Genomic DNA, 113,097 nt, shown 5'->3' on the forward strand with positions numbered 1-113,097 from the left:
CGAGGTTCAGTGCGGCCGAGCCATCGAGCGTACCGTTTCCGCTGACGGTCAACGCGCCACTGCCGATTGCACTGTTGTTGCCCAGCAGCAGGCCGCCCGCGGCCAGGTTCAGGCCACCACTGAACGTATTGACGCCGCTCAGCGTCTGCGTGCCGGTTCCCTGCTTGACCAGGCCGCCGGTGCCACCGATCACCCCGGCGAACGCCTGGTTGGTGGCATCACCGAAGGTGAGCGTGCTGCCGCCCAGGGTCACGGTGCTACCGGCAATGCCGGACAACGCACCGATGGTCTGGTTGCCTCCGGCCGAAATATCCAGGTCCGCGCCGGCACCGGCCAGGCTGACCGCACCGCCGGCGGCCAGGCTTCCGCCGCTGCCCACCGCCACCTTGCCCGCGTTGATCGCCAGGCCACCGGTGAAGGTATTCGCACCACCCAGCGTCAGCGTGGCCGCTCCGTTCTTGACCAGGCTGCCGGTACCACCGATGGAACCGCCCAGGGTCAGCGCATTGCTGCCCAGCACATTCAGCAGCCCGCCCACGCCAAGGTTGATGCCATTGCCCACGCTCAGCGCAGAGCCTGCATCCAGCGTCACCGCACCGCCGACGTTCAGTGCGCCGGTTCCGAGCGCACCGGCATTGCCGAGCACCAGGCCACCGGCAGCAAGTGACAGCCCACCACTGAAGGTGTTGGCGTTGTTGAGGGTCAGGGTGGTGGCACCATTCTTGACCAGGCTGCCGGTCCCACCGATCACGCCGTTGAACGTCAGCGCCTGGTTGCCGGTCAGGTTGAGGATGCTGCCCGCCCCCAGATTGACCGTGTTGGCGAGCGCAAGCGCGCCCGTGGTGCCATCCAGCGTCACGTTGCCGCCGACGCTGAGCGCACCGCTGCCCAGCGCAGCCGCGTTGCCCAGCAACAGGCCACCGGCGTTGAGCGCCACGCCGCCACTGAGGTTGTTGACGCCTGACAGGGTCTGCACGCCGGAGCCGAGCTTGACCAGGCCACCCGTGCCTGCGGCGAAGGTGCCGCTGTAGCTGGTATTGCCCAGCCCGCCGAGCGTGAGCGTGCGGCTGCCGAGGTTGACCGAGCCGCCGAGCCCAGCCAGCGAGCCGATGGTCTGGTTGCCCGCTGCAGACAGGTCAAGGCTGGTGCCGACGCCGACCGTGATCGCGCCGGTGGGCGACAGGGAGCCGCCCGCGCCCAGTGCCAACGCGCCTCCGGCCAGGTTGAAATTGCCGGTCAGCGAATTGGCGCCGTTCAAGGTCAGGGTGCCGGCACCGTTCTTGGTCAGATTGCCGGCACCGGAGATCGAGCCGTTCAATGACAACGCATTGCTGCCCAGCAGGTTCAGCGCGCCGCCACCATTGATCACCAGGTTGTTGGCCAGGTTGAAGCCGGCCGTCGTATCCAGCGAGGCGCTGCCACCGACGGTCAGGCTGCCGTTGCCGAGCGCGCCGGCATTGCCCAGCACCAGGCCGCCGGCATTGAGGTTGACGCCACCGCTGAACAGGTTCGCGGCGCCCAGGGTGACGATGCCGGTGTTGTTGACCGTCAGCCCGCCGGTACCGGACAACAGCCCCCCCAGGCCGAAGCCCTGGGCACCGCCCAGGGTCAGCCCGCCATTGAGGGTGAAATTGTTGCCCAGCGACAGCCCCGCACCGCTCGCCGCAATCGAACCACCAGTGACGGTGAACAGGCCGGTACCGAATGAGGTGTTGCTGTTGAAGTTGACCAAGCCATCATTGAGCGTGGTCGTACCTGCGCCCGCCCACGCCCCCTGCAGGTTCCAGGTACCGCTGTTGACAGTGAGCCTCTGGAAGTTGATGTACTGGTTCCAGCCCAGCGTGGTCACCGCCCCACCGGTACCGCTGCCGGTTCCGGTCGCGCTGTTCTGCAGCACCAGACTGTTGTTGGACGCCGAACCGCCGTCGACGATGCCGGCGGCCGCCAGATTCACCGCAAGCGCGCCGACCTGTCCGGCCACGCCGATGCCTGCGGTGTTGACGCTGGAACCCGACACGGCGGTGAAGGTATTGCCGCTGACCGAACTGCCCAGGTTCACACTGCCGTTGATGATGCCCGCATTGAGCAAGGTGTTGCCGGCCCCCGTTGTGGCTGACCCCTGGAACCCGATGCGACCGGTGATGGTACCGGTGTTGTTGAGGTTGGTCTGCGCGCCACCGTAGCTGACGATCGACGCCGCATCGGCTGTGGTCAACAGGCCTGCGCCAAAGATGGACATGTCCACATTGCCGGCGTTGACGATGTTGCTGACACCGCCGGAAGCGTTCTGCACCACCAGCGCCTGTCCGCCGAAACCAAGGATGGAACCGATATTGACCAGGCCCTTGATCGCCCCGCCCGCCTGGTTGTTGACGTTGATGGTGTTTCCGCCGGCCGTGTTGTTGCCCAGCACCATGCCCGCCGCCGCCAGGCTCAGGCCACCATTGATGGTGGGATCGACCGTGCCCTGGTTGCTCACTGTAATGCCGTTACCGCTCAGGCTCACCGCACTGCCGCCAACGATCGGCGGCACGCTGAGCACTGCACCGGTCTGGATATCCAGCGTCACGCCATTGATGCTGTTGGCCAGCGAATTGGTATTGGAGCCGGTCGCGCAGGTCACCGTGGTACCTGCGGTACTGCACGCTGCGAAGGCCGAACCGCTGGCCAGCGTGGCCGCCAGTGCGACCGCCAGCTGATGCGCCCGCAGTCGCGGTGGCCGCTTCGCGGTAACCGCACTTCCGCCGGGATTCTGAGCGACCTCCGATGCAACCTGCATTACGCCAAGGGCGCGATTGAAAACCAGACGGTAAATGCGGTTCATCGGTAAATCTCCATGAAAAGACCGGATGGCACTGCGGGCAGGTTTTTTGAAGACGATGCGGCGCATCCCGGCTCCCGATGGGGGAACAAGGCCTGGCGGCATTAACTTCTGAAAATCTTCACATCTTCACGCGGGCGCGCAGCGAAGACGACGCGTCAGCGTATCCGTCGGAGCGAAAACTCCCCGATTCCGCTCGACGAATGGCGGCACTGTGCGACGGGCGCCGACAGTGCCGCGTGAATCACCCACATTATTTTCATGACGTGCGTCAAATAAAATACGTGAATGAATTTATTTTGCCGAAAATGCACATTCCCTATTCACGGCAAACATCCTGAGCGCGCATATAACCGCCCGGATAAACTCTCAGCTACTGGAGAGTTTCATCAAAACCAGGCCAGAAACGATAAGCACCGCTGCGCCGATCCGCATCGGGCTGACCTGTTCGCCAAGAAACACGATGCCGACCACGAACGCACCGACCGCACCGATGCCGGTCCAGATTGTATAAGCGGTGCCCAGCGGCAGGCTGCGCATGGCGATCGCCAGCAGCCAGAAACTGGCGATCATGCCGACGATCGTGACCACAGTCGGGGTGAGCCGGGTGAAGCCTGCGGATTGCTTCATGGACACGGCCCAGACGATTTCCAGCAGGCCGGCGAACAACAGATGGATCCAGGCCATGACGGCCCTCCTCTTGGTAGGGCCAGGCCGTCCTGGTCATTGGGTCCCGATGTGGGGGAGGTCGTTCCTCCTGGCCGGCATTCTAGCAACGGGGGTGCGCCCCGCCCGCCGTTGCCGGGAACGGGTTACAGCCGATTCAGTGCGTGAAGCTGGCGCCGATGGGCCTGCCTGCGCTAGAATGCGCGTCTGCCATCAGCCAGCTGATGTGCAGTCCGGCTGTGGTCTCCGGCGCATCGCGCGCTGCTTCCCTGATCCGTGAACTGGCCGCCCACCGGGCGGCCAACGTCTCTATGGTGGCCCCGTCGGCCCCTCGCGACGCTAGGTCGAAAACTCCGCCAGGGCCGGAAGGCAGCAACGGTATCGATCGACGCGGGCGCCGAGGTCAGCCGGCGGGGCCATCGCCTTTTCGGGCGATGCCCACTCTGTTGGATGCCAACCTTGGTTGGCGCTCCTCGCCGGGCATGGCCCGCGCTACTGCGCTTCCGGCGTGCCCTGATGGAACACCACGCGCCACCGTTGCCCATGCCGGCGCCACAGCGAGCTGCGCAGTACCCAGCGCTGCGCCTGCCCATCCGCGTGATAACGGCTGCGGTAGCGCACCTGGGCCAGGCCATCGGCCAACAACCGCACCGCGAACTGTTCCGACTCGATCAACACCTGCGTCCGCTCCAGCGGAATCTCCGCCAGCGCAGCGTCACGGCCGTAGCACTGGCCGGAACTGCCGATCTCGCTGAAATCCTCGTCCAGCAGGGCCGCAAGGGACTCGCGATCACCCCGCACCTGCGGCGCATGCAGCGCGCGTTCCAGCGCCTCCAGTTCTGCGGCCAGCACCGCATCGGCAGGCTGGCCGGTACCGTTCACGGCGGGTCTTGGGCGAGCACGTGCGGTGCGGTCGGGCTGGCCAGCGGCACGCACTGCCCCGGCTGCGCCACGCGGTACCCGCGCGCGGCCAACGCCTGGCCATCGGCCACGCTGGCGTAGTGGTAGAGCATCATCCGCGCCTGAAGCTCCGCGCTGTACTCGCGCTCCAGGTCGTCCACGCCGGTATGCGACGGATTGCCGTGCAGGCCGCAGTCGTGGGCGATCAGTTCGTTGTCATTGGCGTAGCGGGCCAGCATCTCCGGAATCGGCCGGGTATCGCCACTCCAGGTCAGCGCGCCCTGCAGGCGCAGGCCATAGGCCGTCTCCGGCCAGTGGTGGCGCACCGGGAACGCCTCCAGGCGCACGCCTTCGTGCCAGAACGCCTCACCCACCACGACCAGCTGGAAGGCATCCCAGAAGTTGGCACCGCCCTCGGCCAGCACGTTCGGGTAGTCGCCGATGCGTTTGTGCAGCAGCGGCACCACCGTGGCGGGCACATACAGGCGCACCTTGCCGCGCCGGTGCGCGTTGAAGAAGGTGTCCACGAACAACCGTTCGAAGCCGGCCACGTGGTCCAGGTGCACATGGGTGACGAACAGTGCCTGCGGCATGTGCCCGTAGTGCGCCTTGAACGCGGTCAGGCCTTCACCGCCGCAATCGATGGTCAGCCACGGACGGCCATCGCGCTCGATCACCGACATCGGCGACCCCAGCTCGACCGCCGACGCATTGCCGACGCCAAGGAAACGCAACGACCAGTCCATCAGGTGCCCCGGTTCCAGGCCATGTCATAGGCGCGGCGCAGCCGCGCGTAATCCTTCTGCACGTCTTCCACGCTGCGCTCGCCGCGCAGCTTGATCAGCGAGCGCAGCAGTCGCTTGAGATTGCGTTCACGCCAGGCAGTGGCCGGGATGCGGATCACCCCGCGGTCGAAGTCGATCAACCAGCCGTGCCCGCTGCCATCGAACAGGATGTTGTGCGCGTTGAGGTCGGCATGGTCCAGGCCGGCACGGTGGAAGCGGGCGATCAGCCGCCCGGTCTCCTCCCACGGTGCGCCCCGGCCGGCGACCAGCGCGCGGTCGGCCAGCGAGCGGACGCCCTCGATCCGCTCCATCAGGATCGCGGCCCGGTAGCGCAGGCCCTCGCGCATGTAGAAGGCTGCCAGTGGCCGGGGCACCGGCAGCTTCTTCTCGCGCAGCGCGCGCATCAGCCGGAACTCGGCAAAGCTGCGGGTGCGGTCCGCGCCGCGCCAGAGGTACTGGTCGTGGCTGATCCTGGCCGCCATGCCGCCGCGCAGGTAGTGGCGCAGCACGCTGGCGCCGAACGGCGCATCGATGAACCAGGCGCTGCCACGACCGCCTTCACCCACCGGGCGGGCCCTGCTGCCCCAATGCTGGGGCGAGAACAGGCCGATCTCGGCTTGCCGCAGCCGCTCGCGGTCGAACAGAATGGCCCCGATGCCGCGACCCTCGCGGCATGGCGTCAGCGCTTCATTGGCGTCGAATGCGACCATTTCATTGAGTCTAACAACACATGGCATCAGCGTCCTCCTCCTTGTGCCTCCTGCGCCTGTCCGCACTCGGCGATGTCACCCACGTGGTGCCCTTGGTGCGCACGCTGCAGGCTGCGCGTCCGGACACGCCGATTCACTGGATCATCGACAAGGTCGGCCAGAAGCTGCTCGATGGCCTGCCCGGCGTCACCTTCCATGCCTACGACAAGAAGAGCGGCATGGCCGGCGTCAAGGAACTGCGCAGGCAACTGCCGCCAGGACGCTTCGAAGCGCTGCTGCAGATGCAGGTCGCGTTCCGGGCCAACCTGCTGTCGGCCTTCATTCCCGCCGAACGCCGCATCGGCTACGACCGCAGCCGTTCCAAGGATCTGCATGGGCTCTTCATCAACGAGCGCATCCCCGACCGTCCTGGCATCCACGTGCTCGATGCCATCGGCAGCTTCTGCGAGCCGCTGGGCCTGCGCCAGACCGAGGTCAGCTGGGACCTGGCCGTGCCACCGTCTGCCCATGAGTGGGCCGCTGCGCAGTGGCAGGACGATGGCCGCCCGGTGCTGATGATCTCGCCGTGTTCCAGCCACGTGCGCCGCAACTGGTATGCCGACCGCTACGCCGCCGTGGCCAACCATGCTGCCCAGCGCGGCTGGCAGGTGGTGCTGTGCGGTGGCCGCAGCGAGCTGGAGCGCAGCATGGCCGATGCGATCCAGGCGCAGCTGCACACACCGGCACTGGACCTGGTCGGCAAGGACACGCTCAAGCAGTTGCCCGCCCTGCTCGCCCGCGCCAACCTGGTGATGACGCCGGATTCGGGCCCCATGCACATCGCCAACGCGATGGGCGCGAAGGTGCTGGGCCTGCACGCGGCCAGCAACCCGAACCGCAGCGGCCCGTACTCGGACCGCCGTTACTGCGTGGATCGCTACGACGACGCTGCGCGCAAGTACCTCGCCAAGCAGGCCGCCGATCTGAAGTGGGGCACCAAGATCGAGTTCGATGATGTGATGGAACTGATCACCGTCGAAGACGGCATCGCCGCCTTCGAGCGCTACGTCGCCGACCACCTGGGGTGAGTGGCAGGCCCATCCACGCATGGCGTGGATCTGCCCCCTTGGCCGGGATTACGCGCGCTGCGCGTAATCCTGGTAGGACTTCTCTTCCACGTAGGCCGAACCGAGCGCCAGGTTGATCGCCTTCTTGATACGCGCGCGCTCGTCGTTGCGCAGGTAGACGCTGCGCGCCAGGTCGATGAAGCCCTGGTCGAACGCCTGCGCCTTCTCCTTCAGCCGGATGTCGTCCTCGATGTCCCACAGCTGCTCGTTGACCTCCTTCAGGTCGGCGCGCAGCTTGGCGACGTCCTTCACCGCCGCCGGGTGTGCCATCCAGGTCTTCTCCAGCGCCGACAGCTCCTTGCGCACATTGGCCAGCTTGGCCTCGTCGCCAATGCGCTCGGACTTGATCTGCAGGATCGAGATCTTGTCCAGCAGCTCGCCAAAGGAAACGGGCACGAGGATTTCAGCGGTCATGGGGAAAGCTCCAGCAGTTGATGCAGGCAGTTTAACCCGCAGCTCGCGACGGAATGGGTAGATCCACGCCATGCGTGGATGGTTCAGCTCGGCAGGAACAGCCTCCACGCATGGGGTGGATCTACCGATGCATCTGGAGGAACAAGCCCCTCTGTTGAGGGGCTGCCCCGACAGGGGCGGGGAGAGGCAGGCAAAGGGAGGGGCCCACAGGTTGCGCAGCAACGTGTGGGGCGACGTGCAGAGCGCGGCGCGTCCCACGCCAGATAAAGAAAAAGGGCCGCCTTTCGGCAGCCCTTTTTCTTTATCTGGCGGAGAGGGGGGGATTCGAACCCCCGAGGCGCTATAAACGCCTGCCTGATTTCGAGTCAGGTACATTCAACCACTCTGCCACCTCTCCGGGTGGTCCCCGGCGGACCGGGGACGCGCATCATACGAGGAAGTGAGGCCGACGACAAGTCATTGCGGCCAATGAAGTGAAAATTTCCTGAGCGCACGCCTTGCCGGATGCCTGCAGCCGCCCGATGATGCCCGTCTCCCCAGCATTACCCCGCCCCTGCCCACCATGATCGAATTCGGACACCTCACCCACCCCGGCATGCGCCGCGAGCTCAACGAGGACACCTACTACGGTGACACTGAGCTGGCCCTGTGGCTGGTGGCCGATGGCATGGGCGGGCATGCCTGCGGTGAAGTAGCCAGTGCGCTGGCGCGCGAAACCATCGTGCGCGAAATCCGCCGCGGCGCGCCGCTGGTTCAGGCCATCCGCACCGCCGACGAAGAAATCATCCGCGCCTCGCGGCGGCGCAACGACACCCTGCCGATGGGTACCACCGTCGTTGCCGCGCGCGTGCAGGGCAACCGCTATGAAGTGGCGTGGGTGGGCGACAGCCGTGCCTACCTGTGGCGCGATGGCCAGCTGGCCCAGCTCAGCCAGGATCACAGCGTGGTGCAGGAACTGGTCGCGCAGGGCAACCTGACCGCCGAACAGGCGCGCGCGCATCCGCATCGCAACGTGGTCACCCAGGCCCTGGGCGTGACCGATCCGGCGCATCTGAACGTGGCCACCACCAGCGGTGAGCTTCGCCCGGGCATGCAGCTGCTGCTGTGCAGTGACGGCCTCACCGAGGAAGTGGACGACCGCGGCATCGCCCGCACCCTGGCGTTCGAGGACGCCAGCGCGCAGGAATGCGTGGACACGCTGGTCGCCGCCGCGCTCGATGGCGGCGGCCGCGACAACATCAGCGTGATCCTGGTGCGCTGCCATTAGCCCGTAGATCCACGCCGTGCGTGGATGCGGTAGTGCCGGCCGCTGGCCGGCTCACCGGGAAACCGCGTATCACGCAGATGCCGGCCAGCGGCCGGCACTACCCAAGTGCATTACGCGCTGGCGGGTTCTTCCAGCTTCGGGCCATCCCACAGCGCGTGGCCGGCCTTCTTGCGCAGCCGTTCCAGGCGCGCAGCGTGCGCCTCCAGTTCCGATGGCGTCGCCATCACCCGCGGGCGCGGCAGCAGTTTGCTGGTATCGAACGCCTGCAGCGCTGCACCTGCGCCACCGCCGTCCTCATCGCCCAGGCCGAAGCCGATCTCTTCCTGGCCCGAGGTCAGCGCAATGTAGACATCGCCCAGGATCTGCGCATCGAGCAGGCCGCCGTGCAATGCGCGGTGCGAGTTGTCCACGCCTAGCCGCTTGCACAGTGCATCCAGCGAGTTGCGCTGGCCCGGGAAGCGCTCGCGCGCCATCACCAGGGTATCGATCACCGTGCAGCGGTCGGTGATCTTCCCGTACTGCGGCCCCAGCAGCGACAGCTCGTTGTCGAGGAAGCCCAGGTCGAATGCCGCGTTGTGGATGATCAGCTCGGCGCCATCGATGAAGGCCAGGAACTCGTCGGCGATCTGCGCGAAACCGGGCTTGTCGTCGAGGAACTCCAGGGTCAGCCCGGTGACTTCCTGCGCGCCCTGTTCGAACTCGCAGTCCGGCTTGATGTACTGGTGATAGTTGTTGCCGGTCGGGCGGCGCTTGAACAGCTCCACGCAGCCGATTTCGACGATGCGGTTGCCCTTCTTCCACTCCAGGCCGGTGGTTTCGGTATCGAGGATGATCTGACGCATGGGCTCAGTTTACCGGGCTGGAGTCGCGGATCTGGATGGCCGCGTTGCGCGCCAGGGTATCCACCCGCTCATTGTCCGGATCGCCGGAGTGGCCTTTCACCCAGCGCCAGTCGATCTGGTGCCGCAGCGTGGCCGCATGCAGTCGCTCCCACAGCTCGCGGTTCTTCACCGGGTCGCCGCCAGCGGTCTTCCAGTTCTTGCGGATCCAGCCCGGCATCCACTGGGTCAGGCCCTGCCGCACGTACTGCGAGTCGGTGTAGAGCACGATGTTGCAGGGCTCGGTCAGCGTCTCCAGCCCGGAAATGGCCGCCATCAGCTCCATCCGGTTGTTGGTGGTATGCGCTTCGCCGCCACTCAGTTCGCGCTCATGGCCCTTGTAGCGCAGCAGCGCGGCCCAGCCGCCAGGACCTGGATTGCCGAGGCAGGATCCGTCGGTGTGGATTTCGATGGTTTTCAATACAACTCCAGATCAGGTAGCAACGGTGCCGTGCCAACGCACCGGCAACGGTTTCGGCCCGGGCAGGGCCAGCGTGCGTTTTTCCGCATGGAACAGGCAGGCCGCGCGCAGCGGCGCCCAACCGCCCGGGCGGCGGCTGCCGGCGCCGCGCCAGAGCGGGCCGAGGTAACGCATATCGTCGCATTCCAGCCCATGCCGGCCGAGCAGCAGGCGGATCCGCTGCGGCGTACGCACCACCAGCCCATGCTGGCGCCAGCGCGTGCGGTACGGGCTGAACGGATTGAGGCTGCTCAGCCACAGGTGGCCGCCCGGCATCAGCACGCGCTCGCACTCGTCGAGCAGCAGGTCGGCATCGGCGGCGGTGACATGCTGCAGCACGATCGCATTGACGCTCTCGTTGGCCAGCGGCAGCGGCAACGCGCAGCGGGTATCGCCGGCATAGCCGTGGCCGTGCCGGTGCAGTCGCAGGCCGCGCCCCCCCAGCTGTGCGTCGTCCAGCCAGGCCGCACTCGGCGCGATCCACAACCAGGGCTGGGACGGCAACACCGACAGCTGCGGCAGCAGCAATTGCCGCTCCAGCACGCGCAACGCCGCCGCCGGTTCACTGTCGAACCACGGGGTCTGGCTCGCTTGACGGGTGCTCTGCAGCGCGGGCATGGTCCAATTCTATGCGACTGACTGCCCTGCCCGCATTTGCGGATAACTACATCTGGACGCTGATCGACGACGATGGCGCCGCCGTGGTCGTCGACCCCGGCGATGCTGCGCCGGTGCTCGCGCTGGCCGATCAGGGCCTGCGCGTGGACACGATCCTGCTCACCCACCACCACGACGACCACATTGGTGGCGTGCCCGCGCTGCAGGCCCGTTTTCCCGGCGTGCGGGTGATCGCCCCCGTCGAGGAGCGCATCCCCACGGCCACCGAACGGGTCGGCGAAGGTGAACGCGTTCAGGCACTGGGCCGGATGTTCCACGTACTATCCGTGCCCGGGCATACCCGCAGCCACATCGCGTTTCACACTGCTGAACATCTTTTCAGCGGAGATTCGTTGTTCAGCCTGGGCTGTGGACGTCTGTTCGAAGGTACGCCGTCCCAGCTTCTGGCATCGATGCGCAAGCTGGGTGCCTTGCCCGCGCAACTGCTGCTTTGTTGCGCTCATGAGTACACCGTGTCAAATGCCGTCTTCGCGCGGCATGTCGACCCCGCCAACGCTGCCCTGTGGCAGCGCCAAGAGGAGGCTTTGGCCATGCGCCGCGATGACCGTTCCACCCTGCCGGTAACCCTGGCCAACGAACTCGACTGCAATCCCTTCCTGCGTGTGCACGCGACGCCGATTCGTGCGTCGGTATCGGCACACCTGGGCCGTGACGTCGTGGACGACGTCGACGTGATGGCCGGTCTCCGGCACTGGAAAGACGGCTTCCGCGCATGATGCGCCGAAGTCTGCCGCTGGCCCTGGGCCTTGCCCTGGGGCTGGCCGGAACCGCGGGCGCGCAGTCGCTGGGCGCCGGCATCAGCCAGAACCTGACCGCTGCCGCGGCGCTGCCGCTGGATCCGTCCACGCTGCCGGCCGCCTCGGTACGCAATGGCCAGGAAATCTTCACCAGCTTCCGCGACGGCCTGGCCGAACCCCGCTGTGACGCCGAGGCCACCAGCCCGCGCTGGCAGAAGCAGTTCGCCCACGCCCCCTCGCGCCTGGCCAACCAGGATGATGATGCACTGGTGTTGTTCGGCTACGTGGTCGAAGAACTGCGCAAGGCCAACCTGCCGACCGAATTCGCACTGATTCCGTTCGTGGAAAGCGGCTACCGGCCCAATGCCCGCAATGGCAGTGGCCCGACCGGCCTGTGGCAGTTCATCGCCACCACCGCGCGCAACCATCGCGTGCCGATGGCCAACGGCTATGACGGCCGCCTGTCGGCCGTCGATTCGACCCAGGCCGCGGTGCGCTACCTGAAGACCCTGCACGGCATGTTCGGCGGCGACTGGCGCCTGGCCACCATGGCCTACAACGCCGGCGAGTACCGCGTGCTGCAGTCCATGCGCAAGGCCGGCATGAATGCGCAGAACGCCAAGCCCTCGGCATTGCCGGGCCTGTCCCCGGTCACCCATGCCTACGTCGAGAAGCTGCATGCCCTGGCCTGCGTGCTGGAAGACGTGGAAGACCAGCCCGGCGTGATGGCCTCGCTGGACCGCACCGTGCCGGTGCTGAAGGACCACACCCTGCCGGCCGGCACCAGCGTCCAGCAGTGGGCCGCACAGCGCGCCCTGGACCCGGCGAAGATCGCCCGGCTCAACCCCGCGCTGGCATCGGGCGGCCGCGCTTCCGGCACGACCCGCGTGCTGGCTCCTGTCTCGGCCGCCAATGCGACGGTCACGGAGGCGGCGACCGCGCTGGTCGCCAGCGCGGTCCCGGCGGCCACTGCTGTGCCCACGCCGACGGTCGCCAAGACCGTTGCCGCAATCGCCGACCGCCCGCGCAGCCGTCGCCACACCGTACGTGATGGCGAGTCGGCCTGGACCATCGCCCGTCGCTACGGCATGCCGGTGAAGGCCCTGCTCTCGCTCAACGGCCTGAGCGGCAGCAGCGTGCTGAAGCCCGGTGCGGTGCTGCGCGTCGAAGACTGACGCGCCAGCCAGGCACTGCCCTTGGAGCCGAGCCCATGCTCGGCTTTTTTCTTGCCCTCGATACATCGCCCGTAGAGTCGAGCTTGCTCGACTGTTTTTGTGTATCCAGTCGAGCAAGCTCGACTCTACAAAAGGCGGTCGAGCAAGTTCGGCGCCAACCGGCTCCACAAAAAAGGCCCGGCAATGCCGGGCCTTTTCGTTCCTGCTCGCCGCGGGGCTTACAGGTTGGCTTCGGTGGTCTGGACCACGAACTTCTTGCGCATGGCCTCGACGTAGGCCTTGGCTGCCGCCATGCCATCGATCTGGCTCAGCTGGTCCTTCAGCTGCTTCTGCTGCTCGGCGGTCACTTCCTTGATGTCGCCCGGGTTGATCTTGTTCACCGCGAACAGCAGCGCGTGGCCGTTCACGTCAACCTTGCCGTAGCTCGGCTTGCCATTGACCGGCGCCGGCGCACTGAAGATCGCGCGGTGGATGTCCGGGGTCGGCACCGGCTGGCTGCGCGGCAGGCCCGGCATCGGGCTCAGCTGCAGCTTCTCGCTGGCTGCCAGCGACTGCAGGGTGGCGCCGCCCTTCAGCTTGGCCAGCACGGCGTCAGCAGCCTTGTCGCTGGCCTGGCGCTGGCGATCGGCGCGGATCGCGGCAATCACCTGCTCGCGGGCCTTGTCCAGCGGCATCGCCTGCTCCGGCGTATGCGCGGAGACGCGGATGACCACACTGTGGTTGCTGGCGCCGCCCAGGGCGATCGGGTCGCTGGCGGTGCCATCCTGTACCAGCACGTCGGAGAAGGCGGCGCGCAGCACCGCCGGATCAGCGGCGATGCCGCTGGCGGTGGCGCGGGTGATCGGGCCCAGGGTCTGCAGCGGCAGGTTCACTTCCTTGGCTGCAGCCGCCAGATCGCTCGGGCTCTTGTTGATGGCGTCGACCAGGCGGCCAGCCAGCTCGTTGAAGCCGCGCTCACCATCGGCCTTCAGCTGCTCGGCGGCCAGCGTGTCACGCACTTCCTCGAACGACTTGCCCTGGCCACCGCGCACAGCGGCCACCTTGATGATGTGGTAGCCGAAGTCGGTCTTGACCGGGCCGATCACGTCGCCGGCCTTGGCGGCGAACAGTGCGTCTTCGAACGGCTTGACCATCGCGCCACGCTCGACCCAACCCAGGTCACCGCCCTGCGCCTTCGAGCCCGGATCTTCCGAGTTGGCCTTGGCCAGCGCGGCGAAGTCGGCGCCGGCGGCCTTGGCTTCGGCGGCAATCTTGTTGGCCTTGGCTTCGGCACCGTCGCCGGTGATCAGGATGTGCGCGGCCTGGCGCTGCTCCGGCGAGGTGAACTTCGCCTTCTCGTCTTCATAGCGCTTGCGCAGGGTCGCTTCGTCGGCCGCGGACGGTGCCGGCAGGTTGCCGCCGTTGATCTCGACATACTCCAGCGACACGCTCTCGGCCTGGCGGAAATCCTTGCCGTGGCTGTCATACCACTGCTTGATCTGCGCATCGGTGACCGGCGCGGTATCGGCCGGCACTTCCGGCAGCGCGGCCAGCTCGACGTCACGGGTCTCGCCCAGCAGCTTCAGCAGGCGCTCGGTCTCGGACTGGGTGACGAAACCGGAGTTCTGCAGGCCCGACGGAATCACCGACTGCTGCAGGCTCTCACGCACCAGTTCCTGGAACTGGGTCGGGGTACGCGGCGGATTGCCACCGGCCAGCGCCAGGCGATAGTTGTTCTCGTTGAACTTGCCGTTCGAATCGAGGAAGGCCGGGATGGTGGCGATGTACTCGCGCACGGCACCATCGCCGATCACGACACCGGCCTGCTCACCCACCAGGCGCACGACCTGCTCGTCGATCAGCTGGTCGAGCACGGCCAGCTTGTTTTCGGTGCTTTCGAACGCGCGCGGGTCGAAGTTCTCGCCCTGCTGCTGGCGCTCGCGCATGCGTTCCTGCTCGAAACGGGTGCGGAAATCCTGCGCGCTGATCTCGTGGTGCTGCCACAGCATGCGCACCGGCCACCACGACGGCGCCGAACGCCACCAGGTCGGAGGTGCGGAAACCTTGGCCACGTTCTGAGCGCCAACGCCACCAAGGTAGCTGTTGTCGATCACGAACAGGAACGGAATCATCAGCAGCCCCAGGATCACGGTGACGATCCAGCCTGAGGTCTTGTCGCGGAGTTTCTGCAGCATGGTGAGGAATCACAAGGCCTGATTGGCGAGCCCGGCAGTGTAACCCGCTTCGCCGCAGGGACCAAAAGCAGCACCGGCGCGGCCTGCGCGCCTCTTCGCGAGCGCACAAAGAAAAAGCCCCCGGCGTGTGCCGAGGGCTTTTAGAGTTGGCGGAGCGGACGGGACTCGAACCCGCGACCTCCGGCGTGACAGGCCAGCATTCTAACCAGCTGAACTACCGCTCCGCGCTGAAACTTTGCAGGTGCCCAGTATATCCGAAGACTCTCTGGAAACCCAGCCCGATGAACACTTTTTTCAAAGTTTTTTCACAGGGACTTAAGAATTCTGCAATGGCGGAGCGGACGGGACTCGAACCCGCGACCTCCGGCGTGACAGGCCAGCATTCTAACCAGCTGAACTACCGCTCCGTTCTTGCAAAAACCTTTTCGCCTTCTTCCCGAACCTTCCGGGGAGAAGACAAGGCCCCCGGCTTCAGACCGGGGGCCTCGTTGTAATGGCGGAGCGGACGGGACTCGAACCCGCGACCTCCGGCGTGACAGGCCAGCATTCTAACCAGCTGAACTACCGCTCCGCGTTGTTACCTTTCTTGTTTTCCGCCGGCCTGGACCGGGAAGAAAACAAAGCCTCCAGCTTTTGGCCGGAGGCCTCGTTGAATGGCGGAGCGGACGGGACTCGAACCCGCGACCTCCGGCGTGACAGGCCAGCATTCTAACCAGCTGAACTACCGCTCCACACTCAAACTTTTACCGCGGTGCTGTGGTGGGTGCTGAGGGTTTCGAACCCCCGACCCTCTCCGTGTAAAGGAGACGCTCTACCGCTGAGCTAAGCACCCCAGCGAGCCGCTTAGTTTACAGCATCCTTCAGGGCCTTGCCAGCCTTGAACGACGGATTCTTCGAAGCAGCGATCTTGATGGTGTCGCCGGTCTTCGGGTTGCGGCCGGTGCGGGCAGCACGGTCGCGGACCTGGAAGGTACCGAAGCCAACCAGGGTGACCGCATCGCCGTCCTTCAGCGCCTTGGTGACGGCAGCAACGACGGCATCGACAGCGCGGCTGGACTCGGCCTTGGTCAGGTCGGCAGCTTCAGCAACGGCATCGATCAATTCGGTCTTGTTCATTCTCTACAACTCCTTTGGCGGTGGGTTCCGCGGATTCGACAGGGAAGCAACCGCACGCCTTCTGCATGCGGCCGCCATGTGGAAACGGTTCGCCGATTCAGTGATCGCTGACAGCGATCACTCATTCGCGAGTGCTGCTTTTATACCAGCGGCCCTACCCCCACGCAAGCTGGAAAGCCAGTAACGACGCGGGTTTCGGGCCATTGGACAGCGCGCGTCAATGCTTGACGCGCGCGTTTCCACTCGGTTTGGCCTTGCTCCGCACCGTGACACGTTGCGCACTCTTGCGCGCCTTCTTCGGTGCCAACGGACGCTCCAGTGCCAGGTCCAGCACTTCTTCGATGTACTTCACCGGCACGATCTTCAGATCGCGGGTGACGTTGGCCGGGATGTCAGCAAGGTCCTTGCGGTTCTCTTCCGGAATGATGACCGTGCGGATGCCGCCGCGCAGCGCAGCCAGCAGCTTCTCCTTCAGGCCACCAATGGCGGTGACACGACCGCGCAGGGTGATCTCGCCGGTCATCGCCACGTCGGCACGCACCGGCACCTTGGTCAGCATCGACACCAGCGAGGTGACCATCGCCGCACCGGCACTGGGGCCGTCCTTCGGCGTGGCACCGTCCGGCACGTGCAGGTGCACGTCGTGCTTCTGCAGGAAGTCGCTGTCGATGCCGAAGCCGACCGCGCGCGAGCGCACCACCGACAACGCCGCCGACGCCGATTCCTTCATCACGTTGCCGAGCTGGCCGGTCAGGATCAGCTGGCCCTTGCCCGGCACCAGCGTCGATTCGATCTGCAGCAGATCGCCACCGACTTCGGTCCAGGCCAGGCCGGTGACCAGGCCGATCTCGTTCTCTTCCTCGGCACGGCCGAAGTCGAAGCGACGCACGCCCAGGTACTTGTCCAGGTTCTTGCTGGACACGCTCACCAGCGCCTTCTTCTTGGCACCCTTCTTTGCCTTCACCGGCTGCGGGCCGGCCAGCGCGATCTCCTTCACCACCTTGCGGCAGATCTTGGCGATCTCGCGTTCCAGGTTGCGCACGCCCGATTCGCGCGTGTAGTAGCGCACGATGTCCTGGATGGCATCGCTGCCGATCTCCAGTTCTTCCGGCTGCAGGCCGTTGGCCTTGATCTGCTTGGGCACCAGGTAGCGGGTGGCGATGTTGAGCTTCTCATCCTCGGTGTAGCCGGGGATGCGGATCACTTCCATGCGGTCCAGCAGCGGGCCCGGGATGTTCAGCGAGTTCGAGGTGGCCACGAACATCACTTCGGACAGGTCCAGGTCCACTTCCAGGTAGTGGTCGTTGAACGCGTTGTTCTGCTCCGGGTCGAGCACTTCCAGCAGCGCCGACGACGGGTCGCCGCGGAAATCCATCGACATCTTGTCGATCTCGTCGAGCACGAACAGCGGGTTCTTGCTGCCGACCTTGTTGAGGTTCTGCACGATGCGGCCCGGCATCGAACCCACATAGGTACGGCGATGGCCACGGATCTCGGCTTCGTCGCGGACGCCGCCCAGCGACATGCGCACGAACTTGCGGTTGGTGGCCTTGGCGATGGACTGGCCCAGCGAGGTCTTGCCCACGCCCGGCGGCCCGACCAGGCACAGGATCGGGCCCTTCATCTGCTTCACGCGCGACTGCACCGCCAGGTATTCAAGGATGCGTTCCTTGACCTTCTCCAGGCCGTAGTGATCGGCGTCGAGGGTCTCCTGCGCGGCCTTCAGGTCCTTGCGCACCTTGCTGCGCTTCTTCCACGGCACGCCCAGCAGCCACTCCAGGTAGTTGCGCACGACCGCCGCTTCGGCCGACATCGGCGACATCTGCTTGAGCTTGTTCAGTTCGTTGCGCGCCTTGGCTTCAACGGCCTTCGGCATGCCGGCTTCGGCAATCTTGCGGGCCAGTTCTTCCAGCTCGCCCGGCGCGTCGTCCAGGTCACCCAGTTCCTTCTGGATGGCCTTCATCTGTTCGTTGAGGTAGTACTCGCGCTGGCTCTTCTCCATCTGCGACTTCACGCGGCCGCGGATGCGCTTCTCCATCTGCTGCACGTCGATCTCGCCGTCGACCAGGCCGACCAGCATCTCCAGGCGGTCACCCACGGCCAGCGTTTCCAGCAGGCGCTGCTTGTCGGCCAGGCGCACGCTGATATGCGCGGCGATGGTGTCGGCCAGGCGCGCCGGCTCATCGATGCCCGACAGCGTCTGCAGCAGTTCCGGCGGCAGCTTGCGGTTGGTCTTCACGTACTGCTCGAACAGCGACATCAGCGAGCGGGCGATCGCCTCGACCTCGCGGGCTTCACGCTCGTCGGTGGCATCAATCTCCACGGCCTGGCCGTGCAGCGAGCCGTTGCGCTCGTCGACGTGGGTGACCTGAACGCGCGACAGGCCTTCAACCAGCACCTTGATGGTGCCGTCGGGCAGCTTCAGCAGCTGCAGCACCTGCGCCAGCGTGCCGACCTGGTAGAGGTCGGCCGCATGCGGGTCGTCGGTCTCGGCCGACTTCTGCGCCAGCAGCAGGATGCGCTTGTCCGATTCCATTGCCTGTTCAAGCGCGTGCATGGACTTGTCACGGCCGACGAACAGCGGGATGACCATGTGCGGGAACACCACTACGTCGCGCAGCGGCAGGACCGGCAGGTCGAGGGTTTCACTTGGGGAACGGGCCATGGGGGCTCCAGGGAAGGGGAAAACCGCCTCCGGGAGGGCATCTTCCGGAGACAAAAAAAGCCGATGGCCCCGTTATGGGGCCATCGGCTTTCAGATGCAAGGCATTCCTTGAAAATCCTTTCCAATCAACAACCTGGAAGGATCACTCGGCGCCTGCGGCCTTCTGTTCAGGGGCCGCGGGGGTCTGGTAGATCAGGTACGGCTCGGACTTGTGCTCGATCACCGACTCGTCCACCACCACCTTGCTGACGTTTTCCTGCGACGGCAGGTCGTACATGGTGTCCAGCAGGACCGATTCGACGATGGTGCGCAGGCCACGGGCGCCGGTCTTGCGCTTGAGCGCCTTCCTGGCGATGGCCGACAACGCGTCCGGACGGAACTCCAGCTCGACGTTCTCCATCTCGAACAGCTTCTTGAACTGCTTGGTGATGGCGTTCTTCGGCTCGGTCAGGATCTTGATCAGGGCCGGCTCGTCCAGCTCTTCCAGGGTCGCCACCACCGGCAGGCGGCCGACGAACTCGGGAATCAGGCCGAACTTGATCAGGTCTTCCGGCTCGACTTCGGCCAGCACCTTGCCCACTTCCTGCTTGCGCTCGCTGCTCTTGACCTTGGCGCCGAAGCCGATGCTGCCGACGTCGGTGGAACGGGCCTGGATCACCTTGTCCAGCCCGGCGAACGCGCCGCCGCAGATGAACAGGATGTTCTTGGTGTCCACCTGCAGGAATTCCTGCTGCGGATGCTTGCGGCCGCCCTGCGGCGGAACACTGGCCACGGTGCCTTCGATCAGCTTCAGCAGGGCCTGCTGCACGCCTTCGCCGGACACATCGCGGGTGATCGACGGGTTCTCGCTCTTGCGCGAGATCTTGTCGATCTCATCGATGTAGACGATGCCCTGCTGCGCCTTCTCGACGTCGTAGTCGCACTTCTGCAGCAGCTTCTGGATGATGTTCTCCACGTCCTCGCCCACGTAACCGGCTTCGGTCAGCGTGGTGGCGTCGGCCATGGTGAACGGCACGTTGAGCAGGCGGGCCAGGGTCTCGGCCAGCAGCGTCTTGCCCGAACCGGTCGGGCCGACCAGCAGGATGTTCGACTTCGCCAGTTCGACGTCGTCGTTCTTCTGCCGGCTCTCGATGCGCTTGTAGTGGTTGTACACGGCCACGGCCAGGGTGCGCTTGGCGCGGTTCTGGCCGATCACGTACTGGTCGAGAACCTCGAGGATCTCGCGCGGCTTGGGCAGCGAACTGCGCGCCGACTGCGCCTTTTCCTCGAGTTCCTCACGGATGATGTCGTTGCACAGCTCCACGCACTCATCGCAGATGAATACGCTCGGACCCGCAATCAGCTTGCGCACTTCATGCTGGCTCTTGCCGCAGAAAGAGCAGTAGAGGATCTTGCCGGTGTCCGTGGAACGACCTTGGCGGTCTTCGCTCATGCTTCGCTTACCCAGTTACCCCACCCGCTGAACGGGGGTTCGATTCGAGAATAGCACAGGGCCGAGGGGACACCAGTCCCGCCCGACCCTGCAGGAACGGGGCCTGCCGGGCCCCGTGAAGGCCGGTCAACCGGCCTGGATCGACTCATCCGGACGACGCTCCAGGACCTGGTCGACCAGACCGTAGGCCTGCGCTTCGAAGGCGCTCTTGAAGTTGTCGCGCTCGGTGTCACGGGCGATCGTCTCCAGCGACTGGCCGGTGTGCTTGGCCAGCACCTCGTTCAGGCGCGAACGCAGGGTCAGGATCTCACGCGCGTGGATGTCGATGTCGGTGGCCTGGCCCTGGTAGCCGCCCAGCGGCTGGTGGATCATCACGCGCGAATTCGGCAGCGCGTAGCGCTTGCCGGCTTCACCGGCGGCCAGCAGCAGGGCGCCCATCGAGGCCGCCTGGCCGATGCAGGTGGTGCTCACATTCGGCTTGATGTACTGCATGGTGTCGTAGATCGCCATGCCGGCGGTGACCACGCCACCCGGCGAGTTGATGTAGATGTTGATGTCCTTTTCCGGGTTTTCCGATTCCAGGAACAGCAACTGCGCCACCACCACGTTGGCCATGTGATCGTCGATCGGGCCCACGAGGAAGATCAGGCGCTCCTTCAACAGGCGCGAATAGATGTCGTAGGCACGCTCGCCGCGGCTGGTCTGCTCGACCACCATCGGAACCAGGTTCAGGGCTTTGGTTCGGTTGTCCATTACGTGAGGTACCTATCTTGGGGGGAAACAACCCCGCGCCGGCAAAGGCGCGGGGCATTCGGTGATCCGCCCGGGCTTACTGGCGGATCGCGTCCTGGAACGACAGCTTTTCTTCGGTGTGCTGGGCACGCTCGGCGATCCAGTCGATCACCTGCTCTTCCATCACGCGGTTCTGCAGGCCAGACATCAGCTGGGGGTCGTTGCGGTACATCTCAATGACCTGCTCCGGCTCTTCGTAGGTCGAAGCGATCAGGCGCATCGTTTCGTTCAGGCGCTTGGCTTCCAGGCGCAGGTCGTTGGTACGGGCCACTTCACCGACCAGCAGGCCGACCAGCACACGCTTGGCGGCAGCGTCCTTGAAGCCTTCATGGGCATCGGCCGGGATCTCACCGACGTTCTGGCCGTTGCGGCGGATCTGCTCCACCTGCTGGGCCAGCATGGCGCGGGCTTCGTTCTCGACCAGGCGCGGCGGCATTTCCACCGAAGCGTAGGCGGCGATCAGCTGCTCGCCCACTTCACGACGCAGGCGGTTCATCAGGGCGCCCTTCAGCTCGCGCTCCAGGTTGGCACGGATGTCGCTGCGGAACTGCTCGACGTCCCCCCCCTTCACGCCGAAGCTCTTGATGAAGGCTTCGTCGACCGCCGGCACGACCGGCTCGGAAACTTCGGCAACCTTGACGGTGACCTGCACGGTCTTGCCGGCCAGCACCGGCACACGCCAGTCAGCCGGGAACTCGACGTCCAGGGTCTTCTCTTCACCCTTGGCCAGGCCGACCAGGCCCTTCTCGATGGTGTCGAACATCATGCCCTGGCCGAGCACGATCGAACCCTTCTCGGTGCCTTCGGCCGGCAGGCGCTCTTCGCCGGCCTGCGACCAGGTTTCCACGGCGACCAGGTCGCCGTCCTGCGCGCCACGGCTGACCGGGGCCCAGGTACGACGCTGGTTCTGCAGGTTCTCGATCATCTGGTCGATGTCGGCGTCGGTGATTTCGGCGCTGTGGCGCACGACCGTCAGCTTGCTGACGTCGATGTCGCCGAAGTCCGGCACCACTTCCACGGTGGCCACGAACGAGAACTCACCCTCGTCGCCCTTGTCGATGCGCGGGCTGCCGACGATGCGCAGGTCGTGCTCACGCACGGCGGCATCGAAGGTTTCGCGCAGCAGGCCGTCCAGCGCTTCGCCACGGACCTGCGCGCCGAAGCGCTGCTCGATCACCTTGGCCGGCACCTTGCCCGGACGGAAACCCTTGATGCGGGTGGTGCGGGCGATTTCGCCCAGGCGGCCGACGATGTGGCTCTGCAGACGGTCTTCCGGCAGCGAGAAGCTCAGGCGGCGTTCCAGGTTGCCGGTGGATTCGATCGAAGCTTGCATGTTGACTCCTGCCACCGGTGACCCAGGCCCCCGGCTCGATGATTGGGATGAAACGGTTGTAAGGACACGGCGTCTGGGACGCGCCTGCTTGCCGCAGCCCTTTAGTTTCGCCCAATTCGGCCTGCACTGCCAGCGCGTGCCGGGTCAAGGGGCGCAGAGGGCCCGATCAGGGCGGGGACAGGCCGGCACTGGTGCGAAAGGGGGGACTCGAACCCCCACGCCTTGCGGCACTGGAACCTAAATCCAGGGCGTCTACCAATTCCGCCACTTTCGCGTGGCCGGCACAGGCGTTCATTGTCGCAGGCAGGGGCGGGAAGCGGAAGTCCTGCACAAAACTGAACATGGCCGTCCCGGCGGGCAACGGCCCTCCGGGACGGCGCTGGTTCAGTGCGGCGGTTCGGTTCGGGCGGGCGCCGTTGCAGCGCCCTGCCCGGCTGCTGGATCCGCTTCGCGGACCTCCACGCCCCCCTCGTCGGTGCCGCGCAGCTCCACCGCCTCAGGGGCGGCGCCACCCTCCGGCGATACCGGCCGTGCCGGAACAGCCTCCACGCTGGCATCGCGCTCGACGGTCTGCGCCGGATCACTGCCGGGCGCGCAGGCCACCAGTGCCACCAGTGCCACCAGTGCGACGGGAACCCACGCCATCATGCGCAGTCGATTGATATCGGCCATCAACATCTTCCTTCGTGCATGCGCCATCGGCGCGGAAGATCCATTGGGTTCGATGGAGAACGCGATGCGGTGAGAAGCAGCGCACAGCATTGAAAACACTGATGACGCATATGCCACTGATTTCAGCACCGCTTCAGTAGATCCACGCCATGCGTGGATGAAGCGCAACCCGGCGCGCAGTCAAGAAAAAAGCCACTTGGCGAACCAAGTGGCTTTCGTCTGGTGGGCTGTCAAGGATTCGAACCTTGGACCTATTGATTAAGAGTCAACTGCTCTACCAACTGAGCTAACAGCCCGAAATCGGGGCGCGAATTATGACCCGATCCGCTCGGTGGGTGCAAGCGCTTTTTTCAACATCGTTGAACCAGCACTGCATCCCGCTGCCTCTGCAGAACGGCACCAGGCCGGACTCCGCAGGGCGTGATCCATCGCAACGAAGGAGTCACACTAATAAGAAAAAAGCCACCTGGCGTACCAGGTGGCTTCCGTCTTGGTGGGCCGTCAAGGATTCGAACCTTGGACCTATTGATTAAGAGTCAACTGCTCTACCAACTGAGCTAACGGCCCGTGAAACTCAGACGCACATTGTAGCGTGCTTTCTGTTTATTGCAATACCGTTTCGGCTGCGCCGATGCGGTTGAATCAGTGGGGTGGCTGAGGGGATTCGAACCCCCGACCACCGGAATCACAATCCGGTACTCTAACCAACTGAGCTACAGCCACCACTGAAACTTTTGCTCCCTCGCCGATACCACTGACGCTGGAACTCAAACCTTTGCCTGGAGACCGTCACCGAAGTTCCCGTCCGCCGAAGCGAGTCCGATATTCTGGTGGAGTCTGTGGGCTTTTGCAAGCACTTCTTCACATCTGCCGATACGACCCCGGTGCCTCGCCAATGGCGCGCCCGACAGGAATCGAACCTGTAACCGCCGGCTTAGAAGGCCGGTGCTCTATCCAGTTGAGCTACGGGCGCCCGAACCGGAACGATGTCCAATCCGACGTGGCGTGGGATTGGTCGGGGTAGAGGGATTCGAACCCCCGACATCCTGCTCCCAAAGCAGGCGCGCTACCAGACTGCGCTATACCCCGGTCTTGCAATCCCCTCGGGCCAGGCCCGGGGAGTCGTTCATTGTCGCCAAGCCCATCGCGAACTGTCAACGCAGGCGCGACCGATCATGAATCCGCCACGGCGCCCTGCATGGTCATCGGCTATGCTCGCGGACATCGGCCGGATGGCCGTCCCGACCCTCATTCGCACGGAGAATACGCATGCGCAGCGGCAACCCGGCTCTTTCCGAGTCGACCTTCCTCGACCTCGCCAGCGGCTCGGTGGTGACCAGCCCCGGCCAGGTGATGACCCTCAACGGCACCGCCAACAAGACCGGCATCCTGCTGCTGCTGGCCGTGCTGACCGCAGCCTTTGCCTGGAACCAGTCCGTCAACGAGTACGGCGAGGTCATGGGCGCAGCCAAGCTGTATTCCATGGGCGGCGCGATCGGCGGGCTGGTGCTGGCGCTGATCACCATCTTCAAGAAGGAATGGTCGCCGGTCACCGCACCGATGTACGCGCTGGTCGAGGGCCTGTTCCTGGGCGCCGTCTCGGCGCTGTTCAACATGAAGTACCCGGGCATCGTGTTCCAGGCCGTGCTGCTGACCTTCGGCACGCTGGCCGCGCTGCTGTTCGCGTACCGCAGCGGCGTGATCAAGGCCACCGAGAACTTCAAGATGGGCGTGGTGGCTGCCACCGGCGGCATCGCCCTGCTCTACCTGGCCTCGTTCGTACTGGGCTTCTTCAACATCAACGTCCCGGTGATCCACGACTCCAGCTGGCTGGGCATCGCCTTCAGCCTGTTCGTGGTGGTGGTCGCAGCACTGAACCTGGTGCTGGACTTCGACTTCATCGAGACGGGCGTGGCCCAGCGCGCGCCGAAGTACATGGAGTGGTATGGCGCATTCGGCCTGATGGTGACCCTGGTCTGGCTGTACATCGAATTCCTGCGCCTGCTGTCGAAGATCCAGCAGCGCTGAGCCACGCCATGCCGTAAACGACAAAGGGCGCCCGGGTGGCGCCCTTTTCCTTTGACGCATCAGCGCGCCAGCAGCGCCGGAAGCGATGAGGCCAGCAGCGCGATGCCCGACGCGGTCAGCAGACTCAGCACGAGCTGGCGGAAGCGCGCCTCGCTGATGCCGATGTAGACCCGCGCACCGAGCAGGGCCGGCACCAGCATGGCCGGCGCCACGATGGCGAAATACGGCAGCATCTGCCGGTTCACCAGGCCACTGCCGACATAGGTGGCCATGGTCACCGCCAGCATCGCCAGGTTGAAGTTCTGGATGACCGCGCGCTGCTCATCCTTGCCGAAACCACGCAGCGTGCTCCACAACGTCGGCACGGGCCCGGCGAATCCACCGATGCCGCTGAGCACACCACCGGCCATGCCGGCGATCGCGTCACCCAGGCGACCGCCGACGCGGATCGGCGGCAACGACCGCGCCATCAGCATCACCGGGCACCACAGCGCCAGGAAGCCCCCCAGCAGCGCCTTGAACCACTCCATGTCCAGCTGCGGCAGCACCATCACGCCCAGCGGGATGCCCGCCAGACCGCCCAGCACGAATGGCAGCAGCAGACGCAGGTTGAATCCGCGGCGCACGGTGAACACCGCGACCAGCTGGCCGACCAGCGCGCCGAATACCGACAGCGTTGCCGCCAGTCGCGGCTCCAGCCCCCACGCCCAGAACGACATCGCCACCATGCCGAACGCGAAACCCGACAGGCCCTGCACGAATCCGGCGACGATCGCGCCGAGCGCGACCAGCAGATAGACCGACTCCATCACCACCTCGGTTGCGGTTGCACGGCTACCCAGCCGCGCCACTCTGCGCAGCGTAGTGCGCTGCGAGATGCTCGACCAGCGCACGCACCTTCGGCGCCAGTGCACGCGCATGCGGATACAGCGCGAAGTAGCGGCGCTGTCCGGCGTGCCAGGCCGGCAGCACACGAATCAGCCGGCCGCTACGCAGGTCTTCCTGCACGGTCAGCGCAGTGAACAGACTGATGCCCATGCCGCCCAGCGCGGCGGCGTACAGCGCCGGCGTGGCATCCACGCGCAGGCGCTGCCCGGCCTCGATGCTCGTGGTAGCACCGCGCGGCCCGTGCAGTTGCCAGGGCGGCAACGCCGGTGTGGGACTGAAACCCAGCAACAGGTGCTGCGCGAGATCCGACGCCTGCCGAGGCAGTCCGTGGCGCGCCAGATAGCCAGGCGCGGCCACCAGGATGCGCGGGCAGCTGGCCAACTCGCGTGCAACCAGCTGGCTGTCCGGCAATGACGGTGCGATGCGCAGCGCAAGATCGAAACCACCGCCCACCACATCGACCAGCTGATCATCGGCGGAAAGATCCAGCGCCACCCGCGGGTAGCGCTGCAGGAACGACGGCAGCCAATGCGGCAGCTCCTGGCTGGCCACGACCTGCGGCACGCTGATACGTACGATGCCACTGGGCTGCGCCTGCCCGGCACGCACGCGATCATCTGCTTCCTGCAGGCGATCCAGCAGCGCTCCCGCCTCGCGGTAGTAGTCGCGACCGGCTTCGGTCAGTGACAGCCGGCGGCTGTTGCGGTCCAGCAGGCGTACCTGCAGGTGTTCTTCCAGCTGCCGCAGTTGCCGCGACATGGCCGAATGGGTCGTCCCCAATCGCTCGGCGGCAGCGGTGAAGCTGCCCGCATCGACGATGGCACGCAGCGCGCGCAGGGCGGCGAATTGATCCATCAGCGGGCGGCTCCGGTTGGCAGGACCCGCGATGTGCGGGCCCTGCCAGCTTATCAAGCGCCGCCGCCGGCCTTGCGCACCGGCAGCGCCAGGATCGCGTCAGTGGTCATGACATCGCCGAATGTGTCCTCGATCTGGGCCAGCGCGGCCTCGTGCAGCGCGCGATGGCCGATGTGCTGGCCACCGGCCAGGTCCAGGTCGCGGCTGGCCGTTGCATCGGACGACACGATCACCCGGTAGCCACGCGGTGCCGCGGCGGCATCGCGGGCGGCGCCGGCCACGCAGGCATGGGTCTGCAGGCCGGTGACGATCAGGGTGTCGATGCCCGCCTGCTTCAGCGCGGTGTCGATCACTGCCGCAGAGCCACCCGCGAACACGCTGACGTTGTCCTTCTGCACCACGGTCTCGCCGGCCCGCGGCTGCATGTCGCGATGGAAGGCGGCATTGGCACTGCCCTGCGCGAACAGCGGCGCACCTGCTGGCAGCACATGCTGCACGTGGATGACGCGGATGCCATTGGCATCGGCGAAGTCGATCAGGCGGCGGGTCTGGCGCAGCGCGGCCACGCCATCGGGGATGACCATGCGGCCACCGGCAAAGCCAGGCGCGGCCTTTGCATCGAAGTACTCGTTCTGGAAATCGATCACCAGCACGGCGGTCTTGGCCGCATCCAGCGAAGCGGCGACCGGGGCGCCAGCCATGTGGCGGATGGTGGGATGGGCCGGCTCGGCGGCGACGACCGGGGCGGTGGCGGCCATGCCGATCAGGCTGGCCAGGCCAAAGGCGGTGAGGTTCATCGGACGACTCCTGTGCGGTGGAAAGTGGGCACAGGATGCGGAGCGGATGGCGCACGAACCAGCAGTGAAGCAGCACACGATCTGTGCAGATAGCGCACAGACCGATAGTGTAGTGTCGAGCCATGCTCGACTGCTCTTCGCGTGAGCCCCATAAGAAAGCAAAAGCCGTCGAGCATGGCTCGACGCTACAGAAGCGCAGAAACGCAACGGGGCGCCCGAAGGCGCCCCGCTGTGGGTCCAACCGAGGCTGGCCGACCGCTTACAGGCGGCTGGCGATGGCCTGGGCGAAGCTCATGGTGGTACCGGTGCCCCCCAGGTCGCCGGTCAGCGAGTCCTTGGCTTCCATGGTGGCCACGATCGCCTTGCGCAGGCGCTCGGCATTTTCCGGCTGGCCGACGTGGTCCAGCATCTGCGCGGCTGCCAGCAGCAGTGCGCACGGATTGGCCTTGCCCTGGCCGGCGATGTCCGGCGCAGTACCGTGCACGGCTTCGAAGATCGCCGCGTCCTTGCCGATGTTGGCACCCGGGGCCAGGCCCAGGCCGCCGACCAGGCCAGCGCACAGGTCGGAGATGATGTCGCCGAACAGGTTGGTGGTGACGATCACGTCGAACTGTTCCGGACGCATCACCAGCTGCATGCAGCAGTTGTCGACGATCATTTCCTGGAACTCGATCTCCGGGTACTGCGCGGCCACTTCGCGGGCGACGTTCAGGAACAGGCCGGAGGTCGACTTGATGATGTTGGCCTTGTGCACGGCGGTGACCTTCTTGCGGCCGGTGCTCTTGGCCAGCTCGAAGGCGTAGCGCACGATGCGCTCGGAGCCCTTGCGGGTGATGCGGGTGCCGGAGAAGGCGGTCTCGCCATCGGCCGACACTTCCTGGCCTTCGGCCAGGTACGCACCTTCGGTGTTCTCACGAACGGTGATCAGGTCGACGTTGTCGAAACGCGACTTGGTGTTCGGGAAGGTGTGCGCCGGACGCACGTTGGCGTACAGGTCGAAGTGGCGGCGCAGGCTGACGTTGATCGAGGTGAAGCCACCACCGACCGGGGTGGTCAGCGGGCTCTTCAGCGCCACCTTGTTGCGCGCGATCGATTCCAGGGTCACCGCCGGCATCAGGTCGCCGTGCTTTTCCAGGGCCACCAGGCCGGCGTCGGCGTCCTCGTACTCCAGGCCAGTCTTGAGCTGGTCGAGCACGAACAGGGTGGCGTCCATGATTTCCGGGCCAATGCCGTCGCCGCGGATGACCGTAATTTTCTGCGTCATTGATCGATGTTCCGAACAGGGGGAAAAACGCCGTCCGGACGTGCCCGGAAACGCCGGCGCAAAGGAAGTTTCACCGGCAATTATGCCTGAGCCGGGGCCAAGGTCCCAAATAGACCATGGTCCCAATGCACGGCTCAGGCAGAATTGCCCGCGCATCCCACCTTATCCCCGCGCCTGTCGGCGCGCCCCCTTGAACAACAAGGGGGCTCCTGGGCTGTTGGATCGCGGGGAAGGCCCCCCGCGCGCGCGCGGTAGTGCCGGCCGCTGGCCGGCAACTTCGGCCATGTCGGGTTCAGGCGATGCCGGCCAGGGCCGGCACTTCCTTCAGTGTTCGTGCGCTGCCGGGGCGGCGGCGCCGCCTTCGAGCTGGTCGAGGAAATCGACCGCGCGGCGCAGGTGCGGGATCACGATCGAGCCGCCGACCACCAGGCCGACCGAGAAGGTCTCGAAGAACTCTTCGCGGGTCACCCCGGCGTCCTTGCACTGGGCCACGTGGTAGCTGATGCAGTCGTCGCAGCGCAGCACCATCGAGGCCACCAAGCCCAGCAGTTCCTTGGTCTTCACGTCCAGCGCGCCGGCCTGGTAGGTCTGCGTATCCAGCGCGAAGAAGCGGCGCACCACCTGGTTCGGTTCGCCCAGGATGCGCTCGTTCATGCGCTTGCGGAATTCGGTGAACTCGGCGATGCGGTCCTTGCTGCCGTCGTCGGCCGCGCTCATGCCTGGCCCTGCCCGGCCAGCAGCGGCTCGAGCTTGCCTTCACGGTGCAGGGCCATCATGTCGTCGTAACCGCCGACATGGACGTCGCCGACGAAAATCTGCGGCACGCTGGTGCGGCGGGTCAGCGCCATCATCTTCTCGCGCTCGGCCGGGTCCAGGTCGATGCGGACCTCGGTCCACTGCTGGCCCTTGCTCTTCAGGAAGTTCTTGGCGGCCACGCAGTACGGGCAGACGGCGGTGGAATAGATGGTGATGGCGGGGGCACCGCCGGCGGTCTGGGCTGTCACGGGAAACTCCACGATGGATCGACGATCCATATATGGTACCGGTGCGCTGGAATTTCCACGCCACGGCCGCAACACTGTGGATTAACGAATGGTTGCCCCCTGCCCTGCCACGCTGGGCGCGCCCCGCCCGAGGACCCTCCGCTTGCGAGCCCTGCTGCTGACTACCGCCATCACCCTGGCCCTGGCCATGCCGCTGGCCCAGGCCCAGGAGAAGCTGCCCGACATCGGCTCCTCGGCCGGCGAACTGCTGACCCCGGCGCGCCAGGCCGAGTATGGCGCGATGATGCTGCGCGAGCTGCGCAACTACGGTTATCTGCTCGACGATCCGCTGGTCAACGACTGGCTGCAGACCATGGGTACCCGGCTTGGCTCCAACAGCGACCAGCCGCGGCAGCCGTACACGTTCTTCGTGATGAAGGACCGCCAGATCAACGCCTTCGCTACGCTGGGCGGCTACATCGGGGTCAACGCCGGCCTGGTATTGACCGCCGAGCGCGAGGACGAGGTAGCGGCAGTGCTGTCGCATGAAATCGCCCACGTCACCCAGCAGCACGTACTGCGTGGGGTCGAGCGCGCCCAGCGCGACCAGATCCCGATCCTGCTGGGCATGCTGGCCGCGGTGGTGGCCGCGCAGGCCAGCAACAGCACCTCCTCCGGCAACGCGACCATGGCCGCGATCAGCTCGGGCATGGGCCTGATGCAGCAGCGGCAGATCAACTACACCCGGTCCAACGAATCCGAGGCCGACCGCCTTGGCATCCGCACCCTGGCCCGCAGCGGCTACGACGTGGACGCCATGGCCGGCTTCTTCGAGCGGATGGCGGCGGCGATGCGTGGCAACGAAGGCGGCTACAGCGTGCCGGAGTTCCTGCGCACCCACCCGGTCAACATCACCCGCATCAGCGAAGCCAAGGCCCGTGCCGAGCAGATGAAGAAGGACACGGTGCTGCTGACCACCAGCACCCCCAGCGGCGAACGCAGGGAGCGGGTGGACCCGGCTGACCCCAGCCTGGCCGAACCGCTGCTGCGCGGCAACAATCCGCTGCTGCCCAGCAGCGTGCTGCGCATCCCGATCGGCCAGCTCAGCCGCGGTGCCAGCGGCGACTTCGACTGGGCACGCGAGCGCCTGCGGGTGCTCAGCGCCGACTCCACCGCCGAACTGGAGCGCGAATACGCCGACATGGCCAAGCGCCAGAAGGATGGCCTGAACGACGCCCAGCGCTATGGCCAGGCCCTGGCCGTCATGCGCGGCGGCCGCGCCGGTGCCGGGCAGGCCCGGCAGACCCTGGCCACCCTGCTGCAGACCCGCCCGGACAACCTGTGGCTGGCGCTGGGGCTGGGCGAGGCCGAATCGCGCGCCGGCCAGGCCGCCCAGGCCAACAGCCGCTTCGAACAGCTGCTGCGCGAGCACCCCAACAGCCGCCCGGTGGCCCTGACCTATGCCGAGATCCTGAACGAACAGGGCAGCCGCGAGGCCGGCCAGCGCGCGCAGGCCATGCTGCGGCCGCTGTTGTCGCAAAGCGGTAACGATCCGGTCTTCCAGCAGCGATACGCCCGCGCCAGCGAACTGGCCGGTGACAGCGTGCGCGCCAGCGAGGCCTATGCCGAGGCCGCCTTCCTCAGCGGTCGTCCGGAGCAGTCGCTGATCCAGTTGCAGGCGCTCAAGCGCAACCCGGCGCTGGATTATGTCGGCCGGGCACGGGTGGACGCGCGCATCGAAGCGATCACCCCCACCGTGCTGGAACTGCGCCGCCAGGGCGTGCAGGACCCCGACCTCGACCGCCGCTGAGCGCCGCATGACCGACCGATGGCAATCCAGGCCGGTTCCGGCCAGGCAGTCACAAACATGTCATCAAACCGTAGTCTACTGGCACCACTCCAGTAACCGAGCCCTACGGTGTCCTCGTGCAGAAACGCATCCTGATCGTCGATGACGAGCCCGCGATCCGTGAAATGGTCGCCTTCGCCCTGCGCAAGGGCGACTACGAACCTGTCCACGCCGGCGATGCCCGCGAGGCGCAGACCGCGATCGCCGACCGCGTGCCCGACCTGATCCTGCTGGACTGGATGCTGCCCGGTACCAGTGGCCTGGACCTGGCCCGCCGCTGGCGCAAGGAAACGCTGACCCGCGAAGTGCCGATCATCATGCTGACCGCCCGCGGCGAAGAGAACGATCGCGTCGGCGGGCTTGAAGCCGGTGTCGACGACTACGTGGTCAAGCCGTTCTCGGCGCGCGAACTGCTGGCCCGCATCCGTGCGGTGATGCGCCGCGCCCGCGAGGACGACGAGGACGGCAGCGTGGCGGTCGGCCCGATCCGCATCGATGGCGCCGCCCATCGCGTGTTCGCCAACGACCAGCCGGTGCCGATCGGCCCGACCGAATACCGCCTGCTGCACTTCTTCATGACCCACCCCGAGCGCGTCTACACCCGCGCCCAGCTGCTGGACCATGTCTGGGGTGGCAGCGTGTACGTGGAGGAGCGCACCATCGACGTGCATATCCGCCGCCTGCGCAAGACGCTGGAACCGTTCAACGCCGAGAACATGGTGCAGACCGTGCGCGGCGCCGGCTACCGCTTCTCTACTGCAACCTGAGTCTCGTCGTGCCGGCGCCGCGCACCCGCGGGTGCCGGTGCCGGCAACTCTGCTATAACCCTCGGTTCACCCCAGTGAACCGCCGCACCTCAACGACGAGATCGCAATGCCCCGCCACATCCGCTCTGCCTGGTTGAAGACCCTGGCTACCGTCGCCGCGGTACTGCTGTTCGCCGGACTGGTGGGGTGGTTCTCGGGCCATCTGTGGCTGTGCATCGCACTGGGCGCGTTGGCTACCCTGGCCTGGCATTACTGGCGCCTGCGCAGCGTGCTGCGCCGCCTGACCGCGCGCCAGCGCTGGGACACCGCCGACGAAGGCACCGGCGTCTGGAACGAACTGGACCGCCTGCTGTACCGCAACCAGGTGGAAATGCGCGTGCGCAAGCGCCGCCTGCTGGACATGCTGCGCAGTTATCGCGCTGCCGCCGCCGCGTTGCCCGATGCGGTGGTGGTGCTGGACCGCAACAGCCAGCGCGTGCAGTGGTTCAACGAAGCGGCCACTGCCCTGCTCGGCCTGCACCATCCCGGTGATCTCGGCGAGGCGCTGGTCGAACGGCTGCAGCCGATGCCGCTGGCCCACTGGCTGGCCGGTGGCCGCAATGCCGAGCCGATCCTGGACGTGCCTTCGCCGGTCGATCCGGCGATCCGCCTCAACCTGCGCCTGATTCCCTATTCGTCGGACTACTGGCTGCTGATCGCCCGCGACGTCAGCAAGCTGCTGCGCCTGGAACAAGTCCGCCGCGACTTCGTGGCCAACGTTTCACACGAGCTGCGCACGCCGCTCACCGTGGTCCACGGCTATCTGGACATGATGGACCCGGACGATTTCCCCGGCACCGGGCCGATGCTGGAGGAAATGCGCAAGCAGAGCCAGCGCATGGCCCAGCTGGTGGAAGACCTGCTGACCCTGTCGCGGCTGGAATCGCAGGAGCACAGCGAGGACGAGACCGTGGCCATGCAGCCGATGCTGGCCACCCTGCGCCGCGAAGCCGAAGCACACAGCCAGGGCCGCCACCAGATCAGCATCGACGATCTGGCTGGCGTGGACCTGCAGGGCTCGACCAAGGAACTGCACAGCGCGTTTTCCAACCTGGTCACCAATGCGGTGCGCTACACCCCGGCCGGTGGCCGCATCGCCGTCGAGTTCCGCCGCGAAGGCGATGGCGCGGTGCTGGCCGTGCGTGATTCCGGCTACGGCATCCCGGCCACGCATCTGCCGCGCCTGACCGAACGTTTCTACCGCGTCTCCAGCAGCCGCTCCCGCGAAAGCGGCGGCACCGGCCTGGGCCTGTCCATCGTCAAGCACATCCTCGGCCTGCACCACGCGCGGCTGGAGATTGAAAGCGAGGTCGGTAAGGGCTCGGTGTTCTCCTGCCATTTCGATGCCGACCACGTGCGCCCACGCGAGTCCGCCCCCCTGACTTCCATCGAAGAATGACGCCATGAGCAGCCTCGGATCCCTCCCCCTCCCCGTGAGCCCGGACAACGATCCGCTGCGTGATCCGGCGCTCTACATCAACCGCGAACTGTCGCAGCTGGATTTCAACTTCCGCGTGCTGGCGCAGGCCATGGACCCGCAGGTACCGCTGCTGGAGCGCCTGCGCTTCATGTGCATCTCCTGCACCAACCTCGATGAATTCTTCGAGATCCGCGCCGCTGCCGTGCGCCACGCGCAGGAGTTCGGCCTGCCGCCGGCGCCGGACGGCATGAGCCCGCAGACCATCCTCACCGCCATCCATGACCGTGCCGCCGAGCTGGTGGACCAGCAGTACCGCTGCTGGAACGAGACGCTGCGCCCGGCACTGGCGGAAGCCGGCATCGGTGTGCTCGGCCGGCACTCCTGGAACCACCGCCAGAAGCGCTGGCTGCGCGCGTACTTCCGCAACGAGATCATGCCGGTGCTGTCGCCGCTGGGCCTGGACCCGGTGCATCCGTTCCCGAAGATCCTCAACAAATCGCTGAACATCGTGGTGGTGCTGAAGGGCACCGATGCCTTCGGCCGCGCCGGCCACCTGGCCATCGTGCGTGCGCCACGCTCGCTGCCGCGCATCATCCAGCTGCCCGAAAAGCTTGGCGGTCCGCAGAACTTCGTGTTCCTGTCTTCGGTGCTGTCGACCTTCGTCGATGAACTGTTCCCGGGCATGGAAGTGCTGGGCGCCTACCAGTTCCGCGTCACCCGCAATTCCGAGCTGGTGGTGGACGAGGAGGAAGTGGAGAACCTGGCGCTGGCACTGCGTGACGAGCTGGTCGATCGCGGCTACCGGCCGGCGGTGCGCCTGGAGATCGCCCATGACATGCCGCGCGACATCGTGCGCACCCTGCTGCAGAATTTCGGCCTGACCGAAAACGCCGTGTACCGCATCGACGGTCCGGTCAATCTCAACCGCATCATCCAGCTGTACGACCTGATCGCGCAGCCGGACCTGAAGTACCCGTCGATGACCCCGCGCACGCTGCGCGACAGCGATGGCATATTCGAGACCGTCGCGCGCCAGGACCTGTTGCTGCATCACCCCTTCGATGCCTTCACCGCAGTGCTGGACCTGATCCGGCAGGCGGCGGTGGATCCGAACGTGCTGGCGATCAAGCAGACCCTGTACCGCACCGGCAAGGATTCGCTGATCGTCGACGCACTGATCCAGGCCGCGCGCAACGGCAAGGATGTGACCGTGGTGGTCGAGCTGCGTGCGCGCTTCGACGAAGAGGCCAACCTGGGCCTGGCTGATCGCCTGCAGGAAGCCGGCGTGCAGGTGGTGTACGGCGTGGTCGGCTACAAGACCCACGCCAAGATGCTGCTGATCGTTCGCCGCGAGGGCCGCAAGCTGCGCCGCTATGTGCACCTGGGCACCGGCAACTACCACAGCGGCACCGCCCGCGCGTACACCGACATCAGCCTGATCACCGCCGATGCGGACATCGGCAACGATGTGCACCTGCTGTTCCAGCAGCTGTCCGGCCTGGCGTCGAAGATGAAGCTCAAGCGCCTGCTGCAGTCGCCCTTCACCCTGCACACCGGCATCCTCGGCCGCATCGAGCGCGAAACCCGCATCGCCGCCGCGGGCCGTCCGGCGCGGATCATCGCCAAGATGAACGCACTGAACGAACCGCAGGTGGTGCGCGCGCTGTATGCCGCCTCGCAGGCCGGCGTGCAGATCGACCTGATCATCCGTGGCGCCTGCACCCTGCGACCGGGCGTGCCGGGCGTGTCGGACAACATCCGCGTGCGCTCGATCGTCGGTCGATTCCTCGAGCACAGCCGCGTCTACTGGTTCGGCAACGATGGTGCGCCGGAAATGTACTGCGCCAGCGCCGACTGGCTTGAACGCAACCTGCTGCGCCGGGTCGAGACCTGCTTCCCGATCCTCGATCCGGAACTGGTCAAGCGGGTGTACCGCGAGGTCCTGCAGAACTACCTGGATGACAACCTCAATGCCTGGGAACTGGACGCCGAGGGCATCTACCACAAACGTGCCCCGGCCCACGACGAAGCCCCGCATTCTGCGCAGATGGCATTGATGCAGGGGCTGTAACCCGGTGTGTCGACCCAGGTCGACACCCACCAGCAGCCGCGCGGAACGCCGTCCCGGCAGATCGCAGAAATCTGTCGAAGGCGGGATGGGTCCGGTTGCGGGGGCGTGAGCGCCATGGATGGCGCGACCGAGGCTACATGGACGTACTTGCGCCGTCCCCCGCAGCCGGACCCACCCCGCCATCCCACGGATGGCCCGCTTTTGCTTCGGCTGTTGCCGTTGCTCTGGCCTCTGCAGGTGCAGGGCGCAGCCCTGCCGCACTCCCTTCTTCCAAAATGTGAAGGCCGCGCGGTGACGAGCACACCGCCCCTTCGGCTAACATTCGTCCATGCCGCATACCACCACGACTCCGCCCGCATTGCAGGATGGCGACCTGCTGGCCGCCATCGACCTTGGCTCCAATAGTTTCCACATGGTCATCGCGCGCTACACGCTCGGCCAGCTGCGGGTGATCGACCGCCTGCGCGAGACGGTGCGGATGGCCGACGGGCTGGATGGCAAGGGTGGACTCTCCGCGGCGGCCCGCCAGCGCGCGCTGGAGTGCCTGGCCCGCTTCGGCCAGCGCATCCGCAACGTGCCGCCGCACCGGGTGCGCGCACTGGCCACCAACACCGTGCGCCAGCTGCGCTCGCCGCAGTCGTTCCTGGTCCCGGCCGAAACCGCGTTGGGGCACGCCATCGAAGTGGTCAGCGGTCGCGAAGAAGCGCGCCTGATCTACCTCGGTGTCGCCCATGCACAACCGCCCAAGCCCGGCCAGCGCCGGCTGGTGATCGACATCGGCGGCGGTTCCACCGAATTCATCATCGGCATGGGGATGCAGACCCTGGAGCGCGAAAGCCTGCAGGCCGGCTGCATCGCCAGCACCCGCCGTTTCTTCCCCGGCGGCAAGCTGAGCAAGAAGCGCTGGAAGGACGCGCTGGCCGAGATCGGCCGCGAGTTCCAGCCCTTCGCCAGCAAGTACCGCGCGCTGGGCTGGCAGGAAGCACTGGGTTCTTCGGGCACGCACAAGGCGATCAGCGAGATCTGCGCGACGATGAAGCTGAGCAAGGGCGCGATCACCGCCGAAGCCCTGCCACAGCTGCGCGACGAGCTGCTGAAAGCCAAGAAGATCGACGACATCCAGTTGCCGGGCCTGTCCAGCGACCGGCGCCCGATCATCGCCGGCGGCATCCTGGTACTGGAAGCGGCCTTCCAGGCGCTGGGCCTGCAGAAGCTGCTGGTCAGCAAGGCGGCGATGCGCGAAGGCATCCTGTATGACATCGTCGGCCGGGCCGGCGAGAACGACCTGCGTGACGAATCGGTGGCCGCGCTCAGCCAGCGCTATGGCATCGACATGACGCAGGCCGACCGCGTGCAGGAGACCGCACTGTCACTGCTGGAGCAGGTGCAGGAGCAATGGAAACTGGATGCCGACGATGCCCGCATGCTGGGCTGGGCTGCGCGCCTGCATGAGCTGGGCCTGATGATCGCGCACAGCGGCTACCACGTGCACGGCAGCTACGTGCTGGAACACTCGGACATCGCCGGTTTCTCGCGGCAGGAACAGCAGATGCTGGCCGCGCTGGTTCGCAGCCACCGCCGCAGCATCACCAAGACCGCCTTCGATGCCCTGCCCGAGCGCCTGCTGCTGACCGCACGCCGGCTGGCCGCCCTGCTGCGCCTGGCGGTGCTGCTCAACCGCGCGCACGAGGACGCCCCCCTGCCAGCGCTGGAACTGACCGCCGACGACAACCGGCTGTCGCTGATCGTGCCGCAGGCGTTCATCGATGCCCGCCCGTTGCTGCGCGCCGACCTGATCGGCGAGACCGACGGCATCGCCGGGCTGGGCATCCAGTTCCGTCCGTTCGTGGCCTGATCCTGCCGGGACGACGCGCGTCCCGCGCGCCAATTCGCGCTGCGCCGCAACATCGCCGCCTTGGTGGCGATGGGCACTTGCGTCGCAAGTTCTGGTTTTTCCTCACATATTCATCACACCGATGACATGCAAGGAAATATTTCGACATAAGTTCTTTACAACCTCTTAACTACCGAGACTAGTATCGGATCACCGGCGCAGTTCGGCTGGGCCATTGGATGCCTTTCTTGAGCATCTCCGTACGTCTTTGAGAGAGAGAGAACGTAATGACTTCACGTACCGTGTTGGGCAAGGCGATTGCCCACGCCCTGGTGACGACCACAGCTCTGGCCGCCGTGCCGGCGTTCGCCCAGGATGCCGGCGGCGCCTCGCCGACCAATCTGGATCGCATCGAGATCACCGGTTCGCGCATCCGCCAGGTCGATGTGGAAACCGCCCAGCCGGTGCTGGCGCTGACCCGCGTCGAGATCGAACGCCAGGGCTTCAGCTCGGTGGCCGACATCCTGCAGAACGTCACCGCGATGGGCAGCCCGGCCATCAGCCGCGCCAACGCGCTGAGCGCGGGCGAGAACACCGGCGGCACCTACATCGACATGCGCAACCTGGGCGCACAGCGCACGCTGGTGCTGGTCAACGGCAAGCGCCTGGGCATCAGCACCTCCGGCTACCAGGACGTGTCGTCGCTGCCGGTGTCGGCAGTGGAGCGCATCGAAGTGCTGAAGGATGGCGCTTCGGCCATCTACGGTTCCGACGCGATGGCCGGCGTGATCAACATCATCACCCGTTCCAACGTCAACGGCGTGACCGCCAATGTCTACCACGGCCAGTACAGCGAGGGCGACGGCGCCCGTGACCGCTTCGACGTGGTCGGCGGCTGGAGCAATGACCGTGTGTCGTTGACCCTGGCACTGGAACACTCCGAGGAAAAGAGCGTCTGGGCCAAGGACCGCTGGTTCAGCAAGTACGGCGTGAGCGACCGCCACCCGAACGATCCCTCCAACTGGACCACGCTGAGCCAGTGGGGCCAGTTCACCGGTCTGAAGGGTGGCCCTGGCTGCACCAACACCAGCCAGGGTTGCGGCTACTCGCTCAACCGCGGCGCTGACCCGACCAACCCGGCCAACTACCACCTGACCGACGCGACGCCGTTCACCGGCGACGTCAGCAACGCCAACGAGCAGATGCACGTGATGTATCCGCTCAAGCGTGATTCGGTGTACTTCGACGGCCGCTTCAAGATCACCGACCAGGTCAACCTGCGCACCGAATTCGGCTACAACAAGCGTTCGGCCGAGCGCCAGATCGCAGGCTACCCACTGCAGTCCAGCTCGGTGTCGATCTCGGGTGACCCGACCGCCACCGGCCTGATGTCCAAGGACAGCTATTTCAATCCGTTCGGCAACCAGCACGGTTATGCCCGGCCGACCGACATCGCGTGGAACCGCCGTACCTGGGAAATTCCGCGTGTAAGCACCAGCGAACTGAAGACCTACCGTGCGGTCGTTTCGCTGGATGGCACCTTCGAGATCGGCCAGCGCTACTTCGACTGGGACGTGGGCTACCAGTACAACCGCAACGAGCTGACCGCCACCGCTACCGGCAACCTGCACAAGAAGCGCGTGCGTGACGCCGTGGGTCCGTCGTTCCTGGATCCGGCCACCGGCAAGGTGATGTGCGGCCGCCCGGGTGCGGTGATCGACGGCTGCAAGCCGTGGAATCCGCTGGTGCCCTACGGCAGGAACGATCCGAACGGGCTGACCGGCAATGAAGAACTGATGGCCTGGCTGTTCCCGGCGGAGCGGACCACCGGCCGGACCACCACCAAGAACGCGTTCGCCAACCTGTCCGGCAGCATCATGACCCTGCCGGCCGGCGACCTGGGCTTCGCCTTCGGCGTGGAAAGCCGCAAGGAAGACGGGCGCTACACCCCCGATGCCCTGGCCCAGACTGGCGCTACCACCAACCTGGCCGCCGGCCCGACCGGTGGCAGCTACAACGTGAAGGAAGCCTACCTGGAGCTCAACGTACCGGTGCTGGCCGACCTGCCCGGCGCGCGCGAACTGAGCTTCAATGCCGCCACCCGCTTCTCCAAGTACAACACCTTCGGCAATACCCTCAACAGCAAGTTCGGCTTCAAGTGGAAGCCGATCGACCAGCTGCTGGTCCGTGGTACCTGGGCTGAAGGCTTCCGCGCCCCGACCATCAACGACCTGTACGGTGGCGGTTCGGAAACCTTCGCGCAGTTCAGCGACCCGTGCGACACCGTGTTCGGCTCGGCCAAGGGCAGTGCTGAAGTCCGCTCGCGCTGCGCACGTGACATCGCCAATGCTGCCAACTTCCGCCAGCTGAAGCAGGGCAATGTCCCGGTGACCACGGCGCAGGATGCAACCCCGACGCCGTTCGTGTCCGGTTCCAATCCGCTGCTGGTTCCGGAAACCTCGACCAGCAAGACGCTGGGCCTGGTGTGGAGCCCGACCTTCATCAGCAACTTCAACGTTGCGCTGGACTGGTGGAAGATCCGCATCGACAACACCATCGTCGGTGACAGCCCGAACCAGATCCTTAAGGATTGCTATGAGCAGGGCATCGAAGCACGCTGCAGCCGCTTCACCCGTGACCCGTCCAACGGCATCGTCACCGGCCTGAAGTTCGGCAACCGCAACGCCGGCTTCGCCGAGACCGAAGGTTACGACCTGGATGTCAGCTACCGCGTCGACACCGGCTACGGCAAGCTGAGCGCAGGCTGGACCAGTACCTATGTCAGCAAGAACGTCTATCGCTCCACCAACGATGTCCGCGATGCGATCACGCCGATCAACGGCGTTGCCAACACCATCGGCACCGCCACCAGCCTCGCCTTCCGCGTGCGCTCGAACCTGGTGCTGGGCTGGGATGTGGGCGACTTCGGCGTCAGCTGGACAGCGCGCTACTACTCCGGCGTGAAGGAGCGCTGCGCCAATGCCAGCCTGTATCCGGACGAATGCTCCGATCCGACCTTCCTGGCGCCGTGGCTGAAGGCGCCGACCGCCTACAACGAACGCGGCGCAGTGACCTTCCACGATGTGCAGTTCCGCTACAACCTGCCGTGGGACGCCACCGTGTCGGTGGGCGCCAACAACGTGTTTGGCAAGGAAGCCCCGGTGATGTACAGCAAGCCGAACTCGTCGTTCTCCTACTACGGTGGCTACGACATCGGACGCTTCATGTACATGAAGTACCAGCAGCGCTTCTGATCCATCGCGCTGTCACCTGCAACAGGAACCACGGCCCCTCGGGGCCGTGGTTCTTTCTTGCCCACGGAGGCCGGCACCGGCGTCATCTGGCGGTCGCAAAGCCGTCATGTCCACTACATCGCCATGGCCGAGCATGCCGGAAACCCGGAGGCCCGCCATGCGCTATGCCATCGTCACCGAGACCTATCCGCCGGAAGTGAACGGCGTTGCCCTCACCGTGCAGGGCCTGGAGCAGGGACTGCGTGATTCCGGGCATGAAATCGACCTGGTCAGGCCACGCCAGGCCAGCGAAGCACTGGACTCGGCACCGGGCACCCTGCTGGTGCCGGGCGCAGCGCTGCCCCGCTACCCCGGCCTGCGCTTCGGCCTGCCAGCACCGATCCGGCTGGGCCGCCATTGGCAGCAACAGCGTCCAGACGCCGTCTACGTCGCCACCGAAGGCCCCCTGGGCTGGTCTGCACTGCGTACCGCACGCCGTCTCGGCATCCCGGTTGCCAGTGGCTTCCACACGCGCTTCGACGAGTACCTGCCCGACTACGGCGTGGCCTGGCTGCAGGCTGCCGCGATGCGCTGGATGCGTCGCTTCCACAATCAGGCCGATGCCACCCTGGTGCCGACCCGCGAGCTTCAGCAGTTCCTTGGCGAACAGGGGTTCGAGCGCGTGCGCCTGCTGGCGCGCGCGGTCGACAGCCAGCAGTTCGATCCAGGCAGGCGCGACCCGGCACTGCGCGAGGAATGGGGCGTGGACGGCAACGGCCTGGTGGCGATCTACGTTGGCCGCATCGCCGCGGAAAAGAACCTTGGCCTGGCTGTAAAAGCGTTCCGCAAGCTGCAGCAGATCCGCCCGAAGGCGCGCTTCGTGTGGGTGGGCGATGGTCCTGCACGCGAAAAGCTGGCGCACGAGAATCCCGACTTCATCTTCTGCGGCATCCAGCGTGGCGAAGCACTTGCACGGCATTTCGCCAGCGGTGACCTGTTCCTGTTCCCCAGCCGCAGCGAGACCTTCGGCAACGTGACTCTGGAAAGCATGGCCAGCGGTGTAGCCACCGTCGCCTTCGATTATGGCGCCGCGCGCGAGTACCTGCGCAACGGCGAGAATGGCGCAGCAGTGGACAATGATGAGCAGTTCGTCGAGGCCGCCGTGCGGCTGGCTGCCGATGATGCGCAACGCCACCTGCTGGGCAGCAACGCCGCGCGCGCGATGAAGCGCCTGCATCCACAGCAGGTGGTCGCCGAATTCGATGCCCTGCTGGCCGAGCTGGCCCACTCGCGGAGGAGCGGCCATGCGCACCACGCGGCTTGAATTGCTGGCCGACCGCGAAGCGCGCCTGTGCAGGCGCGCCAATCACTACTGCCGGCGTCGCCGCGTGCGTCGCCTGTTCTCGGTCATCAGCCGCCTCGGCGATGGCGTGTTCTGGTACGTGCTGATGGGCGCGCTGGTGCTGCTGGATGGCTTCGATGGCCTGCGCGCGTCGGTGCACATGGCGGCCACCGGGCTGGCCGCGCTGCTGCTGTACAAGGGCCTCAAGCGCTGGACCCGGCGCCCGCGCCCGTATGCGGCCGACCTGCGCATCCGCGCCTGGGTGGCGCCGCTGGACGAGTTCAGCTTCCCCTCCGGCCACACCCTGCACGCGGTGTCGTTCACCATTGTCGCGCTGGCCTACTACCCGTGGCTGGCGCCGCTGCTGGTGCCGTTCACCGCTGGCGTTGCGCTGTCGCGGGTGGTGCTCGGCCTGCATTACCCCAGCGACGTGCTGGCCGCGACGGGCATCGCGGTGCTGCTGGCCTCGGCCAGCCTGGCCTGGTTGCCGCTGCCGGTGTGACGGCCGCCCGGCATGGCCCGGCGCTACCGTCATCGTTGATGGCCTAGAATGCAGGCATGACCACGCTGTTCATTTCCGACCTGCATCTGGACCCCAGCCGTCCGGAAATCACCGACCTGTTCCTGCGCTTCCTGCGCGAGCAGGCGCCCGGCGCTGATGCCCTGTACATCCTCGGCGACCTGTTCGAAGCCTGGATCGGCGACGACACACCCTCGCCTGCCGCCGACGCGGTGGCCAATGCGCTGAAGGTGCTGTCCGACAGCGGCGTGCCGGTGTACTTCATCCGCGGCAACCGCGACTTCCTGCTCGGCGAGGACTACGCACGCCGTGCCGGCCTGCGCATCCTGCCCGACCCGTGCATGATCGAGCTGTACGGCCGCCCGGTGCTGCTGCAGCACGGTGACCTGCTGTGCACCGATGACATCCCCTACCAGCAGTTCCGTGCGCAGACGCGCGACCCGGCGTTCCAGGCGCAGTTCCTGTCACAGCCGCTGGCGGCACGCATCGCTTTCGCACAGAAGGCCCGCGACGCCAGCCAGGCGCGCCAGTCCGAGATGAAGCAGGACAACCGTGCGCAGTTCGAGTCGGTGACCGACGTGGCCCCTGCCGAAGTCGAGGCCACCTTCGTCCGCCACGGGGTGGACACCATGATCCATGGCCATACCCACCGCCCGGCAATCCACTCGCTGCAGGCCGGTGGACGCGGCTGTACCCGCATCGTTCTGGGTGACTGGTACGAACAGGGTTCGGTGCTGCGCGTGGATGCCAGCGGCTGGTCGCTGGATACCTTGGCGCGCGGCTGATGGACCGCAGGTTGCCAACCAAGGTTGGCATCTACCGGAGCAGGTACACGCGCCCGGGTAGACGCCGACCTTGGTCGGCGCCTGGACTCAGCGGAAGGCCGCGATGGTGGCCTTGGTGTTGACCAGCACGCGCTGGTTGTCGGCGGTGCTGGCATTGCCCATCGGGATACCGTTGTAGCTGATGTTGGGGTTGGACCAGTAGTTCAGGCGCGGGCAGCTGCGGGTGCAGTTGTAGGCCATGATCGTGCGCCAGCCGGTACCCGTCGACGGCTCATAGCGATAGCCATGGCCATAGGCATAGGGCGAGGTGCTCGAATCGGTGGCGATGTCATGCCGCGCGCTCTGCAGGTGACCGATCTCGTGTGCGAACGAGTAGTAGCCGGTCGCGCAATCCCAGTACACCGCCGCGAACGCGGTCGATGCCGTCGAGCCGATACCCGAGGCCAGGCCGCAGTAGGCGGTGTTGTTGATCAGCAGCACGCCCACATCGGCGGCGGTGGAGTTGCGACTGGTATGGATGCTGTCCATGTAGCCATCGCTGGTGCCACGGAAGCGCGCCAGGTCGGTATCGAAGCTGCCCGACTCGGTGTAGCTGGTGGTCTCGTAACCGGCCAGCTGCATGGTGATGCCGACGTTGCTGTTGACGTAGCCCTGGTTGGACTCGGCCACCGCCAGCTGCACCAGCGACTGCATGTTGCCGCCGTAGGCCGCCACCGCGGCATTGGTCGCTACCACCAGCACACGGATGGTCGCGGGGGTGCCGGACGAGGCCTGTGCGATACCGATGCGATCGTTGTCGCCCATCGGGATCTTCGGCAGCTGGTTGTAATCGGCCGGATGGTCGGCCGGCATCCGCGACTCATCCACCTCCACCAGCACATGGCGGTTGCCCAGCGGGCGCAGCCGGTACAGCTTGCCGTCCTTGCGGATGGAACCGGTGATGGTGTTGCCCGAGCGCACCAGGATCAGCGAGTTGCCGGGATCGTCCTGTCCGTTGGAGGTTGCCGCGGTCAGCTTGTCCGAAGGCGAGCGGAACTGGCCATACCAGATGCTGCCACCCTCGGGCAGCGCCTCGAGTTTGCTGCGCACGGCCTGCACGCGCTGGCCAAGCAGCTCGAACTCCAGTTGTGGCTGCGCAGTGGCCGCTGCGTCGACACGGACTTCCTGCACCGTCGCAGTGGACGGGGTGGCCAGCAGCTTGCCCAGCGCGGGCTCACTGTTTGCCGATGCGCGGCTGATGACCGTCACCGGCTCGAACAACGGTGCCGCATGCGCGGTCGCTGCCACCGACAAACCCAACACCAGGCCACCTGCCGCTTTGCCAATCGATCTGGACAACATTGCGTCGCTCCTTGAATGATGTGAACAGCGTTGATGCAGCACGCCCGGGTTTGCCGGGTCTGGCCATATGGCCTGCGCGGGTCGTGTGAATTCAATAGTTGATGCGAATGAAAATCAGGAATTGTGATCAACCGCATCTGCGTTCAGTCAGGTCAAAAGCGTCACTACACATCGCAAATACACATTTTTCGCGCTACTTTGACGCGGCCACGACGAGGAATGCACATGGCACGATCGCAGGACACGGACGAAGATGTCGGCTTGCTGCGGATCGGCCTGTTCTTCGATGGCACCCGCAACAACGCCCACAACCTGGCCCGCGGCCGGCCGCAGCAACCGCATCCACGCCCGGTGCAGCTGCGCGCGGATGATGACTCGACCTACCAGAGCCGACTGACCAGCAGCTACGACAACGGTGAGACCAACATCGCCCGGCTGCAGCAGCTGTATCCGGACAGCCGCCGCGATGCCGTGGCCACGCCCTCGCTGTCAATCTATGTAGAAGGGGTCGGCACCCGCGATGATGCCGATGACGATCTGATCGGACTGGCCTTCGGCATCGGTGCCAGCGGCGTGCGTGCGAAGGTGCAGCGCGCGCTGCAGGTGCTGCTGCCGGCTGCACTGGCCGGGCTGGCCGCGCGCTGGCGACAGCCGCTGCGCCGCGTGCAGCTGGATCTGTTCGGCTTTTCACGAGGCGCCGCCGCGGCACGTGATATCGCCAACCAGCTGCAGGGCTGCGGCGGTTCACGCTGGCGCCAGCTGCTGCAGGGGGCGGGCCTGGCCTGTGCCGCCGACTTCGCCCCCGCGGTGCCGCTGGTGCGCTTCATCGGCCTGTTCGACACCGTGGTCGCGGTCAGCGGCGGCCGCGCCGACGAGCAACCACGTCTCGCCCTGCGCAGTGGCATCGCCGCGCACGTCGTGCAGCTCACCGCGCGCGACGAACATCGCCAGCATTACCCGCTGACCAGCGTCGCGCCGCCGTTCACCGAGATCGCCCTGCCCGGGGTGCATGCCAACATCGGTGGCGGTTACAACCAGCTTGAGGAAGGCCCCAAGCTGCTCAGCCGGCCACGGCGGCAGCAGCTGCGTCGCCCCGCTGTTGCTGACTACCAGATACCGCCGCTGGCGATGCTGCAGGCCACCACCGCCTACGCTGAAACGCAGGCCGATGCCGAGCGCTGGCGGCAGCAGCTGGGCGTCGGCGACAAGGAAATCTGGGTGGATGTCTGGCACCAATGGCAGCAGCAGCGCCGGGCCGGCAGCCGCAGCGTGCTGTTGTCACCCGTGCTGTACGTCACCGCCGCAGTGGTGCTGCGCAGGCGCATCGACTGGCGCTACCAGCTGATCGCCCTGCAGGTGATGCAGCAGCATGCGATCGATGCTGGCGTGCAATGGCGTGCGCAGGCCGCCGGGGTCCAGGGCTGGGAACTTCCATCCGCCCTGCAGCCGATCGCCCGTCGCCTGGTCGCCGGGCAGGCACTGACCCAGACCCAGGAAGCGCTGCTGCGCCGTCGCTACCTGATGCAGTCGGCACACTGGAATTTCGATGCCCTGGGCGATACCGCACTGACCTACGCCGCCGACGCCGGCGTCAGCGAGCTGCCGTATCGACCGGGGCCCGGACTGTTCTACATCAACCGGCCGACCGTGGATGGCAAGCGCGTGGTGCTGCCGAACGCATGAAAAAGGGGACGGAGGGAATCAAGTCGTTTGTGCCATAAGCGACTTGATTACCTCCGTCCCCTTTTTCTCAGCCGGCCTGCTCGACCAGGTTGGCGAGCTCGTCGGCATCGAAGCCGGCCAGCAGGCGTGCTTCGATGTTGAACGGCCCATGCAGGTAGCCGCCGGCGTACTCCAGCAGCAGCTCCTTGAAACGCGCGCGCGGCTCGACACCGGCGCGGTCGCAGTACCAGCGGTACCAGCGCGATCCGGCTGCGACATGCGCGACTTCCTCGCGCAGGATCACTTCCAGCACATCGGCGGTTTCGCCATCTCCGACATTGCGCAGCTTTTCGATCATGCCCGGGGTCACGTCCAGGCCGCGCGCTTCCAGCACGCGCGGCACCAGCGCCATGCGTGCCAGGCCGTCATGCGCGGTCTTCTCGCACATTTCCCACAGGCCGTTGTGCGCAGGGAAATCAGCGTAATCGTGACCGTGCACCTGCAGGCGCTCGCGCAGCAGCATGAAGTGCCGCGATTCGTCGTCGGCACAGCTGACCCAGTCGGCGTGGAACGCCGGCGGCAGGCCGCGGAAGCGGTACACCGCATCCCAGGCCAGGTCGATCGCGTTGAGTTCGATGTGGGCAATGGCGTGGATGAAGGCGGCACGCCCCTCCACGCCGCCCAGTCCGCGCCGCGGCACTTCACGCGGATGCACCAGCCGCAGCTGCGCTGGCCGGCCCGGCATGCGGATCGGCTCCGGCGGCGGTGCATCAGCGGCCACCTTCAGGCGGCCGGCACGGAACGCGGCGGCGCAGGCCTGGGTCAGCGCGACCTTGCGCAGCGGATCGGCTTCGGCCAGGCACCGCTGCGCGGCGCGCAGCAGGTCTCCTCCAACCTCGGGCACGTCCATCACGCCTGGGCCTCAGGCGCGACGCTTGTGCTTGGCGTCGTCCGAACGCAGCTGCTGGATGCGCTCGAAATAGCCCGGTTCGATACCGGTCGGGTAATGGCCGTTGAAGCAGGACGAATCGAAGTTGCGCAGTGCCGGGTTGCCCTCGCTCACCGCCGCTTCCATGTCTTCCAGATCCTGGTAGATCAGCCAGTCGCAGCCCAGGTGGGCTTCGATTTCTTCCACCGTGCGGTTGTGCGCGACCAGTTCTTCGGCGGCCGGCATGTCGATGCCGTAGATGTTCGGGAAGCGCACCGGCGGCGCCGCGCTGGCCAGATAGACCTTGCGTGCACCCGCATCGCGGGCCATCTGCACGATCTGCTGGCTGGTGGTGCCGCGCACGATCGAGTCGTCCACCAGCAGCACCACACGGTTGCGGAACTCCAGGTGGATCGGGTTGAGTTTGCGACGCACCGACTTCACCCGCTCGCCCTGCCCCGGCATGATGAAGGTGCGGCCGATGTAGCGGTTCTTGATGAAGCCTTCGCGGTACTTCACCCCGAGCACGTTGGAGATCTCCAGCGCCGCATCGCGCGAGGTATCCGGGATCGGGATGATGGTGTCGATGTCGTGGTCCGGGCGCAGGCGCAGGATCTTCTCGCCCAGCTTGATGCCCATGCGCATGCGCGCCTTGTGCACCGAGACGTTGTCGATCATCGAATCCGGACGCGCGAAATACACGTATTCGAAGATGCACGGGGTGTGCTCGGCCGGCTCGGCACAGATCTCCGAGAACAGCTCGCCGCGCGCGGTGATCACCAGCGCCTCGCCCGGCTGCACGTCACGCACGCGCTGGAAGCCCAGCACGTCCAGCGCCGCCGACTCGGAGGCGACGATGTACTCATCGCCCTCGGCGTGGCTGCGCTTGCCCAGCACCAGCGGGCGGATGCCATGCGGGTCACGGAAGGCGACCAGGCCCAGGCCGAGCACCACGCTGACCACCGCGTAGCCGCCCTTGCAGCGGCGGTGCACGCCGGCCACTGCGCGGATCGCGGCTTCCGGGCTGAGCTGGCGCTGCGCATCCAGTTCGAACGCAAACACGTTCAGCAGCACTTCGCTGTCCGAATCGGTGTTGACGTTGCGGCGGTCCTGCTCGAACACCTGCTGGCGCAGCGCCTCGGTATTGATCAGGTTGCCGTTGTGGGCCAGCGCAATGCCGTAGGGCGAATTGACGTAGAACGGCTGTGCCTCGTCCATGCCTTCCGAACCAGCGGTGGGATAACGCACATGGGCGATGCCGACACTGCCTTCCAGGGTCGACATGGTGCGCGCATCGAATACATCGCGGACCAGGCCGGTGGCCTTCTGCACGCGCAGGCGGCTGCCGCTGGCGGTGGCGATACCCGCCGCGTCCTGGCCACGGTGCTGGAGGACGGTCAAGCCGTCATACAACTGCCCGGCGACGTTCTGGTTGCCGACGATTCCGACGATGCCACACATGGTGCGAGGTCTCCGCTGGGCTGTGCCCAGTTACAGGGAAGGTGGCCGTACCTGGCCTGGGGGGGCGCCCGCAGCAGGCGCGGGCCGCGCCGGACGCGCAGGCGCCGGCTCGATGTTGCTGGGCAGTGTGGGGGCCGGCCGGGGCTCCCGCTCCACGTCCACGGGCTGCGGCCATCCGCCACCCGCCACTACCGCGTTGAGGACACCATTATCGCCTGTCGCCGTCGGCTTGCCCAACACCTGCGGTGTAGATGGGGCATTCTCGGCCAGGGGCAAGGGCAGCTGCACAGGCAACAGGCCGTCCAGTGGCAGGGCCTGCGGCAACAGTTCGTCCAGTTGCGGCAGCTGGGCCTGCATCCAGGCCACGGCCGGCTGCAGCACGGGCCGCAGCTGCGACTGCTGCCAGGCCGGTTCGCCCGGCAGCGCCGTGAAACCGGCCAGCAGCAACAGGACACTGGACAGGAACAGCCCGCGGACCAGGCCCAGGGTACCGCCGAGCAGGCGGTCGACGCCGCCGAGCAGGGTCAGCTTGATGGCGGCCTTCAGCAGCAGGCCGATCACCCCCACCACCACCACGGTCACAACGAACACGCCCAGGTATCCGGCCAGATAGTGGCCGGTACCCGGTGCCTGGGGGGCCGCCCACCAGTGCGAGGCTTGATTGCCGAAGGTGAAGGCCATCCAGCCGGCCAGCAACCATGACACCAGCGCGACCACCGTGCCGACAAAGCCGCGGATGAAACCGAACAGTACGGAGGCGCCGATCAGCACGCCCAGCACGATATCGATCACGCCGCCCGCTCCTGCCGGTGGCTGCAGCGGGCGACGCGCGCGGTCACGGGTGCGGTCGGACCATGCCGGCCACGCCGACCTTGGCGGCGACCTGGGCCTTGAGCTGCTCCGCATCGGCGCGGTTGGCCACCGGCCCGACGCGGACGCGGTGCAGGGTGCCCTTTTCGGTGCGCACCTGCTCGACGAAGGCACTGAAGCCGGCGGCGCGGACCTTGTCGCGCAGCGCACTGGCATCGTTGGCCTGGCCGAACGCGCCCAGCTGCACGGCAAAGCCGACGCCGCTGGCGGCCGGTGCCGCTGGCGTCGCCGGGGCCGTCGCCGGCTTGCTGGCCGTCGCCTCGGGCTTCGGCTCGGGTTTGGCTTCCGGCTTCGCCGCTTCGGGCTTCGGCGCCGGCTTCGGCGGTTCCGGCCTCGTTGCCGGAGTGGTGGTGGCCGTCGGCGTGCTCGGCGGCAGGCTTTCACTGCGCACCGGATTGCTACTGGCCGACGGTGCAGTGGCTGCAGCCGGTGTGCTGGCGCTGGATGCAGCCGGGGCCGTAGTCGCGGCAACGGCGGCACTGTTGGCCGCAGGCGCATCCAGGGCAATGACTTCGGCCTTCACGTCGGCGCGGATCTTCACCGCCTGCAGGCGCGCGGCCTCGGCCTGGGCGCGGTCCGCATACGGCCCGACGCGCACGCGCCACGCCTGGCGGCCGTTGATGGTGGCCGTCTCGGCGAAGCCCGGCAGCTGCGAGCGCTTCAGGTAGGCAATCACCGCATCGGCGTCGGCCTTGCTGCCGTAAGCGCCGAAGGTGACCGCATAGTTGCCGGCGGCAACCGCCGGCGAGGTGTCCACGGTCGGCGGTGAGGCAGGCGTTGCAGCCTCCTGCACCGGCCTGGCCTGGCCGGTCTGCAGCCCGGTGGCGCCGCCTGCCGGCGCGACCAGCGGCAGCTCGCGGGTTTCGAACTGGCCATCGGCCGGCGCATTGGGTGCGGCGATCGGCACATTGGCGACACCACTGTCAGGTGCCGGCCCCTTGACCAGCATCGGCAGGAAAATCACGGCCAGCGCCACCAGCACGATGGCACCAATCAGACGCTGTTTCAGGGGCGTATCCACGTGAGGCAGGCAACTGTCCGGAGGTTGCCATCGATTATACGGGTGCCGGACCGGACGGCGTCGGCGTTGGCTGAACGCAGATCAGGCTTCGCCGCTCAACCAGTGCAGGGCGGCCGCAGCGGTATGGAACGAGCCGAACACCAGCACGCGGTCGCCGCGCCCGGCCTGCGCCAGCACCTGTGCCAGCGCCTGCTCGACGCTGCCGGCCAGTGCTGCCGAGGCGGCCACGGTACCGGCCAGGCGTGCCTGCAGCTGGGTAGCATCCTGCCCACGCGGGCCATCGAGCCCGGCCAGGGTCCACTCGCCCACCACGTCCTGCAGGGCCTGCACCACGCCCACTGCGTCCTTGTCCTGCAGCGCGGCGTATACCGCCAGGGTGCGCCCGGGCACCACTTCGGCCTTCAATGCGCGCGCCAGCTGGCCCGCGGCCTGCGGGTTGTGGCCGACATCGACCCGGATCTGCACGCCATCACGCTCGAACGCCTGCATCCGGCCCGCGATGCGCGCCGCGGCGATACCGGCGGCCCAGGCGGCACGCGGCACCGGCTTGTCCAGCGCGCGCAGCGCGGCGATGGCGGCACCGGCATTGGCAAGCTGGATCGGGCCGGCCAGGGCCGGGGTCGGCAGTTCCATGCGCATGCCGACATCACGCCAGCGCCAGCGCTGGGCATCGATCGGCTCGTAGAAGTAGTCGCTGCCGCCGCGGATTGCATTGGCACCGACCAGATAGGCACGTGCGAGCACGCTCGACGGCGGGTCGGTCTCGCCCAGGATCACCGGCTTCCAACCGCGGATGATGCCGGCCTTCTCGGTGCCGATCGCTTCGCGATCCTCGCCCAGCCACTCGGCATGGTCGATGTCGACGGTGGTGATCACCGCGACATCGGCATCGACGATGTTGACCGCATCGAGACGGCCACCCAGGCCCACTTCCAGCACCGCCAGATCCAGCCCGGCATCGGCGAACAGCCGCAGTGCGGCCAGCGTGCCGTACTCGAAATAGGTCAGCGTGATGTCGCCGCGCGCCGCTTCAATGGCGTTGAACGCGGCGACCAGCGCCGCATCGTCCACGTCCTGGCCGTCGATGCGCACGCGCTCGTTGTAGCGCAGCAGGTGCGGCGAGGTGTACGCGCCGACCTTCCAGCCGGCGGCACGCGCGATGGCTTCGATGAAGGCCACGGTGGAACCCTTGCCATTGGTGCCACCGACCACGATGGTGCGCTTGGCCGGCACGTCCAGTCCCATTGCCGTGGCCACGGCGCGCACGCGCTCCAGGCCCATGTCGATGGTCGCCGGGTGCTGGCGTTCAATGTAGTCCAGCCAGTCGGCCAGGGTGGTCGGGGTGTTCGTCACGGCAGCGGTTCCAGCAGAAGCAGTTGATGCGAAGGGATGGATCAGAGGGCGCGGTGCTTGGCTTCGCCGAAGAACGGCGTGTGGTGGGCGCAGTCGTTCAGGCGCACCACTTCCAGGCTGTCCAGGTCGGCGCCTTCAAGCAGGTTGAGCGTGGTCGGGGCCTGGCGAAAGGTCCACAGGCGGGAGATCGGCAGGCCCAGCACCTTGCACAGGATCACCCGGTTGACTGCGTCATGGGCGACCACCAGCAGGGTGTCGTGCTCACCGAGACCTTCGGTGGCACGCGCCAGGCCACGCCAGCTGCGTTCCAGCACCAGCCGCAGCGATTCGCCGCCGGGCATCAGCACGGTGTCCGGCTCCTCGCGCCAGGCCTGCAGGCGCGACGGGTCCTTCTCGTGGATCTCGCTGGCCAGCAGCCCTTCCCATTCGCCGTGGGCGATTTCCTGCAGCTCCGGCTCGGTCAGCAGCATGTCGGCGCGGGCAGCGCCAAGCGCCAGCTGCGCGGTGCGCTGCGCGCGCGACAGCGGCGAGGCGACGGCACGGGTAATGTCCACCGAGGCCAGGCGGGCACCCAGTGCCTGGGCCTGGGCTTCACCGATCGGCGAAAGCGGGATGTCGATCTGGCCCTGGTAGCGGCCTTCGGCGTTCCACGGCGTTTCGCCGTGGCGGGCAAGCAGGATGCGCATGCGTGCAAGGGGTCCTGGGGGGAGGAGGTTCCGCGTTTCGTTCACATCCTGTGAAGTACGCGGAACACGGATGATACCCGTTCGGCGCACCGGGCCGGGCCGGGCATGAAAAAACCCCGCGACGTGGGTCGCGGGGCTTTGGGATCTGCCGGCCAGCGGCCGGCACTACCGCAACCGGCTTACTTCGCCAGGTTCAGTTCCTTCAGCAGCTCCGGTGCCGGCGCCACTTCCTGCATGATCCACTGCATGTAGCGGCTGTCGACCGCGATCATGCGGGTCATCACCGGATCGAACACCCAGTTGGAGCTGACCGATTCCCAGTTGCCGTCGAAGGCCAGGCCGACCAGCTTGCCATTCGCATCCAGCACCGGCGAGCCGGAGTTGCCGCCGGTGATGTCCAGGTTGGACAGGAAGTTCACCGGCACCGAGCCGACGCGCTTGTCTTCCAGGCCGCCGTAGCGCTTGGCCTTGACCGCGTCGAGCAGGGCCTTGGGCGCATCAAACGGATCCACGCCGGTGTCCTTGGCGACGATGCCCTCCAGCGTGGTGAACGGGGTGTAGGCCACGCCGTCCTTGGGCTCATAGCCCATCACGTTGCCGAAGGTGATGCGCAGCGACAGGTTGGCATCCGGGTACACGAACTCGCCCTGGCTCTTCTTGTAGTCGGCCAGTGCCTGCAGGTACAGCGGGCGCGCGGTCAACGACTCGCCTTCGCGGATCTTCTTCTGCTCTTCCTGCTTCAGCAGCGACGGCATGATCGCCACCGCGTACTGGATGGCCGGATCGGTGCTGGCTTCAAACGCGGCGCGGTCGGCCTTGAACCACTTCAGGCGCGCGTCCAGGCTGCCCAGCTCGGTGCCCGACAGCTTGCTCACCATCGCCTTGACCGCGTTGGCATCGCTGCCGCCCAGCCACTTGTTCAGCACGTCGTTGTTGCGCTGCGCGGCCGGCAGGGCGACGTACTGGTCCAGCCAGTAGGTCTGCAGCTGCTGGTCCATCTTCGCCACATAGCGGCGATCCATCTGCTTCAGGCCACCTTCCAGGGTCGGCAGGTCGCGCTGCTGGTAGCCGACCTCACGCTCGGCGTCCGGCTTGGTGCGCTCGATCGACAGGCGGTACAGGCCGATGGCGGCGCTGACCGCCGAGGTGTTGTTGAACTGGCCGACGAACAGGTCACGCTCGCGGGTCGCCTTGCTGGCGTCCAGGTGCTTGATCAGCTGCGCGTGTGCGGCCAGGGCCGGCTTGCCGGCGGCGCCCTGCTTCTTCAGCCAGGCCAGCACAGCGGCTTCTTCAGCCTGCTTCTGGCCAGCGGCGTCGATGCGCTTGAAGCCTTCCAGCTGGCCGGCATAGTTCTTGGCCACGTTGTTCATGCTGGCCGCGGTGGCGGCGTACTTCACCTTGACGTCGGCGTCGGCCTTGCCGGCCTCGTCGATCATCTTCAGCACCGCGTTGTAGTGCCTGGCGATGGTCGGGTAGGTCCAGCTGGCGGTTTCGTTGAACTCACCGGCCAGCGCGTAGCGGTTGGTGCGGCCCGGATAGCCGGCCACCATCACGAAGTCGCCGGCGCCCAGCGGCTGGTCGGTGAACTTCAGGAAGTGCTTGGGCTGGTACGGCACGTTGTCGGCCGAGAACGCCGCCGGCTTGCCGTCCTTGCCGACGTAGGCGCGGTAGAACGAGAAGTCGCCGGTGTGGCGCGGCCACATCCAGTTGTCGACGTCGCCGCCGTACTTGCCGACGCTGCCCGGGGGTGCGTAGACCAGGCGCACGTCCTTGATTTCCATGTTGCGGAACAGGCGGTAGGTGTTGCCGCCGGAGAAGGTGTACAGGCGGCAGCGGAAGCCTTCCTCGGCTTCACAGGCGGCGACCTGGGCCTTGTCGAAGGCGTCCAGCGCGCGGCTGCGGGCCAGCGGATCGTTGCCGGCAGCGGCAATGGCGGCCTTCGCCTGGGCGGTGACGTCGGTGATCTGGTCGAGCACGTAGACACGGGCGTTCGGGCCGGCGCTCAGCTCATCGCTGTGCTTCGGGGCGTTGAAGCCGTCCTTGATCAGGTTCTTCTCGGCGGTCGAATTCAGCTGGATCGCGCCGTAGGCACAGTGGTGGTTGGTGACCACCAGGCCCTGCGGCGAAACGAAGCTGGCGGTGCAGCCGCCAAGCGCGACCACGGCGCCCATCGGGTCGCCGGTGAGGTTGGACAGCTGCTCCGGGGACAGCTTCAGGCCGGCCTTCTGCAGCGGGCCGGCGATTTCCGGCAGCTGCTGCGGCACCCACATGCCTTCAGCGGCATGGGCGACCTGGACCAGCCCAAGGCTGGCGACGATGGAGAATGCAAGCAGGTTCGAGCGCATGGAGCGGCCCCTGGTAGTGGAACCCTCGATTGTAGCCCGCCACCCTGCCCCGCCCCGAACCCCGGAAGTCATGCAATCAGGTGCTTCCACCGTTCAGCGTCTCCATTGCGATCGGTCAGAGGCGAGAGGCCAGGCCGATGCAGGACACGCCGTAAACCCATCCATGGGGGCTCGGTCGCGCCATCCATGGCGCTCACGGTCCTGCATCGGCCTGGCCTCTCGCCTCCCCACAGTCCCCTGGCCTCGGACGGTAGCGCCGAGCCATGCCCGGCGAGCGAAGCGGCGCCGCTGTTCGCAGTACGTTCGAAATGCCCCCCGGCGCACGCCTTTCGTTCCGCCACTGCACCCGCAGCGCAACATGGGAAATCCGCGCGGCGCCCTATAATCCGCGCTTTCCCCCTGACGAGTTCCACCCCGATGGCGCAGCAAACGATGAAGGCCCTGGTCAAGCGCGAAGCGGCCAAGGGCATCTGGCTGGAAGAGGTTCCGGTACCGACCCCGGGCCCGAACGAGGTGCTGATCAAGCTGGAGAAGACCGCGATCTGCGGTACCGACCTGCACATCTACCTGTGGGACGAGTGGAGCCAGCGCACCATCAAGCCGGGCCTGACCATCGGCCACGAGTTCGTCGGCCGCATCGCCGCGCTCGGCTCGGCGGTGACCGGCTATGAGATCGGCCAGCGCGTCTCGGCCGAAGGCCACATCGTCTGCGGCCACTGCCGCAACTGCCGTGGCGGCCGTCCGCACCTGTGCCCGAACACCGTCGGCATCGGCGTCAACGTCAACGGCGCCTTCGCCGAATACATGGTGATGCCGGCCAGCAACCTGTGGCCGATCCCCGACCAGATCCCGTCGGAACTGGCCGCGTTCTTCGACCCTTACGGCAACGCCGCGCACTGCGCACTGGAATTCAACGTGATCGGCGAGGACGTGCTGATCACCGGCGCAGGCCCGATCGGCATCATCGCCGCCGGCATCTGCAAGCACATCGGTGCACGCAACGTGGTGGTGACCGACGTCAATGACTTCCGCCTGAAGCTGGCCGCCGACATGGGCGCGACGCGCGTGGTCAACGTCGCCAACCAGTCGCTGAAGGACGTGATGAAGGAACTGCACATGGAGGGCTTCGACGTGGGCCTGGAAATGAGCGGCAACCCGCGTGCGTTCAACGACATGCTCGACTGCATGTACCACGGCGGCAAGATCGCCATGCTCGGCATCATGCCCAAGGGCGCCGGCTGCGACTGGGACAAGATCATCTTCAAGGGCCTGACCGTGCAGGGCATCTACGGCCGCAAGATGTACGAGACCTGGTACAAGATGACGCAGCTGGTGCTGTCCGGCTTCCCGCTCGGCAAGGTGATGACCCACCAGCTGCCGATCGACGACTTCCAGAAGGGCTTCGACCTGATGGAACAAGGCAAGGCCGGCAAGGTCGTGTTGAGCTGGAATTGACCTTTCGCCGCGCGCGATGGGTGGGTGCCGAGCTTGTGGTGGGTGCCGAGCTTGCTCGGCACCCCCTGAAACTGAAAAAAGCGCCCGATGGGCGCCTTTTTCTTTGGTGTTGCCGGCCAGCGGCCGGCACTACCGGTAACGCCTGCGGCGTTACTTGCCGATGGCCACGGTCAGCAGCACGCGGCTGTGTGCGAGCTTGCCGGAGTTGTCGCGTCCATTGCCGTCGGTGCCGTAGTAGCCCAGGCCGACATCGAACAGGCCGAACTTGCGGCTGACGCCGACGTTCCAGTCGGTGTAGTCCTTGGCCAGGCCCTTCTCGAAGCTGCTGCGGCCGACATTGGCGTTCAGCGTGAAGTCCTGCGGCAGGCCCCACTGGCCGCCGACGCCGTAGTACCAGCCGTCGGTACCGCTGTTCCACTGGTCATTGGTGTAGGCCACGATCAGCTTGTAGGTCTCGTCCAGCGTGGTGGTGGTGACCAGCTCGTTGTAGTTCTGGCTGCTGGCACCGAGGTAGGTGTAGCGGTTCAGCAGCACGTCGAAGTTGACGCGCGGGGTGACGTCCACGCCGTAGCCGATCTGATAGTCGATCTCGGTGTTCGGGTCGCCCGGTCCGAAGTCCACGCCCGAACCCCAGACACCGGCGTACAGGCCGACCGGCGAGGTGTAGGTGAAGCCCGCCTGCAGGGTCGGCTTTTCGTCGGTCTGCGACACACCGCGGAACAGGTAGTCCGACACCGCAGTGACATTCCAGCTGTAGGGCGATTCGTTGTCCTGGGCGCTGGCGGCGAACGGCGCGAGGGTCAGGGCGGCGGCAATGGCGAGGCAGGCACGGGCGTGCTTCATGGGCGTCTCCGAGGGTGGCGGGGGCGGGAAGGGGGAGCGGGCAACCGGCGCCAGACAGGCGTGGTTCACGAATTTTTAACCCGTTTGCTATTGCGATGCAACATGTGCCAGCCATGGCGGTGCCCCGCCCGGCCCGGTCGATGGCCATCGTTGCCCGGTAGAATCAGCGGTTTCCCCGTGCTGAGCCGTGCCCACGCCATGACTGACGCCTCCTCCGCCCTGACCCGCCACTACGCCGAGGAACTGGACGCCATCCGCGCCCAGGGCCTGTTCAAGTCCGAGCGGATCATCACCAGCCCGCAGTCGGCCGAGATCACCCTCGACGACGGCCGCAAGGTGCTGAACTTCTGTGCCAACAACTACCTGGGCCTGGCCGACCATCCGGACCTGATCCAGGCCGCCAAGGACGCATTGGATACCCACGGCTTCGGCATGGCCTCGGTGCGCTTCATCTGTGGCACCCAGGATCTGCACAAGCAGCTGGAGAAGCAGATCGCCGACTTCTTCGGCAAGCAGGACACGATCCTCTATGCCGCCTGCTTCGACGCCAACGGTGGCCTGTTCGAACCGCTGCTGGGCGAGAACGACGCGATCATCTCCGACGCGCTGAACCATGCTTCGATCATCGACGGCGTGCGCCTGTGCAAGGCCAAGCGCTTCCGTTACGCCAACTGTGACATGGCCGACCTGGAAGCCCAGCTGCAGGCCGCCGATGCCGCCGGCTGCAAGACCAAGCTGATCACCACCGATGGCGTGTTCTCGATGGACGGCTTCATCGCGCCGCTGGACGAGATCACCGCGCTGGCGAAGAAGTACAACGCGCTGGTACACATCGACGAATGCCACGCCACCGGCTTCCTCGGCGCCACCGGCCGCGGCTCGGCCGAAGTAAAGGGCGTGCTGGAGAAGATCGACATCATCACCGGCACCCTGGGCAAGGCCATGGGCGGCGCACTGGGCGGCTTCACCTGCGCCAGCGCCGAGGTGATCGAACTGCTGCGCCAGCGCTCGCGCCCCTACCTGTTCTCCAATTCGCTGCCACCGCACGTGGTCGCCGCCGGCATCAAGGCGTTCGAGATGCTGGCCGCCGCTGACGACCTGCGCGGTACGCTGGCCGAGAACACCGCCTACTTCCGCGAGAAGATGACCGCCGCCGGTTTCGACGTGAAGCCGGGCGTGCATCCGATCAGCCCGGTGATGCTGTACGACGCGCCGCTGGCGCAGAAGTTCGCCGAGCGCCTGCTCGAAGAAGGCATCTATGCGATCGGCTTCTTCTTCCCGGTGGTGCCCAAGGGCCAGGCCCGCATCCGCACCCAGATCAGTGCGGCACACAGCCGCGAGCACCTGGACCGCGCGATCGATGCCTTCACCCGCATCGGCGTCGAGCTGGGCGTGATCAAGGGCTGATCATGGCCGGGGTCGGATCCCTTTCCTACGGAAAGGGTTCCGACCCAATCAGAGCGTGCCGACCAAGGTCGGCACCCACCGGGGCTTGAGGGCGTGCTGACCAGGGTCGGCACCCACCGGGGCATGAACCGCGTGCCGACCAAGGTCGGCACCCGCAGGCGTCACTTCTTTTTCTTCTTGTCCTTGGGCTGATCCTTGCTGGCCACCACCACCGGCTTGGCGGCGGCGTCCTGGCCATTGCCCTTGGCAACGCGGATGCCGTTGGCCTTCATCCAGGCATCGAACTCGTCGGCGGTCATCTTCCTGTCGCCGTCGCTCATCAGGAAGCGGTAGCTGCCGCGGCCATCCAGCTCCGGGGTCTTCACTTCCACCACCGGGGTCTCGGCCGGCGTTTCCGCCTTGGCCACCTTCTTGTGGCCACCACAGGCGGTCAGCAGCACCATCGGCAGCAGCAGGCCTGCGCAGCGCAGGGTTTGGTTGAGGGTCGGGTGGTACATGGGCAGGCTCCGTTCGGGAAATTCAACAACCAGGCGCCCCCTACGCCTGGAACGGTGGCCGGCAACCGCCGGCCGCGGGCGATGGTCAGCCCGGTGCAGCGGCCTCCAGCCGCTGCTGGTCGCTGACCTCCAGAACCCGCCACTGGCCCTTGCCGAGATCGCCGAGCACCAGCCCACCGATCGCGACCCGGACCAGGCGCAGCACCTGCAGGTCGAAGGCCGCCAGCAGGCGGCGGATATGGCGGTTGCGGCCCTCGTCGAGGACCACCTCCAGCCATGCGGTCTTGTCGCCGCTGCGCAGCACGCGCACGGCCTGGGCAGCGAGGAACTCGCCTTCGTCCTCCACGCCCGCCTGCAGCGCCACCAGCGTGGTGTCATCGGGCATGCCATCCACCTGCACGTGGTAGGTCTTGACCGGTCCGGTCTGCGGATCGGTCAGGCGCGCGGCCCACTGCGGATCATTGCTGAACAACAGCAGCCCTTCGCTGGCCTTGTCCAACCGCCCGACCGGTGCGATCCACGGCAGGCCGGCACCATCAAAGCAGCGATACACGGTGTCGCGGCCGCGCTCATCCTGCACGGTGGTCACCACTCCGCGCGGCTTGTTGAGCATCAGGTACAGGCGTTGTGGCGCTGCCAGCGGCTGGCCGTCGACCTCGATCGGCGGTGCCGGCTGGCCAATCGGGAACTCCGGATCGCGGACGATGCGGCCGGACACCCGAACGCGGCCGTCGGCGATCCAGCGCGCGGCCTCGCTGCGCGAGCACACGCCGGCCTTGGACAGCACGCGCGCCAGGCCATGACGGACACCGGTGGCGGTGGCAGCGGGCGTCGTACGCCCACGCGGTGCGTGGGAGCGGGCGGCGGGGGCGGCAGGTGGGCGGCGCGTGCGCAAGCCTCTGCTCCCCGCGGCGCTTACTTCTTGTCGACCGGCTTGGTCTCAGCCGGTGCTTCGGCCGCAGCCGGGGTGGCGGCCGGAGCCGGACGCGCCTTGACCACGCGCACCCCGCGCGCCTTCATCCAGGCGTCGAATTCTTCGGCGGTCATGCGCTTGCCGTTCTGGCTCATGTCGAAGCGCCACGGCGTGTTGTCGAACTCGGTCTGCGGCTTGTAGGCGGCCGGATCGTTCGGCTTCACCGCCGGCGCGCTCGGAATGGCCTTGGCGACGTTCTGGCAGCCATCGATGCGCAGTCGCTGCAGCACCTGGTCCAGCGACTGCGACGGATCGTAGTTGCCGCTCAGCACGCCGGCGGGCATGCCCAGCTGGTTGCCGCGGATGTACAGCTCGTCGGCCACCGGCGCGATGGTCGTGGCCGGCAACGGCAGCGGCGCGGCGCTGGTGTTGACCGAGCAATCGACCGCAGCGTGGGCGGCGGGAACCAGGGCCAGTGCCAGGACGGCGGCCGATGCAGAGCGCAGCATGAGGACATCCACGGAAGGAAGTGACGCGGCGAGTTTAGCAATGCCACGTCATCTTTCAAGCGCCACTTTCAATGAATACAGCAACCCATTGGTTCTACGAACAAAATACCGACGAACGGTCGTGTCATACCGTTGAAAACGCCGAATTCCGGGCCGCAGAAACAACAAGACCCGGCCGAAGCCGGGTCCTGCTGTGTCCTACGGGCAGAGCGTCAGAACTTAGTTCTGGACGTTCAGCTCGGTACGACGGTTCTTGGCGCGACCTTCCGGGTTGTCCGAACCATCCGGGTTGGTGTTCGGAGCAATCGGACGGCTCTCGCCGTAGCCGATCGGACCGACCAGGCGACCGGCGTCAACGCCGTTCTTGGTCAGGTAGTTGTACACGGCGGTGGCGCGACGCTCCGACAGCTTCTGGTTGTAAGCGTCGGTACCCTTCGAGTCGGTGTGACCGGCAACTTCAACGCGCAGATCCGGGTAACGCTTCAGGATCTCGGTGGCTTCGCTCAGGATCGCCACGGCGTCCGGACGCAGGTTCGACTTGTCGAAGTCGAAGTTGACGCCCTTCAGGTCGATGGAGACCGGCACCGGGCAACCGTCCGGACCGATGGTCTGACCCGGCTGCGAGTTCGGGCACTTGTCGTCGCAGTTGTTGACGCCGTCACCGTCGTCGTCCAGGTCGGCACAGCTCGGGGCAACCGGAGCCGGAGCCGGAGCAGCCGCGACCGGAGCCGGGCCCAGCGGGATCACGACGCCGACCGAAGCCAGCACGTCACCGAACCAGCTTTCGTCGCGTGCAGCGATGCTCTGGTCGTCGAAGTCAGCGCGGTAGGCCACTTCGGCGCGCACGGCAACGCGCTTCTCGAAGGTGGTCTGCAGGCCGACGCCGACCTTGGCGGCGAGGTTGCCGTCCTTGCGCTTGCCCGGGCCAGCGGCGCTCAGCGGGTAGGTTTCTTCCGACTTCTGGTAGCCCAGGCCACCCAGGATGTACGGGTTCCAGCCACGGCCTTCCTTGATGAAGTGGCGACGCATGTCCAGCGAGACGCCGTACTGCGACCAGTTCTGGTCCTTGTTCGAATCGAAGTTCGGGTTCTGATAGTTCAGCTCACCGTCCAGCGACCAGTTCGGGCTGATGAACTTACCCAGGCCCAGGGTCACGAACGGAGCGTCATTGGTCAGACGGTCGTTGTCCTGGAAGTTGAAGCCGGCCGAACCGGTCAGGTACCAGCGGTCATCGAACTCCTGCGCCGACGCAGCCTGGGCGAAAGCCAGACCACCCAGCAGCGCGGCAGTAAGGATCTTCTTGTTCATTGAGTACAGCTCCTATTTCGGGGGTATGAAACCGGTAGAGGCATGGGCCAGCACTAGTGCGTCGATGTTCGACAGCCGATTCAGCACGCCACCGCCGCGAACATTATGCTCAGGCGGGTGAAGGTCATGTTAACAGTCCCGTAACATGTGAAATATCGCGCCCGACCCTCCACCGGTCCGACGTTGAAACCCTATACAGGATGATGAAAATCCGCAAGACCCGCGCGCTGCAAGGGTTTGACGGTGTTTAAGTGGCGAAAACGACATGCCGCGCAACCCGATGCTCCACAGCCTTCAGCGCACTTGCGGAAAGGTGAGGAACCTTATGATGGGACCACGAACCCAGCCGGAGCCGAGATGAAAGCCGTCGCCCTGAGTCGTGAATCCGCCCCTTCCCTGTGCGATGTCCGCCTGCCACCACCGCTGCCTCCGAGTGGCCGCGATCTGCTGGTCCGGGTCGAAGCGGTCTCGGTCAACCCTGTCGACGGCAAGCAGCGTGCCGCCACCGATCCGGCCACGCTCGCAACGCCCCGTGTACTGGGCTGGGATGCCGCCGGCGTGGTCGAGGCGATCGGTGACGAGGCCAGCCTGTTCGCCTCCGGTGACGAGGTCTACTACGCAGGCGATGTCACTCGCCCGGGCTGCAACGCCCAGTACCAGTGGGTGGATGAACGCCTGGTCGCACGCAAACCGACCACGCTGGATTTCGCCGAAGCCGCGGCCCTGCCACTGACCACGCTCACCGCCTGGGAGTTGCTGTTCCAGCGCATGCCATTGCAGTTGGATGACCGCCGTCATGCCGGCCAGCACCTGCTGGTGATCGGCGGCGCAGGCGGCGTCGGCTCGATGGCGATCCAGCTGGCCCGCCACGCAGGCTTCGAGGTGATCGCCACAGCGTCCCGCGAAACCTCGGTTGACTGGTGCCGGCAGATGGGCGCCCAGCATGTGATCGACCATCGGCATGCGCTGCTCCCGCAGTTGCAGGCGCTGGGCATCGATGCGGTACGGGTCGCGCTCAACCTGGCCGACACCGACCACTACTGGGATGAGCTGGGCCAGCTGCTGGCACCGCAGGGCCATGTCGGCCTGATCGTCGAACCGCGCGGCGCGCTGCGCATCGGCGATCCCTACAAGGCCAAGTGCATCGGCATCCACTGGGAATTCATGTTCGCGCGCTCGCGCTTCGGCACCGCCGACCGCATCGAACAGCACCGGATTCTCAGCCGCGCGGCCAGCATGATCGACGCCGGCCAGCTGCGCGGCACCCTCAGCGAAACGCTGGGCAGGATAAATGCAGCCAACCTGGACAGCGCGCATCAACGCCTGGCCAGCGGCCGCACGGTGGGCAAGCTGGCGCTGGCAGGCTGGGACGACTGACGCCGGCGCGGCGCATCCACCTGTGCGGTCGGATTGGCCGTCATCTGTATCTATGGAAGCGGCTGAATCGAGCTTACGGTGGAAACAGATCCTCCACCCCGAGCCCCGTCATGCCCACCGCCCTGCCCCTGCGCCTGCTGCAACTGATCGTCGGCCTGTTCCTGTATGGTTTCGGCGCCTCATTGATGATCCGTGCCGCGATCGGAGTCGCGCCATGGGACGTGCTGTCACAGGGTATCGCCGCACAGACCCCGCTTTCGTTCGGCCTCGCCACCAACGTGATCGGTGCTCTGGTGTTGCTGCTGTGGTGGCCACTGCGGCAGAAGCCGGGCGTCGGCACCGTGCTCAACGTGCTGCTGATCGGCCCGTCCGCGCAGTTCGGGCTGTGGCTGCTGCCGCCTGCCGTCGGCCTCGGCTGGCAGCTGGCGATGTTCTGCGCCGGCATGCTGCTGGTCGCCCTTGCCACCGGCCTGTACATCGGCGCCAAGCTCGGCCCGGGCCCGCGCGATGGCCTGATGACCGGCCTGCACGCCCGCACCGGCTGGCCGATCTGGAAGGTGCGCAGCCTGATCGAGGGCAGCGTGCTGCTGCTGGGCTGGTGGCTGGGCGGCAACGTCGGCCTCGGCACCCTGGCCTTCGCCCTGCTGATCGGTCCGCTGTGCGGAGTAACGCTGGGCTGGTTCGGCATCGGCCGGCCGGCTCCGGTCGTGCCGGCCGCTGGCCGGCAACCGCAATCGCCCTGAGCTGATCGGGATGCCGGCCAGCGGCCGGCACTACCGCCCCCGGAGTTCGGGGGCAGCGCCGCAGGCGCGGGGGCGTGGAGACCGGTAAGTGGGGCCCGCGGTTCGCGCAGCGAATTGCGGGAGCGACAGCACGCATGTGCCGAGCGTTCCCGGCCAGCGGCCGGCACTACCGCCCCCGGAGTTCGGGGGCAGCGCCGCAGGCGCAGGGGCGTGGAGACCGGTAAGTGGGGCCCGCGGTTCGCGCAGCGAATTGCGGGAGCGACAGCACGCATGTGCAGAGCGTACCCGGCCAGCGGCCGGCACTACCGCCCCCGGAGTTCGGGGGCAGCGCCGCAGGCGCGGGGGCGTGGAGGCCGGTAAGTGGGGCCCGCGGTTCGCGCAGCGAATTGCGGGAGCGACAGCACGCATGTGCAGAGCGCACCCGGCCAGCGGCCGGCACGACCCAGCGAAGCAACCCTTGCCCCGGCCGCCGTTTCGCGGCACGCTGCGCGCTTCCGTACGCAAGCGTATCGACCATGTCGCCAGCCAACGAAAGCGCCTATCCCCACCTGTTCACCCCGCTGGACCTGGGCTTCACCCAGCTGCGCAACCGCGTACTGATGGGTTCGATGCACACCGGCCTGGAGGATCGCGCGCGCGACTTCCCGCGGCTGGCGGCCTACTTCGCCGAACGCGCCGAAGGCGGCGTCGGGCTGATCGTCACCGGTGGTTTCGCACCGAACGTGGTCGGCTGGCTGAAGCCGTTCGGCGGCAAGCTGTCCTGGCCCTGGCAGGTGCGCCCGCATCGGCAGCTCACCGCCGCCGCGCACCAGCACGGCGCGAAGATCTGCCTGCAGCTGCTGCACGCCGGCCGTTATGCCTACCACCCGTTGTCGGTGGCACCGTCGAAGCTGAAGGCACCGATCAACCCGTTCACGCCGCGCGCGCTGTCGGCCAGCGGCGTCGAACGGCATATCAGCGACTACGCGCGCAGCGCGAAGCTGGCCCGCGAGGCCGGCTACGACGGCGTGGAAGTGATGGGCTCGGAGGGCTACCTCATCAACGAGTTCATCGCGCCGCGCACCAACACGCGCAGTGACCGCTGGGGCGGCGACGCCAGCCAGCGCATGCGCTTCGCGGTGGAGATCGTGCGCCGCATCCGTGAAGCCTGCGGTCCGGACTTCATCATCATCTACCGCCTGTCGCTGGTGGACCTGGTCGAGGACGGCAGCAACTGGCAGGAGATCGTGCAGCAGGCACAGGCCATCGAGGCCGCAGGCGCGACGATCATCAATTCCGGCATCGGCTGGCATGAAGCGCGCATTCCAACCATTGCCACTTCGGTGCCGCGTGCGGCCTTTGCCGGCGTCACCGCCAAGCTCAAGCCGCACGTGACTCTGCCGCTGGTGGCCACCAACCGCATCAACATGCCCGAAGTGGCCGAACGCATCCTGGCCGATGGCGGTGCGGACATGGTGTCGCTGGCGCGCCCACTGCTGGCCGACCCGCACTGGGCCAACAAGGCCCGCGCCGGCCGCGCCGAGGCGATCAACACCTGCATCGCCTGCAACCAGGCCTGCCTGGACCACGTGTTCGAGAACAAGCTGGCCAGCTGCCTGGTCAACCCGCGTGCGGCCCACGAGACCGAGCTGGTCTACCGCCCGACCACCACGCCGAAGAAGGTGGCCGTGGTCGGTGCTGGCCCGGCCGGGCTGGCCTGTGCCACGGTTGCCGCCGAACGCGGCCATCAGGTCACCCTGTTCGATGCCCACGAGGAGATCGGCGGCCAGTTCAACGTGGCCAAGCGTATTCCGGGCAAGGAAGAGTTCTACGAGACCCTGCGCTACTTCCGGCACAAACTGACCGAAACCGGGGTGCAGCTGCGCCTGGGCACCCGTGCCGACGCTGCGCAGCTGGCCGGCTTCGACGAGGTGGTGCTGGCCACCGGCATCACCCCGCGCAAGGTCGACTTCCCCGGTGCCGACCACGCCAAGGTGGTCAGCTACCTGGACGTGCTGCTGGGCCGGGTCGAAGTCGGCGCCAATGCAGCGATCATCGGCGCCGGCGGCATCGGCTTCGATGTCGGCGAGTTCCTCAGCCACGCCGGTGAATCGCCGTCGCTGGACCCGCAGCGCTGGATGGCCGAGTGGGGCGTGGATGCCACCTTCGAGGCCCGCGGCGCGTTGGCCCGGCCGCAGCCCGAGGCCTCGCCGCGCCGGCTGTGGCTGCTGCAGCGGAGCGCCGGCAAACCGGGGGCGCGGCTGGGCAAGACCACCGGCTGGATCCACCGCGCCACGTTGAAAGCCAAGGGCGTACGCATGCTGGGTGGCGTCGAGTACCTCGGCGTGGACGACCAGGGCCTGCGCATCCGCGTCGAAGGCAGCGAGCAGCTGCTGCCGGTCGACCATGTGGTGATCTGCGCCGGGCAGGAGCCGAACCGCGCACTGCAGGCCGAACTGCAGGCCGCCGGCATCAGCGCACAGCTGATTGGCGGCGCCGACGTGGCCGCCGAACTGGATGCGAAACGGGCCATCGACCAGGGCAGCCGGGTTGCCGCCGCGCTCTGATGCGTGCCTGAATGGGGGGCGGAATGTGATTTTCGTCACCCCTGTCGAACCTGAATGTCAAGCCGGTCGATTCATGATGCGTTCGGCTATGCCCCCCTACCTTGCGCCATCTTTCCGCTCACCAGCCAGTTTCCGGTGAGCCGGCGCGGCCCCCTCGATCGGTATTGATCGTTTCTTTTGGGGCCGCCCACGGGGCGGCCCCGATGGCCGCCTCCCCATGACGCCAAGTCGTACCCCGGCCCGCAGCCCCCGCTGCGGGAACCAAGAGGTGCGGCCCATACGGAGCAAGGAGTTATATGAAACTGGCCTGGATTCTCTGGCTGTCGCAGTTGTTGCCGCAGCCGGCCGCTGATTCATTGTGTTTGAGCACCACCGTGTACCTGGAAGCCCGCGACCAGACCCTGCGCGGCCAGCAGGCCGTCGCCGAGGTGGCCCTGCGCCGCCTCGACAGTGGCCTGTGGGGCGACTCGATGTGCCAGGTGGTCACCGCGCGCAAGCAGTTCGCGCCGACCATCGTCTCCCCCGGCACCCAGCTGGGCAATGACGCCGCGTGGAGCGAGGCGATGAACGTCGCTTTCGACGCAGAGCGCAACTGGGCGCTGCCGGCCGGCGAGCGCCGCGAGATCGTGCCCGGTGCCAGCCACTTCGCCGCGCTGTCGATCGCCAGCCCGAACTGGCGCAACGCCTACCAGGTGGCCACCATCGGCGATCACACCTTCTATAAGGTGCAGAACCTCAAGCCACGGCAGTCGTAACGATCCGTGCTGGCGGCAGCGTTGCCGCCCGCCGGCAGGCTCTGGGATAGTGGGCGCTTCCCGCCCGCATCACCTGGAGTTCCCATGAAGCTGTACAGCAAGCCCGGTGCCTGTTCCACCGCCGACCACATCGCCCTGCAGTGGACCGGCCAGCCGTTCGAGGTTGAACTGCTGAACAAGGACACCCTGAAGGGTCCGGAATTCCTCAAGATCAATCCGGCCGGTGCGGTACCCGCGCTGGTCGACGGCGACTTCGTGCTGCTGCAGAACGCCGCCATCATGGGCTATATCGCCGACAGCTACCCGCAGGCCGGCCTCGGCGGTGACGGCAGCCCGCGCCAGCGCGCCGAAGCCACCCGCTGGCTGGCCTTCGTCAATTCGGACGTGCATCCGGCCTTCTCGCCGCTGTTCGCACCGGGCAAGTTCATCGCCGACGAAAGCCAGTTCGACGCCATCCGCGCCGCTGCGCACAAGCGCCTGCGTGGCCTGTTCGAAACCGCTGACAAGCAGCTGGCAGACAAGCCGTGGCTGGCCGGTTTCCGCAGTTACGCCGATCCGTACTTCTACATCACCCTGCGCTGGGCCGCTGGCACCAAGGTCGACCTGTCCGGCCTGGACAACCTGGCCGCCTACAAGGCGCGCATGGACGCCGACGCCGGCGTGCAGGCCGCACTGAAGGCAGAGGGCCTGGCCTGACCCTGCATGAGGGGGGAGCCGCTCGCGATGCGAGCGGCTCCGAACTGACTCGAGGGGAACGGGATCTCAGCCGATCTGGCGGATCACCTCGCCCTTCGCATCGCGCAGGTAGGTCGGCACCACTTCAATGCGCAGCGCGCCTGCCAGCGGATAGATCCCGCGTTCGGCACGCACGCTCGCCAACGCCTGCAATCCGGCCGCATCCAGCGCCCAGCGCGCGCTGTCGGCAGACACCTCGCTGGCTTCACCGCCCCCGGCCGCAATGAACTCCCACTGCCGTTCGCGGCTGACCAGTTCCAGCGATTTGCCATGGCGCAGGCGCAGCGGCAGCAGTTCGCACACGCTGGCGACCTGGCCGGCGCCCAGCACCAGGGTGGTGATGCCGGCCTCCTGTCGCCAATCAAGCGTTTCGATGAACAACATGCCGGTGCTGGAGCCCTCGCGCTCGCTGCCGGCCTGCACCTGCGCGGCCAGCGCCGGATCGTCCAGCAGATTGCCGCGCTGCAGGTCACTGATCCACAGCGGCATCGCCGGCTGCAGCGCCTGCAGCACCCCGCGCGTGGACCAGCGCTTGACCGCCTCCATCTCTTCATCGGTCAAGCCGACCAGCTGCAGGAACTGCAGGTGGCCGTTGGTGGTATCACGTGCCGGCAACTGCGGATCGGCAATGAAGGCCAGGTGGCACAGCCGGGTGCCGGTCTCCAGCGCGATCGGACCGTTGGCGTTGAGGTGGTGGCCATCCTCGAACACGTTGCCGCTGCCGAACACATAGCGCGCCAGGTTCTGCAGCAGGTTCATCGGCCACGCCGGCGGCGTGCTGCCTGCGCTCTCACCGTCTACGGCCGCCAGGCGGAAGGTGAGCTCGAACCCGTAGCCACTGGCGTCGGCATCACTGCTCTCTTTGGCGTACAGCTCGGAGAAACCGTAGGTGATGTAGTGCCAGTGCGGCACCGGCGCATCCGCCCAGTACACACTGATGCCATCCAGCGGATCCTGCCCGCCCAGCGTATACGGCAGCGCAGTGCCGTAATGACGCGGTTCCTGGCCTGCATACAACGGCGCCAGCGCGGCGTTGATCGCGTCCCAGCCCGGGGTATCGGTGTCGTCGTGGTCGTCCTGCACGCGGGACTCCTTGTGGGGAAGTGAACCGGTCACTTTACGCGGTGGTTCAGGCCTGTACGACCTCATTGCCACCATTCACCAAGGCCGCCTGCGTTTCCTGCCACCAGCGCTGCGCCAACGCCGGGCTGCGCGCCTTGCCCACTGCGGCCAGCAGTTCCGGGCACAGGCGTTCCAGCGCCAGCGCATCGGTGCAACGCTCGATCTTCAACTGGATGAAGTAGCCCTTCAGGCCGAGATGGCGACGCACCGCTTCGCTCATCGCGTCGTACAGCTGCTGGTACAACGCCGGGTCCTGTTCGCGGCCTGTGCTGATCGCACGCGTCGGCACAGCGTCGGCACTGCCACCGATGGCTTCGATCAGGCCCTGCGCGACCAGTTGTTCCAGTGCATCCGGTGGTGCGCGCAGCCCTTCGAACAAGCCACGCAGTTCGTTGTCATCGCGATGGCCATCGACCATCAACAGGATCGAACGCAGTGCCGCCGGCAGGCGCCGGCCGCGGTCTTCGATTTCCTGACGGCCAGCGGCCGTCTTGGCGTGCAGCAATGCCATGCATCCCCCCAATCCTCGATGCGCAAAGCCAGCGCGCCCGTGCCGGGCACACCCCCTGGTTGCCACCGTCGGAGCCTGCGCAGCTTCCCCGAAGCGCAGGCTCTGTTGCAGACCGATGACAGGGCGAGCTTAGCGCAAGTCCTGGCAGACTTGGGTAGTGCCGGCCGCTGGCCGGCAATCCTGCATGCCGAGGTTGCCGGCCAGCGGCCGGCACTACCGGGTCAGCGCCCCAGCGCCCGGCGGATCTCCTCCAGCGCGCCGGGGTCGTCCAGCGTCGACAGGTCGCCGGGATCGCGCTGCTCGGCGAGCGCCTGCAATGAGCGCCGCAGCAGCTTGCCGGAGCGGGTCTTGGGCAATGCGTTGACCACATGCACGTGCGCCGGACGCGCCACCGCGCCCAGCGAAGTGGTCACCGTCGCCATCATCTCGGCCACCACCGGCGCCGGATCCTCGCCGCCAAGGCCCTGTTTCAGGGTGACGAACACCAGCGGCACCTGCCCCTTCAGTTCATCCTTGACCCCGATCACGGCCGCCTCGGCCACGCGCGGATGACTGGAGATGGCCTCCTCGATCTCGCGCGTGCCCAAGCGATGCCCGGCCACGTTGATCACATCGTCGGTGCGACCAAGGATGAAGGTGTAGCCATCGTCATCACGGATGGCCCAGTCCAGCGAGCTGTACAGCAGTTCCTTGAAGTGGCTGAAGTAGCTCTGCAGGAAACGGCCGTCGTCGTTCCATACCGTGCTCATGCAGCCCGGCGGCAACGGCGGGGTGACCACCAGCACGCCCTTCTGCCCCGCAGCGACTTCCTCGCCGGTGTTCTCGTCGATCACCTTCATGCGGTAGCCGAGGTTGGGGAAGCCCGGCGAACCGAAGCGCACCGGCTTCATGTCCAGCCCCGGCAACAGCGTCAGCGCCGGCCAACCGGTTTCGGTCTGCCAGTAGTTGTCGATGATCGGCTTGCCCAGTGCATCGCTGATCCAGTGCGCGGTCGGTTCGTCCAGCGGCTCACCGGCCAGGAACAGGTACTTCAGCGCACGCAGGTCGTGGCGATGGATGAAGTCTGCATCGTGCTTCTTCAGCACGCGGATGGCGGTGGGCGAGGAGAACATCGTGCGCACGTTGTACTGCTCGCACAGCGCCCACCAGATGCCCGGGTCCGGGTTGGTCGGCAATCCTTCGTACAACAGCGAGGTGCAGCCGCCGATCAGCGGGCCGTACACGTTGTAGGAATGGCCTACCGCCCAACCGACATCGGAGGTGGAGAACATCACCTGGCCCGGCTTGCAGTCGAACACCGTCTCCATCGACTGCGCCATCGCCACCGCGTAGCCGCCGACATCGCGCTGTACGCCTTTCGGCTTGCCGGTGGTACCGGAGGTATACAGCAGGTAGCTCGGCTCACTGGACTCCAGCCACTGCACCGGCACATCGACCTCACCGATCTGCGCGCGCAGCGTGGCGTACTCCACATCGCGGCCCGGCACCCGCGGTTCGGCGGCGTCCAGCCCGCGCGAAACGATCAGCACGTGCGGTGGCGGTGCACTGGCCTCGGCGCAGGCCGCATCGACCATCGCCTTGTACGGAATCAGCTTGCCACCGCGCATGCCGGCATCGGCGGCAATCAGCAGTTTCGGTTTCGCATCGTCGATGCGCAGCGCCAGGTTATGCGCTGCAAAGCCGCCGAACACCACCGAGTGCACCGCACCGATGCGCGCGCAGGCGAGCATCGCGAACACGGCTTCGGCCATGTTCGGCATGTAGATCACCACGCGGTCACCATGACCGACGCCGAGGTGCCTGAGTACGGCAGCGAAGTCATTCACCTCGCGATACAGCTGGCGATAGGTGATCTCGCGGGTGCTGTTGGTTTCGGTGGAAATGGCCACCAGCGCAAGCTGGTCGGCGCGCTCGGCCAGGTGCCGATCGACGGCGTTGTAGCAGAGATTGGTTTCGCCGCCGACGAACCAGCGCCGGAACGGCGGGTTGCTGTAATCGAGCACCTGCTGCGGCGGTTTGTGCCAATGGATGCGCTTGGCTTCTTCGCCCCAGAAGGCCTCCGGCTCGTCGATCGAGCGACGGTAGGTTTCCTCGTAGTTCATGACGCAGCCCTCCCAGACAAAGTCATGGGTTCGAGGATAGTCCGGCGCTGCCGCGCGGGCCGCCCTACCTTGGTAGGGGGTGGGTTTTGTCCTGCAGGGCTTGCAGCCCTGCACCTGCAGAATCAACGTCAACGTCAACGTCAGAAGCTGGGCTACTGGGGGATGGCGGGGTGGGCCCGGTTGCGGGAGACGCCGTAAACCCGTCCTTGGGGGCTTGGCCGCGGCATCCATGCCGCGGACACTCCCGCAACCGGACCCACCCCGCCTTCGACAGTTTTCCGCGATCTGTCGGAACGGCATTCTGCTCCGGTGGGTGTCGACCTTGGTCGACACGGTAGATCCACGCCATGCGTGGATGATTCATTCGATATCTGACGGAAAATCGTGTCGACCAAGGTCGACACCTACCAACAGCCGCGCGGAACCACGGCCAACGTTACCAACAGCCGCGTGAACCTGTCGAAGGTGGGACGGTGTCGGAGTGCGGGGTGTCAGCCGCATGGGCCCGAGGCATGCCTCGGGCGGGTTGGGCAGGACGCCCAACCCCGGTCTTGCCGTGTGCGCAGGAACGCGCACACGAGCAAGCGGCTGCCAAGCCCCCAGGGATGGGTTCACGGCGTCCCCGCACTCCGACACCGTCCCGCCAACCCACGGATAGCCCGCTTTTGACGTTGACGTTGATTCTGCGGGCGCAGGGCTGCAAGCCCTGCCGAACCCCTAGAACGGAACCGGGGACTCGAACGCGAGTGCTTCGCCTGTCACCGGATGGGTGAACCGCAGGCTGCTCGCATGCAGATGCACCCGCTGCGCAGGCGCGGCGTCATACAGCACGTCACCCACGATGGGATGGCCAATGCTGGCCATGTGCAGCCGCAACTGGTGGCTGCGACCGGTGACCGGTTCCAACTCCATGCGGGTGCGCTGCGCTTCAACATCACGTGCCAGCACGCGCCAGCGCGTCAGCGCCGGCTTGCCGCGTTCGTGATCGACCATCTGCTTCGGCCGGTTCGGCCAGTCCACGATCAACGGCAGGTCCACTTCGCCGGCCTCGCCTTCGAGCAGCCCCTGCACCACCGCTTCATACCGCTTGCTGACCTGGCGCTGCTCGAACTGCATCGACAACGCCGCCTGCATCTCCTTGCCACGCGCATGCAGCAGCAGGCCGGAGGTCACCTGGTCCAACCGGTGCACGGTCAATGCATCCGGGTACAGCGCCTGCAGGCGCGCGACCACGCAGTCCTGGTTCTCGGCGCTGCGGCCGGGCACGGACAGCAGGCCGGCCGGCTTCTCGGCCACCAGCAGCGCGTCATCGGAGTAGTGCAGGTGGATCATGGGGTTCCGTATCCGTCCAAACAAAAACGGGGAAGCCGAAGCTTCCCCGTCTTCTGCGTACCGACCGGAGCCGGTACCGCCTGCATCAGCCCAGCAGGTGGGCGACGCCGGCGCGCTCTTCTTCCAGCTCGGCCAGGGTCTTGTCGATGTACTTCTGGCTGAAGTCGTCGATCGGCAGATCCTTCACCAGGGTGTACTTGCCGTTTTCGGTGGTCACCGCGAAGCCGAAGATCACGCCTTCCGGAATGCCGTAGGAGCCATCGGACGGCACGCCCATGGTGACCCACTTGCCGTTGCTGCCCAGCACCCAGTCACGCACGTGGTCGATGGCAGCGTTGGCGGCCGAAGCAGCCGAGGACGAGCCACGGGCTTCGATGATCGCCGCGCCGCGCTTGCCGACGGTCGGGATGAAGGTGTTGGCGTTCCACTCCTGGTCGTTGATCGCATCGGCGATCGACGCACCATCGGCGGTGGCGAAACGGTAGTCCGGGTACATGGTCGGGCTGTGGTTGCCCCACACCACCAGCTTCTCCATGCCACCGACCGGCTTGCCGAGCTTGGTCGACAGCTGGCTCAGCGCGCGGTTGTGGTCCAGGCGCAGCATGGCGGTGAAGTTTTCCGGCTTCAGGTCCGGGGCCGACTTCATGGCGATGTAGGCATTGGTGTTGGCCGGGTTGCCGACCACCAGCACCTTCACGTCACGGCTGGCCACCTTGTTCAGCGCCGCGCCCTGGGCGGTGAAGATCTTGGCGTTTTCCAGCAGCAGGTCCTTGCGCTCCATGCCCGGGCCGCGCGGACGCGCGCCGACCAGCAGGGCGATGTCGGCGTCCTTGAACGCGACTTCGGCGTCGTCGGTGCCGACCATGCCGGCCAGCAGCGGGAAGGCGCAGTCTTCCAGTTCCATCATCACGCCCTTCAGGGCGGCCTGGGCCTTGTCGACCGGCAGTTCCAGCAGCTGCAGGATGACCGGCTGGTCCTTGCCCAGCATTTCGCCGGAGGCGATGCGGAACAGCAGGGCATAACCGATCTGGCCGGCGGCGCCGGTCACGGCAACACGAACGGGTGCTTTCATGGGGGTTTCCTCTTGCTTGCAAGCGTTTGATGGGACGCCGCGGGCGTGGCCACGCAGGCCTGGCGGGCGGCGGGGAACAGGGAAACGGCCACCCATGGGTGGCCGTTTCGAAGGGGGATCAGGCGGCGAGGTGCTTGTTCCACTCCGCCACGCGCTCGGCCTGGGCGGCCAGCACGGCGTCGACGTCGCCTTCCAGGGTGATCGAATGGATCACGTCGCCCTGCTTGACCGAATCGACGATGGCCTGGCCTTCCAGGACCTTGCCGAACACGGTGTGGCGGCCGTCCAGCCAATCGGTCTTGATGTGGGTGATGAAGAACTGGCTGCCGTTGGTGTTCGGGCCGGCGTTGGCCATCGACAGCGAGCCGACCTCGTGCTTCACGCCGTTCTTCTCGTCTTCGAACTTGTAGCCCGGGCCACCGGTGCCACGACCCTGCGGGCAGCCGCCCTGGATCATGAAGTCGGCGATCACGCGGTGGAAGATCAGGCCGTCATAGAAACCGTGCTTGACCAGGTTCACGAAGTTGGCCACGGTCAGCGGCGCCTTGTCGGCGAACAGCTCGACCTTGATCGGGCCCTGGGTGGTGTCGAAAGTGGCGATGAGGGACATGAAGATCCTTGATGCAGAGGGGAACGCGTCTAGCCACCTAGTTTACACCTGCCTCGTGGCGGCGGCGGCTTCGACCATGGGCGCAGATCCCGGCTTCAGCCGCCGGATGGGCAGCCCAGCCACCGGCGCCAGGCAGCCTCGACCGCAGCGGCGGGACCCAGCTGAATGGGCCCCATGACCGGCGTGAAATCCACCTTTTCGCGAATCGTCAAGTTCGACGTATAATGTTGGACTTCTTTTTCCAAATCCGGCGCCGACTGGCCCCCTTTCGTATGTCCATCGAAAATCTTCGCAACATCGCCATCGTCGCCCACGTCGACCATGGCAAGACCACCCTGGTCGACCAGCTGCTGAAGCAGTCCGGCACCCTGTCCGAGCGCACCGTCCTCGCCGAGCGCGTGATGGACAGCAACGACCAGGAAAAGGAACGCGGCATCACCATCCTGGCCAAGAACACCGCCATCACCTGGGAAGACAAGAAGACCGGCATCAAGAACCGGATCAACATCGTCGACACCCCCGGCCACGCCGACTTCGGTGGTGAGGTCGAGCGCGTGCTGTCGATGGTCGACACCGTGCTGATCCTGGTCGACGCGATGGACGGCCCGATGCCGCAGACCCGCTTCGTGACCCAGAAGGCCTTCGCGATGGGCTTCAAGCCGATCGTGGTGGTCAACAAGGTCGACCGCCCGGGCTCGCGTCCGGAGTGGGTGATCGACCAGGTCTTCGACCTGTTCGACAAGCTCGGCGCCACCAATGAGCAGCTGGACTTCCCGATCGTCTACGCCTCGGCCCTGAACGGCTATGCCGGCCTGGAAGACACCGTGCGCGACGGCGACATGACCCCGCTGTACGAAGCCATCATGCAGCACGCGCCGAAGCCGGAAGTCGATCCGGAAGGCGCCTTCCAGATGCGCATCAGCCAGCTGGACTACAACAACTTCGTGGGCGTGATCGGCATCGGCCGCATCCAGCGCGGCACCCTGAAGAAGAACATGCAGGTCGCGGTGATCGACCGCGAAGGCAAGAAGCGCAACGGCAAGGTCGCGCAGGTGCTGGGCTTCCTGGGCCTGGAGCGCATCGAGCAGGACACCGCCGAAGCTGGTGACATCGTCGCCATCTCCGGTATTCCGGAGCTGACCATCTCCGACACCCTGTGCCACCCGGACACCCCGGAAGCGCTGCCGGCACTGACCGTCGACGAGCCGACCATCTCGATGACCTTCCAGGTCAACAACTCGCCGTTCGCCGGCAACAAGGACCTGTCCGGTGGCAAGTTCCTGACCAGCCGCCAGATCAAGGACCGCCTGGACCGTGAAAAGGTCCACAACGTGGCCCTGAAGGTCGAACAGCTGGAAGATGCCGACAAGTTCCTGGTCTCCGGCCGTGGCGAGCTGCACCTGTCGGTGCTGATCGAGAACATGCGTCGCGAAGGCTACGAGCTGGCCGTGTCGCGCCCGGAAGTGATCATCAAGGAAATCGACGGCCAGATGATGGAGCCGATCGAGCAGCTGGTGGTGGACATCGAAGAAATCCACCAGGGCGGCGTGATGGAAAAGCTGGGCACCCGCAAGGGCCAGCTGAAGAACATGGAGCCGGACGGCAAGGGCCGCGTGCGCCTGGAATACTCGATCCCGGCCCGTGGCCTGATCGGTTTCCAGAACGAGTTCAAGACCCTCACCCAGGGTTCGGGCCTGCTGTTCCACGTGTTCGACCATTACGGTCCGAAGGAACAGGGCGCGATTGCCAAGCGCATCAACGGCGTGATGATCGCCAATGCGCCGGGCACCACGCCGGCCTACTCGCTGGGCCCGCTGCAGGAACGCGGCAAGCTGTTCGCTGCTGAAGGCGACAACGTGTATGAAGGTCAGCTGGTCGGCATCCACTCCAAGGACAACGACCTGACCGTCAACGCGATCAAGACCAAGCCGCTGACCAACATGCGCGCTTCGGGCAAGGACGATGCGATCCAGCTGACCCCGGCGATCAAGTACTCGCTGGAACAGGCCCTGGACTTCATCGAAGACGACGAGCTGGTCGAGATCACCCCGAAGGAGATCCGCCTGCGCAAGAAGTTCCTGACCGAAAGCGACCGCAAGAAGGCTTCGCGCGGCGGCTGAGCCAGCACCCCGTGAACCAGAGCGGCTACAACCCGGATCCGCACCGGCATCCGGGTCTCCACGTCATCGCCCTGCTCGAAGCGAGCAAGGCGATGCTGGCGCTGTTGGCCGCCACCGGGCTGGAAGTGCTCGGACCGCAGCCGCTGCGGCACGGCATCATGGTCCTGATCCGGCGTTTCAGCCTGGATCCGGACCATGGCACCCTGCCCTCGCTGCTGCACATGATCAGCCCCGACGCGGTGCACCTGGCCGCGGCGGGGATGATCGGCTACGGCCTGCTGCACCTGGTCGAAGCCTGGGGACTGTGGCGGGCCAAGGCCTGGGCCTCCTGGCTGGGCTGCCTGACCGCCTCGCTGTACCTGCCCTTCGACATCTTCGCGATCATCCGGCACCCGGGTTGGCCGTCGTGGACGATCCTGGCGATCAACCTGATCGTGGTCTACGTCCTCGCCCGCGACCTGCGCAAGCGCCATCGCTGAGCAGCGGCTACACTGGGGATTGGAGCCGACCAAGCCGCCCCATGCGCCCGTCCTTGCCGCCTCTGCTGACCTGCCTGCTCGCCGCGCTGCCTGCGCTGCTTTCGGCTGGCTGCAGCCCGGCCACGTCCAGCGCGCATGCGGCCGAACCCGCGAGCCGCAACGTGCCGTTCCCGTACGCCGAAACCGATGTCGCCGATCTGCAGGCGCGGATGACCGCCGGTGAGCTGGACAGCACCACCCTGACCCAGGCCTACCTGCAGCGCATTGCGGCCCTGGACCGCACCGGGCCGCGCCTGCGCGCGGTGATCGAGCTCAACCCGGATGCACTGAAGGAAGCCGCAGCGCGCGACCGCGAGCGCCGCGATGGCCGCCTGCGCGGGCCCCTGCATGGCATTCCGCTGCTGCTGAAGGACAACATCAACGCCGCGCCGATGGCCACCAGTGCCGGCTCACTGGCCCTGCAGGGTTTCCGCCCGGACGACGCCTACCTGGTGCGTCGGCTGCGCGACGCCGGCGCGGTGGTGCTGGGCAAGACCAATCTCAGCGAGTGGGCCAACTTCCGCGGCAACGACTCGATCTCGGGCTGGAGCGCGCGCGGTGGCCAGACCCGCAATCCCTATCGACTCAGCCACTCGCCCTGCGGCTCCAGCAGCGGCAGTGCGGTGGCCGTGGCCGCCAACCTGGCCAGCGTGGCGATCGGCACCGAGACCGACGGCAGCATCGTCTGCCCGGCGGCGATCAACGGCGTGGTCGGCCTGAAGCCGACGGTTGGACTGGTCAGCCGCGACGGCATCATCCCGATCTCGTTCAGCCAGGACACCGCCGGGCCGATGGCACGCAGCGTCGCCGATGCCGCGGCCGTGCTGACCGCGATCGCCGGCCGCGACGACGCCGACCCGGCTACTGCGACCATGCCCGGCCGCGCGGTCTATGACTACACCGCGCGGCTGGACCCGCAGGGCCTGCGCGGCAAGCGCATCGGCCTGCTGCAGACGCCCCTGCTGAAGTACCGCGGCATGCCGCCGCTGATCGACCAGGCCGCCGCAGAGCTACGCCGTGCCGGTGCCGTTGTGGTGCCGGTGGAGCTGCCCAACCAGGGCGCCTGGGCCGAGGCCGAACGCCTCGTGCTGCTGTACGAATTCAAGGCAGGGCTGGAGCGCTACTTCAGCACCCACCACGCGCCGCTGCGCAGCCTTGCCGACCTGATCGCCTTCAACCAGGCACACGCCAGGCAGGAGCTGGGCCTGTTCGGCCAGGAGCTGCTGGTGGAAGCCGATGCTACCGCCGGGCTGGCCGACCCGGCTTATATCCGTGCACGCAGTGATGCGCGCCGGCTGGCCGGCCCGGAAGGCATCGATGCCGCCCTCGCCGCACAGCAGCTCGATGCCCTGGTGGCACCGACCACCGGTGTGGCATGGCCGATCCGCAGCGAAGGCGACGACTTCCCGGGCGAGAGCTACAGCGCCGCGGCCGTGGCGGGCTATCCCAGCCTCAGCGTGCCGATGGGCCAGATCGACGGCCTGCCGGTCGGCCTGCTGTTCATGGGCACCGCCTGGAGCGAGCCCAAGCTGATCGAGATGGCCTACGCCTATGAACAGCGCACCCGCGCGCGGCGGCCACCGCACTTCGATACCGACGCGCTGATCGACGCCGGCGAGCCGTGATCCGGTCGTGCCGGCCGCTGGCCGGCAACCCATCATCCCGCAGATGCCGGCCAGCGCCCGGCACTACCGGTCCAGGGATTCCACCGGCACGATCGCCGCCTCGCCATCCTCCGCGCCCGGCGAACGCACATCTGCAGTACGCGTACGCGGTACTCGTGGCATGTCCAGCTCATCATCGTGCTGTACGCGTGCGCGCACCTGCGGCAACGACTGCGGATGTTCGCGCGCGAGGAAATCGAGCATGCGTTCGCGCACCAGGCAGCGCAGGTCGAAGGCATCGCCGGAGCTGCGCGCGCTGACCAGCAGCCGCACCTGGATCGCACGCTCGCTGGTCTCGGTCACCTGGGTCACGCAGACCCGGCCATCCCACAGCGCTTCACCGCGGCAGATCCGCTCCAGCTCGGTGCGGATCGCTGCGATCGGCGCCCGGTAGTCCAGCCACAGGAAGGCCGTGCCAAGCAGGTCGGCACTGCGTCGCGTCCAATTCTGGAACGGGTTCTCGATGAACCAGGTCAGCGGCACCACCATCCGCCGCTCATCCCAGATGCGTACCACCACATAGCTGCTGCCGATCTCCTCGATGCGGCCCCATTCGCCTTCAACGATCACCACGTCGTCCAGCCTGATCGGCTGCGTCACCGCGATCTGCAGGCCAGCAATCAGGTTGCCGAACACCGGCTTGGCGGCGATACCGGCGACCAGACCGATCAGGCCGGCCGATGCCAGCAAAGCAGTGCCGATCTTCTGCACCATCGGGAACGTGAGCAGCACCAGCGATGCGCCCAGCACGATGATGCCGCCCATCAGCACGCGGCTGAGCACCCGCGTCTGGGTCTGGATGCGGCGCGCTTCCAGGTTGTCGGAGACATCGATGGGATGGCTGCGCAGGATCGCACGCTCGCCGGCGGCCACCGCCCGTACCAGCAACCAGATGAAGCACGCGGTCAGCGCGATGTGCAGCACGTGCTGCAGGTTGCCCAGCAGCGGATCCTGCAGCGGCGTCGCCTGCAGCGCGGGAATCAACAGCAGCAGCGGCCAAGCGGTGGCCAGCGGCAGCCCGAGCACGCGACCGATGCGCGCACGCCGCCGATCGCGCCCTTTCAACCGGTGGTAGATCCACAGGATCAACCACGCGCCGATGCCCCCCACCAGCACCGCCGCCCCCAACGGCCATGCATAGGCCTGTGCGCTTTCCCAGTGCACGGTCGCCACCTCCACTCGAACAGCAAGCGGACAGCCTCGCGCATGGCGCATGAGCGTCACGTCAGTCGTTCGTAAGGAGGGTGTTGATCGGCAGGGCTTGCAGCCCTGCACCTGCGGTAGTGCCGGCCGCTGGCCGGCAACCTCAACAGCAACAGCAAAAACGTGCATTCCGAGGGATGGCGGGAAGGGTCCGGTTGCGGGAGTGTCCGCGGCATCCATGCCGCGGACACTCCCGCAACCGGACCCACCCCGCCTTCGACAGTTTCCCGCGATCTGCTGGAACAGATCTGACCCCATTTGTGTGTATCGCTATCTGACAGATGTGCCGACCAACGGTCGGCACCCACCGACAGATCGCAGGGATCTGTCAGAGGCGGGGCGGTGTGGGTGGGCAGGACCGTTGGCGCCATGGATGGCGCCATCGAGCCCCCATGGATGGGTTTACGGCGTGTCCTGACCATCCACACCGCCCCGCCATCCCACGGAATGCCGCTGCAGCTTTTGACGTTGCCGTTGATTGCAGCAGGTGCAGGGCTGCAAGCCCTGCCGAAAAACCCTTACCGCACCTGCTCCTGCTTGCGCACGATCGCCATCGCGATCTCCAGCGACTGCTCGTAGTTCAACCGCGGGTCCACCGTCGAACGATACGCACGCTCCAGATCGCGCTCGGTCAACTCGCGCGCGCCACCGGTGCACTCGGTGACATCCTCGCCGGTCAGCTCCAGATGCACGCCGCCCAGGCGCGTGCCCGCGGCCGCATGCAGGTCGAACGACATCTCAACCTCGCCGCGCACATTGTCGAAACGACGGGTCTTGAAACCATTGGCAGTGCTCTCGGTATTGCCATGCATCGCATCGCATACCCACAGCACACGGCGACCATCACGCTTGACCGCATCCAGCAGCGGCGGCAGCTTCTCGGCAATCTGCGCCGCACCCATGCGATGGATGAAGCTCAGGCGGCCAGGTTCATCATGCGGGTTGAGCACATCGATCAGGCGCAGCAGCTGGTCCGGCGTCACCGACGGGCCGACCTTGATTGCGATCGGGTTGCGCACGCCGCGCAGGTACTCCACGTGCGCGCCATTGAGCGCAGCGGTGCGCATGCCGATCCACGGGTAATGCGTGCTCAGGTTCAACCAGCCCTGCTGACGCGGCACCTGCCGCGTCAGCGCCTGTTCGTAGGGCAGCAGCAGCGCTTCGTGCGAGGTGTAGAAATCGATGCGATTGAGGTTGTGCACGCGGGCCCCGGCCAGGGTCTCCATGAAGTGCACCGCATCGCCGATCGAGGCCACCATCTTCTGGTACTCGGCGGCCAGCGGCGAGTGGCTTACCCACTCCAGGTTCCAGTACTCGGGGTGATGCAGGTCGGCGAAGCCGCCATCGATCAGCGCACGCACGAAGTTCATCGTCATCGCCGAATGCGCGTGGGCCTGCAGCATCCGCTTCGGGTCGGGCAGGCGCGCCGCTTCGGTGAACGCCGGCGCATTGATCACGTCACCACGGTAGCTGGGCAGGGTCACGCCATCGCGGGTTTCGGTATCGGCCGAACGCGGCTTGGCGTACTGGCCGGCAAAGCGCCCAACGCGGATCACCGGTTGGCGCAGGCCGTGCACCAGCACCAGGCTCATCTGCAGCAGCACCTTCAACCGGTTGGAAATGGTGCCCGATTCGCAGTCGCTGAAATTCTCCGCGCAGTCACCGCCCTGCAGCAGGAAGCGCTTGCCCTCCTGCGCCTCGGCCAGCTGCTGCTTCAACGCCAGGATCTCCCACGAGGTGACCAGCGGCGGCAGCCGCTTCAGCTCATGCAGGGCCGCATCCAGCGCCACCGGGTCCGGGTAGGTCGGCATCTGCAGCGCGGTCTTGCCACGCCAGCTCTCCGGCGACCAGGCAGCGCCAGCGGCGGTCGCGGCAGGATCGGGGACAGGCGAAACGGCGGACAGGCTCATTGCAGACTTCCGGAGGTGGGGGACGTTCATGGTCGCAGAGCCAACCGCTGTCGCAAAGGGCCGGGCGTGGTCTGCACATGGCTGAACGCCGGGGAAAGGGCATCGCGATCGGCCACAAACCGCATGGCCATGGCCGTCCCGGCAGGCGCATGATTCGCCACGCACTGTTACGAAGTAACACCCCACATTCCCCGACCGGCCCCTTCCACAGCCCATCGCCATGAAGCCCTCCCTGCTCGCTACCGGCATCACCCTCGCCCTGGCTCTGGCCAGCCTGCCCGCCTTCGCCGCAGCTGCCGACGACACCTCCGCGCCGGTCAAGGACCTGGACGCTGTGACCGTCCACGCCCAGCTCGACCAGGCCCGCAACATGCTGTCGCCGGACATCGGCAGCAGCCAGTACCAGATCACGGCCGAGGACATCCAGAAGCAGCCGCTGGGTGCGTCTGCGCCACTCAGCCAGGTGCTGCTGCAGGCGCCGGGCGTGGTCCAGGATTCGTACGGCGGCGTGCATGTGCGCGGCGACCACGCCAACCTGCAGTACCGCATCAACGGCGTGCTGCTGCCCGAATCGATCTCCGGCTTTGGCCAGACCCTGGATGCACGCACCATCAAGAGCATCCGCCTGATGGATGGCGCTCTGCCGGCGCAGTTCGGCGAGCGCACCGCTGCGGTGGTCGACATCACTACGCGCAATGGCGCCGAACTTGGCATTGGTGGCAGCGCGGGCCTCACTGCCGGCTCGTTCGGCAAGCTCAATCCGAATGCCTCATGGTGGGGCAACCAGGGCCGTTGGAGCTGGTTCCTGACCGGCAACTACGACCAGAACGAGGTCGGCCTGGAAAATCCGACCCCCTCGCGCAAACCGCTGCACGACGACACCCACCAGGGCAAGGCCTTCGCCGACCTGACCTATCTGGTCAACGACAACACCCGCCTGAGCGTATTCGCCGGCTTCGCCAACAACCGCTTCCAGATCCCGGTCAATCCGGGCCAGACAACGCAGTTCGGCTATCTCGACACCACCACCTTCGACTCCAGCCAGCTGGATGAGACCCAGCGCGAGACCACCCGCTTCGGCATGCTGGTGCTGCAGGGCACGCTGGGCAGCACCGCTTACCAGCTTTCGGCCGGGCAGCGTTACAGCGATGTGGGATTCAACCCGGACGTGGTCGGCGACCTGGTGTTCAGTGGCGTCGCTTCACAGGTCCAGCGCAGCAACCGCGCCAATACCCTGCAGGCCGACTTCTCCACGCCGCTGGGCAACGACCACACGCTGCGCTACGGCCTGTACGGCAACTACGAGAACGCGCGGGCCAGCAACAACAGCTGGGTGTTCCCGGTCGACGACGCCGGCCAGCAGTCCAGCACCACGCCGCTGCTGATTCCCGATCGCAGCGCCTTCCACGCCAGCACCCTGGCGCTGTACGTGCAGGACGAATGGAAGATCGGCGACGACTGGACCGTCAACTACGGCCTGCGCGGTGACCGTTACAAGGCCTTTGGGCGCACCGAAGGCCAGCTCAGCCCGCGCGTGGGCGTGGTCTGGAATGCCAGCGACAGCACCACCGTGCACGCCGGCTACTCGCGCTACTTCACGCCACCGGCCAGCGAGCTGATCGCCAGCAGCGACATCGCCCTCTACGACGGCACCACCAACCAGCAGCCCAGCGGCGGCAACAACATTCCGCTGGCCGAACGCAGCGACTACTACGACATCGGCGTCTCGCAGCAGCTGGGTGAACACCTCACACTGGGCCTGGATGCGTATGACCGCCGCGTTGCGCGGCTGCAGGATGAAGGCCAGTTCGGCGCCGCCTACATCTATTCGACGTTCAACTATCGCCGCGGCCACATCCGCGGCCTGGAATTCAGTGCCGACTACAGCAACGGCCCGTTCAGCGCCTACCTCAATGCCGCCCTGAACAAGGCCATCGGTACCGACGTCATCACCGGGCAGTACAACCTGGACCCGGAAGCCCTGGCCTACGTGGCCAACCACTGGATCCACCTGGATCACGACCAGAAGCTGACGTCGTCGGGCGGCTTCAGCTACGCCTTCGCGGGCCACAACCGGATCGGTGCCAACTACGTGTTCGGCAGCGGCCTGCGTTCGGACATCGAGGGCGTGCCCAATGGCGGCGAGCTGCCGTCGTACCTGCAGGTCAATCTCAGCGCAGGCCACGACTTCAACGCCGACAGCGGCCATCCGCTGCATGTGCAGCTGGCGCTGATAAACGCACTGGATCGCAGCTACCAGCTGCGCGATGGCGGCGGTGTCGGCGTGTTCGCCCCACAGTGGGGCCCGCGCCGCGGCGCCTACCTGAGCCTGCAGCAGGACTTCTGAAGACTTACCGTGGTAGTGCCGGCCGCTGGCCGGCAACTACGGGACACCCGCCATCGCTCATGATGGTTGCCGGCCAGCGGCCGGCACTACCTTGCTTCAGCGCTTGACCTTGCGCAGCGACACCAGCAGCGCCCACAGCGCCAGCAGCACGAACCACACCCCCGACCACATTGGCATGGTCAGGCCCAGGAACGTCCAGTCGATGTTGCCGCAGTTGCCGGTACCGGTCAGCACCGTGCGGAACACTTCCAGTGGCCCCATGGTCTCGCGCAGGAAGCTCAGCGGTGGGCCGCAGGTCGCGCCCATCTCCGGCGGCAGCATCTGCACGTAGACGTGGCGCGCGGCGATGCCGACACCCACCGCGGCGGCGATGAAGGCCAGTACGCCATAGGTCGCGCGGCCAGGTCGGTTGGACGGCCCGTGCAGCGCGCCGATCAGGAACAGCAGGCCGAGCGCGGCGAATGCCAGGCGCTGGAAGATGCACAGCGGGCACGGCTCCAGGCCCATCTTCAACTGCAGGAAGATCGCGTAGCCCAGCAGGCCCGCACAGATCAGGAAGCCCAGGAAGAACTGGGCGCGGAAGGGCCAGCGCAGTGGATTCATCGTCAACGCTCGAATGGATCAGGCGTCAAGCGTAACCGACAGTGCGCGCCATTCGAACCGCCACAGGTGACGCCTGTCGGAACGGTGTGGCTTGCGCGGCTCGCCGTGTAGCGTCCGGCAAGCCCGGAAACGCAAAAGCCCGGCAGAGGCCGGGCTTTCGCTGTGTCGCGTTGGAGCGGTCCGATTACTCGGCCACTTCCTCGGCCACGACCGGACGGTCAACCAGCTCGACGTAGGCCATCGGTGCGTTGTCGCCGGCGCGGAAGCCGCACTTCAGCAGGCGCAGGTAGCCGCCCGGACGGTTCGCGTAGCGCGGGCCCAGGATGGTGAACAGGTTGCCCACGGCTTCGTTGTCGCGCAGGCGGGCGAAGGCCAGACGGCGGTTGGCGACGGAGTCGACCTTGGCCAGGGTGATCAGCGGCTCGGCAACGCGGCGCAGTTCCTTGGCCTTCGGCAGGGTGGTCTTGATCAGCTCGTGCTTGAACAGCGAGGCGGCCATGTTCTTGAACATCGCTTCGCGGTGGGCGCTGGTACGGCTGAACTTACGGCCAGACTTCTGGTGACGCATGGTGATATTCCTTGGTTAATGATGAGGCTGTGCGGATCGTTGTCGCCATCCTGGCGTTGCTGCGCGGACTGCGGATGGTCCTGGCCGCCCGTCCTGGACGACCTGCCGCGCGAACCTGCGGTTCGTCGTGGCATGTTGTGTTGCGTTGAAGGCTCCACCGTTGCCGGTGGAGCCTCCAGGCATTACCGATATCAGCCCAGCATGCCGTGGCTGGCGACGCCGGCCGGCGGCCAGTTCTCCAGCTTCATGCCGAGGGACAGGCCGCGCTGAGCCAGCACTTCCTTGATCTCGGTGAGCGACTTCTTGCCCAGGTTCGGGGTCTTCAGCAGCTCCACTTCGGTCTTCTGGATCAGATCGCCGATGTAGTAGATGCTTTCAGCCTTCAGGCAGTTGGCCGAACGCACGGTCAGCTCCAGATCGTCGATCGGGCGCAGCAGCACCGGATCCACGCCGTTGTTGGCCGGCTTGGCCGCACCGCGGTCGCGGTGGGTGAAGTCGCCGAACACCGACAGCTGGTCGCTGAGGATGTCGGCGGCGGTGCGCACGGCTTCCTCGGCGTCGATGGTGCCGTTGGTCTCAATATCGATGACCAGCTTGTCCAGGTCGGTACGCTGTTCGACGCGGGCCGCTTCCACGGCATAGGCGACGCGGCGGACCGGCGAGAACGAGGCATCCAGGACCAGGCGGCCGATGGCACGGGTTTCTTCGTCCGGACGACGACGCGCGGCAGCCGGCTGGTAGCCGAAACCACGTTCGATCTTCAGACGCATGTTCACTGCCGTGTCCTTGGTCAGGTGGCAGATCACATGGTCGCCGTTCAGGATCTCCACATTGTGGTCGACCTTGATGTCGGCAGCGGTGACAACGCCCGGGCCCTGCTTGGACAGGGACAGGGTGGCGCTGTCGCCGGAGTGCATACGGATGGCCACGTCCTTCAGGTTCAGCAGGACTTCGAGCACGTCCTCCTGCAGACCTTCGACCGTGGTGTACTCATGCAACACGCCGTCGATTTCGACTTCCGTGATGGCGAAGCCCGGGATGGACGACAGCAGCACGCGACGCAGGGCATTGCCCAGCGTATGCCCGTAACCCCGCTCCAAAGGTTCGATAACGACCTTTGCACGGGTGTCGGTAAGGCGTTCGATCTGCGGACCGCGAGGACGCAGAACCTGGTTGGCGGTAACCGTCATGTTGCGGGTTCTCCTAGTGAACCCCCGGCCGTCGCCGGGGGCTCTCCAATGATGAATTACTTCGAATACAGCTCGACGATCAGCGCTTCGTTGATGTCCGCAGGCAGATCCGAACGATCCGGAACAGCCTTGAAGATGCCGGTGAACTTGCCGGAATCCACTTCAACCCACGACGGGCTCAGGTCATGCTGGGCGGCGACGGTCAGGGCTTCCTGGACGCGCAGCTGCTTGGCAGCCTTTTCAGACAGAGCGATGGCGTCGCCAGCCTTGACCTGGTACGAAGCCAGGTTGACCGACTTGCCATTCACGGTGACGCCCCGGTGCGACACCAGCTGACGGGCAGCCGGACGGGTCACGGCGAAGCCCATGCGGTAGACGACGTTGTCCAGGCGGGTTTCCAGCAGCTGCAGCAGGTTCTCGCCGGTGTTGCCCTTCTTGGTCGAGGCCTTCTTGTAGTAGTTGCGGAACTGACGCTCCAGCAGGCCGTAGATACGCTTGACCTTCTGCTTTTCACGCAGCTGGGTGGCGTAGTCGGACAGCTTGCCCTTGCGGGCAGTGGCGCCGTGCTGGCCGGGCTTCTGCTCCAGCTTGCACTTCGAGTCCAGCGCACGCGCCGGGCTCTTCAGGGACAGGTCGGCGCCTTCGCGACGGGCGAGCTTACAGGTAGGACCGATATAACGAGCCATTTCTTATCGCTCCCTTTAGACGCGACGCTTCTTCGGCGGACGGCACCCGTTGTGCGGGATAGGCGTCACGTCGATGATGTTGGTGATCTTGTAGCCGACGTTGTTCAACGAACGCACGGCCGACTCACGGCCCGGACCCGGGCCCTTGATGCGGACTTCCAGCGACTTCACGCCGTAGTCCAGCGCAGCACGACCGGCCTTTTCAGCAGCCACCTGGGCAGCGAACGGGGTCGACTTGCGCGAACCGCGGAAGCCAGCGCCACCGGAGGTCGCCCACGACAGAGCGTTGCCCTGGCGGTCGGTGATGGTGACGATGGTGTTGTTGAACGAAGCGTGGACGTGGGCAACGCCGTCGGTGACGACGCGCTTGATCTTCTTCTTGGTCTTAGCAGCGGGCTTAGCCATTTCTCAGTCCCTTACTTCTTGATCGCCTTGCGCGGACCCTTGCGGGTGCGGGCGTTGGTACGGGTGCGCTGGCCACGCAGCGGGAGGCCACGACGGTGACGCAGGCCGCGGTAGCAGCCCAGGTCCATCAGGCGCTTGATCGCGATACCGATTTCACGGCGCAGATCGCCTTCCACGATGTACTTGCCGACTTCGGCGCGCAGGCGCTCGATTTCCGGCTCCGACAGATCGCGGATCTTGGTGGTCGAAGCAACGCCTGCGACTTCGCAGACCTTCTTCGAACGGGTACGGCCGATGCCGTAAATGCTTTGCAACCCGACCCAGACGTGCTTCTGGGCTGGCAGGTTGACGCCTGCAATACGCGCCATGACGCGGTTCTCCAGCTGAGTGATGGCCGACAGCGCGCCTCGGGCACGCCAATCCGGCAGGATGGATCAAAAAAGTGAACTAGCGATACTAACAAGGTTCCGGTTTACATGGAAGCCCGTGAAACCATTGGTTTCATGAACCCGGCCTGGGGAGTGTGCCCAGGCTCCGGCGCCGGATGGGGTTGGACCTGGGGTTTCCCCCGGGGCCGCCCGCGCTACTCCAGCGCGGGACCACCTCACCACACCCCCACCCGGAACCGCTGCGGGGGCCGCCCTTCGTTTGTGTGGCCGGAGTCCGCGAAGCGGAGGGACCATCACGTCAGGAAGACGAAAGTATAACAGGCCTATCAGCCGCGGGCAAAACCGCCGCGGCTGCCGCCCTTCAGGTTGGCCTTCTTCAGCAGGCTCTCGTACTGGTGCGACATCAGGTGCGCCTGCACCTGGGCGATGAAGTCCATCACCACCACCACCACGATCAGCAGCGAAGTACCGCCGAAGTAGAACGAGGCGTTCAGCTGCGTGCGCATCAGTTCCGGCAGCAGGCAGACGATCACCAGGTACGCCGAGCCGGCTGCGGTCAGGCGGGTCAGCACGCCGTCGATGTAGTCGGCGGTGGCCTTGCCCGGACGGATGCCCGGGATCAGCGCGCCCGACTTCTTCAGGTTGTCGGCGGTTTCCTGCGAGTTGAACACCAGCGCGGTATAGAAGAACGCGAAACCGGTGATCAGCGCAGCGAACACGATCATGTGCAGCGGCTCGCCCGGGCCGAGCGCGTTGGCGACCTTCTGCAGGATCTGGCCGAAGCTGCTCTGGTTGGCGGCCTGGCCGGACCACATGGCCAGGGTGGCCGGGAAGGCCAGCAGGCTCGAGGCGAAGATCGCCGGGATGACGCCGGCCATGTTGAGCTTCAGCGGCAGGAACGAGGTCTGGTTCATGTACGCGTTGCGACCGCCCTGGCGGCGCGCGTAGTTGACCGTGATCCGGCGCTGGCCACGCTCGACGAACACCACGAAGAAGGTGAAGGCGAGCACGACGATGGCGATCAGCAGCAGCTGGATGAACTGGATGTTGCCGTCGCGGTAGGCGTCGAAGGTGTGGATGACCGCACCCGGCAGGCCGGCCACGATACCGGCGAAGATGATCAGCGACACGCCGTTGCCGATGCCGCGCTCGGTGACCTGCTCACCGACCCACATCAGGAACATGGTGCCGGCGGTCAGCGCGACCACGGCGGTGAGCACGAAGCCCATGCCCGGCGCGTACACGACCGGAGCGCCCGACGGCGAGACCTGGCCCTGCAGGGCCAGTGCGATCGAGCCGCCCTGCACCACTGCCAGCAGCACGGCGCCGATGCGCGAATACTGGGTGATCTTGCGGCGGCCGGACTCACCTTCCTTCTGCATCGCCTTCAGGGCGGGGAAGATGTGCACGGCCAGCTGCATCACGATCGATGCCGAGATGTACGGCATCACGTTCAGCGCGAAGATGCTGAAACGGTGCAGGGCGCCGCCCGAGAACATGTTGAACATGTCCACGATGCCGCCGCCCTGCTGTTGCATCATGGCAAGCATGGCATCGGGATTGACGCCCGGCACCGGCACGTAGCAGCCGATGCGATAGACGATCAAAGCCCCGACGACGAACAGCAAACGTTGGCGAAGTTCAGTGAACTTGCCCATTCCGCCCGCGAGGTTACCGATGCCAGCTTGCGCCATGATTTTCTTACTCCGTCACGCTGCCGCCGGCAGCTTCGATCGCGGCCTTGGCACCAGCCGTGGCAGCAATACCCTTCAGGGTGAACGCCTTGGTCACTTCGCCCTTGACGACGACCTTGGCCTTCTTTGCGGTGCTCGGGACCAGCTTGGCAGCACGCAGGGCGGCGAAGTCGATCTCGCCGGCCGGCAGCTTGTCCAGCGCGTACAGCAGCACTTCAGCGGTGTCCTTGGCGATCGGCGAACGGAAGCCGATCTTCGGCAGACGACGCTGCATGGGGGTCTGGCCGCCTTCGAAGCCAGCCTTGATCTTGCCGCCACCCTTACGGGCGAACGAACCCTTGTGGCCGCGGCCGGCAGTCTTGCCCAGGCCCGAGCCGATACCGCGACCGACGCGGGTGCGCTCGGTGCGGGCGCCCGGTGCCGGGCTCAGTTCATTGAGACGCAGAGTCATGATCGATTACTCCTCAACCTTGACGAGGTAGTGAACGGTGTTGATCAGACCGCGAACCTGCGGGCTGTCCTTCAGTTCACGCACATCGTTGAGCTTGTTCAGGCCCAGCGCACGCACCGACAGGCGGTGACGCGACTGGGTACCACGCAGGCCGCGCACCAGGCGCACCTTCACAGTCTTGTTGGACTCATTAGCCATGGTTGAGTTCCTCCACCTTCTTGCCGCGCTTGGCCGCGATGCGAGCCGGCGACTGCGCTGCAGTCAGGCCCTTCACGGTGGCACGCACCAGGTTGATCGGGTTGCGCGAACCGGTGGCCTTGGCCAGCACGTTCTTCACGCCAACCGCTTCCAGCACGGCGCGCATGGCACCGCCGGCGATGACGCCGGTACCTTCAGAAGCCGGCTGCATGAACACGCGGGCTGCGCCGTGACCATCCTTGATGGTGTGCCACAAGGTGCCGTTGTTCAGGTCAACGCTGACCAGGTTCTTGCGGGCCTGCTCCATCGACTTCTGGATGGCGACCGGCACTTCGCGCGCCTTGCCATAGCCGAAACCGACCTTGCCTTCGCCGTCGCCGACCACGGTCAGGGCGGTGAAGGTGAACTGGCGGCCACCCTTGACGGTCTTGCTGACGCGGTTGACCGCGACCAGCTTTTCGATCATGCCGTCGTCGACTTTCTCTTCGCGGTTACGGTCGCGATCGCGACCCCGCTGCTGACGCTCTTCTGCCATTTTGATTCCTTGGTAGTTTGGGTATGTACGGCTCGGGGCCGCTTATGGTTGTGGAGTGCTGCGTTGTTGCGGTGAGCCGCTGCAGAAGAGCGGCGTCGCCCAGCCTCACTCAGGCTGGCGAGCAGGCGGGCAGAGGACCCTAGGCCCCCTGCCCTTATCCCTTAGAACTGCAGGCCGGCTTCGCGGGCGGCTTCTGCCAGGGCCTTGATGCGGCCGTGGTAGCGGTAGCCCGAACGATCGAAGGCAACCTTCTCGACGCCGGCGGCCTTGGCACGCTCAGCGACGATGCGGCCAACCTTGGCGGCGGCATCGGCGTTCTTGCCGTTCTTCAGGCCTTCCATGACGTCGGTCTGGGTGGTGTTGGCGGCAGCCAGCACCTTGGAACCGTCGGCGGTGAAGACCTGGGCGTACAGGTGCTGGCCGGTGCGCAGCACCGACAGGCGGGCGACGCCGAGCTCACGGATGTGGGCGCGGGTCGACTTGGCGCGACGCAGGCGGGCGATGTTCTTGTTCATTTTGATTATTCCTTGAAAGCTGAAGGTTGGGCTTTTCCCTGAGGAGTCCGCACAGGGATGTGCGGGCTCTTGCGAGGGACTCGCGCTTACGCCTTCTTGGCTTCCTTACGGATGATGACTTCGTCGGAGTACTTCACGCCCTTGCCCTTGTACGGCTCCGGCTTGCGGAACGCACGGATCTTGGCGGCGACTTCACCGACGACCTGCTTGTCAGCGCCCTGCACCAGGATCTCGGTCTGGGTCGGGGTGGTGATGGTGATGCCTTCCGGCGCCACGAACACGACCGGGTGCGAGAAACCGAGCGACAGGCTCAGATCCTTGCCCTGCATGGCAGCACGGTAACCCACGCCGACCAGCTCAAGCTTGCGCTCGAAGCCTTCGGAAACACCCTTGACCATGTTGGACAGGATCGCGCGGACGGTGCCGGTCAGCGGGACCAGATCAGCGCTCTCGGCGCTCAGGGTGGCAACGCCATTGTCGACGTTGATGGCAATGCCAGCCGGCTTCGGCAGCGACAGGGTGCCCTTCGGGCCCTTGACGGTGACCGATTCGGCCTGGACGTTCAGTTCAACCTTACCCAGGGTGACGGGCTTCTTGGCTACGCGGGACATAGTTCTACTCCTTTCGCCTTAGGCCACGAAGCACAGGACTTCGCCGCCGACGCCCAGCTGGCGCGCCTGCGCATCAGTCATGATGCCCTTGGAGGTGGAAATGATGGAGATACCCAGGCCGTTCATGACCTTCGGCAGCTCGCTCTTGCCGCGGTACTGGCGCAGGCCCGAACGCGAGAAGCGCTTCAGGGTCGCGATGACCGGCTTGCCTTCGAAATACTTCAGCACGATTTCCAGCTCGGACTTGTTGTTTTCCAGCTGGGTCACGCGCAGGTCGGTGATGTAACCCTCGTCCTTCAGGACCTGGGCGATCGCAACCTTGATCTTGGACGACGGGGCTTTCACCGTCTGCTTGCCAACCGCAGCCGCATTCTTGATGCGGACCAGCAGGTCGGCGATGGGATCAGTCATGCTCATATGAGTACCTTTGAGTGCACCGATATCCGCTTTCGCGAAAATCTGTTGTCTCCTGGAAACGGGCCAGGTCCCCTCTTGCAGCAGGCCAGCGGCCTGCCCAGCTACCCCGTTTGCACAGGGCAAGACGCGGGATTATACGCCAAAAGAGCCCGGCTTGCGCCGGGCTCTTCGGTTTTTTTGCTCAGGGAAGGCTGAACGCCTCCCCTGCCCCGGTTCAGGAACCCCCGAAGGGGCTCCTGATCGCAGGGCCGGCTGGGATTACCAGCTGGCCTTGCGCAGACCCGGGACGTCGCCGCGCATGGTGGCTTCGCGCAGCTTGTTGCGGCCGAGGCCGAACTTGCTGTACACGCCACGCGGACGACCCGACAGCTCGCAACGGTTGCGCTGGCGGCTCGGCGACGAATCGCGCGGCAGCTTGGCCAGCTTGGTTGCGGCGTCGATCTTCTCTTCGTAGGTCGCGTCCACGGAGGACACGATCTTCTTCAGAGCCGCACGCTTTTCAGCGTACTTCTTTGCCAGCTTTTCCCGCTTGATGTCGCGGTTGACCATGGAGGTCTTTGCCATTTCGGTTTCCTCGACGGATCAGTTACGGAACGGGAACTTGAACGCTGCCAGCAGCGCCTTCGCTTCCGCGTCGGTCTTCGCAGTGGTGGTGATGGCGATATCCATACCGCGGATCGCGTCGACGGCGTCGAAGTCGATTTCCGGGAAGATGATCTGCTCCTTCACACCCATGTTGAAGTTGCCGCGGCCGTCGAAGGAACGACCGGAAACACCACGGAAGTCGCGCACGCGCGGCAGCGAGATGTTGATCAGGCGATCCAGGAACTCGTACATCTTGTGGCGACGCAGCGTGGTCTTGCAGCCGATCGGCCAACCATCGCGGATCTTGAACGACGCAACCGACACACGCGACTTGGTGACAACCGGCTTCTGGCCGGAAATCTTGGTCATGTCGCCGACGGCGTTTTCCAGGATCTTCTTGTTGGTGGCCGCTTCGCCGACACCCATGTTCAGGGTGACCTTGACCAGCTTCGGCACTTCCATCGGATTGGTGTAGCCGAACTGCTTCATCAGCGCCGGCACCACTTCGTCCTTGTAGAACTTTTCGAGACGGGAACTCATCTTCTCATTCCTCAGGCGTCGAGCGCCTCACCGCTGGAGCGGAACACACGCAGTTTGCGTCCATCCTCCAGCACCTTGAAGCCAACGCGTTCGCCCTTGCCCGAAGCCGGGTTCAGAACATTCACGTTGGAGATATGGATCGAAGCTTCGCGCTCGACCACGCCGCCGGCAACACCTGCCTGCGGGTTCGGCTTGGTGTGGCGCTTGACGATGTTCACGTTGGCGACGACCACACGGTCGCCGTCGACGCGGACGACTTCGCCCTGCTTGCCCTTGTCCTTGCCAGCGTTGACGACAACCTGGTCGCCCTTCTTGATACGGTTAGCCATGATTATCTCCTGTCGCTCACAGCACTTCGGGAGCGAGCGAGACGATCTTCATGAACTTCTCCGAACGAAGTTCACGGGTCACCGGCCCGAAGATACGGGTACCGATCGGCTCCTGCTTGCTGTTCAGCAGAACGGCAGCGTTGCCGTCGAAGCGGATCAGCGAGCCATCGGCGCGACGCACACCCTTGCGGGTACGCACCACGACGGCGTCATACACTTCACCCTTCTTGACCTTGCCGCGCGGAATCGCATCCTTCACGGTGACCTTGATGATGTCGCCGATGCCGGCGTAACGGCGCTTGGAACCACCCAGCACCTTGAAGCACATCACCTGCTTGGCACCCGAATTGTCCGCGACGTCAAGGTAGCTCTGCATCTGGATCATGATTCAGACTCCTTATTCAGCCGCACGCGTGATGACTTCCACCACGCGCCAGTTCTTGGTCTTGGACATCGGAGCAATCTCGGTCACGCGGACGACATCGCCTTCCTTGCAGGCGTTGTCGGCATCGTGGGCGTGCAGCTTGGTCGAGCGCTTGATGTACTTGCCGTACAGCGCGTGCTTGACCTGACGCTCAACCAGGACGGTAACCGTCTTGTCCATCTTGTTGCTGACGACACGGCCTTCGACCGTGCGCAGCGTCTTCTTTTCAGTATTGTCGCTCATAGCGGCCATCCTTACTTCGTGCTGCCGAGCAGGGTCTTGACGCGAGCAATCTCGCGACGGACCCGGCGAATGTCGTGGGTCTTCGGCAGCTGGCCGGTGACCTGCTGCATACGGACAGAGAACTGTTCCTTACGCAGGTCGATCAGGTGGGCCTTGAGTTCGTCAGCCGACTTTTCACGGAGAGTTTTGATATCCATCAGCGCACCGTACGGGTCACGAAAGTGGTGGTGACCGAGAGCTTGGCGGCGGCCAGGCGGAACGCCTCGCGAGCCACTTCCTCGGAAACACCCTCGATTTCATAGATCATGCGGCCGGGCTGGATCTGGGCCACCCAGTATTCCACGTTACCCTTACCAGAACCCATTCGGACTTCGATGGGCTTCTTGGTGATGGGCTTGTCGGGGAACACGCGGATCCACATCTTGCCGCCGCGCTTGACGTAGCGGCTGATCGAGCGGCGGGCCGCTTCGATCTGACGCGCGGTCAGCTGACCGTGTGCGGTTGCCTTCAGGCCGTATTCGCCGAAGCTGACAGCGTTGGCGCTCCAGCTCAGGCCATCGTTACGGCCCTTGTGTACCTTGCGGTACTTGGTTCGCTTGGGTTGCAACATTGTCGTTACCTCGCTTCACGGGCCGGGCGCTGACGGTCACCACGGTCGCCGCGATCGTGACGATCGTTGCGCGACGGGGTGTCGTCCTGCTTTTCCTGGCCAACCTGGGAGAAATCGAAGACCTCGCCCTTGTAGATCCAGACCTTGATGCCGATGATGCCGTAGGTCGTCTTGGCTTCAGCGAAGCCATAGTCGATGTCGGCACGCAGGGTGTGCAGCGGCACGCGGCCTTCGCGGTACCACTCCGAACGGGCGATTTCTGCACCGTTGAGGCGGCCACCGACGTTGACCTTGATGCCCAGGGCACCCAGGCGCATCGCGTTGCCGACCGAGCGCTTCATCGCGCGGCGGAACATGATGCGACGCTCCAGCTGCTGGGCGATCGACTCGGCAACGAGCTGCGCGTCCAGTTCCGGCTTGCGCACTTCGGTGACGTTGATGTGCGCCGGGACGCCCATCATCTCGCTCACTTCCTTGCGCAGCTTCTCGATGTCCTCACCGCGCTTGCCGATCACCACGCCCGGACGGGCGGTGTGGATCGTCACGCGAGCGGTCTTGGCCGGACGCTCGATCAGGATCTTGCTGATGCCGGCCTGAGCCAGCTTCTTGCGCAGCATTTCGCGCACTTTCAGGTCGGCTGCCAGGTAACCAGCGAACTCGGCCTTGTTGGCGTACCACTTGGAGTTCCAGTCCTTGGAAATGCCGAGGCGGATACCAATCGGATGAACTTTATGACCCATGGTCTTTTCCTTATCCGCTTACTTGGCGGCGCCCACAACCACAGTGATGTGGCTGGTGCGCTTGAGGATGCGGGTACCGCGGCCTTTCGCCCGCGCCATGAAACGCTTCAGGGTCGGACCTTCATCAACCATGATGGTCTGAACCTTCAGCTCGTCGACGTCGGCGCCCTGGTTGTTCTCGGCGTTGGCAATTGCCGACTCCACCACCTTCTTGATCAGGTGGGCAGCCTTCTTGTCCGAGAACTTCAGCAGGTTGACCGCACGCTCGGCCGGCAGACCGCGCACCTGGTCAGCGACCAGACGAGCCTTCTGCGGGGAGATGCGCGCAGTGCGCAGGATGGCTTTCGCTTCCATTGTCATCTCTCCTTACTTGCCCGACTTCTTGTCACCACCGTGACCCTTGAAGGTCCGGGTGATGGCAAATTCGCCGAGCTTGTGGCCGACCATGTTCTCGTTGACGAGAACCGGGATGTGGTTCTTGCCGTTATGCACGGCAATGGTGACGCCTACCATGTCAGGCAGGATCATCGAACGGCGCGACCAGGTCTTGATCGGCTTCTTGCTGCCCGCAGCGGCCTCCACCTTCTTGACGAGGTGGTGATCGACGAACGGGCCCTTCTTGAGTGAACGTGCCATGGTCGATTAGCCCCTACGATCGCGGACGATGAACTGCTGAGTGCGCTTGTTATGGCGCGTCTTGTAACCCTTGGTCGGGACACCCCACGGGGTGACCGGATGCGGGTTACCCTGGCCGGCCTTGGCCTCACCACCACCGTGCGGATGGTCAACCGGGTTCATGGCAGCACCACGAACGGTCGGGCGGACGCCGCGCCAACGCTTGGCACCGGCCTTGCCCAGCTTTTCCAGGCTGTGCTCGTCGTTGCCGACTTCACCGATGGTGGCGCAGCACTCGACCGGAACCTTGCGCATTTCACCCGAGCGCAGGCGCAGGGTGGCGTAGATGCCTTCGCGAGCCACCAGCTGCACGGCCGCACCGGCGGCGCGAGCGATCTGAGCGCCCTTGCCCGGCTTCAGTTCGATGCAGTGGATGGTGGTACCGACCGGGATGTTGCGCAGCGGCAGGGTGTTGCCCGACTTGATCGGGGCATCCGAACCGGCGATCACCTGATCACCCGCCTTCAGGCCCTTCGGGGCGATGATGTAGCGACGCTCACCGTCGACGTAGCACAGCAGGGCGATGTGGGCGGTGCGGTTCGGATCGTATTCGATGCGTTCCACGCGCGCCGGGATGCCCAGCTTGTTGCGCTTGAAGTCGATGATGCGGTAGTGCTGCTTGGCACCACCACCGACGTGACGCACGGTGATGCGGCCATGGTGGTTACGACCACCCGAGCGGCTCTGCGACTCGACCAGTGCGGCGTGCGGAGCACCCTTGTGCAGGTCGGGGGTGACCACGCGCACGGCCGAACGGCGGCCGGGGGAGGTGGGCTTGAATTTCATCAATGGCATGGGATGTACCTCAGGCCTTGGCCGTTACATCGATCGACTGGCCATCGGCCAGGCGAACGTACGCCTTGCGCCAATCGCCGCGGCGGCCAGCACGGTTACGGAAGGACTTGTTCTTGCCCTTGACGTTGACCACGTTGACGGCTTCGACCTTGACGTCGAACAGCTGCTCAACCGCGGCCTTTACATCGGCCTTGGTGGCTTCGTTCGAAACTTCGAAGACATACTGGTTGGAGAGTTCCTGCAGGCGCGCGGTCTTTTCGGAGACACGCGGGGCACGCAGCACGCTGAAGATTTTTTCGTTGCTGTTCATGCCAGCCACTCCTCGACCTTCTTGACCGCGTCAGCGGTGATGACGACCGTGTCGGCACCGACCAGCGACACCGGGTCCAGACCCTGCACGTCACGCACCTGCACGTACGGCAGATTGCGGGCGGACAGGTACAGGTGCTCGGAGGCTTCTTCAGTGACGATCAGCGGGCGCTTGCCCACTTCCAGGCCGGCCAGCTTGGCGATCAGACCCTTCGTGTTGGTCACTTCGACATCGAAGGACTCCACGATGGTCAGACGGCCCTGACGGTTCAGCTCGGACAGGATCGCGCACATGGCGGCACGGTACTGCTTACGATTGACCTTCTGCTCGAAGCTGCGCGGCTTGGCCGCGAAGGTGACACCGCCGCCGACGAAGATCGGAGCCGTCAGTGCGCCATGACGCGCGCCGCCGCCCTTCTGCTTCTTCGACTTCTTGGTGGTACCAGCCACTTCAGAGCGAGTCTTCTGTGCCTTGGTGCCGGCGCGGCCGGCGTTGCGGTAGGCAACGACGACCTGGTGGACCAGATCTTCGCTGAAATCGCGACCGAACACGGCGTCGGAGACCGAGACCTTGTTGTTGCTACCCGTGATAACGAGTTCCATCGTCATCTCTCCTTATGCCTTGCTCGCCGGACGGACGATCACGTCGCCACCCGCCGCGCCCGGAACGGCGCCGCGAACCGCGATCAGACCGCGCTCGACGTCGACCTTGACCACTTCCAGGTTCTGGGTGCTCTGCTGCACCGCGCCCATGTGGCCCGACATCTTCTTGCCCGGGAAAACACGACCCGGGGTCTGGCGCTGACCCAGCGAACCCGGCGCGCGATGCGACAGCGAGTTACCGTGGGTTGCATCGCCCATACGGAAGTTGTGGCGCTTGATGGTGCCCTGGAAGCCCTTACCCTTGGTGACACCCTGGACGTCGACGATCTGGCCGACTTCGAAGATGTCCGCCTTGACTTCGCCGCCAACGGCGAAATCGCCGAGCTGCGCGTCTTCAACGCGGAATTCCCACAGGCCACGACCCGCTTCCACCTTCGCCTTGGCGAAGTGGCCGGCTTCCGGCTTGTTGACCAGGGCAGCGCGACGTGCGCCGACGGTCACCTGCACGGCGCTGTAGCCGTCGGTTTCGACGGTCTTGATCTGCGCGATGCGGTTCGGGGTTGCTTCGATCAGGGTCACCGGGATGGAGCGGCCATCTTCAGTGAACACGCGGCTCATGCCAGCCTTGCGGCCCACGAAGCCCAACGAATACTTCTTCGTCATGGTCGTAGTCCTCAGGTCAGCTTGATCTGAACGTCGACGCCGGCAGCCAGTTCGAGCTTCATCAGCGCGTCCACGGTCTTGTCATTCGGGTCAACGATATCGAGCACGCGCTTGTGCGTGCGGGTCTCGTACTGGTCACGCGCGTCCTTGTCGACGTGCGGGGAGACGAGAACGGTGTAACGCTCGATCTTGGTCGGCAGCGGGATCGGGCCACGCACTTGCGCGCCGGTCCGCTTTGCCGTTTCAACGATCTCGCTGGCCGAACGGTCGATCAGACGATGATCGAACGCTTTCAGCCGGATCCGGATCTTTTGGTCCGCCATGGCGGTAGGTTCCTTCGTTAAAAGAGCGACAGACAAAGCCTCTGGGTTGCTTTGCCCCATGAAATTCCTGAATACGGACGGCCCGCACTCCTGCAGGCAGCCAAGGTCACTCCATAGACCTCAAAAACGTAGGCAGACCAGTTTCCCGGCCTGCCCAGACGTAGAAGCATAATGGCACGCAAGGCAGCTGTCAACAGTCGCCTGTTGACGCCGCCTGAATGGCATTGACCCTTCCTGGTCCGGGGAACACAAGGCACATCCTGTGCCTGCTTTCCCATTTGATACGCCCCGATGCCCTACCCAGGCAACATCGGGGCGCAGATACTACCAGATTACTCGATGATCTTCGAGACCACGCCGGCGCCGACGGTACGGCCGCCTTCGCGGATGGCGAAGCGCAGGCCTTCGTCCATTGCCACCGGGTTGATCAGGGTGACGACCATCTTGACGTTGTCACCCGGCATCACCATTTCGACGCCTTCCGGCAGTGCAGCTGCGCCGGTGATGTCGGTGGTGCGGAAGTAGAACTGCGGGCGGTAGCCGTTGAAGAACGGGGTGTGGCGGCCGCCTTCGTCCTTCGACAGGACGTACACTTCGCCTTCGAACTTGGTGTGCGGCTTGATCGAACCCGGCTTGGCCAGGACCTGGCCACGCTCGACGTCGTCACGCTTGGTGCCGCGCAGCAGCAGGCCAGCGTTGTCGCCTGCCTGACCCTGGTCCAGCAGCTTGCGGAACATTTCAACGCCGGTCACGGTGGTCTTCTGCACCGGACGGATGCCGACGATTTCGATTTCGTCGCCAACCTTGATCACGCCGCGCTCGATACGACCGGTCACCACGGTGCCGCGGCCCGAGATCGAGAACACGTCTTCCACCGGCATCAGGAACGGCTTGTCGATTGCGCGCTCCGGCTCCGGGATCCAGCTGTCCAGGGCGTCGACCAGCTTCAGGATGGCCGGCACGCCGATGTCGCTCTGGTCGCCTTCCAGCGCCAGACGGGCCGAACCGGCGATGATCGGGGTGTCGTCGCCCGGGAAGTCGTACTTGCTCAGCAGCTCGCGCACTTCCATCTCGACCAGCTCGAGCAGCTCGGCGTCGTCGACCATGTCGGCCTTGTTCAGGAACACGACGATGTACGGCACGCCGACCTGACGCGACAGCAGGATGTGCTCGCGGGTCTGCGGCATCGGGCCGTCAGCGGCCGAGCACACCAGGATCGCGCCGTCCATCTGGGCGGCACCGGTGATCATGTTCTTGACGTAGTCAGCGTGGCCCGGGCAATCGACGTGGGCGTAGTGACGGACCGGGGATTCGTATTCGACGTGCGCGGTCGAGATCGTGATGCCACGCGCCTTTTCTTCCGGCGCGGCGTCGATCGAGGAGTAGTCCTTGAACTCGCCACCGAAGCGCTCGGCACCGATCTTGGTCAGTGCGGCGGTCAGCGTGGTCTTGCCGTGGTCGACGTGACCGATGGTGCCGACGTTGACGTGCGGCTTGGTGCGCTCGAACTTACCCTTTGCCATTGTTCTATACCTTGATTTTGTAAGTGGTTTTCAGGAGAGGCTGAGCGAGGCTCAGCCCTTCTTCATGACGGCTTCGGCGATGTTGTTCGGCGCCGGCTCGTAGTGGTCGAATTCCATGGTGAAGGTGGCGCGGCCCTGGGTCTGCGAACGCAGCGCAGTGGCGTAGCCGAACATTTCACCCAGCGGGATCATCGCGTTGATGATCGAAGCGGAGCCGTCACCGGTGGTGTCGGAACCCTGCAGCACGCCGCGACGACGGCTGACGTCGCCCATCACGTCACCCTGGTAATCCTCCGGGGTCACGATCTCGACCTTCATGATCGGCTCCAGCAGCACCGGCTTGGCCTTGGCGAAGCCCTGCTTGAAGGCCATCGACGAAGCCAGCTTGAACGCCATTTCCGAGGAGTCGACGTCGTGGTACGAACCGAACACCAGCTTCACCTTGACGTCCACGACCGGGAAGCCGGCCAGCGGGCCGCTGGTGATGGTTTCGCGCAGGCCCTTTTCGACCGACGGAATGAATTCCTTCGGGATCACGCCGCCGGTGATGTCGTTGATGAACAGGAAGTCGTCCTTGATCAGCGGAGCGATCTTGGCATCGGCACGATCTTCAGCGGTGATCGGCGACAGCTCGATCACGACGTGACCGTACTGACCCTTACCACCGGACTGCTTGGCGTGCTTGTAGTCCGACTTGACGTCAGCCAGGGTGATGGTTTCGCGGTACGCAACCTGCGGCGCGCCGACGTTGGCTTCAACGTTGAACTCGCGCTTCAGGCGGTCGACGATGATGTCCAGGTGCAGCTCACCCATGCCCGAGATGATCGTCTGGCCGGATTCTTCGTCGGTCTTGACGCGGAACGACGGATCTTCCTGCGCCAGGCGCCCCAGGGCCAGGCCCATCTTTTCCTGGTCCGACTTGGTCTTCGGTTCGACGGCCATCGAGATCACCGGCTCCGGGAACGTCATGCGCTCCAGGATGATCGGCTGGTCGATCGAGCACAGGGTGTCACCGGTGGTGGTGTCCTTCAGGCCCACGGCAGCGGCGATGTCACCGGCCAGAACTTCCTTGATTTCTTCGCGGTTGTTCGAGTGCATCTGCAGGATGCGGCCGATGCGCTCCTTCTTGCCCTTCACCGAGTTCAGGACGGTGTCACCACCGTTCAGGGTGCCCGAGTAGACACGGAAGAAGGTCAGCGCGCCGACGAACGGATCGGTGATGATCTTGAAGGCCAGCGACGAGAACGGAGCCTTGTCGTCGGACTTGCGGGTCATGGCGACGTTTTCGTCGTCCACGTCGGTACCGGTCACGTCCGGCACATCGACCGGCGACGGCAGCAGCTGGATCACGCCGTCCAGCATGGCCTGCACGCCCTTGTTCTTGAACGCCGAACCGCAGTACATCGGGACGATTTCGGTGGCCAGGGTGCGGGTACGCAGCGCGTTGATGATTTCAGCCTCGGCCAGCTCTTCGCCGCCCAGGTACTTTTCCATCAGCTCTTCGCTGGCTTCAGCCGCGGTTTCGATCATGTAGGTGCGGGCTTCTTCAGCCTTTTCCTGCAGGTCGGCCGGGATTTCGCCGTACTCGAACTTCATGCCCTGCGAGGCTTCATCCCAATGGATGGCCTTCATCTTCAGCAGGTCGACGACGCCCTTGAAGCCGTCTTCGGCGCCGATCGGCAGCTGCATCGGCACGGCGACGGCGCCGAGCTTGGCCTTCAGCTGGTCACGGACCTTGTAGAAGTTGGCACCGGTGCGGTCCATCTTGTTGACGAACGCGATGCGCGGCACCTTGTAGCGGTTGGCCTGGCGCCACACGGTTTCCGACTGCGGCTGCACGCCACCGACGGCACACAGGACGAAGACGGCACCGTCGAGCACGCGCAGCGAGCGCTCCACTTCGATGGTGAAGTCGACGTGCCCGGGGGTGTCGATGATGTTGAAGCGGTGCTCCGGCAGGGACTTGTCCATGCCCTTCCAGAACGCGGTGGTGGCAGCGGACTGGATCGTGATGCCACGCTCCTGCTCCTGCTCCATCCAGTCCATGGTGGCGGCGCCGTCGTGCACTTCACCGATCTTGTGGCTCTTGCCGGTGTAGAACAGGATGCGCTCGGACGTGGTGGTCTTGCCGGCATCGATGTGAGCCATGATGCCGAAGTTACGGTAACGCTCGATGGGAGTGGAACGGGCCACGGGAGCCTCTCAGATTTCTTGGATTTCGGATGGCCGAACGCCGCCTTTCGGCGGCCTTCGGATTGGCGCAGTCCTTCCGGGACCGCGAGGCAGCACGCACCAACGTGGTGCTGCCCTGCCTGTTTTACAAGGCCGTCAAACTCACCAGCGGTAGTGGGCGAATGCCTTGTTGGCTTCGGCCATGCGGTGGGTTTCTTCGCGCTTCTTGATGGCGCCGCCACGGTTTTCCGAGGCGTCGATCAGTTCAGCAGCCAGCTTCTTCGGCATGGTGTTCTCACCACGCTTGCGCGCGGAGTCGATCAGCCAGCGCATGGCCAGGGCCATCTTGCGCGACGAACGCACTTCGACCGGCACCTGGTAGGTGGCACCACCGACGCGGCGCGACTTGACTTCCACCGCCGGAGCGACGTTGTCCAGAGCCTTCTGCACCAGTTCAATGGCGTTGGCGCTGCTGTTCTTCTCGGTGATCACGTCCATGGCGCCGTACACGATCTTTTCGGCGACGGACTTCTTGCCGCTCTGCATGACCATGTTGATGAAGCGGGCGATGGTTTCGCTTCCGTGCTTCGGATCGGGCAGGACGGAACGCTGCGGAGTATTACCCTTACGCGACATAGTGCTCTCTCCTTATGCCTTCGGACGCTTGGCGCCGTACTTGGAACGGGCCTGGCGACGCTTGGCAACGCCGGCGGCGTCGAGCGAGCCACGAACGGTGTGGTAACGCACACCCGGCAGGTCCTTGACGCGACCGCCGCGGATCAGGACCACGGAGTGCTCCTGCAGGTTGTGGCCTTCACCACCGATGTAGGAAATCACTTCTTCCTGGTTGGTCAGGCGGACCTTGGCAACCTTGCGCAGAGCCGAGTTCGGCTTCTTCGGAGTGGTGGTGTAGACACGGGTGCAGACGCCACGGCGCTGCGGGCACTTGTCGAGCGCCGGCGAGGCACTCTTGTAGGTGGTCGCTTGCCGCGGCTTGCGGACCAGCTGGTTGATCGTCGCCATCAGTAGGTTCTTCTGATTGGTGGCCGGAAAATCCGACCAGAGATGCGGAAATGTTAAAGCAGGCCGAAATTTTGGCCTGCTGAGACAGACGATTGTAGCAACCTGCCAGGAAAGCAGTCAAACGCCTCCTGTCAAGCCCGTTCCTGATCCCGGAACGTTACTGGGGGGCCTCCATGTACCCCGTTCAGGTTGACAGGGTCGACCGCGGACGATCTCCCCTGCCCTTTCCCAATCCCATCGATGGACCGATGGGGTGGTCCGGCCTTGCGGCCGGACCGGATACCTCATTCTTCGCCCGAGGCCTGTTCAGCTTCGGCTTCAACCACCGGCGCCTCGACCGCGGCCGGGGTACCGGCCAGGGTCTGCATCTCCGACTCGGTGAGACCGGAAGCGCCGCGGCGGCGGTTGCTGTGGTACGCCAGGCCGGTACCGGCCGGAATCAGGCGACCGACGATGACGTTTTCCTTCAGGCCACGCAGGTTGTCCGAGGTGCCGCGGACGGCCGCTTCGGTCAGCACGCGGGTGGTTTCCTGGAACGACGCGGCCGAGATGAACGACTCGGTCGCCAGCGACGCCTTGGTGATACCCAGCAGGACCGGATCGAAGTGCGCCGGCAGCTCGTTGCGGGTCGACAGGCGCGCATTCTCCTCGATAACGCGCTGGCGCTCCACCTGTTCGCCGTTCAGGAACTTGCTGCTGCCCTGGTCGGTGATCTCGACCTTGCGCAGCATCTGGCGGGTGATCACCTCGATGTGCTTGTCGTTGATCTTCACGCCCTGCAGGCGGTACACGTCCTGGATTTCCTTCACCAGGTAGGCCGCCAGCGGTTCGACACCCAGCAGACGCAGGATGTCCTGCGGGCTCGGCTCGCCGTCCACGATGGTTTCACCCTTGGTGACATGCTCGCCTTCGAACACGATGACCTGGCGGTACTTCGGGATCAGCTCTTCGTGCTCCGAACCATCGGTGTCCTTGATGATCAGGCGCTGCTTGCCCTTGGTGTCCTTGCCGAAGCTGATGATGCCCGAACGCTCGGCCAGCACCGCCGGATCCTTCGGCTTGCGCGCTTCGAACAGGTCGGCCACGCGCGGCAGACCACCGGTGATGTCGCGGGTCTTCGACGCTTCCTGCGGGATCTTGGCGACGACGTCGCCCACGCCCACCGGGGCGCCATCCTGCAGGTTGACGATCGAACGCGGCGGCAGCAGGTACTGCGCCGGCAGGTCGGTGCCCGGGATCGACAGGTCGTTGCCCTTGGCGTCGACGATGCGCACGATCGGGCGCAGGTCCTTGGCCTGGGTACCACGACGCTTCGGATCGGTGATTTCGCGCGAAGCGAGGCCGGTCAGCTCGTCGGTCTTCTCGATAACGGTGATGCCGTCGACGAAGTCGATGAAGCGGATGAAGCCGGCCACTTCCGACACGATCGGGTGGTTATGCGGATCCCAGTTGGCCACGGTCTGGCCAGCCTTGATCGCATCACCGTCCTTGGACGTGATGGTCGCACCGTACGGCAGCTTGTAACGCTCACGCTCACGGCCGTGGGCATCGAGCACCGAGATTTCACCCGAGCGCGACACCGCCACCAGCGAGCCGTTGGCGTGCTCGACCGACTTGAGGTTGCTGAACTTGACCGAGCCGGTGGTCTTGACGGTGATGTTGTCGACCGCAGCAGCTCGCGACGCCGCACCACCGATGTGGAACGTACGCATGGTCAGCTGGGTACCCGGCTCACCGATCGACTGCGCGGCGATGACGCCGACCGCTTCACCGATGTTGACCAAGTGGCCGCGGGCCAGATCGCGGCCGTAGCAGCGACCGCAGACACCGAAGGCCGATTCGCACGAGATCGTCGAACGCACCTTGATGCTCTGCACGCCGGCGTCTTCCAGCTTGGCGACCCAGGCTTCGTCCAGCAGGGTGTTGCGGGTAACGATCGGATCTTCGTCGTTGCCCGGCAGGAACACGTCCTCGGCCACCACGCGACCCAGCACGCGATCCTTCAGCGGCTCGACCACGTCGCCGCCTTCCACGATCGGGGTCATGATCAGGCCTTCGGTGGTACCGCAATCCACCTCGGTGATCACCACGTCCTGCGCGACGTCGACCAGACGACGGGTCAGGTAACCCGAGTTCGCGGTCTTCAGCGCGGTATCGGCCAGACCCTTACGGGCACCGTGGGTGGAGTTGAAGTACTCCTGCACGTTCAGGCCTTCGCGGAAGTTCGCCTTGATGGGCGTCTCGATGATCGAGCCGTCCGGGCGGGCCATCAGGCCACGCATGCCGGCCAGCTGACGGATCTGCGCCTGCGAACCACGCGCACCGGAGTCGGCCATGATGTACAGCGAGTTCATCGACTTCTGGTCGATGGTCTCGCCCTTGGCATTGACCACCTTCTCGGTACCGATGGTGTCCATCATCGCCTTGGCGATGCGCTCGTTGGTGCGCGACCAGATGTCGACCACCTTGTTGTAGCGCTCGCCGGCGGTGACCAGGCCCGACTGGTACTGCTCCTGGATTTCCAGCACTTCGGCTTCGGCCTCGGTGAGGATGCCCTTCTTCTCGTCCGGGATCAGCATGTCGTCGATGCCGATCGACACGCCGGCGCGGGTCGCGTAGGCGAAGCCGGTGTACATCAGCTTGTCGGCGAACACGACCGTGTCCTTCAGACCCAGCTGGCGGTAGCTGGAGTTGATCAGGCGGCTGATGTTCTTCTTGGTCAGCTCGGTGTTGGCCAGCGCGAACGGCAGGCCTTCCGGCAGGATTTCAGCCAGCAGGGCGCGACCGATCGTGGTGTCCACGATCGAGGTCTTGTTCTGCTTCACGCCGTCTTCGTCGGTCACCACCTCGGTGATGCGGACCTTGACGCGCGCGTGCAGTTCCACCACGCGGTTGTCGTAGGCACGCTTGACTTCGGCGATGTTGGCGAAGGCCATGCCCTCGCCCTTCTTGTTTTCCAGCGAGCGGGTCATGTAGTACAGACCCAGCACGACGTCCTGCGACGGCACGATGATCGGCTCGCCGTTGGCCGGCGACAGGATGTTGTTGGTCGACATCATCAGCGCACGCGCTTCCAGCTGGGCTTCCAGCGAGAGCGGCACGTGGACGGCCATCTGGTCACCGTCGAAGTCGGCGTTGAACGCGGTGCAGACCAGCGGGTGCAGCTGGATGGCCTTGCCTTCGATCAGCACCGGCTCGAACGCCTGGATGCCCAGGCGGTGCAGGGTCGGCGCACGGTTCAGCATCACCGGGTGCTCGCGGATGACCTCTTCCAGGATGTCCCAGACTTCGGCTTCTTCGCGCTCGACCAGCTTCTTGGCGGCCTTGATGGTGGTGGCCAGGCCACGACGCTGCAGCTTGGCGAACACGAACGGCTTGAACAGCTCCAGCGCCATCTTCTTCGGCAGGCCGCACTGGTGCAGGCGCAGGTACGGGCCGACCACGATGACCGAACGGCCCGAGTAGTCGACGCGCTTGCCGAGCAGGTTCTGGCGGAAGCGGCCCTGCTTGCCCTTGATCATGTCGGCCAGCGACTTCAGCGGGCGCTTGTTGGTGCCGGTGATGGCACGACCGCGACGGCCGTTGTCCAGCAGCGCATCGACCGATTCCTGCAGCATGCGCTTTTCATTGCGCACGATGATGTCCGGCGCGCTCAGTTCGAGCAGGCGGCGCAGGCGGTTGTTACGGTTGATGACGCGGCGGTACAGGTCGTTCAGGTCGGAGGTCGCGAAGCGGCCGCCGTCCAGCGGAACCAGCGGACGCAGGTCCGGCGGCAGCACCGGCAGCACGGTCATGACCATCCATTCCGGACGGTTGCCCGATTCCAGGAAGGCTTCGATCAGCTTGATGCGCTTGGTCAGTCGCTTGAGCTTGGTTTCCGAACCGGTGGCGGCGATTTCTTCGCGCAGGCGGGTCATTTCCGACTGCAGGTCGATCGTGCGCAGCAGTTCGTACACGGCCTCGGCGCCCATCGCGGCGTCGAAGTCGTCACCGTGCTCCTGGCGGGCCTGCAGGTACTGCTCTTCGGTCAGCAGCTGGCGGCGTTCCAGGGCGGTCAGGCCCGGCTCGGTCACCACGTACGCTTCGAAGTACAGCACGCGCTCGATGTCGCGCAGGGTCATGTCCAGCATCAGGCCGATGCGCGACGGCAGCGACTTCAGGAACCAGATGTGCGCGACCGGCGAGGCCAGGTCGATGTGGCCCATGCGCTCGCGGCGCACCTTGGCCAGGGTCACTTCGGTGCCGCACTTCTCGCAGACCACGCCGCGGTGCTTCATGCGCTTGTACTTGCCGCACAGGCACTCGTAGTCCTTCACCGGGCCGAAGATGGCGGCGCAGAACAGGCCGTCACGTTCCGGCTTGAAGGTACGGTAGTTGATGGTTTCCGGCTTCTTCACTTCGCCGAAGGACCACGAACGGATCAGGTCCGGCGAGGCCAGCGCGATCTTGATCGCGTCGAAGTCCAGCGTCTGGCGCTGCTGGTTGAAGAGGTTGAGCAGGTCTTTCATGGTGTTCTCCAGAAGGAGGAATGCTGTGTCGATGGGCTTTCAGTTGACTGCCAGCGGCGCGGCGGCGGACCGCCGCGCCGGCATGGATCAGTTGTCTTCCAGTTCCATGTTGATGGCCAGCGAGCGGATTTCCTTCACGAGCACGTTGAAGGATTCCGGCATGCCCGCGACCATCTCGTGCTCACCGTCGACGATGTTCTTGTACATCTGGTTGCGGCCCTGCACGTCATCGGACTTCACCGTCAGCATTTCCTGCAGGGTGTAGGCCGCGCCGTAGGCTTCCAGCGCCCAGACTTCCATTTCACCGAAGCGCTGGCCGCCGAACTGCGCCTTGCCGCCCAGCGGCTGCTGGGTGACGAGCGAGTACGGACCGGTCGAACGGGCGTGCATCTTGTCGTCGACCAGGTGGTTCAGCTTCAGGTAGTGCATGTAACCGACGGTGGTGTGGCGATCGAAGGCTTCACCGGTGCGGCCGTCGTACAGCTGGGTCTGGCCACTGCTCGGCAGGTCGGCCAGTTCCAGCATGCGCTTGATTTCCGCTTCGGTGGCGCCGTCGAAGACCGGGGTGGCCATCGGCACGCCGTCGGTCAGGTTGCGGGCCAGGCGCAGCAGTTCCTCGTCGCTGAACTGCGACAGGTCGACACGGTTGGCCACGTTGGTGTCGTCGTGGTTGTAGATGTCGTCCAGGAACTTGCGCAGGTCGGCAACGGCCGCCTGGGCTTCCATCATCGCCTGGATCTTGCGGCCCAGACCCTTGGCGGCCCAGCCCAGGTGCACTTCCAGGATCTGGCCGATGTTCATACGCGACGGCACGCCCAGCGGGTTCAGCACGATGTCCACGGTTTCGCCCGAGGCCATGTACGGCATGTCCTCGACCGGCACCACGTTGGAGACCACACCCTTGTTGCCGTGGCGGCCTGCCATCTTGTCGCCCGGCTGGATGCGGCGCTTCACGGCCAGGAACACCTTGACCATCTTCAGCACGCCCGGAGCGAGGTCGTCACCGGCAGTGATCTTGCCGCGCTTGTCGGCGAAGCGACGCTCGAATTCCTTCTCGTGCGCCTGGATCTGCTTCTGCGCGCGTTCGATGGCTTCAGAGGCGTCCTCGTCCTTCATGCGCAGCGCGAACCAGTCAGCCTTCTTCAGGCCGTCCAGGAACGCGTCGCTGATGACGTCGCCCTTCTTCAGGCCAGCACCGCCGTTGACCACCTTGCCCACGATCTGCGAACGCAGACGCATGTAGATGGCGGCTTCCAGGATGCGGAACTGGTCGTCGAAGTCCTTCTTGACGCGCTTGATTTCAGACTCTTCGATCTGGCGGGCGCGCTTGTCCTTCTCGATGCCGTCGCGGGTGAAGACCTGCACGTCGATGACGGTGCCGTCCATGCCCGGCGGAACGCGCAGCGAGCTGTCCTTAACGTCCGAAGCCTTCTCGCCGAAGATCGCGCGCAGCAGCTTCTCTTCCGGGGTCAGCTGGCTTTCGCCCTTCGGGGTGACCTTGCCGACCATGATGTCGCCGGCGCGGACTTCGGCACCGATGTACACCACGCCGCTCTCGTCCAGGCGGTTCAGCGCCTGCTCGGAGACGTTCGGGATGTCGGCGGAGATTTCCTCCGGCCCCAGCTTGGTATCACGCGCAACGCAGGTCAGCTCTTCGATGTGGATCGTGGTGTAGCGATCCTCTTCCACCACGCGCTCGGAGAGCAGGATGGAGTCTTCGAAGTTGTAGCCGTTCCACGGCATGAACGCGATCAGCATGTTCTGGCCCAGGGCCAGTTCGCCGATGTCGGTGGACGGACCGTCGGCCAGCACGTCGCCGCGGGCGATGACGTCACCCACCTGGACCAGCGGACGCTGGTTGATGCAGGTGTTCTGGTTCGAACGGGTGTACTTGACCAGGTTGTAGATGTCCACGCCTGCATCGGTGGCGCCAACGATCTCTTCCTCGTTGACCTTGACCACGATGCGGGCTGCGTCGATCTGCACGATCTCGCCACCACGGCGGGCGTTCACGGTTACACCGGAGTCACGCGCCACGGCGCGCTCGATGCCGGTACCGACCAGCGGCTTCTGCGCACGCAGGGTCGGCACGGCCTGACGCTGCATGTTGGCGCCCATCAGTGCACGGTTCGCGTCATCGTGCTCCAGGAACGGAACCAGCGCGGCCGCGATCGACACGGTCTGCATCGGCGAGACGTCCATGAAGTGGACTTCCGCCGGCGGCTTCAGCAGCGATTCGCCCTGGAAGCGGCACGGAACGAACTGCTCGGTCAGCACGCTGTCGGCATTGGTCAGCGCGTTGGCCTGCGCAATGACGTACTCGTTTTCTTCGATGGCCGACAGGAACTCGACTTCGTCGTAGACCTTGCCGTCCACGACCTTGCGGTACGGGGTCTCGAGGAAACCGTACTGGTTGGTGCGGGCGTACACGGCCAGCGAGTTGATCAGGCCGATGTTCGGGCCTTCCGGCGTTTCGATGGTGCAGACGCGGCCGTAATGGGTCGGGTGCACGTCGCGCACTTCGAAGCCGGCGCGCTCACGGGTCAGGCCGCCCGGGCCCAGGGCCGAGACGCGACGCTTGTGCGTGACTTCCGACAGCGGGTTGTTCTGGTCCATGAACTGCGACAGCTGCGAGGAGCCGAAGAACTCCTTGATGGCAGCGGCGACCGGCTTGGCGTTGATCAGCTCCTGCGGGGTCAGGCCTTCGGACTCGGCCATCGACAGGCGCTCCTTGACCGCGCGCTCGACGCGGACCAGGCCCACGCGGAACACGTTCTCGGCCATTTCGCCGACCGAACGCACGCGACGGTTGCCCAGGTGGTCGATGTCATCGACCACGCCGCGACCGTTGCGGATCTCGGTCAGGACCTTGATCACGTCCAGGATGTCGGAGCTGTCGCCGTGGGCGGCGACCAGGCGCTTGGACTCTTCGTCGTTGCGCTCGCCGTAGTACTTGCGGTCGTACAGCACGGCTTCGCCGGTGGTTTCCTTGCGGCCCACGCGACGGTTGAACTTCATGCGGCCGACCGCGGACAGGTCGTAGCGCTCGAAGGTGAAGAACAGGTTGTGGAACAGGTTCTGCGCGGCATCCTTGGTCGGCGGCTCGCCCGGACGCATCATGCGGTAGATCTCGACCAGGGCTTCCAGCTGGGTCTTGGTCGGGTCGATGCGCAGGGTGTTGGACAGGTACGGGCCACGATCCAGGTCGTTCACCCACAGGGTGCCCACGGCATCGACACCGGCCTTGCGGAAGCTCTGCAGCTGCTCGTCGGTGATTTCGTCGTTGGCCTGGGCCAGCAGTTCGCCGGTCGAGGCATCGACCACGTCGTGCGACAGGATGCGGCCGACGATGTAGTCGTCCGGCACGGCCAGGGCAGCGATGCCCGAGGCTTCCAGCTGCTTGATGTGGCGCGCGGTGATGCGCTTGCCGGCTTCCACGATGACCTTGTCGCCGTCGGCGAGGTCGAAGCCCAGGGTTTCGCCACGCAGGCGCTCGGGCACCAGCTCCAGCTGGACGCCTTCATCCGGGTTGATGTGGAAGGTGTTGATCTCGAAGAACTCGGCCAGCATCTCTTCGTTGCTGTAGCCAAGCGCGCGCAGCAGGATCGACACCGGCAACTTGCGGCGGCGGTCGATACGGGTGAACAGCGCGTCCTTCGGGTCGAACTCGAAGTCCAGCCAGGAACCGCGGTAAGGAATGATGCGGGCGCTGTACAGCAGCTTGCCCGAGCTGTGGGTCTTGCCACGGTCGTGGTCGAAGAACACGCCCGGCGAGCGGTGCAGCTGCGAGACGATGACGCGCTCGGTGCCGTTGACGATGAAGGTGCCGTTCTCGGTCATCAGCGGGATTTCGCCCAGATAGACCTCCTGCTCCTTCACGTACTTGATGGCCTTGGTCGACGACTCACGGTCGTAGATCACCAGGCGCACGGTCACGCGCAGCGGGGCGCCGTAGCTCATGCCGCGCTGGCGGCACTCGCGCTCGTCGAACACCGGTTCGCCCAGCTTGTAGCCGACGTATTCCAGGGCGGCATTGCCGCTGTAGCTG

103 protein-coding genes, 12 tRNA genes and 1 other RNA gene (2 of these 116 cut by a window edge) are annotated in these 113,097 nt (G+C 65.7%); 27 read left to right on the plus strand and 89 right to left on the minus strand.

Annotation, left to right across the window (positions count from 1 at the left end):
- Positions 1–2,824, minus strand: partial view of an autotransporter-associated beta strand repeat-containing protein gene (locus tag N5C18_RS20470; RefSeq protein WP_279945516.1) — the start only. The gene continues 8,084 nt to the left of window position 1, outside the view; only the first 2,824 of its 10,908 coding nucleotides appear in the window; its start codon is at positions 2,822–2,824; the stop codon falls past the left edge of the window.
- Between the two features lie 366 nt (positions 2,825–3,190).
- Positions 3,191–3,508 (minus strand): quaternary ammonium compound efflux SMR transporter SugE, encoded by a 318-nt coding sequence (gene sugE, locus N5C18_RS20475; protein WP_279945517.1) that lies wholly within the window; start codon positions 3,506–3,508, stop codon positions 3,191–3,193.
- A 299-nt stretch (positions 3,509–3,807) separates the two neighbouring features.
- On the opposite strand from sugE, the gene ffs reads away from it, so the two are divergent.
- Positions 3,808–3,904, plus strand: an RNA gene (ffs, locus tag N5C18_RS20480) — signal recognition particle sRNA small type.
- A gap of 75 nt (positions 3,905–3,979) precedes the next feature.
- Here the strand turns inward: ffs and N5C18_RS20485 are convergent.
- From N5C18_RS20485 to N5C18_RS20495, 3 genes are read right to left on the minus strand one after another with little or no spacing between them, the layout of a single operon-like run.
- Entirely contained in the window at positions 3,980–4,369 is a 390-nt protein-coding gene (locus tag N5C18_RS20485) for a nuclear transport factor 2 family protein (protein WP_279945518.1), read from the minus strand.
- Entirely contained in the window at positions 4,366–5,133 is a 768-nt protein-coding gene (locus N5C18_RS20490; RefSeq protein ID WP_279945519.1) for an MBL fold metallo-hydrolase, read from the minus strand. The genes N5C18_RS20485 and N5C18_RS20490 overlap by 4 nt, the downstream gene beginning before the upstream one ends.
- On the minus strand, positions 5,133–5,882 hold the full coding sequence (locus N5C18_RS20495) for a 3-deoxy-D-manno-octulosonic acid kinase (protein WP_053448926.1): 750 nt from the start codon (positions 5,880–5,882) through the stop codon (positions 5,133–5,135). Before N5C18_RS20495 ends, N5C18_RS20490 begins: the two co-directional genes overlap by 1 nt.
- Positions 5,883–5,902: 20 nt before the next feature.
- Here N5C18_RS20495 and N5C18_RS20500 point away from each other — a divergent pair, with 20 nt between their 5' ends.
- Positions 5,903–6,949 carry a glycosyltransferase family 9 protein gene (locus N5C18_RS20500; RefSeq protein WP_279945520.1) on the plus strand — a complete coding sequence of 349 codons (1,047 nt, stop codon included), beginning with the start codon at positions 5,903–5,905 and terminating at the stop codon, positions 6,947–6,949.
- A 48-nt stretch (positions 6,950–6,997) separates the two neighbouring features.
- Here the strand turns inward: N5C18_RS20500 and N5C18_RS20505 are convergent, their stop codons facing one another.
- Positions 6,998–7,402: a DUF6165 family protein gene (locus tag N5C18_RS20505; RefSeq protein ID WP_053448924.1), complete on the minus strand. Its 405-nt coding sequence runs from the start codon at positions 7,400–7,402 to the stop codon at positions 6,998–7,000.
- Positions 7,403–7,708: 306 nt separating this feature from the next.
- Positions 7,709–7,799, minus strand: a tRNA-Ser gene (locus N5C18_RS20510).
- Between the two features lie 165 nt (positions 7,800–7,964).
- Here N5C18_RS20510 and N5C18_RS20515 point away from each other — a divergent pair.
- On the plus strand, positions 7,965–8,669 hold the full coding sequence (locus N5C18_RS20515) for a protein phosphatase 2C domain-containing protein (protein ID WP_008268107.1): 705 nt from the start codon (positions 7,965–7,967) through the stop codon (positions 8,667–8,669).
- 110 nt (positions 8,670–8,779) lie between these two features.
- Here N5C18_RS20515 and dnaQ read toward each other — a convergent pair whose 3' ends face one another.
- From dnaQ to N5C18_RS20530, 3 genes are read right to left on the minus strand one after another with little or no spacing between them, the layout of a single operon-like run.
- Positions 8,780–9,511 carry a DNA polymerase III subunit epsilon gene (gene dnaQ / locus N5C18_RS20520; protein ID WP_053448923.1) on the minus strand — a complete coding sequence of 244 codons (732 nt, stop codon included), beginning with the start codon at positions 9,509–9,511 and terminating at the stop codon, positions 8,780–8,782.
- A gap of 4 nt (positions 9,512–9,515) precedes the next feature.
- Positions 9,516–9,968 (minus strand): ribonuclease HI, encoded by a 453-nt coding sequence (rnhA, locus tag N5C18_RS20525; RefSeq protein ID WP_014036151.1) that lies wholly within the window; start codon positions 9,966–9,968, stop codon positions 9,516–9,518.
- 12 nt (positions 9,969–9,980) lie between these two features.
- Positions 9,981–10,625, minus strand: coding sequence for a hypothetical protein (locus N5C18_RS20530; RefSeq protein ID WP_053448922.1), 645 nt, complete (start codon positions 10,623–10,625; stop codon positions 9,981–9,983).
- Positions 10,626–10,636: 11 nt separating this feature from the next.
- On the opposite strand from N5C18_RS20530, the gene gloB reads away from it, so the two are divergent.
- Both gloB and N5C18_RS20540 read left to right on the plus strand, forming a co-directional pair.
- The gene (gloB, locus tag N5C18_RS20535) at positions 10,637–11,401 is read left to right on the plus strand and encodes a hydroxyacylglutathione hydrolase (RefSeq protein WP_279945521.1); all 765 of its coding nucleotides are present in this window, start codon (positions 10,637–10,639) and stop codon (positions 11,399–11,401) included.
- Complete coding sequence (locus tag N5C18_RS20540; protein ID WP_053512060.1) at positions 11,398–12,597, plus strand: lytic transglycosylase domain-containing protein; 1,200 nt, start codon at positions 11,398–11,400, stop codon at positions 12,595–12,597. Before gloB ends, N5C18_RS20540 begins: the two co-directional genes overlap by 4 nt.
- 218 nt (positions 12,598–12,815) lie before the next feature.
- On the opposite strand, the gene N5C18_RS20545 is transcribed toward N5C18_RS20540, so the two are convergent.
- From N5C18_RS20545 to N5C18_RS20630, 18 genes are all read right to left on the minus strand, one after another.
- Complete coding sequence (locus N5C18_RS20545; protein WP_053512059.1) at positions 12,816–14,771, minus strand: peptidyl-prolyl cis-trans isomerase; 1,956 nt, start codon at positions 14,769–14,771, stop codon at positions 12,816–12,818.
- Positions 14,772–14,918: 147 nt separating this feature from the next.
- Positions 14,919–14,995: transfer RNA gene (locus tag N5C18_RS20550), tRNA-Asp, on the minus strand.
- A 106-nt stretch (positions 14,996–15,101) separates the two neighbouring features.
- Positions 15,102–15,178: transfer RNA gene (locus tag N5C18_RS20555), tRNA-Asp, on the minus strand.
- 87 nt (positions 15,179–15,265) lie between these two features.
- Positions 15,266–15,342: transfer RNA gene (locus tag N5C18_RS20560), tRNA-Asp, on the minus strand.
- An 83-nt stretch (positions 15,343–15,425) separates the two neighbouring features.
- Positions 15,426–15,502, minus strand: a tRNA-Asp gene (locus N5C18_RS20565).
- Positions 15,503–15,528: 26 nt separating this feature from the next.
- Positions 15,529–15,603, minus strand: a tRNA-Val gene (locus tag N5C18_RS20570).
- Positions 15,604–15,614: 11 nt separating this feature from the next.
- A complete protein-coding gene (locus N5C18_RS20575; RefSeq protein ID WP_004146343.1) occupies positions 15,615–15,887 on the minus strand; it encodes an HU family DNA-binding protein in 273 nt (90 codons plus the stop codon).
- Between the two features lie 217 nt (positions 15,888–16,104).
- A complete protein-coding gene (lon, locus tag N5C18_RS20580; RefSeq protein ID WP_279945522.1) occupies positions 16,105–18,552 on the minus strand; it encodes an endopeptidase La in 2,448 nt (815 codons plus the stop codon).
- Positions 18,553–18,694: 142 nt separating this feature from the next.
- On the minus strand, positions 18,695–19,984 hold the full coding sequence (gene clpX, locus N5C18_RS20585) for an ATP-dependent Clp protease ATP-binding subunit ClpX (protein ID WP_004154600.1): 1,290 nt from the start codon (positions 19,982–19,984) through the stop codon (positions 18,695–18,697).
- 126 nt (positions 19,985–20,110) lie between these two features.
- Positions 20,111–20,737, minus strand: a complete 627-nt coding sequence (gene clpP, locus N5C18_RS20590; protein ID WP_004146318.1) for an ATP-dependent Clp endopeptidase proteolytic subunit ClpP — start codon at positions 20,735–20,737, stop codon at positions 20,111–20,113.
- 76 nt (positions 20,738–20,813) lie between these two features.
- On the minus strand, positions 20,814–22,109 hold the full coding sequence (tig, locus tag N5C18_RS20595) for a trigger factor (protein WP_008268226.1): 1,296 nt from the start codon (positions 22,107–22,109) through the stop codon (positions 20,814–20,816).
- 189 nt (positions 22,110–22,298) lie between these two features.
- A tRNA-Leu gene (locus tag N5C18_RS20600) sits at positions 22,299–22,383 on the minus strand.
- Positions 22,384–22,493: 110 nt separating this feature from the next.
- Entirely contained in the window at positions 22,494–22,781 is a 288-nt protein-coding gene (locus tag N5C18_RS20605) for a hypothetical protein (RefSeq protein ID WP_279945523.1), read from the minus strand.
- Between the two features lie 220 nt (positions 22,782–23,001).
- A tRNA-Lys gene (locus N5C18_RS20610) sits at positions 23,002–23,077 on the minus strand.
- A 195-nt stretch (positions 23,078–23,272) separates the two neighbouring features.
- A tRNA-Lys gene (locus N5C18_RS20615) sits at positions 23,273–23,348 on the minus strand.
- Between the two features lie 79 nt (positions 23,349–23,427).
- Positions 23,428–23,504 (minus strand) — tRNA-His (locus N5C18_RS20620).
- Between the two features lie 173 nt (positions 23,505–23,677).
- Positions 23,678–23,754: transfer RNA gene (locus N5C18_RS20625), tRNA-Arg, on the minus strand.
- Positions 23,755–23,793: 39 nt separating this feature from the next.
- Positions 23,794–23,870 (minus strand) — tRNA-Pro (locus N5C18_RS20630).
- A gap of 180 nt (positions 23,871–24,050) precedes the next feature.
- On the opposite strand from N5C18_RS20630, the gene N5C18_RS20635 reads away from it, so the two are divergent.
- A complete protein-coding gene (locus tag N5C18_RS20635; protein WP_053511809.1) occupies positions 24,051–24,809 on the plus strand; it encodes a Bax inhibitor-1/YccA family protein in 759 nt (252 codons plus the stop codon).
- A gap of 59 nt (positions 24,810–24,868) precedes the next feature.
- Here the strand turns inward: N5C18_RS20635 and N5C18_RS20640 are convergent, their stop codons facing one another.
- The 6 genes from N5C18_RS20640 to grxC form a co-directional block, all read right to left on the minus strand.
- Positions 24,869–25,618: a sulfite exporter TauE/SafE family protein gene (locus N5C18_RS20640; RefSeq protein ID WP_053451249.1), complete on the minus strand. Its 750-nt coding sequence runs from the start codon at positions 25,616–25,618 to the stop codon at positions 24,869–24,871.
- Positions 25,619–25,643: 25 nt separating this feature from the next.
- The gene (locus N5C18_RS20645) at positions 25,644–26,552 is read right to left on the minus strand and encodes a LysR family transcriptional regulator (RefSeq protein ID WP_279945524.1); all 909 of its coding nucleotides are present in this window, start codon (positions 26,550–26,552) and stop codon (positions 25,644–25,646) included.
- A gap of 53 nt (positions 26,553–26,605) precedes the next feature.
- A complete protein-coding gene (locus N5C18_RS20650) occupies positions 26,606–27,349 on the minus strand; it encodes a cysteine hydrolase (RefSeq protein WP_279945525.1) in 744 nt (247 codons plus the stop codon).
- Between the two features lie 259 nt (positions 27,350–27,608).
- Complete coding sequence (locus N5C18_RS20655; protein ID WP_014036138.1) at positions 27,609–28,613, minus strand: isocitrate dehydrogenase; 1,005 nt, start codon at positions 28,611–28,613, stop codon at positions 27,609–27,611.
- Between the two features lie 324 nt (positions 28,614–28,937).
- Positions 28,938–29,330, minus strand: coding sequence for a carboxymuconolactone decarboxylase family protein (locus N5C18_RS20660; RefSeq protein ID WP_004154542.1), 393 nt, complete (start codon positions 29,328–29,330; stop codon positions 28,938–28,940).
- A complete protein-coding gene (gene grxC / locus N5C18_RS20665) occupies positions 29,327–29,617 on the minus strand; it encodes a glutaredoxin 3 (protein ID WP_004154541.1) in 291 nt (96 codons plus the stop codon). Before grxC ends, N5C18_RS20660 begins: the two co-directional genes overlap by 4 nt.
- 88 nt (positions 29,618–29,705) lie before the next feature.
- Between grxC and N5C18_RS20670 the strand changes: the two genes are divergently transcribed.
- From N5C18_RS20670 to lpxH, 9 genes are all read left to right on the plus strand, one after another.
- Positions 29,706–31,406, plus strand: coding sequence for a M48 family metalloprotease (locus tag N5C18_RS20670; protein WP_279945526.1), 1,701 nt, complete (start codon positions 29,706–29,708; stop codon positions 31,404–31,406).
- 116 nt (positions 31,407–31,522) lie between these two features.
- The gene (gene phoB, locus N5C18_RS20675; RefSeq protein ID WP_005408258.1) at positions 31,523–32,212 is read left to right on the plus strand and encodes a phosphate regulon transcriptional regulator PhoB; all 690 of its coding nucleotides are present in this window, start codon (positions 31,523–31,525) and stop codon (positions 32,210–32,212) included.
- 106 nt (positions 32,213–32,318) lie between these two features.
- Entirely contained in the window at positions 32,319–33,650 is a 1,332-nt protein-coding gene (gene phoR / locus N5C18_RS20680; protein WP_008267063.1) for a phosphate regulon sensor histidine kinase PhoR, read from the plus strand.
- 4 nt (positions 33,651–33,654) lie between these two features.
- Complete coding sequence (gene ppk1 / locus N5C18_RS20685; RefSeq protein ID WP_279945527.1) at positions 33,655–35,742, plus strand: polyphosphate kinase 1; 2,088 nt, start codon at positions 33,655–33,657, stop codon at positions 35,740–35,742.
- 328 nt (positions 35,743–36,070) lie between these two features.
- Positions 36,071–37,597, plus strand: a complete 1,527-nt coding sequence (ppx, locus tag N5C18_RS20690; protein ID WP_053510871.1) for an exopolyphosphatase — start codon at positions 36,071–36,073, stop codon at positions 37,595–37,597.
- 266 nt (positions 37,598–37,863) lie between these two features.
- Positions 37,864–40,830 carry a TonB-dependent receptor gene (locus N5C18_RS20695; RefSeq protein WP_279945528.1) on the plus strand — a complete coding sequence of 989 codons (2,967 nt, stop codon included), beginning with the start codon at positions 37,864–37,866 and terminating at the stop codon, positions 40,828–40,830.
- Between the two features lie 157 nt (positions 40,831–40,987).
- Positions 40,988–42,133 carry a glycosyltransferase family 1 protein gene (locus tag N5C18_RS20700; RefSeq protein WP_053510873.1) on the plus strand — a complete coding sequence of 382 codons (1,146 nt, stop codon included), beginning with the start codon at positions 40,988–40,990 and terminating at the stop codon, positions 42,131–42,133.
- The gene (locus N5C18_RS20705; protein WP_004154533.1) at positions 42,114–42,653 is read left to right on the plus strand and encodes a phosphatase PAP2 family protein; all 540 of its coding nucleotides are present in this window, start codon (positions 42,114–42,116) and stop codon (positions 42,651–42,653) included. Before N5C18_RS20700 ends, N5C18_RS20705 begins: the two co-directional genes overlap by 20 nt.
- A 56-nt stretch (positions 42,654–42,709) precedes the next feature.
- On the plus strand, positions 42,710–43,456 hold the full coding sequence (gene lpxH / locus N5C18_RS20710) for a UDP-2,3-diacylglucosamine diphosphatase (protein WP_053510875.1): 747 nt from the start codon (positions 42,710–42,712) through the stop codon (positions 43,454–43,456).
- An 87-nt stretch (positions 43,457–43,543) separates the two neighbouring features.
- On the opposite strand, the gene N5C18_RS20715 is transcribed toward lpxH, so the two are convergent.
- Positions 43,544–44,797: a M12 family metallo-peptidase gene (locus N5C18_RS20715; RefSeq protein WP_279945529.1), complete on the minus strand. Its 1,254-nt coding sequence runs from the start codon at positions 44,795–44,797 to the stop codon at positions 43,544–43,546.
- A 225-nt stretch (positions 44,798–45,022) separates the two neighbouring features.
- Between N5C18_RS20715 and N5C18_RS20720 the strand changes: the two genes are divergently transcribed.
- Positions 45,023–46,480 (plus strand): DUF2235 domain-containing protein, encoded by a 1,458-nt coding sequence (locus N5C18_RS20720; RefSeq protein WP_279945530.1) that lies wholly within the window; start codon positions 45,023–45,025, stop codon positions 46,478–46,480.
- Between the two features lie 67 nt (positions 46,481–46,547).
- Here the strand turns inward: N5C18_RS20720 and N5C18_RS20725 are convergent, their stop codons facing one another.
- The 7 genes from N5C18_RS20725 to N5C18_RS20755 all read right to left on the minus strand — a co-directional run bounded on the left by N5C18_RS20725 (position 46,548) and on the right by N5C18_RS20755 (position 55,123).
- On the minus strand, positions 46,548–47,369 hold the full coding sequence (locus tag N5C18_RS20725; RefSeq protein WP_204275101.1) for a ferritin-like domain-containing protein: 822 nt from the start codon (positions 47,367–47,369) through the stop codon (positions 46,548–46,550).
- Positions 47,370–47,381: 12 nt separating this feature from the next.
- On the minus strand, positions 47,382–48,848 hold the full coding sequence (gene purF, locus N5C18_RS20730) for an amidophosphoribosyltransferase (protein WP_008265108.1): 1,467 nt from the start codon (positions 48,846–48,848) through the stop codon (positions 47,382–47,384).
- A 30-nt stretch (positions 48,849–48,878) separates the two neighbouring features.
- Positions 48,879–49,640 (minus strand): CvpA family protein, encoded by a 762-nt coding sequence (locus N5C18_RS20735; RefSeq protein WP_279945531.1) that lies wholly within the window; start codon positions 49,638–49,640, stop codon positions 48,879–48,881.
- A gap of 43 nt (positions 49,641–49,683) precedes the next feature.
- Positions 49,684–50,739 carry an SPOR domain-containing protein gene (locus tag N5C18_RS20740; protein ID WP_279945532.1) on the minus strand — a complete coding sequence of 352 codons (1,056 nt, stop codon included), beginning with the start codon at positions 50,737–50,739 and terminating at the stop codon, positions 49,684–49,686.
- Between the two features lie 81 nt (positions 50,740–50,820).
- Positions 50,821–52,092: a bifunctional tetrahydrofolate synthase/dihydrofolate synthase gene (gene folC, locus N5C18_RS20745; RefSeq protein WP_053510883.1), complete on the minus strand. Its 1,272-nt coding sequence runs from the start codon at positions 52,090–52,092 to the stop codon at positions 50,821–50,823.
- A gap of 41 nt (positions 52,093–52,133) precedes the next feature.
- The gene (locus N5C18_RS20750) at positions 52,134–52,778 is read right to left on the minus strand and encodes a histidine phosphatase family protein (protein ID WP_008268389.1); all 645 of its coding nucleotides are present in this window, start codon (positions 52,776–52,778) and stop codon (positions 52,134–52,136) included.
- 179 nt (positions 52,779–52,957) lie between these two features.
- Positions 52,958–55,123, minus strand: a complete 2,166-nt coding sequence (locus tag N5C18_RS20755) for a S46 family peptidase (protein ID WP_053510885.1) — start codon at positions 55,121–55,123, stop codon at positions 52,958–52,960.
- 432 nt (positions 55,124–55,555) lie between these two features.
- On the opposite strand from N5C18_RS20755, the gene tdh reads away from it, so the two are divergent.
- Positions 55,556–56,578: an L-threonine 3-dehydrogenase gene (tdh, locus tag N5C18_RS20760; protein WP_008267065.1), complete on the plus strand. Its 1,023-nt coding sequence runs from the start codon at positions 55,556–55,558 to the stop codon at positions 56,576–56,578.
- A 150-nt stretch (positions 56,579–56,728) separates the two neighbouring features.
- Here the strand turns inward: tdh and N5C18_RS20765 are convergent, their stop codons facing one another.
- Positions 56,729–57,421 (minus strand): TorF family putative porin, encoded by a 693-nt coding sequence (locus tag N5C18_RS20765; RefSeq protein WP_053448896.1) that lies wholly within the window; start codon positions 57,419–57,421, stop codon positions 56,729–56,731.
- 198 nt (positions 57,422–57,619) lie between these two features.
- Here N5C18_RS20765 and kbl point away from each other — a divergent pair, with 198 nt between their 5' ends.
- The gene (gene kbl / locus N5C18_RS20770; protein ID WP_008268606.1) at positions 57,620–58,828 is read left to right on the plus strand and encodes a glycine C-acetyltransferase; all 1,209 of its coding nucleotides are present in this window, start codon (positions 57,620–57,622) and stop codon (positions 58,826–58,828) included.
- Between the two features lie 161 nt (positions 58,829–58,989).
- On the opposite strand, the gene N5C18_RS20775 is transcribed toward kbl, so the two are convergent.
- The 4 genes from N5C18_RS20775 to N5C18_RS20790 all read right to left on the minus strand — a co-directional run bounded on the left by N5C18_RS20775 (position 58,990) and on the right by N5C18_RS20790 (position 62,055).
- Positions 58,990–59,325: a hypothetical protein gene (locus N5C18_RS20775; protein WP_053448895.1), complete on the minus strand. Its 336-nt coding sequence runs from the start codon at positions 59,323–59,325 to the stop codon at positions 58,990–58,992.
- Between the two features lie 85 nt (positions 59,326–59,410).
- Positions 59,411–60,220 carry a pseudouridine synthase gene (locus tag N5C18_RS20780; protein ID WP_279935216.1) on the minus strand — a complete coding sequence of 270 codons (810 nt, stop codon included), beginning with the start codon at positions 60,218–60,220 and terminating at the stop codon, positions 59,411–59,413.
- Between the two features lie 20 nt (positions 60,221–60,240).
- The gene (locus tag N5C18_RS20785; protein ID WP_053510889.1) at positions 60,241–60,747 is read right to left on the minus strand and encodes a hypothetical protein; all 507 of its coding nucleotides are present in this window, start codon (positions 60,745–60,747) and stop codon (positions 60,241–60,243) included.
- Positions 60,748–60,966: 219 nt separating this feature from the next.
- Complete coding sequence (locus N5C18_RS20790) at positions 60,967–62,055, minus strand: OmpA family protein (protein WP_053448892.1); 1,089 nt, start codon at positions 62,053–62,055, stop codon at positions 60,967–60,969.
- A 357-nt stretch (positions 62,056–62,412) separates the two neighbouring features.
- On the opposite strand from N5C18_RS20790, the gene N5C18_RS20795 reads away from it, so the two are divergent.
- The 5 genes from N5C18_RS20795 (at position 62,413) to N5C18_RS20815 (ending at position 68,172) form a co-directional block, all read left to right on the plus strand.
- Positions 62,413–63,432 (plus strand): zinc-binding alcohol dehydrogenase family protein, encoded by a 1,020-nt coding sequence (locus N5C18_RS20795; protein WP_053510891.1) that lies wholly within the window; start codon positions 62,413–62,415, stop codon positions 63,430–63,432.
- Between the two features lie 110 nt (positions 63,433–63,542).
- Positions 63,543–64,175, plus strand: coding sequence for a membrane protein (locus tag N5C18_RS20800; RefSeq protein WP_053510893.1), 633 nt, complete (start codon positions 63,543–63,545; stop codon positions 64,173–64,175).
- A 515-nt stretch (positions 64,176–64,690) separates the two neighbouring features.
- Complete coding sequence (locus N5C18_RS20805) at positions 64,691–66,721, plus strand: NADPH-dependent 2,4-dienoyl-CoA reductase (RefSeq protein WP_279945533.1); 2,031 nt, start codon at positions 64,691–64,693, stop codon at positions 66,719–66,721.
- A 296-nt stretch (positions 66,722–67,017) separates the two neighbouring features.
- On the plus strand, positions 67,018–67,476 hold the full coding sequence (locus N5C18_RS20810; protein ID WP_004154513.1) for a cell wall hydrolase: 459 nt from the start codon (positions 67,018–67,020) through the stop codon (positions 67,474–67,476).
- Between the two features lie 84 nt (positions 67,477–67,560).
- The gene (locus N5C18_RS20815; RefSeq protein ID WP_004154511.1) at positions 67,561–68,172 is read left to right on the plus strand and encodes a glutathione S-transferase N-terminal domain-containing protein; all 612 of its coding nucleotides are present in this window, start codon (positions 67,561–67,563) and stop codon (positions 68,170–68,172) included.
- A 66-nt stretch (positions 68,173–68,238) separates the two neighbouring features.
- On the opposite strand, the gene N5C18_RS20820 is transcribed toward N5C18_RS20815, so the two are convergent.
- The 6 genes from N5C18_RS20820 to N5C18_RS20845 form a co-directional block, all read right to left on the minus strand.
- Positions 68,239–69,294, minus strand: coding sequence for a suppressor of fused domain protein (locus N5C18_RS20820; RefSeq protein WP_053512107.1), 1,056 nt, complete (start codon positions 69,292–69,294; stop codon positions 68,239–68,241).
- 46 nt (positions 69,295–69,340) lie between these two features.
- Positions 69,341–69,844, minus strand: coding sequence for a hypothetical protein (locus tag N5C18_RS20825; protein WP_053448887.1), 504 nt, complete (start codon positions 69,842–69,844; stop codon positions 69,341–69,343).
- 221 nt (positions 69,845–70,065) lie between these two features.
- Positions 70,066–71,946, minus strand: coding sequence for a propionate--CoA ligase (prpE, locus tag N5C18_RS20830; RefSeq protein ID WP_053448886.1), 1,881 nt, complete (start codon positions 71,944–71,946; stop codon positions 70,066–70,068).
- 717 nt (positions 71,947–72,663) lie between these two features.
- Positions 72,664–73,278: an RluA family pseudouridine synthase gene (locus N5C18_RS20835; RefSeq protein WP_053512027.1), complete on the minus strand. Its 615-nt coding sequence runs from the start codon at positions 73,276–73,278 to the stop codon at positions 72,664–72,666.
- An 85-nt stretch (positions 73,279–73,363) separates the two neighbouring features.
- A complete protein-coding gene (locus tag N5C18_RS20840; protein WP_004153634.1) occupies positions 73,364–74,350 on the minus strand; it encodes a malate dehydrogenase in 987 nt (328 codons plus the stop codon).
- A 118-nt stretch (positions 74,351–74,468) separates the two neighbouring features.
- A complete protein-coding gene (locus N5C18_RS20845; protein WP_004153629.1) occupies positions 74,469–74,960 on the minus strand; it encodes a peptidylprolyl isomerase in 492 nt (163 codons plus the stop codon).
- A 272-nt stretch (positions 74,961–75,232) separates the two neighbouring features.
- Between N5C18_RS20845 and typA the strand changes: the two genes are divergently transcribed.
- Genes typA through N5C18_RS20860 form a run of 3 tightly spaced genes read left to right on the plus strand, consistent with a single transcriptional unit; the run spans position 75,233 to position 79,223 of the window.
- Positions 75,233–77,080 carry a translational GTPase TypA gene (typA, locus tag N5C18_RS20850; RefSeq protein WP_049456418.1) on the plus strand — a complete coding sequence of 616 codons (1,848 nt, stop codon included), beginning with the start codon at positions 75,233–75,235 and terminating at the stop codon, positions 77,078–77,080.
- Between the two features lie 11 nt (positions 77,081–77,091).
- Positions 77,092–77,559: a DUF2127 domain-containing protein gene (locus tag N5C18_RS20855; RefSeq protein ID WP_005415426.1), complete on the plus strand. Its 468-nt coding sequence runs from the start codon at positions 77,092–77,094 to the stop codon at positions 77,557–77,559.
- Positions 77,560–77,600: 41 nt separating this feature from the next.
- Positions 77,601–79,223 (plus strand): amidase, encoded by a 1,623-nt coding sequence (locus N5C18_RS20860; RefSeq protein WP_053448884.1) that lies wholly within the window; start codon positions 77,601–77,603, stop codon positions 79,221–79,223.
- 63 nt (positions 79,224–79,286) lie between these two features.
- On the opposite strand, the gene N5C18_RS20865 is transcribed toward N5C18_RS20860, so the two are convergent.
- Positions 79,287–80,426 (minus strand): mechanosensitive ion channel family protein, encoded by a 1,140-nt coding sequence (locus N5C18_RS20865; RefSeq protein WP_279945534.1) that lies wholly within the window; start codon positions 80,424–80,426, stop codon positions 79,287–79,289.
- A 557-nt stretch (positions 80,427–80,983) separates the two neighbouring features.
- Positions 80,984–82,375 carry a 3-deoxy-7-phosphoheptulonate synthase class II gene (locus N5C18_RS20870; RefSeq protein WP_279945535.1) on the minus strand — a complete coding sequence of 464 codons (1,392 nt, stop codon included), beginning with the start codon at positions 82,373–82,375 and terminating at the stop codon, positions 80,984–80,986.
- A gap of 220 nt (positions 82,376–82,595) precedes the next feature.
- Between N5C18_RS20870 and N5C18_RS20875 the strand changes: the two genes are divergently transcribed.
- The gene (locus N5C18_RS20875) at positions 82,596–84,722 is read left to right on the plus strand and encodes a TonB-dependent receptor (RefSeq protein ID WP_053511494.1); all 2,127 of its coding nucleotides are present in this window, start codon (positions 82,596–82,598) and stop codon (positions 84,720–84,722) included.
- A 96-nt stretch (positions 84,723–84,818) separates the two neighbouring features.
- Here the strand turns inward: N5C18_RS20875 and N5C18_RS20880 are convergent, their stop codons facing one another.
- The 34 genes from N5C18_RS20880 to rpoB form a co-directional block, all read right to left on the minus strand.
- Positions 84,819–85,325, minus strand: coding sequence for a disulfide bond formation protein B (locus N5C18_RS20880; RefSeq protein WP_004154504.1), 507 nt, complete (start codon positions 85,323–85,325; stop codon positions 84,819–84,821).
- 184 nt (positions 85,326–85,509) lie between these two features.
- On the minus strand, positions 85,510–85,893 hold the full coding sequence (gene rplQ, locus N5C18_RS20885) for a 50S ribosomal protein L17 (RefSeq protein ID WP_005408217.1): 384 nt from the start codon (positions 85,891–85,893) through the stop codon (positions 85,510–85,512).
- 191 nt (positions 85,894–86,084) lie between these two features.
- On the minus strand, positions 86,085–87,083 hold the full coding sequence (rpoA, locus tag N5C18_RS20890; RefSeq protein ID WP_004145453.1) for a DNA-directed RNA polymerase subunit alpha: 999 nt from the start codon (positions 87,081–87,083) through the stop codon (positions 86,085–86,087).
- Between the two features lie 56 nt (positions 87,084–87,139).
- Positions 87,140–87,769 carry a 30S ribosomal protein S4 gene (gene rpsD, locus N5C18_RS20895; RefSeq protein ID WP_004145446.1) on the minus strand — a complete coding sequence of 210 codons (630 nt, stop codon included), beginning with the start codon at positions 87,767–87,769 and terminating at the stop codon, positions 87,140–87,142.
- Positions 87,770–87,784: 15 nt separating this feature from the next.
- Positions 87,785–88,174 (minus strand): 30S ribosomal protein S11, encoded by a 390-nt coding sequence (gene rpsK / locus N5C18_RS20900; protein ID WP_004145443.1) that lies wholly within the window; start codon positions 88,172–88,174, stop codon positions 87,785–87,787.
- Between the two features lie 11 nt (positions 88,175–88,185).
- Positions 88,186–88,542, minus strand: coding sequence for a 30S ribosomal protein S13 (rpsM, locus tag N5C18_RS20905; RefSeq protein WP_004154500.1), 357 nt, complete (start codon positions 88,540–88,542; stop codon positions 88,186–88,188).
- A gap of 347 nt (positions 88,543–88,889) precedes the next feature.
- Complete coding sequence (gene secY, locus N5C18_RS20910; protein ID WP_279945537.1) at positions 88,890–90,257, minus strand: preprotein translocase subunit SecY; 1,368 nt, start codon at positions 90,255–90,257, stop codon at positions 88,890–88,892.
- Positions 90,258–90,264: 7 nt separating this feature from the next.
- Positions 90,265–90,708, minus strand: a complete 444-nt coding sequence (rplO, locus tag N5C18_RS20915; protein WP_004154498.1) for a 50S ribosomal protein L15 — start codon at positions 90,706–90,708, stop codon at positions 90,265–90,267.
- A 6-nt stretch (positions 90,709–90,714) separates the two neighbouring features.
- The gene (gene rpmD, locus N5C18_RS20920) at positions 90,715–90,906 is read right to left on the minus strand and encodes a 50S ribosomal protein L30 (RefSeq protein WP_004154497.1); all 192 of its coding nucleotides are present in this window, start codon (positions 90,904–90,906) and stop codon (positions 90,715–90,717) included.
- Positions 90,899–91,441, minus strand: coding sequence for a 30S ribosomal protein S5 (rpsE, locus tag N5C18_RS20925; RefSeq protein WP_053448882.1), 543 nt, complete (start codon positions 91,439–91,441; stop codon positions 90,899–90,901). The genes rpmD and rpsE overlap by 8 nt, the downstream gene beginning before the upstream one ends.
- A 161-nt stretch (positions 91,442–91,602) precedes the next feature.
- The gene (rplR, locus tag N5C18_RS20930) at positions 91,603–91,962 is read right to left on the minus strand and encodes a 50S ribosomal protein L18 (RefSeq protein ID WP_024957318.1); all 360 of its coding nucleotides are present in this window, start codon (positions 91,960–91,962) and stop codon (positions 91,603–91,605) included.
- An 80-nt stretch (positions 91,963–92,042) separates the two neighbouring features.
- Entirely contained in the window at positions 92,043–92,567 is a 525-nt protein-coding gene (gene rplF, locus N5C18_RS20935) for a 50S ribosomal protein L6 (protein ID WP_053511493.1), read from the minus strand.
- Positions 92,568–92,585: 18 nt separating this feature from the next.
- Complete coding sequence (gene rpsH, locus N5C18_RS20940; RefSeq protein ID WP_005408210.1) at positions 92,586–92,984, minus strand: 30S ribosomal protein S8; 399 nt, start codon at positions 92,982–92,984, stop codon at positions 92,586–92,588.
- Positions 92,985–93,242: 258 nt separating this feature from the next.
- Entirely contained in the window at positions 93,243–93,548 is a 306-nt protein-coding gene (gene rpsN / locus N5C18_RS20945; RefSeq protein ID WP_005408209.1) for a 30S ribosomal protein S14, read from the minus strand.
- 18 nt (positions 93,549–93,566) lie between these two features.
- Positions 93,567–94,109: a 50S ribosomal protein L5 gene (gene rplE, locus N5C18_RS20950; RefSeq protein ID WP_004154491.1), complete on the minus strand. Its 543-nt coding sequence runs from the start codon at positions 94,107–94,109 to the stop codon at positions 93,567–93,569.
- An 11-nt stretch (positions 94,110–94,120) separates the two neighbouring features.
- Positions 94,121–94,438: a 50S ribosomal protein L24 gene (rplX, locus tag N5C18_RS20955; protein ID WP_004154490.1), complete on the minus strand. Its 318-nt coding sequence runs from the start codon at positions 94,436–94,438 to the stop codon at positions 94,121–94,123.
- A 16-nt stretch (positions 94,439–94,454) separates the two neighbouring features.
- Positions 94,455–94,823 carry a 50S ribosomal protein L14 gene (gene rplN / locus N5C18_RS20960; RefSeq protein ID WP_004145357.1) on the minus strand — a complete coding sequence of 123 codons (369 nt, stop codon included), beginning with the start codon at positions 94,821–94,823 and terminating at the stop codon, positions 94,455–94,457.
- Positions 94,824–94,835: 12 nt separating this feature from the next.
- Positions 94,836–95,105 (minus strand): 30S ribosomal protein S17, encoded by a 270-nt coding sequence (gene rpsQ, locus N5C18_RS20965; protein ID WP_004154489.1) that lies wholly within the window; start codon positions 95,103–95,105, stop codon positions 94,836–94,838.
- A gap of 11 nt (positions 95,106–95,116) precedes the next feature.
- Complete coding sequence (gene rpmC / locus N5C18_RS20970; RefSeq protein WP_004154487.1) at positions 95,117–95,302, minus strand: 50S ribosomal protein L29; 186 nt, start codon at positions 95,300–95,302, stop codon at positions 95,117–95,119.
- Positions 95,302–95,715, minus strand: coding sequence for a 50S ribosomal protein L16 (gene rplP / locus N5C18_RS20975; RefSeq protein ID WP_004154486.1), 414 nt, complete (start codon positions 95,713–95,715; stop codon positions 95,302–95,304). Before rplP ends, rpmC begins: the two co-directional genes overlap by 1 nt.
- Before the next feature lie 5 nt (positions 95,716–95,720).
- Complete coding sequence (gene rpsC / locus N5C18_RS20980; protein ID WP_004145350.1) at positions 95,721–96,455, minus strand: 30S ribosomal protein S3; 735 nt, start codon at positions 96,453–96,455, stop codon at positions 95,721–95,723.
- An 18-nt stretch (positions 96,456–96,473) separates the two neighbouring features.
- Entirely contained in the window at positions 96,474–96,809 is a 336-nt protein-coding gene (gene rplV / locus N5C18_RS20985; protein ID WP_004145348.1) for a 50S ribosomal protein L22, read from the minus strand.
- A 12-nt stretch (positions 96,810–96,821) separates the two neighbouring features.
- Positions 96,822–97,091, minus strand: coding sequence for a 30S ribosomal protein S19 (rpsS, locus tag N5C18_RS20990; RefSeq protein ID WP_004154485.1), 270 nt, complete (start codon positions 97,089–97,091; stop codon positions 96,822–96,824).
- Between the two features lie 6 nt (positions 97,092–97,097).
- Entirely contained in the window at positions 97,098–97,925 is an 828-nt protein-coding gene (rplB, locus tag N5C18_RS20995) for a 50S ribosomal protein L2 (protein ID WP_004154484.1), read from the minus strand.
- 10 nt (positions 97,926–97,935) lie between these two features.
- On the minus strand, positions 97,936–98,235 hold the full coding sequence (rplW, locus tag N5C18_RS21000) for a 50S ribosomal protein L23 (protein ID WP_004145338.1): 300 nt from the start codon (positions 98,233–98,235) through the stop codon (positions 97,936–97,938).
- Complete coding sequence (gene rplD, locus N5C18_RS21005; RefSeq protein WP_004145337.1) at positions 98,232–98,837, minus strand: 50S ribosomal protein L4; 606 nt, start codon at positions 98,835–98,837, stop codon at positions 98,232–98,234. The genes rplW and rplD overlap by 4 nt, the downstream gene beginning before the upstream one ends.
- A gap of 12 nt (positions 98,838–98,849) precedes the next feature.
- On the minus strand, positions 98,850–99,500 hold the full coding sequence (rplC, locus tag N5C18_RS21010) for a 50S ribosomal protein L3 (RefSeq protein ID WP_004145336.1): 651 nt from the start codon (positions 99,498–99,500) through the stop codon (positions 98,850–98,852).
- Between the two features lie 11 nt (positions 99,501–99,511).
- Complete coding sequence (rpsJ, locus tag N5C18_RS21015) at positions 99,512–99,823, minus strand: 30S ribosomal protein S10 (protein WP_005408208.1); 312 nt, start codon at positions 99,821–99,823, stop codon at positions 99,512–99,514.
- A 332-nt stretch (positions 99,824–100,155) separates the two neighbouring features.
- A complete protein-coding gene (gene tuf / locus N5C18_RS21020; protein WP_004154360.1) occupies positions 100,156–101,346 on the minus strand; it encodes an elongation factor Tu in 1,191 nt (396 codons plus the stop codon).
- 51 nt (positions 101,347–101,397) lie between these two features.
- On the minus strand, positions 101,398–103,539 hold the full coding sequence (fusA, locus tag N5C18_RS21025) for an elongation factor G (protein WP_004154359.1): 2,142 nt from the start codon (positions 103,537–103,539) through the stop codon (positions 101,398–101,400).
- A gap of 141 nt (positions 103,540–103,680) precedes the next feature.
- A complete protein-coding gene (gene rpsG, locus N5C18_RS21030) occupies positions 103,681–104,154 on the minus strand; it encodes a 30S ribosomal protein S7 (RefSeq protein WP_004145321.1) in 474 nt (157 codons plus the stop codon).
- Positions 104,155–104,166: 12 nt separating this feature from the next.
- Positions 104,167–104,541: a 30S ribosomal protein S12 gene (gene rpsL / locus N5C18_RS21035; protein ID WP_004145320.1), complete on the minus strand. Its 375-nt coding sequence runs from the start codon at positions 104,539–104,541 to the stop codon at positions 104,167–104,169.
- 284 nt (positions 104,542–104,825) lie between these two features.
- On the minus strand, positions 104,826–109,049 hold the full coding sequence (gene rpoC, locus N5C18_RS21040) for a DNA-directed RNA polymerase subunit beta' (protein WP_004154358.1): 4,224 nt from the start codon (positions 109,047–109,049) through the stop codon (positions 104,826–104,828).
- 87 nt (positions 109,050–109,136) lie between these two features.
- On the minus strand, positions 109,137–113,097 hold the 3' portion of the coding sequence (gene rpoB / locus N5C18_RS21045) for a DNA-directed RNA polymerase subunit beta (protein WP_004154354.1). The gene runs 194 nt beyond the window's last position; 3,961 of the gene's 4,155 nt are visible here — the last part of the coding sequence; its start codon lies beyond the right edge, outside the window; the stop codon is at positions 109,137–109,139.

It is taken from the genome of Stenotrophomonas sp. GD03930 (genome assembly GCF_029839665.1).
Lineage (GTDB): Bacteria > Pseudomonadota > Gammaproteobacteria > Xanthomonadales > Xanthomonadaceae > Stenotrophomonas > Stenotrophomonas forensis.

Excerpts from the sequence above, each read along its gene's own strand:
- sugE (WP_279945517.1), bottom strand. The coding sequence starts at position 3,508 with ATGGCCTGGATCCATCTGTTGTTCGCCGGCCTGCTGGAAATCGTCTGG.
- N5C18_RS20490 (WP_279945519.1), bottom strand. The coding sequence starts at position 5,133 with ATGGACTGGTCGTTGCGTTTCCTTGGCGTCGGCAATGCGTCGGCGGTC.
- N5C18_RS20495 (WP_053448926.1), bottom strand. The coding sequence starts at position 5,882 with ATGGTCGCATTCGACGCCAATGAAGCGCTGACGCCATGCCGCGAGGGT.
- N5C18_RS20500 (WP_279945520.1), top strand. The coding sequence starts at position 5,903 with ATGGCATCAGCGTCCTCCTCCTTGTGCCTCCTGCGCCTGTCCGCACTC.
- N5C18_RS20505 (WP_053448924.1), bottom strand. The coding sequence starts at position 7,402 with ATGACCGCTGAAATCCTCGTGCCCGTTTCCTTTGGCGAGCTGCTGGAC.
- N5C18_RS20515 (WP_008268107.1), top strand. The coding sequence starts at position 7,965 with ATGATCGAATTCGGACACCTCACCCACCCCGGCATGCGCCGCGAGCTC.
- dnaQ (WP_053448923.1), bottom strand. The coding sequence starts at position 9,511 with ATGCGTCAGATCATCCTCGATACCGAAACCACCGGCCTGGAGTGGAAG.
- N5C18_RS20530 (WP_053448922.1), bottom strand. The coding sequence starts at position 10,625 with ATGCCCGCGCTGCAGAGCACCCGTCAAGCGAGCCAGACCCCGTGGTTC.
- gloB (WP_279945521.1), top strand. The coding sequence starts at position 10,637 with ATGCGACTGACTGCCCTGCCCGCATTTGCGGATAACTACATCTGGACG.
- N5C18_RS20540 (WP_053512060.1), top strand. The coding sequence starts at position 11,398 with ATGATGCGCCGAAGTCTGCCGCTGGCCCTGGGCCTTGCCCTGGGGCTG.
- N5C18_RS20545 (WP_053512059.1), bottom strand. The coding sequence starts at position 14,771 with ATGCTGCAGAAACTCCGCGACAAGACCTCAGGCTGGATCGTCACCGTG.
- N5C18_RS20575 (WP_004146343.1), bottom strand. The coding sequence starts at position 15,887 with ATGAACAAGACCGAATTGATCGATGCCGTTGCTGAAGCTGCCGACCTG.
- lon (WP_279945522.1), bottom strand. The coding sequence starts at position 18,552 with ATGGCCCGTTCCCCAAGTGAAACCCTCGACCTGCCGGTCCTGCCGCTG.
- clpX (WP_004154600.1), bottom strand. The coding sequence starts at position 19,984 with ATGAGCGAAGACCGCCAAGGTCGTTCCACGGACACCGGCAAGATCCTC.
- clpP (WP_004146318.1), bottom strand. The coding sequence starts at position 20,737 with ATGGACAACCGAACCAAAGCCCTGAACCTGGTTCCGATGGTGGTCGAG.
- tig (WP_008268226.1), bottom strand. The coding sequence starts at position 22,109 with ATGCAAGCTTCGATCGAATCCACCGGCAACCTGGAACGCCGCCTGAGC.
- N5C18_RS20605 (WP_279945523.1), bottom strand. The coding sequence starts at position 22,781 with ATGGCCGATATCAATCGACTGCGCATGATGGCGTGGGTTCCCGTCGCA.
- N5C18_RS20635 (WP_053511809.1), top strand. The coding sequence starts at position 24,051 with ATGCGCAGCGGCAACCCGGCTCTTTCCGAGTCGACCTTCCTCGACCTC.
- N5C18_RS20640 (WP_053451249.1), bottom strand. The coding sequence starts at position 25,618 with ATGGAGTCGGTCTATCTGCTGGTCGCGCTCGGCGCGATCGTCGCCGGA.
- N5C18_RS20645 (WP_279945524.1), bottom strand. The coding sequence starts at position 26,552 with ATGGATCAATTCGCCGCCCTGCGCGCGCTGCGTGCCATCGTCGATGCG.
- N5C18_RS20650 (WP_279945525.1), bottom strand. The coding sequence starts at position 27,349 with ATGAACCTCACCGCCTTTGGCCTGGCCAGCCTGATCGGCATGGCCGCC.
- N5C18_RS20655 (WP_014036138.1), bottom strand. The coding sequence starts at position 28,613 with ATGACGCAGAAAATTACGGTCATCCGCGGCGACGGCATTGGCCCGGAA.
- N5C18_RS20660 (WP_004154542.1), bottom strand. The coding sequence starts at position 29,330 with ATGAGCGCGGCCGACGACGGCAGCAAGGACCGCATCGCCGAGTTCACC.
- N5C18_RS20670 (WP_279945526.1), top strand. The coding sequence starts at position 29,706 with ATGGTTGCCCCCTGCCCTGCCACGCTGGGCGCGCCCCGCCCGAGGACC.
- phoR (WP_008267063.1), top strand. The coding sequence starts at position 32,319 with ATGCCCCGCCACATCCGCTCTGCCTGGTTGAAGACCCTGGCTACCGTC.
- ppk1 (WP_279945527.1), top strand. The coding sequence starts at position 33,655 with ATGAGCAGCCTCGGATCCCTCCCCCTCCCCGTGAGCCCGGACAACGAT.
- ppx (WP_053510871.1), top strand. The coding sequence starts at position 36,071 with ATGCCGCATACCACCACGACTCCGCCCGCATTGCAGGATGGCGACCTG.
- N5C18_RS20695 (WP_279945528.1), top strand. The coding sequence starts at position 37,864 with ATGACTTCACGTACCGTGTTGGGCAAGGCGATTGCCCACGCCCTGGTG.
- N5C18_RS20700 (WP_053510873.1), top strand. The coding sequence starts at position 40,988 with ATGCGCTATGCCATCGTCACCGAGACCTATCCGCCGGAAGTGAACGGC.
- N5C18_RS20705 (WP_004154533.1), top strand. The coding sequence starts at position 42,114 with ATGCGCACCACGCGGCTTGAATTGCTGGCCGACCGCGAAGCGCGCCTG.
- lpxH (WP_053510875.1), top strand. The coding sequence starts at position 42,710 with ATGACCACGCTGTTCATTTCCGACCTGCATCTGGACCCCAGCCGTCCG.
- N5C18_RS20715 (WP_279945529.1), bottom strand. The coding sequence starts at position 44,797 with ATGTTGTCCAGATCGATTGGCAAAGCGGCAGGTGGCCTGGTGTTGGGT.
- N5C18_RS20720 (WP_279945530.1), top strand. The coding sequence starts at position 45,023 with ATGGCACGATCGCAGGACACGGACGAAGATGTCGGCTTGCTGCGGATC.
- N5C18_RS20725 (WP_204275101.1), bottom strand. The coding sequence starts at position 47,369 with ATGGACGTGCCCGAGGTTGGAGGAGACCTGCTGCGCGCCGCGCAGCGG.
- purF (WP_008265108.1), bottom strand. The coding sequence starts at position 48,848 with ATGTGTGGCATCGTCGGAATCGTCGGCAACCAGAACGTCGCCGGGCAG.
- N5C18_RS20750 (WP_008268389.1), bottom strand. The coding sequence starts at position 52,778 with ATGCGCATCCTGCTTGCCCGCCACGGCGAAACGCCGTGGAACGCCGAA.
- N5C18_RS20755 (WP_053510885.1), bottom strand. The coding sequence starts at position 55,123 with ATGCGCTCGAACCTGCTTGCATTCTCCATCGTCGCCAGCCTTGGGCTG.
- tdh (WP_008267065.1), top strand. The coding sequence starts at position 55,556 with ATGAAGGCCCTGGTCAAGCGCGAAGCGGCCAAGGGCATCTGGCTGGAA.
- N5C18_RS20765 (WP_053448896.1), bottom strand. The coding sequence starts at position 57,421 with ATGAAGCACGCCCGTGCCTGCCTCGCCATTGCCGCCGCCCTGACCCTC.
- kbl (WP_008268606.1), top strand. The coding sequence starts at position 57,620 with ATGACTGACGCCTCCTCCGCCCTGACCCGCCACTACGCCGAGGAACTG.
- N5C18_RS20775 (WP_053448895.1), bottom strand. The coding sequence starts at position 59,325 with ATGTACCACCCGACCCTCAACCAAACCCTGCGCTGCGCAGGCCTGCTG.
- N5C18_RS20785 (WP_053510889.1), bottom strand. The coding sequence starts at position 60,747 with ATGCTGCGCTCTGCATCGGCCGCCGTCCTGGCACTGGCCCTGGTTCCC.
- N5C18_RS20790 (WP_053448892.1), bottom strand. The coding sequence starts at position 62,055 with ATGAACAAGAAGATCCTTACTGCCGCGCTGCTGGGTGGTCTGGCTTTC.
- N5C18_RS20795 (WP_053510891.1), top strand. The coding sequence starts at position 62,413 with ATGAAAGCCGTCGCCCTGAGTCGTGAATCCGCCCCTTCCCTGTGCGAT.
- N5C18_RS20800 (WP_053510893.1), top strand. The coding sequence starts at position 63,543 with ATGCCCACCGCCCTGCCCCTGCGCCTGCTGCAACTGATCGTCGGCCTG.
- N5C18_RS20805 (WP_279945533.1), top strand. The coding sequence starts at position 64,691 with ATGTCGCCAGCCAACGAAAGCGCCTATCCCCACCTGTTCACCCCGCTG.
- N5C18_RS20810 (WP_004154513.1), top strand. The coding sequence starts at position 67,018 with ATGAAACTGGCCTGGATTCTCTGGCTGTCGCAGTTGTTGCCGCAGCCG.
- N5C18_RS20815 (WP_004154511.1), top strand. The coding sequence starts at position 67,561 with ATGAAGCTGTACAGCAAGCCCGGTGCCTGTTCCACCGCCGACCACATC.
- N5C18_RS20825 (WP_053448887.1), bottom strand. The coding sequence starts at position 69,844 with ATGGCATTGCTGCACGCCAAGACGGCCGCTGGCCGTCAGGAAATCGAA.
- prpE (WP_053448886.1), bottom strand. The coding sequence starts at position 71,946 with ATGAACTACGAGGAAACCTACCGTCGCTCGATCGACGAGCCGGAGGCC.
- N5C18_RS20835 (WP_053512027.1), bottom strand. The coding sequence starts at position 73,278 with ATGATCCACCTGCACTACTCCGATGACGCGCTGCTGGTGGCCGAGAAG.
- N5C18_RS20840 (WP_004153634.1), bottom strand. The coding sequence starts at position 74,350 with ATGAAAGCACCCGTTCGTGTTGCCGTGACCGGCGCCGCCGGCCAGATC.
- N5C18_RS20845 (WP_004153629.1), bottom strand. The coding sequence starts at position 74,960 with ATGTCCCTCATCGCCACTTTCGACACCACCCAGGGCCCGATCAAGGTC.
- typA (WP_049456418.1), top strand. The coding sequence starts at position 75,233 with ATGTCCATCGAAAATCTTCGCAACATCGCCATCGTCGCCCACGTCGAC.
- N5C18_RS20860 (WP_053448884.1), top strand. The coding sequence starts at position 77,601 with ATGCGCCCGTCCTTGCCGCCTCTGCTGACCTGCCTGCTCGCCGCGCTG.
- N5C18_RS20870 (WP_279945535.1), bottom strand. The coding sequence starts at position 82,375 with ATGAGCCTGTCCGCCGTTTCGCCTGTCCCCGATCCTGCCGCGACCGCC.
- N5C18_RS20875 (WP_053511494.1), top strand. The coding sequence starts at position 82,596 with ATGAAGCCCTCCCTGCTCGCTACCGGCATCACCCTCGCCCTGGCTCTG.
- N5C18_RS20880 (WP_004154504.1), bottom strand. The coding sequence starts at position 85,325 with ATGAATCCACTGCGCTGGCCCTTCCGCGCCCAGTTCTTCCTGGGCTTC.
- rplQ (WP_005408217.1), bottom strand. The coding sequence starts at position 85,893 with ATGCGTCACCAGAAGTCTGGCCGTAAGTTCAGCCGTACCAGCGCCCAC.
- rpoA (WP_004145453.1), bottom strand. The coding sequence starts at position 87,083 with ATGACGGTTACCGCCAACCAGGTTCTGCGTCCTCGCGGTCCGCAGATC.
- rpsD (WP_004145446.1), bottom strand. The coding sequence starts at position 87,769 with ATGGCTCGTTATATCGGTCCTACCTGTAAGCTCGCCCGTCGCGAAGGC.
- rpsK (WP_004145443.1), bottom strand. The coding sequence starts at position 88,174 with ATGGCTAAGCCCGCTGCTAAGACCAAGAAGAAGATCAAGCGCGTCGTC.
- rpsM (WP_004154500.1), bottom strand. The coding sequence starts at position 88,542 with ATGGCGCGTATTGCAGGCGTCAACCTGCCAGCCCAGAAGCACGTCTGG.
- secY (WP_279945537.1), bottom strand. The coding sequence starts at position 90,257 with ATGGCGCAAGCTGGCATCGGTAACCTCGCGGGCGGAATGGGCAAGTTC.
- rplO (WP_004154498.1), bottom strand. The coding sequence starts at position 90,708 with ATGACTCTGCGTCTCAATGAACTGAGCCCGGCACCGGGCGCCCGCACC.
- rpmD (WP_004154497.1), bottom strand. The coding sequence starts at position 90,906 with ATGGCTAATGAGTCCAACAAGACTGTGAAGGTGCGCCTGGTGCGCGGC.
- rpsE (WP_053448882.1), bottom strand. The coding sequence starts at position 91,441 with ATGGCAGAAGAGCGTCAGCAGCGGGGTCGCGATCGCGACCGTAACCGC.
- rplF (WP_053511493.1), bottom strand. The coding sequence starts at position 92,567 with ATGTCCCGCGTAGCCAAGAAGCCCGTCACCCTGGGTAAGGTTGAACTG.
- rpsH (WP_005408210.1), bottom strand. The coding sequence starts at position 92,984 with ATGAGCATGACTGATCCCATCGCCGACCTGCTGGTCCGCATCAAGAAT.
- rpsN (WP_005408209.1), bottom strand. The coding sequence starts at position 93,548 with ATGGCAAAGACCTCCATGGTCAACCGCGACATCAAGCGGGAAAAGCTG.
- rplE (WP_004154491.1), bottom strand. The coding sequence starts at position 94,109 with ATGAGTTCCCGTCTCGAAAAGTTCTACAAGGACGAAGTGGTGCCGGCG.
- rplX (WP_004154490.1), bottom strand. The coding sequence starts at position 94,438 with ATGGCTAACCGTATCAAGAAGGGCGACCAGGTTGTCGTCAACGCTGGC.
- rplN (WP_004145357.1), bottom strand. The coding sequence starts at position 94,823 with ATGATCCAGATGCAGAGCTACCTTGACGTCGCGGACAATTCGGGTGCC.
- rpsQ (WP_004154489.1), bottom strand. The coding sequence starts at position 95,105 with ATGAGCGACAATACTGAAAAGAAGACGCTGCGCACGGTCGAAGGCCGT.
- rpmC (WP_004154487.1), bottom strand. The coding sequence starts at position 95,302 with ATGGATATCAAAACTCTCCGTGAAAAGTCGGCTGACGAACTCAAGGCC.
- rplP (WP_004154486.1), bottom strand. The coding sequence starts at position 95,715 with ATGTTGCAACCCAAGCGAACCAAGTACCGCAAGGTACACAAGGGCCGT.
- rpsC (WP_004145350.1), bottom strand. The coding sequence starts at position 96,455 with ATGGGTCATAAAGTTCATCCGATTGGTATCCGCCTCGGCATTTCCAAG.
- rplV (WP_004145348.1), bottom strand. The coding sequence starts at position 96,809 with ATGGAAGCGAAAGCCATCCTGCGCACTGCGCGCATCTCCCCGCAGAAG.
- rpsS (WP_004154485.1), bottom strand. The coding sequence starts at position 97,091 with ATGGCACGTTCACTCAAGAAGGGCCCGTTCGTCGATCACCACCTCGTC.
- rplB (WP_004154484.1), bottom strand. The coding sequence starts at position 97,925 with ATGCCATTGATGAAATTCAAGCCCACCTCCCCCGGCCGCCGTTCGGCC.
- rplW (WP_004145338.1), bottom strand. The coding sequence starts at position 98,235 with ATGAACAGCAACGAAAAAATCTTCAGCGTGCTGCGTGCCCCGCGTGTC.
- rplD (WP_004145337.1), bottom strand. The coding sequence starts at position 98,837 with ATGGAACTCGTTATCACGGGTAGCAACAACAAGGTCTCGGTCTCCGAC.
- rplC (WP_004145336.1), bottom strand. The coding sequence starts at position 99,500 with ATGACGAAGAAGTATTCGTTGGGCTTCGTGGGCCGCAAGGCTGGCATG.
- rpsJ (WP_005408208.1), bottom strand. The coding sequence starts at position 99,823 with ATGGCGGACCAAAAGATCCGGATCCGGCTGAAAGCGTTCGATCATCGT.
- tuf (WP_004154360.1), bottom strand. The coding sequence starts at position 101,346 with ATGGCAAAGGGTAAGTTCGAGCGCACCAAGCCGCACGTCAACGTCGGC.
- rpsG (WP_004145321.1), bottom strand. The coding sequence starts at position 104,154 with ATGTCGCGTAAGGGTAATACTCCGCAGCGTTCCGTCCTGCCCGATCCG.
- rpsL (WP_004145320.1), bottom strand. The coding sequence starts at position 104,541 with ATGGCGACGATCAACCAGCTGGTCCGCAAGCCGCGGCAAGCGACCACC.
- rpoC (WP_004154358.1), bottom strand. The coding sequence starts at position 109,049 with ATGAAAGACCTGCTCAACCTCTTCAACCAGCAGCGCCAGACGCTGGAC.